This window comes from Vibrio bivalvicida, assembly GCF_001399455.2.
GTDB lineage: Bacteria > Pseudomonadota > Gammaproteobacteria > Enterobacterales > Vibrionaceae > Vibrio > Vibrio bivalvicida.
Genome location: NZ_LLEI02000053.1, coordinates 168241 through 283583 on the forward strand (window position 1 = coordinate 168241; position 115343 = coordinate 283583).

The 115343-nt window shown below is 44.3% G+C and carries 87 protein-coding genes (1 of these 87 running past the window's edge); 70 read left to right on the forward strand and 17 right to left on the reverse strand.

The genetic code is table 11. The features are described 5' to 3' along the window. From APB76_RS23310 to APB76_RS17445, 8 genes are all read left to right on the forward strand, one after another. Positions 1–3100, forward strand: a 3100-nt coding sequence (locus APB76_RS23310; protein WP_330220432.1) for a FimV/HubP family polar landmark protein, incomplete at its 5' end; no start/stop codon positions are given. A 98-nt stretch (positions 3101–3198) separates the two neighbouring features. Further along, positions 3199–3993 (forward strand): tRNA pseudouridine(38-40) synthase TruA, encoded by a 795-nt coding sequence (gene truA / locus APB76_RS17415; protein ID WP_054961322.1) that lies wholly within the window; start codon positions 3199–3201, stop codon positions 3991–3993. Between the two features lie 175 nt (positions 3994–4168). Then, positions 4169–5095, forward strand: a complete 927-nt coding sequence (gene accD, locus APB76_RS17420) for an acetyl-CoA carboxylase, carboxyltransferase subunit beta (RefSeq protein ID WP_054961323.1) — start codon at positions 4169–4171, stop codon at positions 5093–5095. Between the two features lie 44 nt (positions 5096–5139). Further along, the gene (gene folC, locus APB76_RS17425) at positions 5140–6405 is read left to right on the forward strand and encodes a bifunctional tetrahydrofolate synthase/dihydrofolate synthase (RefSeq protein WP_054961324.1); all 1266 of its coding nucleotides are present in this window, start codon (positions 5140–5142) and stop codon (positions 6403–6405) included. Beyond that, positions 6406–6945 carry an SPOR domain-containing protein gene (locus APB76_RS17430; protein ID WP_054961325.1) on the forward strand — a complete coding sequence of 180 codons (540 nt, stop codon included), beginning with the start codon at positions 6406–6408 and terminating at the stop codon, positions 6943–6945. It abuts the gene before it with no gap. Positions 6946–7008: 63 nt separating this feature from the next. After that, positions 7009–7500, forward strand: coding sequence for a CvpA family protein (locus APB76_RS17435; protein WP_049846691.1), 492 nt, complete (start codon positions 7009–7011; stop codon positions 7498–7500). Positions 7501–7534: 34 nt separating this feature from the next. Then, a complete protein-coding gene (gene purF / locus APB76_RS17440; protein ID WP_054961326.1) occupies positions 7535–9049 on the forward strand; it encodes an amidophosphoribosyltransferase in 1515 nt (504 codons plus the stop codon). Between the two features lie 222 nt (positions 9050–9271). Continuing rightward, on the forward strand, positions 9272–9862 hold the full coding sequence (locus tag APB76_RS17445; protein ID WP_054961327.1) for a helix-turn-helix domain-containing protein: 591 nt from the start codon (positions 9272–9274) through the stop codon (positions 9860–9862). Positions 9863–10007: 145 nt separating this feature from the next. On the opposite strand, the gene znuB is transcribed toward APB76_RS17445, so the two are convergent. Both znuB and znuC read right to left on the reverse strand, forming a co-directional pair. After that, entirely contained in the window at positions 10008–10793 is a 786-nt protein-coding gene (gene znuB / locus APB76_RS17450) for a zinc ABC transporter permease subunit ZnuB (RefSeq protein ID WP_049846694.1), read from the reverse strand. Beyond that, positions 10786–11571: a zinc ABC transporter ATP-binding protein ZnuC gene (gene znuC / locus APB76_RS17455; RefSeq protein ID WP_049846695.1), complete on the reverse strand. Its 786-nt coding sequence runs from the start codon at positions 11569–11571 to the stop codon at positions 10786–10788. Before znuC ends, znuB begins: the two co-directional genes overlap by 8 nt. A gap of 80 nt (positions 11572–11651) precedes the next feature. Here znuC and znuA point away from each other — a divergent pair, with 80 nt between their 5' ends. The 5 genes from znuA to APB76_RS17480 all read left to right on the forward strand — a co-directional run bounded on the left by znuA (position 11652) and on the right by APB76_RS17480 (position 19591). Next, a complete protein-coding gene (gene znuA / locus APB76_RS17460) occupies positions 11652–12530 on the forward strand; it encodes a zinc ABC transporter substrate-binding protein ZnuA (RefSeq protein WP_054961328.1) in 879 nt (292 codons plus the stop codon). 221 nt (positions 12531–12751) lie between these two features. Further along, positions 12752–16045 carry an AraC family transcriptional regulator gene (locus APB76_RS17465; RefSeq protein ID WP_054961329.1) on the forward strand — a complete coding sequence of 1098 codons (3294 nt, stop codon included), beginning with the start codon at positions 12752–12754 and terminating at the stop codon, positions 16043–16045. Positions 16046–16860: 815 nt separating this feature from the next. Beyond that, entirely contained in the window at positions 16861–17088 is a 228-nt protein-coding gene (locus APB76_RS17470) for a FeoA family protein (protein ID WP_049846698.1), read from the forward strand. Further along, positions 17088–19364 carry a Fe(2+) transporter permease subunit FeoB gene (gene feoB / locus APB76_RS17475; protein WP_054961330.1) on the forward strand — a complete coding sequence of 759 codons (2277 nt, stop codon included), beginning with the start codon at positions 17088–17090 and terminating at the stop codon, positions 19362–19364. Before APB76_RS17470 ends, feoB begins: the two co-directional genes overlap by 1 nt. Then, positions 19361–19591 (forward strand): FeoC-like transcriptional regulator, encoded by a 231-nt coding sequence (locus APB76_RS17480; RefSeq protein WP_049846700.1) that lies wholly within the window; start codon positions 19361–19363, stop codon positions 19589–19591. Before feoB ends, APB76_RS17480 begins: the two co-directional genes overlap by 4 nt. A gap of 81 nt (positions 19592–19672) precedes the next feature. Here the strand turns inward: APB76_RS17480 and APB76_RS17485 are convergent, their stop codons facing one another. Then, on the reverse strand, positions 19673–20101 hold the full coding sequence (locus APB76_RS17485) for an HIT family protein (protein ID WP_054961331.1): 429 nt from the start codon (positions 20099–20101) through the stop codon (positions 19673–19675). Positions 20102–20246: 145 nt separating this feature from the next. Next, positions 20247–21980, reverse strand: coding sequence for an arginine--tRNA ligase (argS, locus tag APB76_RS17490; RefSeq protein ID WP_054961332.1), 1734 nt, complete (start codon positions 21978–21980; stop codon positions 20247–20249). A gap of 248 nt (positions 21981–22228) precedes the next feature. Between argS and APB76_RS17495 the strand changes: the two genes are divergently transcribed. Next, positions 22229–22828: a VOC family protein gene (locus tag APB76_RS17495; RefSeq protein ID WP_054961333.1), complete on the forward strand. Its 600-nt coding sequence runs from the start codon at positions 22229–22231 to the stop codon at positions 22826–22828. On the opposite strand, the gene APB76_RS17500 is transcribed toward APB76_RS17495, so the two are convergent. Further along, positions 22825–25599 carry an insulinase family protein gene (locus APB76_RS17500; protein WP_049846704.1) on the reverse strand — a complete coding sequence of 925 codons (2775 nt, stop codon included), beginning with the start codon at positions 25597–25599 and terminating at the stop codon, positions 22825–22827. The genes APB76_RS17495 and APB76_RS17500 overlap by 4 nt on opposite strands. Before the next feature lie 310 nt (positions 25600–25909). Here APB76_RS17500 and sixA point away from each other — a divergent pair, with 310 nt between their 5' ends. The 23 genes from sixA to APB76_RS17615 all read left to right on the forward strand — a co-directional run bounded on the left by sixA (position 25910) and on the right by APB76_RS17615 (position 47223). Beyond that, on the forward strand, positions 25910–26374 hold the full coding sequence (sixA, locus tag APB76_RS17505) for a phosphohistidine phosphatase SixA (RefSeq protein WP_054961334.1): 465 nt from the start codon (positions 25910–25912) through the stop codon (positions 26372–26374). Between the two features lie 160 nt (positions 26375–26534). Continuing rightward, entirely contained in the window at positions 26535–28628 is a 2094-nt protein-coding gene (gene flhA, locus APB76_RS17510; protein WP_049846706.1) for a flagellar biosynthesis protein FlhA, read from the forward strand. Between the two features lie 29 nt (positions 28629–28657). Further along, positions 28658–30139 carry a flagellar biosynthesis protein FlhF gene (gene flhF / locus APB76_RS17515; RefSeq protein WP_054961335.1) on the forward strand — a complete coding sequence of 494 codons (1482 nt, stop codon included), beginning with the start codon at positions 28658–28660 and terminating at the stop codon, positions 30137–30139. A gap of 13 nt (positions 30140–30152) precedes the next feature. Beyond that, positions 30153–31040, forward strand: coding sequence for a MinD/ParA family protein (locus APB76_RS17520; RefSeq protein WP_049846708.1), 888 nt, complete (start codon positions 30153–30155; stop codon positions 31038–31040). Further along, positions 31033–31767, forward strand: a complete 735-nt coding sequence (locus APB76_RS17525; protein WP_049846709.1) for an RNA polymerase sigma factor FliA — start codon at positions 31033–31035, stop codon at positions 31765–31767. Before APB76_RS17520 ends, APB76_RS17525 begins: the two co-directional genes overlap by 8 nt. A gap of 45 nt (positions 31768–31812) precedes the next feature. Next, a complete protein-coding gene (gene cheY / locus APB76_RS17530; protein ID WP_019277848.1) occupies positions 31813–32181 on the forward strand; it encodes a chemotaxis response regulator CheY in 369 nt (122 codons plus the stop codon). Positions 32182–32220: 39 nt separating this feature from the next. After that, positions 32221–32940: a protein phosphatase CheZ gene (locus APB76_RS17535; RefSeq protein ID WP_049846710.1), complete on the forward strand. Its 720-nt coding sequence runs from the start codon at positions 32221–32223 to the stop codon at positions 32938–32940. Positions 32941–32949: 9 nt separating this feature from the next. After that, complete coding sequence (locus APB76_RS17540; protein ID WP_049846711.1) at positions 32950–35187, forward strand: chemotaxis protein CheA; 2238 nt, start codon at positions 32950–32952, stop codon at positions 35185–35187. Between the two features lie 24 nt (positions 35188–35211). Further along, positions 35212–36333, forward strand: a complete 1122-nt coding sequence (locus APB76_RS17545) for a protein-glutamate methylesterase/protein-glutamine glutaminase (RefSeq protein ID WP_049846712.1) — start codon at positions 35212–35214, stop codon at positions 36331–36333. A 9-nt stretch (positions 36334–36342) separates the two neighbouring features. After that, positions 36343–37119: a ParA family protein gene (locus APB76_RS17550; protein WP_049846713.1), complete on the forward strand. Its 777-nt coding sequence runs from the start codon at positions 36343–36345 to the stop codon at positions 37117–37119. Then, complete coding sequence (locus APB76_RS17555) at positions 37112–38143, forward strand: chemotaxis protein CheW (protein ID WP_054961336.1); 1032 nt, start codon at positions 37112–37114, stop codon at positions 38141–38143. Before APB76_RS17550 ends, APB76_RS17555 begins: the two co-directional genes overlap by 8 nt. Before the next feature lie 37 nt (positions 38144–38180). Next, complete coding sequence (locus tag APB76_RS17560) at positions 38181–38675, forward strand: chemotaxis protein CheW (protein WP_049846715.1); 495 nt, start codon at positions 38181–38183, stop codon at positions 38673–38675. Further along, positions 38675–39166, forward strand: coding sequence for a DUF2802 domain-containing protein (locus tag APB76_RS17565; protein WP_049846716.1), 492 nt, complete (start codon positions 38675–38677; stop codon positions 39164–39166). The genes APB76_RS17560 and APB76_RS17565 overlap by 1 nt, the downstream gene beginning before the upstream one ends. A gap of 192 nt (positions 39167–39358) precedes the next feature. After that, positions 39359–39979, forward strand: coding sequence for a cytochrome c biogenesis heme-transporting ATPase CcmA (gene ccmA / locus APB76_RS17570; RefSeq protein WP_049846717.1), 621 nt, complete (start codon positions 39359–39361; stop codon positions 39977–39979). Between the two features lie 2 nt (positions 39980–39981). Further along, the gene (ccmB, locus tag APB76_RS17575) at positions 39982–40650 is read left to right on the forward strand and encodes a heme exporter protein CcmB (protein WP_049846718.1); all 669 of its coding nucleotides are present in this window, start codon (positions 39982–39984) and stop codon (positions 40648–40650) included. A 103-nt stretch (positions 40651–40753) separates the two neighbouring features. After that, positions 40754–41506, forward strand: coding sequence for a heme ABC transporter permease (locus APB76_RS17580; RefSeq protein ID WP_049846719.1), 753 nt, complete (start codon positions 40754–40756; stop codon positions 41504–41506). A gap of 2 nt (positions 41507–41508) precedes the next feature. Next, positions 41509–41715: a heme exporter protein CcmD gene (gene ccmD, locus APB76_RS17585; RefSeq protein WP_049846720.1), complete on the forward strand. Its 207-nt coding sequence runs from the start codon at positions 41509–41511 to the stop codon at positions 41713–41715. Continuing rightward, on the forward strand, positions 41712–42197 hold the full coding sequence (gene ccmE / locus APB76_RS17590; RefSeq protein WP_049846721.1) for a cytochrome c maturation protein CcmE: 486 nt from the start codon (positions 41712–41714) through the stop codon (positions 42195–42197). Before ccmD ends, ccmE begins: the two co-directional genes overlap by 4 nt. Further along, entirely contained in the window at positions 42194–44152 is a 1959-nt protein-coding gene (locus APB76_RS17595; RefSeq protein WP_049846722.1) for a heme lyase CcmF/NrfE family subunit, read from the forward strand. Before ccmE ends, APB76_RS17595 begins: the two co-directional genes overlap by 4 nt. Further along, positions 44152–44706 carry a DsbE family thiol:disulfide interchange protein gene (locus APB76_RS17600; protein WP_049846723.1) on the forward strand — a complete coding sequence of 185 codons (555 nt, stop codon included), beginning with the start codon at positions 44152–44154 and terminating at the stop codon, positions 44704–44706. The genes APB76_RS17595 and APB76_RS17600 overlap by 1 nt, the downstream gene beginning before the upstream one ends. Continuing rightward, a complete protein-coding gene (locus APB76_RS17605) occupies positions 44703–45185 on the forward strand; it encodes a cytochrome c-type biogenesis protein (protein ID WP_049846724.1) in 483 nt (160 codons plus the stop codon). Before APB76_RS17600 ends, APB76_RS17605 begins: the two co-directional genes overlap by 4 nt. Then, entirely contained in the window at positions 45185–46402 is a 1218-nt protein-coding gene (gene ccmI / locus APB76_RS17610; RefSeq protein WP_054961337.1) for a c-type cytochrome biogenesis protein CcmI, read from the forward strand. The genes APB76_RS17605 and ccmI overlap by 1 nt, the downstream gene beginning before the upstream one ends. Before the next feature lie 65 nt (positions 46403–46467). Next, positions 46468–47223, forward strand: coding sequence for an MlaA family lipoprotein (locus APB76_RS17615; RefSeq protein WP_054961338.1), 756 nt, complete (start codon positions 46468–46470; stop codon positions 47221–47223). A 67-nt stretch (positions 47224–47290) separates the two neighbouring features. Here APB76_RS17615 and APB76_RS17620 read toward each other — a convergent pair whose 3' ends face one another. The 4 genes from APB76_RS17620 to APB76_RS17635 all read right to left on the reverse strand — a co-directional run bounded on the left by APB76_RS17620 (position 47291) and on the right by APB76_RS17635 (position 51740). Then, a complete protein-coding gene (locus APB76_RS17620) occupies positions 47291–48562 on the reverse strand; it encodes an outer membrane protein transport protein (RefSeq protein ID WP_054961339.1) in 1272 nt (423 codons plus the stop codon). A 329-nt stretch (positions 48563–48891) separates the two neighbouring features. Continuing rightward, complete coding sequence (locus tag APB76_RS17625) at positions 48892–50190, reverse strand: outer membrane protein transport protein (protein WP_054961340.1); 1299 nt, start codon at positions 50188–50190, stop codon at positions 48892–48894. Between the two features lie 265 nt (positions 50191–50455). Then, positions 50456–51184 carry a DUF3379 domain-containing protein gene (locus APB76_RS17630; protein WP_054961341.1) on the reverse strand — a complete coding sequence of 243 codons (729 nt, stop codon included), beginning with the start codon at positions 51182–51184 and terminating at the stop codon, positions 50456–50458. Beyond that, positions 51177–51740, reverse strand: coding sequence for a sigma-70 family RNA polymerase sigma factor (locus APB76_RS17635; RefSeq protein WP_049846730.1), 564 nt, complete (start codon positions 51738–51740; stop codon positions 51177–51179). The genes APB76_RS17630 and APB76_RS17635 overlap by 8 nt, the downstream gene beginning before the upstream one ends. Before the next feature lie 599 nt (positions 51741–52339). Here APB76_RS17635 and fadI point away from each other — a divergent pair. The 3 genes from fadI (at position 52340) to APB76_RS17650 (ending at position 56415) form a co-directional block, all read left to right on the forward strand. Next, positions 52340–53647, forward strand: coding sequence for an acetyl-CoA C-acyltransferase FadI (fadI, locus tag APB76_RS17640; protein WP_049846731.1), 1308 nt, complete (start codon positions 52340–52342; stop codon positions 53645–53647). Beyond that, positions 53647–55770: a fatty acid oxidation complex subunit alpha FadJ gene (gene fadJ / locus APB76_RS17645; RefSeq protein WP_054961342.1), complete on the forward strand. Its 2124-nt coding sequence runs from the start codon at positions 53647–53649 to the stop codon at positions 55768–55770. The genes fadI and fadJ overlap by 1 nt, the downstream gene beginning before the upstream one ends. Positions 55771–55866: 96 nt before the next feature. Then, positions 55867–56415 (forward strand): NAD(P)H nitroreductase, encoded by a 549-nt coding sequence (locus APB76_RS17650; protein WP_054961343.1) that lies wholly within the window; start codon positions 55867–55869, stop codon positions 56413–56415. Positions 56416–56465: 50 nt separating this feature from the next. On the opposite strand, the gene APB76_RS17655 is transcribed toward APB76_RS17650, so the two are convergent. Further along, a complete protein-coding gene (locus APB76_RS17655) occupies positions 56466–57341 on the reverse strand; it encodes a LysR family transcriptional regulator (RefSeq protein WP_054961344.1) in 876 nt (291 codons plus the stop codon). 238 nt (positions 57342–57579) lie between these two features. Between APB76_RS17655 and APB76_RS17660 the strand changes: the two genes are divergently transcribed. The 7 genes from APB76_RS17660 (at position 57580) to recR (ending at position 63270) form a co-directional block, all read left to right on the forward strand. Next, on the forward strand, positions 57580–58680 hold the full coding sequence (locus APB76_RS17660) for a response regulator (protein ID WP_054961345.1): 1101 nt from the start codon (positions 57580–57582) through the stop codon (positions 58678–58680). Between the two features lie 159 nt (positions 58681–58839). Continuing rightward, complete coding sequence (locus tag APB76_RS23435; protein ID WP_004748332.1) at positions 58840–58971, forward strand: hypothetical protein; 132 nt, start codon at positions 58840–58842, stop codon at positions 58969–58971. Between the two features lie 55 nt (positions 58972–59026). Further along, on the forward strand, positions 59027–59383 hold the full coding sequence (locus APB76_RS22710; RefSeq protein ID WP_237767926.1) for a YbaN family protein: 357 nt from the start codon (positions 59027–59029) through the stop codon (positions 59381–59383). 169 nt (positions 59384–59552) lie between these two features. Beyond that, the gene (gene apt, locus APB76_RS17670) at positions 59553–60098 is read left to right on the forward strand and encodes an adenine phosphoribosyltransferase (protein WP_049846737.1); all 546 of its coding nucleotides are present in this window, start codon (positions 59553–59555) and stop codon (positions 60096–60098) included. A 29-nt stretch (positions 60099–60127) separates the two neighbouring features. Beyond that, positions 60128–62254 carry a DNA polymerase III subunit gamma/tau gene (dnaX, locus tag APB76_RS17675; protein WP_054961347.1) on the forward strand — a complete coding sequence of 709 codons (2127 nt, stop codon included), beginning with the start codon at positions 60128–60130 and terminating at the stop codon, positions 62252–62254. Between the two features lie 72 nt (positions 62255–62326). Then, positions 62327–62656 carry a YbaB/EbfC family nucleoid-associated protein gene (locus tag APB76_RS17680; protein WP_004413339.1) on the forward strand — a complete coding sequence of 110 codons (330 nt, stop codon included), beginning with the start codon at positions 62327–62329 and terminating at the stop codon, positions 62654–62656. A gap of 14 nt (positions 62657–62670) precedes the next feature. Continuing rightward, on the forward strand, positions 62671–63270 hold the full coding sequence (gene recR, locus APB76_RS17685) for a recombination mediator RecR (RefSeq protein ID WP_049846739.1): 600 nt from the start codon (positions 62671–62673) through the stop codon (positions 63268–63270). Between the two features lie 97 nt (positions 63271–63367). Here the strand turns inward: recR and APB76_RS17690 are convergent, their stop codons facing one another. Further along, positions 63368–63616, reverse strand: a complete 249-nt coding sequence (locus APB76_RS17690) for a YkgJ family cysteine cluster protein (RefSeq protein WP_049846740.1) — start codon at positions 63614–63616, stop codon at positions 63368–63370. 91 nt (positions 63617–63707) lie between these two features. Beyond that, positions 63708–64679, reverse strand: a complete 972-nt coding sequence (locus APB76_RS17695) for a peptidoglycan DD-metalloendopeptidase family protein (RefSeq protein ID WP_049846741.1) — start codon at positions 64677–64679, stop codon at positions 63708–63710. Between the two features lie 252 nt (positions 64680–64931). Between APB76_RS17695 and APB76_RS17700 the strand changes: the two genes are divergently transcribed. The 4 genes from APB76_RS17700 (at position 64932) to APB76_RS17715 (ending at position 82646) form a co-directional block, all read left to right on the forward strand. Continuing rightward, on the forward strand, positions 64932–74321 hold the full coding sequence (locus APB76_RS17700; protein WP_064429717.1) for a tandem large repeat: 9390 nt from the start codon (positions 64932–64934) through the stop codon (positions 74319–74321). Between the two features lie 751 nt (positions 74322–75072). Then, complete coding sequence (locus APB76_RS17705) at positions 75073–76767, forward strand: hypothetical protein (protein WP_054961349.1); 1695 nt, start codon at positions 75073–75075, stop codon at positions 76765–76767. Positions 76768–76770: 3 nt separating this feature from the next. Beyond that, positions 76771–77871 (forward strand): TolB-like translocation protein, encoded by a 1101-nt coding sequence (locus APB76_RS17710; RefSeq protein WP_054961350.1) that lies wholly within the window; start codon positions 76771–76773, stop codon positions 77869–77871. After that, positions 77871–82646 carry an OmpA family protein gene (locus APB76_RS17715; protein ID WP_054961351.1) on the forward strand — a complete coding sequence of 1592 codons (4776 nt, stop codon included), beginning with the start codon at positions 77871–77873 and terminating at the stop codon, positions 82644–82646. The genes APB76_RS17710 and APB76_RS17715 overlap by 1 nt, the downstream gene beginning before the upstream one ends. Positions 82647–82753: 107 nt before the next feature. Here the strand turns inward: APB76_RS17715 and APB76_RS17720 are convergent, their stop codons facing one another. After that, entirely contained in the window at positions 82754–84382 is a 1629-nt protein-coding gene (locus APB76_RS17720; RefSeq protein ID WP_054961352.1) for a sigma-54-dependent Fis family transcriptional regulator, read from the reverse strand. Next, positions 84369–87047 carry a type VI secretion system ATPase TssH gene (tssH, locus tag APB76_RS17725; protein WP_054961448.1) on the reverse strand — a complete coding sequence of 893 codons (2679 nt, stop codon included), beginning with the start codon at positions 87045–87047 and terminating at the stop codon, positions 84369–84371. The genes APB76_RS17720 and tssH overlap by 14 nt, the downstream gene beginning before the upstream one ends. Before the next feature lie 455 nt (positions 87048–87502). On the opposite strand from tssH, the gene APB76_RS17730 reads away from it, so the two are divergent. The 13 genes from APB76_RS17730 (at position 87503) to tssG (ending at position 102970) form a co-directional block, all read left to right on the forward strand. After that, complete coding sequence (locus APB76_RS17730) at positions 87503–88021, forward strand: Hcp family type VI secretion system effector (RefSeq protein ID WP_049846746.1); 519 nt, start codon at positions 87503–87505, stop codon at positions 88019–88021. A 72-nt stretch (positions 88022–88093) separates the two neighbouring features. Continuing rightward, positions 88094–90172, forward strand: coding sequence for a type VI secretion system Vgr family protein (gene tssI / locus APB76_RS17735; protein WP_054961353.1), 2079 nt, complete (start codon positions 88094–88096; stop codon positions 90170–90172). Continuing rightward, positions 90172–90657 carry a hypothetical protein gene (locus APB76_RS17740; protein ID WP_049846748.1) on the forward strand — a complete coding sequence of 162 codons (486 nt, stop codon included), beginning with the start codon at positions 90172–90174 and terminating at the stop codon, positions 90655–90657. The genes tssI and APB76_RS17740 overlap by 1 nt, the downstream gene beginning before the upstream one ends. A 38-nt stretch (positions 90658–90695) precedes the next feature. Continuing rightward, positions 90696–92015, forward strand: a complete 1320-nt coding sequence (locus APB76_RS17745) for a hypothetical protein (protein WP_054961354.1) — start codon at positions 90696–90698, stop codon at positions 92013–92015. Beyond that, positions 91996–92976: a DUF2169 family type VI secretion system accessory protein gene (locus APB76_RS17750; RefSeq protein WP_054961355.1), complete on the forward strand. Its 981-nt coding sequence runs from the start codon at positions 91996–91998 to the stop codon at positions 92974–92976. The genes APB76_RS17745 and APB76_RS17750 overlap by 20 nt, the downstream gene beginning before the upstream one ends. 4 nt (positions 92977–92980) lie before the next feature. Then, complete coding sequence (locus APB76_RS17755) at positions 92981–93925, forward strand: hypothetical protein (protein WP_054961356.1); 945 nt, start codon at positions 92981–92983, stop codon at positions 93923–93925. Positions 93926–94158: 233 nt separating this feature from the next. Beyond that, positions 94159–96150, forward strand: a complete 1992-nt coding sequence (locus tag APB76_RS17760; RefSeq protein WP_054961357.1) for a serine/threonine protein kinase — start codon at positions 94159–94161, stop codon at positions 96148–96150. 2 nt (positions 96151–96152) lie between these two features. Beyond that, the gene (tssA, locus tag APB76_RS17765; RefSeq protein WP_054961358.1) at positions 96153–97727 is read left to right on the forward strand and encodes a type VI secretion system protein TssA; all 1575 of its coding nucleotides are present in this window, start codon (positions 96153–96155) and stop codon (positions 97725–97727) included. Between the two features lie 26 nt (positions 97728–97753). Further along, on the forward strand, positions 97754–98260 hold the full coding sequence (tssB, locus tag APB76_RS17770) for a type VI secretion system contractile sheath small subunit (RefSeq protein WP_049846753.1): 507 nt from the start codon (positions 97754–97756) through the stop codon (positions 98258–98260). 8 nt (positions 98261–98268) lie between these two features. Further along, positions 98269–99744 carry a type VI secretion system contractile sheath large subunit gene (gene tssC / locus APB76_RS17775; RefSeq protein ID WP_049846754.1) on the forward strand — a complete coding sequence of 492 codons (1476 nt, stop codon included), beginning with the start codon at positions 98269–98271 and terminating at the stop codon, positions 99742–99744. Between the two features lie 61 nt (positions 99745–99805). After that, entirely contained in the window at positions 99806–100216 is a 411-nt protein-coding gene (gene tssE, locus APB76_RS17780) for a type VI secretion system baseplate subunit TssE (RefSeq protein WP_049846755.1), read from the forward strand. A 10-nt stretch (positions 100217–100226) separates the two neighbouring features. Beyond that, positions 100227–101975 (forward strand): type VI secretion system baseplate subunit TssF, encoded by a 1749-nt coding sequence (gene tssF / locus APB76_RS17785; RefSeq protein WP_054961359.1) that lies wholly within the window; start codon positions 100227–100229, stop codon positions 101973–101975. Beyond that, entirely contained in the window at positions 101972–102970 is a 999-nt protein-coding gene (gene tssG, locus APB76_RS17790) for a type VI secretion system baseplate subunit TssG (protein WP_049846757.1), read from the forward strand. Before tssF ends, tssG begins: the two co-directional genes overlap by 4 nt. Positions 102971–103016: 46 nt before the next feature. Here the strand turns inward: tssG and APB76_RS17795 are convergent, their stop codons facing one another. From APB76_RS17795 to APB76_RS17805, 3 genes are read right to left on the reverse strand one after another with little or no spacing between them, the layout of a single operon-like run. Then, complete coding sequence (locus tag APB76_RS17795) at positions 103017–103469, reverse strand: Lrp/AsnC family transcriptional regulator (protein WP_049846758.1); 453 nt, start codon at positions 103467–103469, stop codon at positions 103017–103019. Positions 103470–103500: 31 nt separating this feature from the next. Further along, a complete protein-coding gene (tssM, locus tag APB76_RS17800; RefSeq protein WP_054961360.1) occupies positions 103501–106887 on the reverse strand; it encodes a type VI secretion system membrane subunit TssM in 3387 nt (1128 codons plus the stop codon). Positions 106888–106911: 24 nt separating this feature from the next. Further along, positions 106912–108204: a type VI secretion system ImpA family N-terminal domain-containing protein gene (locus tag APB76_RS17805; protein WP_054961361.1), complete on the reverse strand. Its 1293-nt coding sequence runs from the start codon at positions 108202–108204 to the stop codon at positions 106912–106914. Between the two features lie 664 nt (positions 108205–108868). Between APB76_RS17805 and APB76_RS17810 the strand changes: the two genes are divergently transcribed. From APB76_RS17810 to APB76_RS17835, 6 genes are all read left to right on the forward strand, one after another. Next, entirely contained in the window at positions 108869–109471 is a 603-nt protein-coding gene (locus APB76_RS17810; protein WP_054961362.1) for a porin family protein, read from the forward strand. Positions 109472–109480: 9 nt separating this feature from the next. Continuing rightward, complete coding sequence (locus APB76_RS17815) at positions 109481–110971, forward strand: type VI secretion system-associated FHA domain protein (protein WP_054961363.1); 1491 nt, start codon at positions 109481–109483, stop codon at positions 110969–110971. Next, complete coding sequence (gene tssJ, locus APB76_RS17820; protein ID WP_074181729.1) at positions 110964–111467, forward strand: type VI secretion system lipoprotein TssJ; 504 nt, start codon at positions 110964–110966, stop codon at positions 111465–111467. The genes APB76_RS17815 and tssJ overlap by 8 nt, the downstream gene beginning before the upstream one ends. Before the next feature lie 11 nt (positions 111468–111478). Next, positions 111479–112804 (forward strand): type VI secretion system baseplate subunit TssK, encoded by a 1326-nt coding sequence (tssK, locus tag APB76_RS17825; protein ID WP_049846763.1) that lies wholly within the window; start codon positions 111479–111481, stop codon positions 112802–112804. Then, positions 112801–113601, forward strand: coding sequence for a type IVB secretion system protein IcmH/DotU (gene icmH, locus APB76_RS17830; protein ID WP_049846764.1), 801 nt, complete (start codon positions 112801–112803; stop codon positions 113599–113601). The genes tssK and icmH overlap by 4 nt, the downstream gene beginning before the upstream one ends. 141 nt (positions 113602–113742) lie before the next feature. Continuing rightward, positions 113743–115343, forward strand: the 5' portion of a protein-coding gene (locus tag APB76_RS17835) for a PAAR-like domain-containing protein (RefSeq protein ID WP_054961364.1). The gene runs 592 nt beyond the window's last position; only the first 1601 of its 2193 coding nucleotides appear in the window; the start codon lies at positions 113743–113745; its stop codon lies beyond the right edge, outside the window.

The following is a 115343-nucleotide window of genomic DNA, read 5'->3' on the forward strand; positions in this document are numbered from 1 at the left end:
GCCAGAGCCAGAGCCAGAGCCAGAGCCAGAGCCAGAGCCAGAGCCAGAGCCAGAGTCAGAACCAGAAGAAGATGAAGACGATTGGCTAACAACGGCTATTGAAGACTTTGAGAATCCTCAAGACGAACTTGAAGAGCCTACCGATATCGATGAAGTAGACAGTCAAGACGTGCTGTCCAATGAAGGTGTTGCTGAGCAAGCTCCAAGTGAAGATGAACCAGAAGAAGATTGGCTGACTTCAGCAATTGATGAGGTTGAAAGTCCACACACGGCGTCTGAACCCGCTCAAGTTGTAGAGACATCTTCAGCCTCTTTGAATGAGTTGTCAGCGACCTCAGGTGCTGAACAGCAAGCAATTGTTGAAGATGATTTGCTTGCGCAGCAAGAGCAAAATGACACACTGAAAGAAGAGACTCCAGAGACTCCAGAGACTCCAGAGACTCCAGAGACTCCAGAGACTCCAGAGACTCCAGAGACTCCAGAGACTCCAGAGACTCCAGAGACTCCAGAGACTCCAGAGACTCCAGAAGAATCCAAGTCTTCACCATCTATTCCAGAAGCTATCCCAAATGAGTTTGGTGTTCCTCAAGACGATGATTGGATAATTGATGAGCCTCAGACTGAAGAAGCTCAAGCAGAAGATACTTTGGCCTCTCAAGCACCAGCCGAACAGGAAGTACAAGAGCCTGTAGAGCTAGATTTGCCTGATATAGCTCAAGAGAGTGTCACCGAAGATCCACAGCCAGAAACAGAGGTATCAACAGTAGAGTTGGAAGACGAATCTTTCGAACTCGATGAGCTAGAGCTAACAGAATTTGGTGAAGAAGAAGCGCTCGCTGAGGTTGCCGACAAGCTGCAGCCAGAAGTTGAAGCTCCTACTACTGAGCTTGAAGAGGAATCTTTCGAACTCGATGAGCTAGAGCTACCGGAGTTTGGTGAAGAAGAAGCGCTCGCTGAGGTTGCCGACGAGCTGCAGCCAGAAGCGGAAGCTCCTGCCGTAGAGCTTGAAGAGGAACCTTTCGAACTCGACGAGCTAGAGCTACCAGAATTTGGTGAAGAAGAAGCGCTCGGCGAGGTTGCCGATGAGTTGCAGCCAGAAGTAGAAGCTCCTGCCGTAGAGCTTGAAGAGGAATCTTTCGAACTCGATGAGCTAGAGCTAACAGAATTTGGTGAAGAAGAAGCGCTCGCTGAGGTTGCCGACAAGCTGCAGCCAGAAGTTGAAGCTCCTACTACTGAGCTTGAAGAGGAATCTTTCGAACTCGATGAGCTAGAGCTACCGGAGTTTGGTGAAGAAGAAGCGCTCGCTGAGGTTGCCGACGAGCTGCAGCCAGAAGCGGAAGCTCCTGCCGTAGAGCTTGAAGAGGAACCTTTCGAACTCGACGAGCTAGAGCTACCAGAATTTGGTGAAGAAGAAGCGCTCGGCGAGGTTGCCGATGAGTTGCAGCCAGAAGTAGAAGCTCCTGCCGTAGAGCTTGAAGAGGAATCTTTCGAACTCGATGAGCTAGAGCTAACAGAATTTGGTGAAGAAGAAGCGCTCGCTGAGGTTGCCGACGAGCTGCAGCCAGAAGTTGAAGCTCCTGCTACTGAGCTTGAAGAGGAATCTTTCGAACTCGATGAGCTAGAGCTACCAGAATTTGGTGAAGAAGAAGCGCTCGCTGAGGTTGCCGACGAGCTGCAGCCACAAGCGGAAGATCCTGCCGTAGAACTTGAAGACGAATCTCTCGAACTTGATGAGCTAGAGCTACCAGAATTTGGTGAAGGAGAAGCGCTCGCTGAGGCTGCCGATGAGTTGCAGCCAGAAGTAGAAGCTCCTGCTGTAGAACTTGAAGACGAATCTCTCGAACTCGATGAGCTAGAGCTACCCGAGTTTGGTGAAGAAGAAGCGCTCGCTGAGGTTGCCGACGAGCTGCAGCCACAAGCGGAAGATCCTGCCGTAGAACTTGAAGACGAATCTCTCGAACTTGATGAGCTAGAGCTACCAGAATTTGGTGAAGGAGAAGCGCTCGCTGAGGCTGCCGATGAGTTGCAGCCAGAAGTAGAAGCTCCTGCTGTAGAACTTGAAGACGAATCTCTCGAACTCGATGAGCTAGAGCTACCCGAGTTTGGTGAAGAAGAAGCGCTCGCTGAGGTTGCCGACGAGCTGCAGCCACAAGCGGAAGCGCCTACTGCTGAGTTTGAAGAGGAATCATTCGATCCTGATGAGCTAGAGCTACCAGAATTCGGTGAAGAAGAAGCGCTCGCTGAAGTTGCCGACGAGCCGCAACTAGAAGCGTCTACCGCTGAATCTGAAGAAGAGTCCATTGAAATTGCAGAGTCAGATCTTCCTCAATATAACGAAGAAGATGCTCTCGAAGATTTGGAGCCAACCAGTGATGAGTTAACGCAGGATGACTTTGAGCTAGAGCCCGTAGAGCTACCTGAACTAAGCGAAATACCTTCCGAAAATGTTGCACCTTCAGTAGATGAGATCGAATTAGCACACCAAGATTATGATGAGAGAGCGTTTGATGAATTGCTGTCTGAAGAACAGCCTGAAACAGCAAACTTCTCATTCGAGACGCCAATAGATACAACGACGTCTGATAGTGCAGGGATGGATATTGATGCGATGCTTGAAATGGGCGAAGACTGGAATGGCTTTAGTCTTTCGCCTGAGCAACAGGCAAGTATTCCAGATGATATTCCTGAAGACCAGGCGGATGTGTGGTCGCAAGACAATACACCAGAACAGGCTAAAATTCTGGAAGAAAACTGGGAAGAGCAATCGGATCTTGAAGAGTTTAACCCCAATGAAAACAACTACCGCACTATTGACGAGTTAATGGCTGAAGTGGAGTCTGAAGAAGAACAATCTGTTGATGACGAGCTGAAACTAGATGTTGGCTTGAATGACTTTCCTGATGTGATTGGCGATATTGGTGATGCAACTGATGTCGATGCCAACTCTGAAGCAGCAGGTAAGCTAGACCTTGCAAAAATCTATATCGAGATGAATGACTCACAAGGAGCCATCAAGCTTTTAGAAGAAGCCATTGTTGATGGTAGTGATGAAATCCGCCAAGAAGCAAAAAACCTTATCGATATCATCAATAAGGGGTAGGTAACCTCGTTCTACAAGGGGGCAGTTTAGCCCCCTTGTTTTTTGGTATATACTTCTGCCCCCATTATTCGGCCCAAAATTTCAACGAGAACACCCTGATGAGAATTGCTTTAGGTATTGAATACAACGGTACTCAGTATTTTGGTTGGCAGCGCCAACGAGAAGTTAAAAGCGTACAAGAGAAGCTAGAACACGCGTTGAGCATCGTTGCAAACCATCCTATCGAAGTCCAATGTGCTGGACGTACAGACGCAGGCGTACATGGTACGGGCCAGGTTGTTCATTTCGACACCACAGCAACACGCAAAATGGTCGCTTGGACGATGGGAGCCAATGCTAACTTGCCTGATGATATCGCCGTACGCTGGGCTAAAGAAGTGCCAGAAGCCTTTCACGCCCGTTTTTCTGCCACAGCGCGTCGTTACCGCTACATCATTTTTAATAGTGCATTACGACCAGGAATTCTTTCTTCGGGTGTCAGCCACTACCACGGCGACCTTGACGAAAAGAAGATGCACCAAGCAGCGCAATACCTGCTGGGAGAAAATGACTTCACTTCTTTTAGAGCTACTCACTGTCAATCACGTAGTCCGTGGCGCAATATGATGCACATCAACGTGACTCGTCATAATCAGTATGTGGTGATCGATATTAAAGCCAATGCATTTGTTCATCATATGGTTCGTAATATCACGGGTAGTCTGATTTGTGTTGGCCGTGGTGATCAAAACCCAGAGTGGATAAAAGAGCTATTAGAGATCAAAGATCGCAAGCAGGCTGGGGCAACGGCAAAGGCAGCAGGTTTGTACCTAGTTGATGTTGATTATCCTGAAGAATTCCAATTGCCAAGAGTGCCGATTGGGCCACTATTTTTGCCAGACAATTTGAACTAATACGTGGTAAATTGTCGAACTAATCAGGTTTTTAGTGTGTGTGGAATTGATTCAAGAAATAGGTACAACCAGTTTTTTGTCTACACTTGGCATTTAATATGCTTTAATCCTCACGCGTAAATTCAGAATTTGTATCCTTCGCTTTAAGCGCGGGAGTAGAGAGAAAAGGTCTTCCATGAGTTGGCTTGAAAAGATTTTAGAAAAAAGCAATATCGTTAGTTCACGTAAAGCGTCAATCCCTGAAGGGGTTTGGACAAAATGTACTTCATGTGAACAGGTGCTTTACCACGCTGAACTAGAGCGTAACCTAGAAGTATGTCCGAAATGTGACCATCATATGCGTATGAGAGCACGTCGTCGCCTTGAAACATTCCTAGACGAAGATAATCGTGTTGAGATTGCCGACGAGCTTGAGCCGCAAGATAAGCTGAAGTTTAGAGATTCAAAGAAATACAAAGATCGTATTTCTGCGGCTCAGAAAAATAGTGGCGAGAAAGACGCGCTAGTTGTAATGAAAGGTGAGCTACTTGGTCAGCCTATCGTTGCCTGTGCATTCGACTTCTCTTTCATGGGCGGTTCAATGGGCTCTGTTGTTGGTGCTCGCTTCGTTCGTGCAGCTGAAGCAGCGATGGAAGCCAACTGTGGTCTAGTGTGCTTCTCTGCAAGTGGTGGTGCACGTATGCAAGAGGCGTTGATGTCTCTTATGCAAATGGCAAAAACCAGTGCTGCGCTAGAGCGTATGTCTGCCAAAGGCTTACCGTTTATTTCAGTAATGACAGACCCAACTATGGGTGGTGTTTCTGCTAGTTTAGCCATGCTTGGTGACGTCAACATTGGTGAGCCTAAAGCACTGATTGGTTTTGCAGGTCGCCGAGTTATTGAACAAACAGTACGTGAAGATCTACCGGAAGGCTTCCAACGTAGTGAGTTCCTTCTTGAGCACGGTGCGATTGACATGATCGTTGATCGTCGTGAGATGCGTCAACGTATCGGTAGCCTGATGGCGAAGATGAACAACAATCCATCACCTTTGGTGGTTTCTGTTAACGATTCGCCAAATGAAGCTGCTTATTCTGTACCAGAAGCAGACGAAAAAGGGTAAAGTAGCTCACTAACAAGCAACCGCAATCAATTGGTTATAGTTAGATGAGTCAAACCCAAATTCCTCAAGCCACATCTCCACTATCGATGTGGCTTGATTATTTAACAAACATCCACACCTCTGCGATAGATCTAGGTCTAGACCGCGTCCAAGCTGTCGCTCAAACAGCCAATCTTACTAAACCTGCTGCTACTGTTATTACTGTCGCTGGTACTAACGGCAAAGGCTCTACATGTGCGCTGATGGAAGCAATTTTGCTCGATGCTGGCTACTCTGTTGGTGTCTATAGCTCACCACACCTTATTCGTTACAACGAGCGTGTCCGTATTAACGGTGAAGAGCTAAGTGATGACAAGCATGCACAAGCGTTTGATTTTGTTGAAAAACAACGCGGAGAAATAAGCTTAAGCCTATTCGAATACGGAACGCTAGCTGCACTGCGCCTTTTCCAAACAGAGAAAGTGGATATTGTTCTGCTGGAGGTCGGCTTAGGTGGTCGTCTTGATGCGACCAACGTGGTGGATCATGATGTCTCTGTGATTACCAGCTTAGCGATTGATCATGTTGACTGGCTTGGTGACGATATTAACGTCATCGGTTTCGAAAAAGCGGGAATTTACCGTAGTGGCAAACCGGCGATTTGTGGTCAACCCAAAGCGCCATCAACCGTTGCAGCTCATGCTGATGACATTGGTGCTGAGTTCTATGCAGTTGATATACAGTACAGCTACGAACTACAAAGTGAATCAGTTTGGCAGTGGACACATGGAAGCTACACCTTAGAAGATTTACCTGTCCCAAACTTACCACTGCAAAACGCCGCAACGGCGCTTATGGCACTTGCGACAGCGAACTTAGACTTAAGCGACGTAAATATCGTTAATGGCCTCAAAAACGCTCAGTTACCGGGACGTATGCAAGTTATCAGCACTAAGCCAACCATCTTGCTTGACGTTGCTCACAACCCGCACTCAGCTGAATATTTGGTTGAAAGAGTTGAACAGCAGTACCAAGGTAACAACATTCATATTGTGGTGGCTATGTTGCATGACAAAGACGTTGAAGCGACGCTAAATGCGCTAAGCCCAATCGCTGCCAATTGGTATCCTGCTTCTCTTTCTGGTCAACGTGCGGCAAGTTCTGAGGAGCTATGTCAGTATCTTCCGTCAGGTACAACCCAGTATCCAACTCCAGTAGAAGCATTTGAAGCAGCAATGACAAACGCCAAGCCTCAAGATGTCATTCTAGTTGTTGGTTCTTTCCACACTGTGGGTGAAGTACTAGAGTATTGGCAAAACAAAGGTGAATAAATGGCAAGTAAATTTCAAAACCGCCTCGTTGGTACCATCATCCTTGTCGCGATAGGGATTATTGTTTTACCAGACGTGCTAGACGGCAAGAAAACCCATTATAAAGAAGAGATCGCTAGCATTCCTCTTAAACCTGAGCTTGATAGTGAGTTAGAGAGTTTTGAAGTGTTAGATCCGGTTGATGATAGCCAAAGCTTACCTGACACACCAGTTGAGGTAACCATCTCGAGTAACGAACCAGTTGCAGAAGATAAACCATTACCAGTGGTGGTAAAAGAAGTTCCAGAGCGCAACGAGTACCAAGATAGTGCATGGATCGTTCAATTAATGGCATTAAAAAATGCCGACAACGCTAAAAATCTGGTGAAAGATCTACAAAAGCGCGGTTATCAAGCTCACACAAAACCCGAAAATGGTTTTACACGAGTCATTATTGGTCCTGATGTATCAAAGAGTAAGCTTGAGCGTCAGATCATTGAACTAGAAAAAATTACTGGTTCCAAAGGTCAGTTGCTCAAATTTAAACCACTAAATCCATAAGAAAACGTTTGCGTCAGCGTTTTTTCTGTTAAAATGCGCGCCAACTTAAGATGTAAGTACAGAATGAATCCGTTAGATATTGTCATTTTAGGTGTGATCGGCCTGTCGGCTTTGATCAGTTTAGTTCGTGGCTTCGCTAAAGAAGCGTTGTCATTGGTGATTTGGTTTGGGGCGTTTTTTATCGCGAGTCAGTACTACGCGAAGCTAGCGGTCTACTTTACCAATATCCAAGATGAGATGGTTCGTAATGGAGCCGCGATCGCAGCCTTGTTTATTGCAACCTTAGTTGTGGGTGCTCTCGTTAACTACGTGATCTCTCAGCTAGTGCAGAAAACAGGCTTGTCGGGAACAGACAGAGTATTAGGCATCGTCTTTGGCGGTTTGCGTGGTGTTCTAATTGTTTCTGCCGGACTATTTTTTATGGATGCGTTTACTTCGTTTCCAGATTCACAGTGGTGGAAAGGTTCTCAATTGGTGCCGGAATTTAGCCGCGTCATTGCCCCTTTCTTCGAACACTTACAAGCAACATCTAGTTTCTTATCTGGCGCGCTATAACGCGCCAGTCATTGTCAAAATCGAGGGTTAGGACATGTGTGGTATTGTTGGAATCGTGGGCACTTCGCCTGTAAACCAGTCTATCTATGATGCATTGACGGTATTGCAGCACCGTGGCCAAGATGCCGCGGGTATTTGTACCATAGAAAGCAATCGTTTTCGTCTGAGAAAAGCGAACGGTTTGGTGAAGGATGTGTTTGAAGCAAAACACATGCAAAGGCTCCAAGGCAGTGTGGGTATCGGCCATGTTCGCTACCCTACCGCGGGCAGTGCAAGCTCTTCTGAGGCTCAACCATTCTACGTAAACTCTCCATTTGGTATTACGCTTGCACACAACGGTAACCTTACCAATGCAGCTGAAGTTCGTGAGAAATTGTTCGAGAAAGATCGTCGTCACGTAAACACTACTTCAGATTCAGAAGTTCTGCTCAACGTGCTTGCCCATGAAATTGACACCGTAAAGGGGAATGTCACGGCTGAAGACGTGTTCCGCGCAGTGACCAATGTCCATCGCACTATTCGCGGTGCTTACGCAGTTACAGCAATGATTATCGGTCATGGCATGGTGGCGTTTCGTGATCCTAACGGCATTCGCCCTCTATGCCTAGGTAAACGCGAAGTAGCAGGTAATGTCGAATACATGGTTGCTTCAGAGTCTGTTGCTCTCGATGCTGTAGGTTTTGATTTCCTACGTGATGTTGCGCCAGGTGAAGCGATTTACGCTACATTTGATGGGCAACTTCATACTAAGCAATGTGCCGATAACCCAGCACTAAACCCATGTATTTTTGAATTTGTCTACTTTGCTCGCCCTGATTCATTTATCGACAAAATCTCGGTATACAGTGCCCGGGTTGAAATGGGCAAAAAACTAGGTGATCGTATTCGCGACGAGTACGAGCACCTAGATATCGATGTGGTTATTCCAATTCCAGAAACTTCATGTGATATCGCGCTTCAAATTGCCCAAGCGATTGATAAACCGTACCGTCAAGGCTTTGTGAAAAACCGCTACGTAGGTCGAACCTTCATCATGCCGGGTCAGCAGCAACGTAAGAAATCGGTTCGTCGTAAGCTAAACGCGATTCGTTCTGAATTTAAAGATAAGAACGTTCTACTAGTAGATGACTCTATTGTCCGCGGAACTACCTCAGAGCAGATCATTGAGATGGCGCGTGATTCAGGTGCGAAAAAGGTATTTATGGTATCAGCAGCGCCAGAAATTCGTTTTCCGAACGTGTACGGTATTGATATGCCAAGCGCGACTGAGTTAATTGCTCATGGCCGTGACAACAATTCAATCTGTAAGCAAATTGGTGCTGATGAGCTTATCTTCCAAACACTTGAAGACCTTGTTGATGCAGTCGGCATGGGTAACCGCGATGTCGAGAAGTTTGAGACATCGGTATTCAGTGGCGAATACGTTACAGGCGACATCGACCAAAGCTACCTAGACTTTTTAGAATCCCTACGCAGCGACGATGCAAAAGTACAGCGTGAGCTCCAGCAAGACCTAGCTAACCTAGAGTTGCATAACGAAGGTGCTTAAGAGCGGGAACGCTGCGCTCGGGAACGGGCTTCGCCCTATGGAGCGCTTCGCTGCTGGAAAGCAACCTAGTTGATGATAACTAAATTAAGCCCTAACGCCCCACTTAAGTGGGGCGTTAGCAGTTTGTCACCCCTTTGACGCATTATTGGCGTTAAACTGTCGTATAAGAAATTTGGAATTATTATATGCTTTGGACATCAAACATTAGATGTTGGACGTGTGATGAAGGTTAATACAAAAACAATACTCAATGAACGTAAGTCAAGGGCATGGAGTCAACAACATTTAGCTGATGTAAGTGCTTTAAGTTTAAGAACAATTCAAAGAGTTGAGAAAGAAGGTGCAGGTTCACCTGAAACAGTGAAGGCACTAGCGGCTTGTTTTGAATTAGATGCTAGTGAACTGCTTCTACGAGAAGAGACCAGAAGAAATTCATTCGAGATAAATATCAGAACGAAACTGGCTGCAATGTGTTCTTCAATTATCGTCATTTTTGTCAGCACGATTATGTTTTTTGTGCAGCCTACAATGGCTTCAGATATAGAAATTAGTGCGGATCAGATAGAAAGTACTGATGAAAATAACTATCAACTATTTAGTGGTAATGTAGAAATATTTGTGCCGGAAGAGATTACTTTTGAAGTCGAATCTGATGAACTTTGGGGGACCGAAGCAGCTTCAGTTGTCACGGGGAGTGTGAAGGTAGTACTAGATGAAGCTACGTTGGTAGTAGGTGATGGTGTGATCATCAAAGTCGACAAAGGTATAAAAATAACTACAGATTACGCCGAACTGCGCCCTTTACCGCTATGATAGAAAACTGCTAACGAAAGCTTAAAGTTTCAAGATCCTCTTTCTAATCTGGCCAAAATTGTTAGAGCTATAATCTAAAATATTCCTGTCCAAAAATAAAAAGAGCTGGCGTAGAACGCCAACCCTCCAAAACTGTTCCAGCTCTCTAGCTCTTAACCCGATACATCTGACTCAGCATAAACATCGCTGTCGCGCTAATTACTACTGATGGGCCGGCAGGTGTGTCGTAGTGCCAAGACATGCTCAAACCAAGTAGAACAGCAATTGCACCAATGACAGAGGCGAGTATCGCCATTTGTTCCGGCGCTTTGGCGAAGCGGCGTGCGGTTGCTGCTGGGATGATCAGTAGTGACGTCATAATCAGAGCACCAACGAACTTCATACCAATGGCGATGACAAGGCCGACCATAAGCATTAGGATTAGGCGCATCAGATCAACGTTATGGCCTTCTACGGCTGCTAGATCTTCATTTACTGTGGTAGACAAAAGTGAGCGCCAGAATAAGGTCAGCACTGCTGAAACAACTGCCACACCAATATAGATATATACGAGATCTTCTGGCGTTACTGCTAACAAGTCGCCAAATAGATAACTCATTAGGTCAATACGCACGTTATCAAGAAAGCTTACTGCCACTAAACCTAGCGATAGGGCGCTGTGTGCAAGAATACCTAATAAAGTATCGGTCGCGACTAACTGTTGTTTTTGTAACGTCACTAAGATAACCGCTAACGCTAAGCAACAAACAGTCAATGCGAGATACAGGTTAATATCGAATAAGAAACCGAGCGCGAGCCCCATTAGAGAAGCGTGAGCTAGCGTATCACCAAAGTAGGCCATACGGCGCCAGACAACAAATGAACCCAAAGGGCCGGCGATTAATGCGATACCTAAGCCCGCTAATATTGAAGGTAGCAAAAACTCAATCATGATGATGGCCGTGAGAATGGTTTGAACAGATTTCTGCATCACCGTCGACGGGCTCTCCGGCTAAGTCATGATGGTGATGGTTGTGTTTATGGTGATAGAAGGCAAATGGCTGCTGATGCGTATGACCGAATAGTGCTATATAGCTTGGGTGCTGTGCGATTTCTGCAGGTGCACCAGAACAGCATACATGGTGATTGATACACACTACGTCATCGGTTTTTGCCATCACGAGGTGTAGGTCGTGTGAAACCATAAATACAGCACAGTTGAAGCGATGACGAATCGTGTCGATTAGCTCGTAGAGATCAATTTGCCCTTGAACATCGACACCTTGCGCAGGCTCATCTAGCACCAATAAATCAGGACGTTGTAGAAGTGCACGCGCAAGAAGTACTCTTTGGTTCTCGCCACCCGAAAGAGAGTGCATGTTACTCTTGAATAGGTGTTCTGCTCCAACGAGTTTAAGCGCATCATTCAGTTCTTGTTTACTGTATTTGCCCGCCAAACGCAGAAATCTTTCTACATTCAGGGGCAGCGAGTCATTGAGCCTAAGTTTTTGTGGCACATAACCAATCTTGACACCTTTGGTCTTGGTCACTTTACCGTTATAGTCTTTCAATAACCCAAGAAGCACCTTGACTAAAGTAGATTTACCCGCCCCGTTTGGGCCAATCAAAGTGGTAATTTCACCTCTATTGAGGCGTAGAGATATATTGTCGAGTACTTTGCGTTCACCAAATTGAACGTTAATACTATTGAGTTCGACTAGAGCCGACATGAATGGAACTCATTTGCAATTGACTAATGTTATAATGTAACATTTATTCACTCTTTTAACCAGTCGGTAATCACCAATCTATGAAACGTTTTCTAATGGCTTGTGCAATTGTTGTTGCAAGCCCGTCTTTTGCTCAAGCATCAGAGGTTTTAACTAGCATCAAGCCAATTCAGCTCATCACGGTTGAGTTGACAAAAAATATCTCACAACCTGATGTACTCCTTGGTTCAAACACCTCACCTCATGACTACGCATTACGCCCTTCAGACGTAAAACGCCTGCGAAATGCGGATCTCGTTGTTTGGTATGGTAATGATTTAGAACCGTTTTTAACTAAAGTTCTTAAAGACCAAGACAATGTACTGACATTGAGTGATATCAATGGCTTAGAGTTGCGTGAGTTTGCTGGTGGTCATCACGATCACCATGATCATGACCATGGTTCTCACGATCCGCACTTTTGGTTAGGTTATAAACCGACTATGCAAGTTGCTGAAGCGATCACGCAAAAACTTGTTGGGTTAGATGTGACCAACAAAGCTGAGTACGTAAAAAATCTAGAAGCGTTTAAGCAGAAGTTAACCGAACAGAAAGCGGCAATAACTAAACAGTTAGCGCCAGTTGCCGATGCTGGCTACTATGTCTTCCATGATGCTTACGGTTACTTTGAGCAAGATTTCCCACTTAATCATCTCGGTTATTTTACGGTGAGCCCTGAACGCAAACCAGGGGCCAAAACACTGATCGCTATTCGTAAAACGTTAGCGGCAGAAAAAGCGCGATGTGTTTTTTCAGAGCCACAATTTACTCCTGCGGTTGTAGAGTCTGTCATTCGAGGTAGCAAAGTCAAAACAGGTGTACTGGACCCGCTGGGGATAGAAGTAGAAGCCGTTGTTGGCGGATACTTTGAATTCAAACAGAATCTTGCTGATAGCTTTAGTCGTTGCTTGGTGCATTAACGTGATATTCAGCCAAAGACTCTCGAGTCTTTGGCTGAATACCTATCTGTGAACTGATCGAAAAAGTCGTCAACTAATTCTCTTCCTTACTTGTTAATCCCGCTATTTACTAGATAATTATTACCACAAAATAACAATAGAGCCTGCCAAGGTTCAGAATCGCGCACGATTGGTAACTTTCATTTGCTGCTAGGGATCGGATTATCTTGAATAAGTTTATAATGTTGCTTCTTTTGCTCCTACATACCGGAGTATCTTTAGCTGCAAATACTTCGCCTAAGTTGTTTTACCCTTTGCCAACCTTAGCGCAAGGAAAAATTTTCGCGGCGAAGCAGTTATTCTTGGCTGATGATGGCGGCATTTGGTTTCAAGATGTGCGAGACCAAGTCCTTTTTTTTGATGGTCAACATATTCTTCCTGAGAAAGGCTCTGCACTTGATCACGAAGCCTCACATATCGCTTTTCTAGACAATGCATTCTGGTCATTCTTCCAAAACGAAATCTACCGCACTGTTCCTAATCAAGAAAAAGAGTTGGTGTTTAGTCTAACGCCCGGAACCGAGATTTTAAGAATTGGTTCATCGAAGCGTTATATTTGGGTGTCAGATGAAAGGAATTTTTATACTTATCATATCGATACCGGAGAATTTCAAACCTTCTCTTTAATGGTGCTGTATCAATATAATCAATCGTCGCAAATTACGATTAATGATGCCAAATTCATTCTATCTAAATGGGTAGTAGCGACGAATGCGGGGGTGTACTTATCTGATGGTGAGCAGTTTGAACACGTTCCAAGCTCCGGGAAAAATTATGTTGAGAAACTCTATTTTTCTGAAAAACGTCGAGAGTTGATTGTTGGCTCTTTGAACGGGGCACTGATTTTTAATATCCAAAAGCCTCAGAAACCGATAAGAACCATTTCGGGTAGTCATGTTTTAAGTATCACAGAAACAAGCCAAGAGTACTGGATTGGAACAGAAAAAGGCTTATACGTTTATACCTTTTTGACAGGAGAAACTCAGAAATTTGAACATGGGATTGGTGCTGGAAACAGTCTTGCTGGGGAAAAGATCTATTCGTTACTTAATGACAATACAGGTGGTATTTGGGTTGCAACAGATCGAGGGGTGAGGTACTTCTCACTCTATTCGCATAAATTCACCCGCTACTCCAATGAAGCTATGTCGCTCCTTAGTCGCGGGGAGAAAACACTCGAGATCTATCGAAGTAAAGGGCAAGACGGATACTGGTTGCTGACCAACAAAGGAGTCTTTCGCCTTAACTTACTCAATTTGGCGTCACGTCAGCAACTATATAGAGGGAATGTTTATGACCTGGAAGAACGCGACGGTGTACTGTGGTTAGCGACTGATGATGGAGTCGTGTGTGTGAATGCAGATACTGGGGAAGTGATCGATGATGACCTACCAAACTTTCTGAAAACGACCAAGGTTAGATTTATTGAGTTCGATCACCATCAAATGTTGTGGGGGGCGAGTGAGACTGAGCTTTGGAGTTACCAACCCGGTAGTCGCAAACTGACTCAGTACGGTTCTGATTGGATGATCGACAAGTATTTACCCGCTCAGTTAACGCATATGCATGTGACTTCTCAAGACTATGTGATGTTGGGGACAGAACATGGTATGTACATGGTGCAGGACGGGCAAATTAGCTTTGTTGGAGAGAGTATTCCCTATGGTGAAGTCATCGATACTGCGCAAGTTTCAGAACAAGAGCTTTGGGTGGCAAGTCGTTATGGATTGTATCGTCTAGACCTTGATAAAAATAGAGTTGAGCCGATCGATATGGTCGATGGGCACGTGACGCCAAAATGCTTAATCAAAAACCAAGATGGTATCTGGTTGACTTCGTCCACAGGGCTATCACGTTACTCATCAAACGGTGCACTTAGTCAGCACTATGGAGAGCCTTTCGGGGTGATTAGTAACGAGTTTCTTTCTGGTGTATGCAGCTTTGGGAGTGACAGTGAACGAACAATTCTGTTGGGAGCAAAAAGTAGCTTGGTTAAAGTCAACACTCAGCAGCTTGTTGTGAGTCGCTTACCTGATACACGGGTAATATTTAGCCAGATAAAACATAACCAAAAGCTATTTTCATTAGCCAATACACTAAAGCAGACTCCAGAGATTGGTTATGGCGAGTCGATTTTCTTCCAGTTTGGTTTTCTTCCCAGTTCAAGCAACATTAATCTTGAGTATCGACTAAACCAAAGCAGCGAGTGGCAAGTATTAGAGGGGAGCACATTGACCATAGAACACCTTATGCCAGGAGAGTATCAGCTTGAGGTGCGTCCAATAAGACACAATCGAGTAAAAGGTGACAGCAATAGCTACCATTTTGTGGTGACAGAACCTTGGTTTTTAAGCCATGTCGCTTTTGCCATTTATATATTGGCGATTCTGATCATTATCGCGATCATTGTTTATTGGCGCTCTCGGTTGATGGCAAAGTCAAACCGTGTGCTTAAGGCTCAAGTGGCACTAAAAACCAACCAGTTACGTCATCAAAGTAGAGTGTTGCTAGGTAATAACAACCAGTTACGTAAACAGCTTCAAGTACGTTGGTTGATCTACAGCCAGTCTATCAGTGGTCTAAAAGAACGGCTCAAAGTCGTGGGCTCTAAAGAACTCGCCCCGGAACAGCTAGTTGACTATGTACAACGAGAGTTAGAGATGTTGGTCAATGTAAGGTCTACCAATGGACAAGCGTTACCCGTTTTTAATCTAACCATGATATTGCATTCGGTTATCAGTAGCTGGAAAGATGAGTTGGCTAAAGTGGGAGTCAATGTCACTTTTGAATCGGACACAGAGCTACATATATGCCTGACTGATTTTAATCTTGATGAGATCTTCAACCTGGTGTTTGACGGCATTCTACGTCGTTGTTACCGCAATCAAACCGTTGTAATTCAACTTACCCAAGCAGAAGGTAAAGTTACGTTTTCTATGCTCGATCAAGGCGATGCCTTTGACGCAAGTACAGCTAGCGCTAGCTCCTCGGAAAACTTGCATGAGCTCGTTGCACAAAGTGGTGGCGAGATGAGTGTGTTCAGTTCAGATGAGAGAAATTTACTGGAGATTAGTTGGCAAGAAAGTGTGTCATTTGAACGTAGCCCTGTTGTAATGTTAGATGAGGAAGATGGGGCTGACTTAGTGCAAGATGATCCTTGGCTTTCAAGAGTGGTGAAAGTGGTTGAATTGAACTACACAGATCCTGACTTTGGTACTTCATCTGCAGCCAAGATGCTTTACGTTTCTGAGCGTAGTCTACAGCGACGATTTAAATCGTCGGTAGAGAAAACTTTTACTGAGTATTTGACTGAAGTGCGCTTAGATAATGCTTGCCGACGCTTGCTGGCCGGAGAGAAGGTGTCGGACGTTGCCTTTGAATGTGGCTTCAATGATCCATCTTACTTTAGCCAAAGGTTTAGACATCGCTTTGGTATGTCACCGACGCAGTTTGTTGAACAACAAGGCGATTATTAGCGATCGTATGAACTGCAATCCATCCTTTGTTTCCTAAGTTATATCAATCTCTGTTCTCTGATAGGCCTTGAATGCTTAATTCAGCACTATCTCTGAGAGCCACGTCATTGCAACTTTAAGAATGCGCGGATAGCCATACTTCACTACAAACTGTGTGTCGACTATTGATATAAATCACTGGGTTAGTACTACGTTGTACGTGGATGTGGTGTTAAGGATAAGAAAAAAATGTCGTGGTATAGTCGGGGAGACTATACCACGGGTGTCAATGACACCTTCGCTTGCTGCCGGAGTGACGCTGATGCGTCACCTCTGGAATTTTAATGTCGTCTTAAGGGCGTTCCCTCTTGACGTGATTAACTATAGCGAGGTGGACTTTTTTTACTTATAAAATTAACGCCAAGGTGACATAAGAAAAGCGACACTTAATTAAGTATATGTTTTATTTGAACTAATTTGTTTGCTTGATATTCAGTTGAGTGATTGTTGGGTCGAGCTGATAACTGGATAAGTCTTTTTTGACGAAATTGACGAGTATTGTTTTGACGTTTTTAGAGCAGGGCCTGTGGAGCGATATCTCTACCAATTGTGCTAGTAATCGCAAGAGCTGTTGCTTCAATATCTGCCTATATCACATCACCCCATCTTTACGCTCATACTCCACTTATATATCGCTTCTTTTAGTAACCAGTTACTGACCCCGATTTTCTCGAAACATGAAAACATTGATTTCAGGCAAGATCTGTTAAAACAATTGAAGATAGAATTGTAAGCACAAATGAAAATATTTCTCATTACAAATAACTGGTATGATAATGAAACTCTCACAACTACAACAGGGACAAGGTGCGACCATCACTGGGCTTTCTGAGCTCTCTACGGATGTGCGTAAAAAATTGATGGTTATGGGGCTTCTGCCGCAAACACCTGTCACATTAATTCGAAAAGCACCGATGGGAGACCCACTCCAAGTAGAAGTTCGCGGGGTTTCGCTAGCAGTACGTGTCAATATTGCTGATGCAATTACAGTGGAGGCAAACTGATGGAATACAAGATTCTTACGGTAGGTAATCCAAATAGCGGTAAAACAACGCTTTTTAACGGACTCACTGGTGCCAAGCAACAGGTAGGTAACTGGGCGGGCGTTACCGTCGAGAAAAAAACAGGTAAGTACTCACATTCTAGCGACGACTTTTTACTTACCGATCTGCCAGGTATTTACGCTTTAGACAGCGGCAATGATGGAAACAGTATCGATGAGTCTATCGCTTCTAGGGCTGTGCTGACTCATCCTGCTGATTTGATCATCAACGTAGTCGATGCGACTTGTCTTGAGCGTAGTCTCTATATGACGTTGCAGTTGCGTGAACTTGGTCGTCCTATGGTTGTTGTACTCAACAAGATGGATGCCCTAAAACGTGAACGCCAAACCATCGATATTAAAGCTTTGGAAAAAGTGCTTGGTTGCCCAGTTATGGCTATCTCGGCCAACAACAATTCTCAAGTTCAGGCATTTAAAGAGCGTTTACATAAAACGCTTGTACAAGGTGTTGCACTGGATGAACTGCGCCTTAATTATGGTCAAGAATTTGAATCAGCAATTGAACAAGTACAGCCACTATTTGCAGATCATTCAGAGGTTGCTAAGCGTGCTTTGGCGATTCGCGCACTTGAAAATGATGTGTTGGTACTGAACTCTCTATCTCAACAGCCACGTACAATGGCGCTAGCTGCACAACGCAATGTAGAGCTAGACGTTGATTTGCTTGTCGCTGATGTCAAATATACGTTTTTGCACGAACAGTGTAAGAAGGTACGCCGCTCAGAAGGTAAACTCAGTCACAGCTTCACAGAGAAGGTTGACGCTATCATCCTAAACAAATGGGTGGGTGTACCGTTTTTCTTTGTTGTAATGTATTTGATGTTTATGTTCTCGATCAACATTGGCAGTGCCTTTATCGACTTTTTCGATATTGGTGTTGGTGCTCTGCTGGTTGATGGCGGTCACTACTTGTTAGACGATCACCTTCCTGTTTGGCTGGTGACACTGTTAGCTGATGGTGTCGGTGGCGGTATCCAAACTGTTGCGACATTTATTCCCGTCATTGCATGTCTATACCTATTCTTAGCATTACTAGAAAGCTCGGGCTATATGTCTCGCGCTGCGTTTGTATTGGACAAGGTCATGCAAAAAATTGGCTTACCAGGAAAAGCGTTCGTTCCGCTAGTGTTAGGCTTTGGTTGTAACGTACCTTCTATTATGGCCACCCGCACACTCGATCAGGAGCGTGAACGCAAATTAGCGGCCTCGATGGCGCCATTTATGTCATGTGGTGCTCGTTTACCCGTTTATGCTTTGTTCGCTGCTGCATTCTTCCCTCAAAGTGGTCAGAACATTGTATTCTCACTTTACCTGCTAGGTATTGTTGCCGCAGTGTTCACTGGTTTGGTACTTAAGAAGACACTTTACCCAGGTTCAAGTGATAGCTTGGTGATGGAAATGCCGGACTATGAACTACCGACGATTCGTAATATCGTGATTAAAACATGGCAGAAATTAAAGCGCTTTGTTTTAGGGGCGGGTAAAACGATCGTGGTTGTTGTTACTATTCTTAGCTTCCTAAACTCTGTAGGTACAGATGGTTCATTTGGCAACCAAGACAGCGAAAACTCAGTGTTATCAAAAGCATCACAAATCGTGACGCCTGTCTTTGCTCCTATTGGTATCCAAGAAGACAACTGGCCTGCAACAGTAGGTATTATCACTGGTATTTTTGCGAAAGAAGCCGTAGTGGGTACATTGAATAGTTTGTACGCACCAAGTGAAGAGGAAGGCGGCGAGTACGATCTGATGGGAAGTCTAGAAGAGGCGGTGATGTCTATTCCAGACAATCTAGCAGGGCTTAGTTATTCCGATCCACTTGGTATTGAAGTGGGCGATCTTTCTGACAGCCAAGCGGTAGCAGAAGAGCAAGAAGTTGATGCTTCAATCTTTGGTAACCTAAAAGGATATTTTGCTTCCAGCAATGCGGCATTTGCCTACCTAATCTTTATATTGCTGTACACGCCTTGTGTGGCCGCTATGGGGGCCTATGTGCGTGAATTTGGTCAGAAATACGCACGCTTTATCGCGGTATGGACTATGGGGCTGGCATACGGAAGCGCAGCCTTATACTACCAAGTGACGCACTTTACTGATCACCCTGCGTCAAGTTCGGCGTGGATTGCTGGTATTTTGTTGGTGAGCTTTGCGACATACAGAGTGCTTAAATCTGTCGGTACCAAACAAAATCAAACGCTAGAGGTACAAGTTGCATGATTCTTTCTGATCTAAAGCTGTGTATCGAGCAAAGTGCTGGTATTTCTCGTCGTGAGTTAGCGAAGAAGTTTGCGATGAGCGAGGATGGGGTAGACGCAATGCTGTCTGTGTGGATTAAAAAGGGCAAGATCTCAAGGTTTGTTGATACTAACTCTTCAAAAAATGTCACTCGGATTAGATACGCAAAAGTCAATGATGACGCTTTAGCTCTGAATGTCACCATGTAATCGGAGACTAATGTTAAAAAGCCGTTCTTGATAGAAGAACGGCTTTTTTTATGTCCGACGTTTTATTAGTAGGCTTAGAATCTATGCGGCAGTAAATATCGAGCTTAAAGAAAGGACATTCTTAATTCGGTTTAGAAGTCTACCTTGCTCATCATCGCTGCGGAACTTACCTTCGGTATTACCCCAGACAGGGCCAGGCCAGGCCACGTCATCTTTAAAACGAGCGATATGATGAATATGAAGCTGAGGAACCATATTGCCGAGTGCGCCAAGATTTAGCTTATCAGGTTGGAATGTCGCTTCTAACGCTTGGCTTACCGCTTGTGATTCAAGCAAGAATTGCTGTTGCTCTTTCATTGGTAAGTGATGCAACTCTTTTAAGTTGTTTCGTTTAGGCACTAAAATAACCCAAGGCACAGCGGTGTCTTTATGCAGTAGGGCAACGCATAAAGGGAATTGACCAATCACAGTGGTATCTTTAGCGAGTTGAGGATGCAGTTCAAAACTCATAGTCGTAATCCATTTTTATCCGATTGTGCCTAGTATACGCCAAATAAAACAAAAGGTTGACGCTCTCGCACCAACCTTCATTCTAGCTCTCTAGCTCTCTAGCTCTCTAGCTCTCTAGCTCTCTAGCTCTCTAGCTCTCTAGTTCTTACATACGCTCTAGCGTATCGATACCAAGCAAAGAGAGACCTTGCTTGATTGTTTTTGCAGTAAGTGCTGCTAGCTTCAAGCGGCTTTGCTTCACAGACTCATCTTCACTGCTTAGGATTGGGCATGCTTCGTAGAAGCTTGAGAATTGACCTGCAAGTTCGAATAGGTAGCTACACATGATATGCGGTTGACCTTCACGAGCAACAGATTGAACCGCTTCTTCAAATTGAAGAAGTTTAGCAATCAGTGCTTTCTCTTTGTCTTCAGTTACTTTGATCTCACCAGATAGCTCGTCCATAGAGATACCCGCTTTAGCGAAGATAGAAGAAACACGAGTAAAGGCGTATTGCATGTAAGGTGCAGTGTTACCTTCAAATGCTAGCATGTTGTCCCAATCAAACACGTAGTCAGTGGTACGGTGCTTAGATAGGTCTGCGTACTTAACCGCTGCCATAGCAACAGTTTTCGCGATGTTGGCTTTCTCTTCAGAATCAAGGTCAGCGTTCTTAGACTCAATCAGTTTAATTGCGCGCTCTTCAGCTTCATCTAAAAGATCGGCAAGACGAACCGTGCCACCTGCGCGAGTCTTAAATGGACGACCATCTTTGCCTAGCATCATACCGAAAGCGTGGTGCTCTAAAGAAACTTCTTCTGGCACATAGCCTGCTTTACGAACGATAGTCCAAGCTTGCATTAGGTGTTGATGCTGACGAGAGTCAATAAAGTAAAGTACGCGATCTGCACCGAGTGTTTCGTAACGGTACTTAGCACAAGCGATATCAGTGGTGGTGTATAGGAAGCCGCCATCACGCTTCTGGATGATAACACCCATCGCTTCGCCGTCTTTGTTCTTGTACTCGTCTAGGAACACAACTTGAGCGCCGTCATCTTCTTGCGCTAGGCCTTGCTGCTTAAGGTCAGCAACAATGCCAGGTAGCATGTCGTTGTACATGCTTTCACCCATTACGTCAGCACGAGTTAGAGATACGTTTAGGCGGTCGTAGTTACGCTGGTTTTGAACCATAGTAACATCAACAAGCTTTTTCCACATTTCAGCGCAGTATTCGTCACCGCTCTGAAGTTTTACAACGTAGTTACGTGCTCTTGCAGCGAACTCTTCGTCTTCGTCGTATAGCTTTTTAGATTCGCGGTAGAAGGCTTCAAGGTCTGAAAGTTCCATTGAAACTTCACCAGACTCCTTCTGTACGCGCTCAAGGTTGGCGATAAGCATACCGAACTGAGTACCCCAGTCGCCGATGTGGTTAGCACGAACAACTTTATGACCAAGGAACTCTAGTGTACGAACAACAGCATCACCGATGATAGTTGAACGTAGGTGACCGACGTGCATTTCTTTAGCAACGTTTGGTGCAGAGTAGTCAGCAACAATCGTTTTCTGCTCTTCTGCTGCAACGCCTAAACGAGTGTCTGCTAGGGCTACATCAGCCTGTTTCGCTAGGAACTCTTCGCTTAGGAAAATGTTGATAAAACCAGGGCCTGCGATTTCTGTTTTACTCGCGATACCTTCTAGGTCTAGAACATCCAATACTTTTTGCGCGAATTCGCGTGGGTTAGTCCCTAGTTTTTTTGCAACGCCCATAACGCCATTTGCTTGGTAATCACCAAACTGAGGTTTTGCAGATTGACGAACGGCTGCAGGGCTGCCTGCAGGTGCGCCAGCGGCTTCTAAAGCCTGAGAAACTTTGTCATTAATAAGTGCTTGGATATTCACACGCGCTTCCTTCAATTCTTGGGAATTGGTTAGCTATGCATTCGTTATCACTCGGCTGGTTCATCGACAGGAGCCGTGAATAATATCCAACAAGTGGAATGAATGCATATCTCGATCTAGTTCATAAATTTGGCGCACATAATAGCAACTTTATTGCTTCGCTTATAGGGAGTTAACTGGGAAATTTTCTACTTTTCCTGGCGATCTTGTTAGTATTGGGGAAAAATCAACGCATTGGGTACGAAAAAATGTCACAACCGCTGTTCAACGCTGAATTAATGCCTTCTCAGATGAAAACAAACCTTGATGAATTTATGCATAAAATTCAAGGTTTAAGCGATACTTTGCATATTAATCTCAAGCCATTTCAGGCTGATCATATCGCTTTGCGTATCAATGATGCTGAACTGGCGAAATTAGCGCATCAAGAGTGGCAAAAAGAAGGGAAGGTCATTTCGAATGCTCAGATTAATGGCCGCCCAATCATCGTAATTCTGTTTGAGCAAGCTTTGAATAGCCATGGCTGGGATATTGAGTGCTTGGAACTGCCTTACCCAGCGCATGGGAAAATCTACCCAGAGCAGGATTGGGAGCATGTCGAGTTTGTTGTTCCTTCAACTGCGCAAACCGCAGATGATTACCTCGCAGATCTAAAGAAGCAATTTCCTGATTTCGCGGCTCAGTGGGAGCGACTGTCAGATCTTGGGATCAAAACCAAGCTATCAAGCCCGAAAGGGGAAGGTGAGCGTTTGAACAACCCAACGGTTGCATTTAAATGGCAAAGGGTGTGCATTAAGCTTCACCCCCATTCATTGAAGAACATTGTTGAATCTGAGCAGGCAGGCTAGCCTAACTCAATATCTTGTGGTCTTAATTGGAACTCTTCAATTGAGCCTATTTCCATACCTAGGTTAAGCGTCTCTGATTCATGATGCGCGTTACCCTGAGTGTGCATTATGAGTCGATTCGCTGTGCGTGGTTTGAGTTCATTGACCACGAAGCGAATCATATCTGTGCGGGTTAAGGTTTTGAGCTCCTCCAAAACCACCTCTTTCTGATTGAAATCCGTATCTTTATTGCCAATAGCAACCCACAGTCGCTGAGCGCGGCCGCGTAAGGTGGTATCAGGGGTTGAGATCTGATTCCATAATCCCCGTTTACTGCTATGCCATTGGTACTCGTTTAGCTCTAATAGCACCATATAGAATGCGTTGAGGAATTCATCTATTGAGCTGATCAAGTCAATCGGAGCAGCGTTGGGAGATTGCACATACAACGCAATACCTGGGTGTCGATTTAGTGGTAAGTTGCCTGTACCTACCATATAGCCAAGCTGCTGCTTAGTACGAATCTCATGGAAAAAGGTGGCTGACATTAGGTGGTTGGCTAATGAATATAGGGCGATACTTTTTGGACTAGTGTCGTCACATTGATAGTAGAGTACCGTCGCTGAGTCTTCTTGATCGCAGAACACTTCGCGTTGGAACGAGCCATTTTTACCTAACATAACCAGTGGGCGTAGTGCTTCTTCATACTGTTGGTTTTGCACTCTAAGTGCATCTTTTAAGGTGTGACCGAGAGCAAGGGCGTCGGCTCGAGTCCAATCTCCGTAGACAAACATTTCAACATGCAACTCAGCTAGTATGGCTTCGACAAAACTTGCCAACTCATCGACTTCGATTGATTCCAGTGCTTCCACCAATACTGAGTAAGGTGGGTTGTTTGGTTGTAAAATCCCAGTAAGTGCATTGAAAAGCTGTGAAATTGGACGATCTTGAGCTGAATTACGCCAATTTCTTAGTAATTGCTGTTTGATGGTATTAAATCTCTGGCTACTGAACTCACGTTGGGCGAAGCGAGTTAAGATCTGCTTCATCAGTTCTGGCTGTTTTTGACTAAAGCCTGAGATGGTTAACGTTACTCCCCCTTGATGAGCATACATGTTGTAACCCATCCCTGCGATTTCTGCTTGATAAGTATCAGCAGCGAGGCTGTCTAGAAACATCTCGACGCAGAGGCGAGTCTTAACAATATTGCGTGGGTTGGCTACGGCATGAGGGCTATCAATGGCGATATAAACCACGCCTTTTGGGACGCGAAATTCATCGTCTTGCAAGTGCCAAAGTTTAAAGCCTGGTAACTCTTCTAATACTTGTGGTACAGAGTGAGAAATCTCTAATTCCTTTGGGTCTAAGTCATAGCAGATAAAAGGATTCTTTTCGGGCAGTTCAAAGACCAATGGGCTAGGACGTAAGTAATGTTCTATTTGCTCATGGGCTAATGCACTTACAGAATAAGGTGTGAAATACCATTTAGCCGCTTTGGTGTATTCATACCCATGTGCGATAAGTGTTGTACGGAGATTGGCCGGAGTGAAATATTGCAACAAAGATTTTAGGACGGACTCGTCATAGTGATTCATCATGAAATCACCATAAACAACATCCTCTTCTTGATAATGCTGCATATTAATAACTAAATGGCTGACTAAATCGAGTGAACGAGTGGGCTCTTGAAAACGAAATGCTGACTCCAAGACCGCTTGCTTTTCTGCGTATCGCCACTCATCTAGCCCCTTCTCGCTAATCAAAGAGATATAGCTAAAGACAGCCTGGGTAATATCATCAATGTGATCGAGGCCAAGCGGAGTTAACGCGCAGCTAACGGTAAATTCACGATAGTTGCTGCCACTGGTGCCACCGCCAGCAGATAGAGAGGTGATCCAGTCTTTGTCTTTGAGTGTTAGCATTAAACTGCCGCTACCTTCATAACCTAACAAGTGGGCAAAGTAAGACAGAGGTTTGCTTTGGTAGTACTGATCCATGCTTGGCATAGGAAAGGTAAGAATCAGTTTTCGGATCTCCTTTACGGGTTCTACTTTGACCAAAATCGAGGTTGAATACTGATCAGTAAATGGCGTTGTAATGCACTTTCCGGCTAATTGATGATTTGGGATCGCTGAGAACTTTTCATGACACATTGTTTCAAGTTCATCTAGATCCTGAGGGCCAGTCACAGCCAACGTCATTAAATCGGCAGAATACTGCTCGTAGTGGAAGGCAATAATTTCCTCTCTGATCGACTCACCGTTACGATCCTCTAATGTTTCTAAGTTGCCAACAGAAAACTTACTAAAGGGATGAGCGGGATTGACAATTTCTTTATGGACTTGATAGAGCCTTCTTGAATCATCATTGAGTTTAAGTTTGTATTCAGACTCAACAGCTAGGCGTTCTTTGTCTAATGCTTCGGGGTTGAAAAGTGGGGCGGTAAAAAACTGACTGAAGCGATCTAGGCTTGACTCGAATGCATTGGGTGTTACATCGAAGAAGAAGCAGGTGTGTTCGGTACCTGTCCACGCATTATTACTGCCGCCATGCTGATTAATATAGCTTTGAAATTCTCCGACTTTGGGGTATTTTTCTGTGCCCAAAAACAACATATGTTCTAAATAATGGGCGAGACCTTCTCTATCGGATGGGTCGTCGAAGTGACCCACATTGACCGCGAGGGCTGCTGCTGATTTTTGCGCACCTTGATCGTGAATCAATAAAACCCTGACTCCGTTAGCTAAGGTAAGATAACGATATTGGTTCGTATCATTGGGGCTAATGTGCACAGTACACTCTCCGAAACTGTTTAAGTGGTCTTATAGACAATAGAGTAATTATGACTCGGATGTAGTCGACTGCAAACTATCTGTTTGAGAAATATGAGCAAAATGGGTCAAAGAACTGAACTGATTAGCTTTAAATAGTGTTAAGAAAGTCGGGGTCTTTAGTTAGAGAGTTGATATAATTGTTTATAGGTCCACGCTGATGTTGGGGCCGAAATAGCTCAACACTTGATAACAATGAAGCTGTGTTTAAACCAGCACGACAAAAATAAAACCGCGCCAGAAATAAAGCGGATAGTATTAGGAAAATGCCATGAAAATTTTCATCATGCGCCATGGGGAAGCCGAGCACTTTGCTCAATCCGATGCCCAGAGAGAGCTAACAAACAACGGTAGAAGTGCTTCTGTTGCTGTCGCCCGTGCCTGTGTTAAAAGAGGTTTCTCACAGTTTGATAAAGTGCTTGTAAGTCCATACATTAGAGCCCAACAGACTTGGCAAGAGATCTCGGAGTGTTTCAGTTCCGACCAAGTGGAAATTTGTGATGAGATCACGCCATATGGCGACTCGGAGCAAGTGGCAGACTATGTATCGGCCCTTATTGATGTACATCGCTATGAGCGTATTTTACTGGTGTCGCATTTACCTCTTGTCGGATATCTAACAGCTGAGTTTGTGCCTGATCTTGCCCCGCCAATGTTCCCGACCTCTGGGCTCACATGCATAGAGTATTCTTTAGAGAAGTTAACGGGCGAAGTTGCTTTTAATATTCAACCGTAGCGACTGAGTTTGGCCAACTTGTGTTGGTCATATGTTTGCTGAACACAAACTCCCCTTGCGCTGAGTTATTGCGCAGCCATTAATTTGACAGAGTTGCTGGACTAGATATTGCATAGCTAGTCCAAGTTCTTCTTTTTCAGACTATTGTAGCTACTCAACTATGAAGTTTTCTCTGCCGTTTACGGACAAATTGCCTCCAATCCCTCAACGTGCGATGCCCGCTGTTGGCGCGCCAGTTATGGTATTGTCGACATTGGCAATGGTTATTCTGCCAATTCCAGCATTTTTGCTCGATTTGTTCTTCACCTTCAATATCGCGTTAGCGATGGTTGTCTTACTGGTGACGGTATATACGCGTCGACCACTTGATTTTGCTGCTTTCCCCACGGTGTTACTTATCTCGACGCTTCTGCGTTTGGCGTTAAACGTCGCATCAACACGTGTTGTTCTTCTCTATGGTCATGAAGGGTCAAGTGCGGCAGGTAAGGTGATTGAAGCCTTTGGTAGTGTGGTTATCGGTGGCAACTATGCTGTTGGTCTGGTTGTTTTCCTTATCTTGATGATCATTAACTTTATGGTTGTAACCAAAGGTGCAGGACGTATTTCGGAAGTGAGTGCACGTTTCACCTTGGATGCGTTACCGGGTAAGCAGATGGCTATCGATGCCGATTTAAATGCTGGACTCATTGATCAAGACCAAGCAAGAACAAGGCGTCAAGAAGTTACTAAAGAAGCAGATTTCTACGGTTCTATGGATGGTGCTTCGAAATTTGTAAAAGGAGATGCCATTGCCGGTATCTTGATTTTGTTTATCAACATTATCGGCGGTCTTTCTATCGGTATGATCCAGTATGACCTTGGCTTCAAGGAAGCACTGCAAATCTATACTCTGTTGACCATTGGTGATGGTTTGGTCGCACAAATCCCATCGCTACTCCTTTCCATTGGCGCGGCGATCATGGTTACACGCCAAAACACTGATGAAGATATGGGTCAACAGGTTGCCTTTCAAATGTTTGACAACCCGAAAGCACTCATGATTACCGCGGGCATACTCGGTGTGATGGGGCTAGTACCTGGCATGCCGCACTTTGCTTTTTTACTACTTGCGCTTATTGCGGGTGGTGGTGCTTACTGGATCTTCCGCAAGCAGAAGAAAGCGGCGGAAGAGCCAAGCACTCAAGCGACGACAGAGCAAGAGACAACAACGCCGAAAGAACTATCTTGGGATGACGTTCAGCCTGTTGATATTATTGGACTAGAGGTGGGATATCGATTAATTCCATTGGTGGATAAAGACCAAGGTGGTGAGTTATTAGAACGCGTTAAAGGGGTGCGTAAGAAGCTTTCCCAAGACTTCGGCTTTTTAATCCCTGCTGTACACATTCGAGACAATCTAGAGCTTACGCCCAACAGTTATCGTATTACCTTGATGGGTGTCGCAGTTGGTGAGGCAGAAATTCGACCAGATATGGAGTTGGCGATTAACCCAGGTCAGGTTTATGGAATGATTGAAGGCGAGCCGACCATCGATCCTGCTTTTGGCCTCGAAGCCGCTTGGATTCGAGAAGAGCAACGTGAGCATGCTCAAGCACTTGGCTATACAGTGGTTGACTCTTCAACGGTGTTGGCGACTCACCTTAGCCAACTACTGACTAACAATGCTTCTCAGCTTATTGGCCATGAAGAAGTTCAGAACCTACTCGAAATGTTGGGTCGAAGCACGCCTAAGCTAGTAGAAAGTTTTGTACCGGATCAGCTTCAATTGGGCGTGGTAGTGAAAGTGTTGCAAAACCTGCTTAATGAAGCGGTACCAATCCGAGATATTAGATCTATTGTTCAAACCTTGTCCGAATACTCAAGTAAGAGTCAAGAAGCTGACATTCTTACGGCTGCAGTGCGCATCTCGTTAAAACGATTAATTGTCCAGGAAATCAATGGGATAGAGCCTGAGCTGCCAGTCATTACTCTTATTCCTGAGCTGGAACAAATATTGCATCAAACAATGCAGGCTTCAGGCGGGGAATCGGCGGGAATTGAGCCAGGCTTAGCAGAACGACTACAATCATCATTAAGCCAAGCGACACAAGAGCAAGAGCTTAAAGGTGAACCAGCGGTACTTCTAACCTCTGGTGTACTACGTTCTACGCTAGCTAAGTTTGTCAAAAATACGATTCCTTCATTAAGAGTTCTCTCTTATCAAGAGGTCCCTGACGAGAAACAAATTCGCATTGTTCAAGCGGTTGGAAACTAGAATGGATGCGTTGAGATACGGTACTTAATTTGAAGATTAAACGATTTTTTGCCAAAGACATGCGCAGCGCCTTACTCCAAGTTAAAGGGGAGTTAGGTGATGACGCGGTGATCATGTCAAATAAAAAAGTCGCGGGTGGTGTAGAGATCGTTGCGGCTGTCGATGGTGCTGAAGGAGTTAAGCGCCAAAGTAACGGCTATAACTCAAGTCCTCGCCATAACAATACTCGCCAGGCCCCTGCAAGTATTCCTACTCCAAACCAACGTACATTGGACGATGATCGAGTCAGTTTGCAAACTCAAGCCGATTCTGGTCGCTCTATGACTAAGCGTTTTGCCACTATGCTTAAGCAATACAGCACAAATGGTGCCGATGCTGTCGAGCAAGAGGGCAGCGATAACCAAGACTCACTTTCAGCGTTGCTAAAAAGGCAGTCAGCGTCACGTGATCCGTCTCGAGATAATGTACAGCTCAAAGAAGATTCGCCACTTGCGCGTTTAATTGCTGAAGATCGCCGGGTAGATAAGCCAGCCGCCAAATTAGATCCAACGCGTTATGAAAGACAGCGTCGTGAAGAGCCTCCGGTCTCAAGTGAAGACTTGGAAGAGATGAAAGAAGAGATGACGTCAATACGTCAGCTTCTAGAACATCAAGTTTCGGGCCTGATGTGGCAAGAGGTAGAGCGTCGAGAGCCTCTGCGAGCCATGTTAATCAAACGTCTTGAGCGCATGGGTGTTTCATCTGACCTTGCTGATCAGCTTGCTTGCTATATACCGGAAGACACACCTCCGACTAAGGCATGGAAAGCATTACTCGGATTGGTGTCAGATCAGATCCCTATTTCTCGACAAGATATCTTAAAACGAGGTGGTGTGGTTGCTTTGCTCGGGCCTACTGGTGTGGGTAAAACCACCACTGTTGCAAAACTGGCGGCACGCGCCGCAATGGAGTACGGCTCAGATAATGTGGCACTGGTTTCAACAGATACTTATCGTATTGGTGCGCATGAGCAATTAGCGATTTATGGAAGAATTATGGGTTGTCCTGTAAAAGTCGCTAAAGATTCCAATGAGTTAGCCGATGTAATATATCAATTACGAAATCGTCGCCTAATTCTAGTTGATACCGCAGGTATGGGGCAGCGTGATGTAAGGCTGTCTGAGCAATTAGATACGCTTATGCATGAAAGCGGAGAAATGATCCACAGCTACTTAGTTTTGCCTGCAACGGCGCAACGAAAGGTACTGCAAGAGACCATTGACCATTTCAAACGTATTCCGTTGTCTGGTTGTATTATGACTAAACTAGATGAATCACTGAGTTTAGGTGAGTTTGTCAGCGTAGTTGTACAGAACTCTTTACCCGTTGCCTACATAGCGAATGGACAACGAGTTCCGGAAGATATTGTGATAGCGCAACCTAAATATATGGTCGCAAAAGCAAACGAATTATTAGAGAAGTCGACAGAAGATGAACCTCACTACTGGAATAGTGAAGCGGAGAGGTTCTAGGCGGCGGACGATTATGACTAAAAATATGATACAAGACCAAGCAAGCGGATTACGCCGCTTAACACAGCCATCATTGACCAAGGTTATTTCGGTAACGGGTGGTAAAGGCGGTGTTGGTAAATCAAACGTAACGTTGGGCATGGCAATCTCAATGGCGCGCCAAGGCAAAAAAGTCATGGTATTAGATGCTGACCTTGGGTTGGCCAATGTCGATGTAATGCTCGGTATTCGGCCAAAGCGCAACCTAGGCCATGTGCTTGCGGGTGAATGTGAACTTAAAGATGCGATTGTAGAAGGTCCGCACGGTATTAAGATCATTCCAGCGACATCTGGTACTCAATCAATGACTGAGCTATCTCACGCTCAACATATTGGTCTAATTCGAGCCTTTGGTAGCTTAGAAGACGAAATGGACGTATTGCTGATTGATACGGCAGCGGGTATTTCCGATATGGTTGTGAGTTTCTCTCGAGCTGCGCAAGATGTTGTTATTGTGGTTTGTGATGAACCTACGTCAATCACTGATGCATATGCTTTAATTAAGTTGCTGAGCAAAGAACATCAGGTGCAACGTTTTAAAATCGTTGCAAATATGGTCAGAAGCTATCGAGAAGGCAGAGAATTGTTCGCAAAGTTGACCTTGGTCACAGAGCGATTCTTGAATGTGAGCCTAGAGCTCGTAGCATGTATTCCGTTGGATGATAAAGTTAGACAATCTGTTAAGAAACAAAAGATTGTTGTTGACGCGTTCCCAAGATCTCCGGCGGCACTAGCAATTGGTTCATTGGCAAATAAAGCGCTGACATGGCCAATTCCTAAAACACCGAGTGGACATCTTGAGTTTTTTGTAGAACGCTTACTAAATAGACCTGAGATGCTAGAGGAACCATTTGGTGAATAAGGCTTTGACTTATGAACAGTATGCGAATCAAAACAGCCAACGAGCATTTCTAGAGAAATACTCGGTGCTGGTGAAGCGCATTGCTCATCATTTACTAGGGCGCCTACCGCCTAGTGTACAAGTGGAAGATCTTATTCAGGCGGGCATGATCGGTTTGCTCGAAGCGCAAAAAAACTACGATGGCAGTAAAGGCGCTAGTTTTGAAACATATGCTGGCATTCGTATCCGAGGTGCTATGCTTGACGATATACGTCGTGGGGATTGGGTTCCTCGGTCAGTGCATAAGCATAATCGTGAGGTTAGTCAGGCGATCTCCACTCTAGAAGGTTTACTGAATAGAGATCCTACTGATGCAGAAGTTGCACAGCAGCTAGGAATAAGCCTTGACCAATACCATACTATTTTAACGGATATAAACTGTTCGCGTTTGATTGGAATCGAAGATCTCGGAGTGTCAGAAGATTCAATTTCTCCCGAAGATGCCGATGAAGATAATCTTCCATTTCAGGGTGTGGCAGACGAGTTTTTCCGAAAAGCGCTAGTAGATTCAATTAAATCGCTTCCAGAACGTGAAGCCCTAGTACTTTCGCTTTATTATGATGAAGAGTTAAACTTAAAAGAAATCGGTGAGGTGATTGGTGTTAGCGAGTCACGCGTTAGCCAAATACTAAGCCAATCAATGCAGCGTCTACGCACAAAGTTAAGTGCATGGACAAATAATGAGTAAACATCACTGATCTCGAACTCAGTGGAGGCAATTTTGAATAAAAACATGAAAATCCTTATTGTTGATGATTTTTCAACGATGCGTCGTATTGTTAAGAACCTACTGCGCGATCTTGGGTTTAACAATACTCAAGAAGCGGATGATGGCTTAACGGCGTTACCTATGCTGAAGAAAGGGGAGTTCGACTTCGTCGTGACAGACTGGAATATGCCAGGTATGCAAGGTATTGACCTTCTAAAGCATATTCGAGCGGACGAAGAGTTGAAGCACTTGCCGGTGTTGATGATTACTGCAGAAGCTAAACGTGAGCAGATCATCGAAGCTGCGCAAGCCGGTGTTAATGGGTACATCGTTAAACCATTCACCGCTGCAACACTAAAAGAAAAACTAGATAAAATATTTGAACGTTTATAAGTCAAGGTATTGACTTAAGGCGCTAAAGGCCAATTCAGAATGATTTCATTAGAACAGGCAAAGCAACTCGTAGAGATGTTGGAAGCAGGTCAGCAGCAAGAAGCGGATCTTCTTGTCAAAGATATCTACCAAAACAACTCAAATCCAATGTTTCAAGAAATTGGGGAGTTGACTCGTGATTTACATGAGTCAATCAAACATTTCAGCGTGGATGACCGTATGAGTGAGATTGCCAATGACGAAATCCCAGATGCAAGGGATCGCCTCCAATACGTCATTGACAAAACAGAGGTAGCTGCAAATAAAACAATGGATGCAGTTGACCGCTGTATGCCAATAGCGGACAACCTCCATGAAGGACTGCTACAAGTTCGCCCTCAATGGAATGAACTTATGCATGGTCGAATTGAGCTAGCTGAGTTTAAGGCGCTCTGTCATCGTATTGACGATTTGCTCGGTGAAGTGGAAGGAGACAGTTCTGAACTTCGAGGGCAATTAACCGAGATTCTAATGGCTCAAGACTTTCAAGATCTGACAGGTCAGATTATTCGCCGTGTGATTACCTTAGTCGATGAGGTCGAAGGTAGGTTAGTCGAAATACTTACGGCGTTTGGTTCGAGTCAGCTGGAAGAAAGCACGAATAACAAGAACAAAGCATCTACGGATCCTGAAGGTCCGATCCTTAACCCTCAAGAAAGGGATGATGCCGTTTCATCACAAGACGAAGTCGACGACTTACTCTCAAGTCTTGGGTTTTAGAGGTAACATATGAGCTACGATTTAGACGAAGACATCCTACAGGACTTTTTAGTCGAAGCAGGGGAGATACTAGAACTTCTCTCTGAGCAGTTGGTCGAGCTGGAAAACAATCCTGAAGACAAAGATCTCCTCAATGCCATTTTCCGTGGGTTTCATACGGTAAAAGGTGGGGCGGGGTTCCTAGCGTTAACAGAACTCGTTGATACCTGTCACGGTGCAGAAAACGTGTTCGATATTTTGCGAAATGGACAGCGCTCCGTTACCGCAGGCCTGATGGATACCATGCTTCAAGCCTTAGATACGGTTAATGAACAATTTCAAGCCGTTCAAGATCGTGAACCTCTGCCTCCAGCAGAGCAGTCTCTGCTCGACGAGCTACATCGATTATGTAAGCCTGAGTCTGAAGATGAAGTTGTAGCAGATGCTCCTGCTGTTGTTGAAGAGGCAGTAGTTGCAGAGCCTGTTATCGAAGAGCCTGTTCAAGTTGAAGCTCCTCAAACTGAGGTTTCATCTGGTTCTATTGATGAAATCACACAAGATGAATTTGAGAAGTTGCTTGATGAGTTGCATGGTTCAGGCAGCGCGCCTGGTTCTGCGGCAGGTGAAGCAACGCCTCCACCATCCACGCCACCTCCTGCTGCACCGAGCGCAGACTTGAGTGGTGATATTACCGATGACGAATTTGAGAAGCTGCTCGATGAGTTGCATGGTTCGGGACAGGGTCCTGGTAAAGGCGAGGCGGCACCAGTCGCTCCGGAGACGCCAGCAGCAGCGCCACCCCCACCTCCACCTTCTCCTGCAGCGGGGGCTGGAGACAGCGACTTGATGACCGATGCCGAGTTCGAGAAACTACTCGATGATCTTCACGGTTCGGGCAAAGGTCCTTCGATTGAAGAGCTTGATGCTGCGACTAAACCTGTAGCGGCAAATCCAGCTCCTCAGCCAGCACCAACACCTAAGCCTGAATCTAAGCCGGCTCCTGTAGCTCAAGCAGCACCAAAAGAAGCACCTAAACCGCCAGCGAAGAAAGAAGCCGCTGTACCGGCAGCGCAGGCTAAGAAACCTCAGGCTGAAGCTACAGTACGTGTTGATACATCTACTCTCGACACCATCATGAACATGGTGGGCGAGTTGGTATTGGTGCGCAATAGACTACTTAGCTTAGGATTAAATAGCGACGACGAAGAAATGGAGAAGGCGGTTGCGAACTTAGATGTGGTCACTGCCGATCTGCAGGGCGCGGTAATGAAAACGCGTATGCAGCCAATCAAAAAAGTATTTGGTCGTTTCCCTCGCGTGGTACGAGACCTTGCGCGTAGCCTGAAGAAAGATATTAACCTAGAGATGCGTGGTGAAGACACAGATCTAGATAAAAACCTAGTTGAAGCACTAGCTGACCCATTGATTCACTTGGTGCGTAACTCGGTTGACCACGGTGTTGAAATGCCTGCAGATCGTGTTGCCGCCGGTAAGTCTAAAACAGGTAAAGTGATTCTGTCTGCATCTCAAGAAGGTGACCATATTGAACTCGCTATCGTCGATGATGGTGGCGGCATGGACCCAGACAAATTACGTGGTATCGCAGTTAAACGCGGTATCATGGATGAAGATGCCGCGTCACGATTGACTGATAAAGAATGTTTCAATCTTATCTTTATGCCAGGCTTTTCAAGTAAAGAACAAATCTCTGACATTTCAGGTCGTGGTGTTGGTATGGACGTTGTAAAAACAGCGATCAATACCCTAAACGGTTCAATTGATATTGATTCTGAAATGGGCAAAGGCACCAAGATTACCATCAAGGTACCATTAACACTTGCTATCTTACCGACGCTGATGGTTGGTGTTGCCAATCACCCATTTGCGCTTCCGTTGGCAAGCGTAAACGAGATTTTCCATTTAGATCTGAGTCGCACTAACGTGGTTGATGGTCAGTTAACCATTATTGTGCGTGAAAAATCGATTCCACTTTTCTATCTACAGAACTGGTTGGCACCTCAAGCAGGTCAAGTTGAGTTGCGTAAAGGTCACGGTCATGTAGTGATTGTGCAAATTGGTAGCCAGCGTGTTGGTTTTGTAGTGGATACACTTATCGGTCAGGAAGAGGTGGTGATTAAGCCGCTAGATAACTTACTACAAGGTACACCGGGTATGGCTGGTGCGACCATTACAAGTGATGGTCACATTGCACTTATCTTAGATGTGCCAGATTTGCTTAAGCAGTATGCTGCTGCTTCTCGAATCTAAATCGCGAAATATAGAAGGACAAATATGGCGATCAAAGTATTAGTTGTAGATGATTCGAGTTTTTTCCGTCGTCGCGTAAGTGAAATCATTAACTCTGATGCACGTTTAGAGGTGATTGATGTCGCGACTAACGGTAAAGAAGCAGTAGATAAAGCGTTGCGAATCAAGCCTGATGTCATAACCATGGATATCGAAATGCCTGTCATGGACGGTATTACCGCGGTTCGCGAAATCATGGCAAAAAGCCCAGTGCCAATTTTGATGTTTTCGTCATTGACCCATGATGGAGCGAAAGCAACGCTCGATGCGCTTGATGCCGGAGCGTTAGACTTTTTGCCCAAGAAATTTGAAGATATCGCTCGTAATCGCGATGAAGCCGTCACTTTGCTGCAGCAGCGCGTGATTCAAATCGCGTCAAAACGTGCAATGATGCGCCGCAGCATGCCAAAGCCCACGACGACAGCCAAGCCAGCTTCTCAGACTGCTACTGCGCGTTCATCGCTCCGCCCTTCCCCAACATCACCTGCCTCGAAACCGCCTGTAGCGACGCGTTTTAAAGCGAGTGGTAAAAAGTATCAGCTAACCGCAATTGGTACGTCAACTGGCGGGCCAGTTGCATTACAAAAAATCCTGACCAAGTTGCCAGTCAATTATCCACACCCAATTGTGCTGATTCAACATATGCCAGCAACCTTTACCGCAGCATTCGCTAGCCGTTTGAATTCTCTGTGTAAGATCCAAGTAAAAGAAGCGGCTGACGGTGATGCGCTGAAGCCAGGGGTCGCTTATTTGGCACCTGGTGGAAAGCAGATGATGATCGAAGGTCGACCAGGTTCTGCCAAGCTGCGCATCATTGATGGTGGAGAGCGCATGAACTACAAGCCATGTGTTGATGTTACTTTTGGAAGCGCAGCAAAAATCTATTCCGACTCAGTCTTATCTATGGTGTTGACGGGAATGGGAGCAGATGGTCGTGAAGGTGCGCGTATGTTGAAAGGTGCAGGCTCAACCATATGGGCTCAAGATGAAGAGAGCTGCGTTGTTTATGGCATGCCGCAAGCGGTTGCAAAAGCGGGTATATCCACAGAAGATTTGCCGCTAGAGAGAATTGCTGAACGTATGTTAGTCGAAGTCGGTCTAGCATAGAGGTTATAGATGATTGTTTGGAGCATAGCAAACCAAAAAGGCGGGGTCGGTAAAACCACAACAACCATTACGCTAGCTGGCTTACTTAGCAAGCAAGGTAAGCGCGTTTTACTGGTTGACACGGATCCACATGCTTCGCTAACTACTTACCTAGGCTATGACTCGGACAGTGTGCCTGTTAGCTTATTCGATTTGTTTCAGTTAAAAGAGTATACCGAACAAACGGTTATGCCACTTGTGATGCAGTCTGATATTGAAGGTATAGATTTGATTCCGGCTCATATGTCTCTGGCGACGTTGGATCGTGTTATGGGTAATCGTAGCGGTATGGGTCTTATCCTCAAGCGCGCGCTCCTCGCTATCAAGGAGCGCTATGATTACGTGCTGATCGATTGTCCGCCAATTCTTGGTGTGATGATGGTTAACGCCTTGGCAGCAAGTGACAGAATCCTTATCCCCGTACAGACAGAGTTCTTGGCAATGAAAGGCCTAGAACGAATGATTCGCACTTTGGCAATTATGCAAAAGTCGCGCAATAAATCATTCAATGTCACGATTGTGCCAACCATGTACGATAAACGAACACGAGCGTCATTGCAGACTTTGCAACAGCTTAAGAAAGATTATCCAAGTCAGGTATGGTCGTCAGCCGTACCAATTGATACTAAATTTAGGGATGCTAGCTTAAAGCATTTACCTGTGTCCCATTTTGCATCGGGCAGTAGGGGGGTGTTTGCTTATAAGCAACTGTTGATTTATTTAGAGAGGTTAGCGATTGATGACTAACCACTCTTCGCTTTCAAGTGAACAAGCATTAGATGACTACTTTTCTGCTTTATTAGAAGAGTCTCTCGACGTAGAGGTAAGTGAAAGCACGCAGGAACAAACGCCAGAGTTGTCTGTAGTCCCTGCCGCTGGTACTGAACTTGATGAAGAGTCTAACCTAGACCCGATGGTTCAATCAGTAGAAGAAAAAAGCTATTACCAACTTCCAACTGAAGAGGTTGAGGTCCCTAACCTAGAAGATGTTGAACGTCTGTTAGAGCAGTTAGAAAACACCAACCCAGTTGCTGAGCTAGAACTTGAAGAGGTGATGGAGAAAAACACAGCTGATATTGCTCAAGTTCAGACAGAAATTGCCGTTGAAGAAGAAGAGATTCAAGAGTGGGTTGTTGAAGAACCCGAAATTTTGGTTGAAGAGCCAGAACCTAAGGTTGATGTGCCCGACCTTGATGAAGTTGTCGCTGAACCAGTGATATCTGAGCCAGACGTAGCAGTCGATGCCAGTATTGAAACTGAGCAGGACCTTGAAACACAGGCTGGTGGCAGTGAGATTGGTGTTTGGCACTCAACGCAACGAGATGTTGACTTTCAAGTGCTCTATTTTGATGTCAATAGCGTGACTTTTGCAGTCCCGCTTGATGAGCTAGGCGGTATTCATAGAATAGCCGAGCTAAACCATTTAATTGGCCGTCCAGATTGGTACTTAGGGTTACAGACCAGCCGTGAAGCGCAATTAGATGTTGTAGACACTGCAAAATGGGTGATGGCTGAGAAGCTACAAGACGACAGTTACAAAGAGCAGTACCAATATATAGTGATGCTAGGTGCAAGCATGTGGGGCCTAGCATCAACACAGCTAATGGGTACTGAAGCTTTAAATCCAGAAATGGTCCGCTGGCGAGAAACGGCAGGAAAACGCCCTTGGCTTGCTGGTATGGTAAAAGAAAAAATGTGTGCTTTGATCCACGTTGAAGCATTGATAGCTATGCTTAATGCAGGACTTGATGTTAAAGCATTAGATAATTAGAACATTTGTGCCGATTTAGGCTTAGAGAGGATAAGGTATGTCTCAAACAAATGAAGTAGAAGTAAGAAAAGAGCAGTCTAACGACGAAGTGCTTCAGTGGGTGACGTTCCAGCTAGAAGAAGAAACCTATGGCATCAATGTAATGCAGGTACGAGAAGTACTTCGTTATACTGAAATTGCGCCAGTGCCAGGAGCACCAGACTATGTTCTCGGTATTATAAACCTGCGTGGTAACGTGGTTACTGTTATTGATACACGCTCTCGTTTTGGTTTGATGGAAGGTGAAATCACAGACAATACGCGCATTATTGTGATTGAATCTGAGCACCAAGTTATCGGTATCCTAGTGGATAGCGTTGCTGAAGTTGTTTACCTACGCTCATCAGAGATCGATACAACACCAAGTGTTGGTACAGATGAAAGTGCTAAGTTTATCCAAGGTGTTAGCAACCGTGATGGCAAGCTACTTATCTTGGTTGATCTTAACAAGCTGCTGACTGATGACGAGTGGGATGAGATGGCTCACCTATAATGGACATGAGTTGGATGACCAGTGCTCCAGTTGTTGCTGGGGCAATAGCGTTAATTTTTCTGTTTATCTGCTTAGCGTTATTTCGACTTAAACGTGGCCAAGTTCGTTCTGCCGAGCACTTACGCCAACAAAATCGTCATCTAGACAAAGAGCTGCAAAAAGCGAGCAAACAGCTTCTAGAAGTTCGCTCGGTTGTTGTTGGACTCGGACAAAAGGTCAGCGAGCAGCAAGATATTATCCAGCATTTAAATGAGCGTATCACAGAACTAGAACAAGCAGACAGTGATGGTCGTTTATACTCGCGAGCAAGTAAAATGGTTCAGCTAGGAGCTGACGTTAATGAGCTCATAGAGGAGTGTGAGTTACCAAAAGCGGAAGCTGAGCTGATGATGTCGTTGCAGAACAAAATATCGGGTAAAGAGAAAGTCCCGCCCCTTGAAACTCGCCCCCAGCGGCAAAAGTTTGCGACCAAAAAACGAAGCGCGAAATGACCGGCTGAATAAAAAGTGTCTTAGGGCACTTTTTTTATATTTGAATGTAACTATTTAGTGGTAGTTAATACGATTTATGTTTGAATATTAACAGATTCTTACTTAGTTTCGTGATTCGTATAGGTCTAATTCTATTTTGCGATGAAAAGGCTGTGGTAAGATGTTAGCTCAAAGTTTACCTAGTGACCGCAAATGTTAGAAGTATCTCAACTGACAGCAATAAGAGATGAAAGAATTCTCTTTGAATCCCTATCTTTTTCCATAGAGTCTGGAGAATTAGTTCAAGTAGAAGGGCGAAACGGTACAGGAAAAACCACCTTACTGCGTATCATTACTGGATTAGGCGACCGCGACAATGGCGACATCTATTGGAGTGGTGAGAACATTGAGTCTAACCGAGATGCTTTTCATCAAGATCTTCTCTTTCTAGGCCACCAAACAGGTGTTAAGCGCGAACTAACGGCCTACGAAAATTTGCGTTTTTATCTAAGTATTCATTCACGCAAGCCAGTCGACAAGCAAACCATTTTCAATGCTCTCACCAAGGTCGGGTTGGCGGGGCGAGAAGATGTCCCAGTGGCTCAATTGTCAGCGGGCCAACAGCGTCGAGTGGCATTAGCCCGATTGTGGTTGAGTGATCACAAATTGTGGATACTAGATGAGCCTTTGACTGCGATTGATAAACAGGGTGTGAAAGTGCTTGAATCTCTGTTTCTTCAACATGCGGAAAATGGTGGTATCGTTATGCTGACTACGCACCAAGATATGTTCGCAGATAACCCAAAACTAAGAAAAATTAAGTTAGGTAATTGAACATGCTAGGCACTATGAACAGTATTATAAGACGCGAGCTGCTCATCGCTTTTCGCCGCCAAGCAGATATCTTTAATCCTCTGTGGTTTTTTATTATTGTTATTACACTGTTTCCGCTAAGTATTGGTCCAGAGCCAAACCTACTGGCTCGTATTGCGGCTGGTATCGTTTGGGTTGCGGCTCTACTCTCTGCTTTATTGTCTCTTGAACGTTTGCTTCGTGACGACTTTCAAGATGGCGCGTTAGAACAGATGATGTTGATGCCTGTTCCATTGCCCATAGTGGTGATTTCAAAAGTCATCGCACATTGGTTGTTAACTGGTTTGCCACTAATTCTGATTAGTCCATTGCTGTCCATATTGTTGTCGTTAGACTTCAACACTTGGTTAGCGGTGGTATTGACACTACTGATAGGCACACCGACGCTGAGTTTTATTGGTGCTATCGGTGTTGCACTGACCGTTGGGCTGCAGAAAGGGGGCGTGCTGCTCAGTCTGCTTGTTTTACCGCTTTACATTCCAATATTGATATTTGCGACGTCTGCCATTGATGCTGCGTCGCTTGGAATGGCGTATAACGGACAATTGGCTATATTAGGCGCGATGTTTATGGGGGCAATGACCCTGACACCGTTTGCTATTAGTGCGGCACTCAGAGTAAGTGTCAATTAGTTGTTTTTGATCAAGCACGAAATTTCCCCTTTATATAAATTACAAAACTAATAATTGTTTAACAAAATAAGTTAAACGAACTGAAGTAAGAGTGAGAACGACGATGTGGAAATGGCTCCATCCCTATGCCAAGCCCGAATCAGCCTACCAGTTATGTGGTAAGCTTTTGCCCTGGTTCTCCGTACTGGCGCTGGTGTGTTTAACCGTCGGCACAGTGTGGGGATTAGCTTTCGCACCTTCTGATTACCAGCAGGGTGATAGCTTTAGAATTATCTACATACATGTCCCTTCTGCGATTTGGTCAATGGGCGTTTATATGTCTATGGCTATTGCAGCCTTCATTGGTATCGTATGGCAGATCCGTTTGTCAGATATGGCGGCATCGGCGATGGCTCCCATTGGTGCAGTTTACACCTTTATTGCTCTTTTAACTGGGGCGATCTGGGGCAAGCCGATGTGGGGTACATGGTGGGTATGGGATGCCCGTTTAACCTCCGAACTTATTCTTCTTTTCCTCTACTTAGGTGTGATTGCTCTTTATCATGCATTCGACGATCAGAAAACGGCAGCAAAAGCAGCAGGTATCTTGGCAATTGTCGGAGTGGTAAACCTACCGATTATTCATTTCTCAGTTGAGTGGTGGAACACCCTTCATCAAGGCGCAACGATCACTAAGTTTGAAAAGCCTTCAATTTCTAGCAATATGTTGTGGCCGTTGCTATTGAACATATTTGGATTTGCTTTCTTCTTTGGCTCAGTCACTATGATTCGTCTGCGCAACGAAATCATTAGTAAAGAGAGTCATCGCCCGTGGGTGGTTGAGTTAGCTGCGAATAAATCTCAGAGAGGGAGTTAAACATGCATTTTGAGTCTTTGAGTGATTTCTTTGCCATGGGCGGCTATGCCGGTTATGTCTGGACTGCATTTGGTGTCACATTTGGTGTCATGCTCTTTCTATTGGTATTAAGTGTGAGAAGAGGTCAATCTCTACTCTCTGAAGTACAAGCAAAAGTAGACAGACAAGCACGAATTGACGCGGCGAAAAATTTGGAGAACACATTATGAACCCAAGACGTAAAAAGAGGCTCGGCATTGTTCTTGCGATCTTTATTGGTATCAGTGCCACATTAGGTTTGATGCTTTATGCACTTAATCAGAATATGGATCTTTTCTATACACCGACTGAGCTTGTTAATGGTAAGCCTGATGGGACAAAGCCAGAGGTAGGTCAGCGCCTACGCATTGGTGGTATGGTCGTTGTTGGATCGGTAAAGCGAGATCCAGAGTCATTGCGCGTATCGTTCGATTTACATGATGTCGGTCCAAAAGTCACCATCGTTTATGACGGTATTCTTCCTGATCTATTTCGTGAAGGGCAGGGTATTGTTGCTCAGGGTGTATTGAAAGATGCGACAACGATACAGGCGTTTGAAGTCTTGGCTAAGCACGATGAAGAGTATATGCCACCAGAAATTGCTGAAGCGATGAAGAAGACCCATGAACCGTTGCAATACTCAGAACAACAGAAACAAGGAAGCGGTCAATGATTGCTGAAATCGGTCACTTTGCACTGATCATCTCTTTGGCATTGGCAGTATTGCTAAGTATCTTGCCACTGGTTGGTGCATCTCGAAACAATACATTGCTAATGAACAGCGCAAGACCTTTGTCTTGGGGCATGTTCTTACTTTTATCGATCTCCTTCGCCATTTTGCTGTGGGCGTTTTACACCAATGATTTTACCCTCAATTACGTGGCCAGTAACTCTAATAGCCAGTTGCCTTGGTATTATCGTTTAACAGCAGTTTGGGGGGCGCATGAGGGCTCGCTGCTGCTTTGGGTATTGATCCAAGCCGCGTGGACCGTCGCAGTAGCCACATTCAGTCGCGGTATGCCACAAGAGTCGGTAGCGCGCGTGTTGGCAGTGATGGGTTTGATTACAGTCGGCTTCTTGCTGTTTATCATTCTGACATCGAATCCATTCCTGCGTACTTTACCGTTCTTTCCTGTAGATGGTCGAGATTTGAACCCGCTTCTGCAAGACCCGGGCTTAATTATTCATCCCCCTATGCTCTACATGGGGTACGTGGGTTTCTCGGTAGCCTTCTCTTTCGCGATTGCTTCACTAATGACGGGTCGCTTAGATACGGCATGGGCCCGTTGGTCTCGTCCTTGGACAACCGCTGCTTGGTTATTTTTAACACTTGGTATCGCACTAGGCTCTTGGTGGGCATATTACGAACTCGGCTGGGGCGGTTGGTGGTTCTGGGATCCAGTAGAAAACGCATCGTTTATGCCGTGGTTAGCGGGTACTGCATTAATGCACTCACTAGCAGTCACAGAAAAACGCGGTACGTTTAAAGCGTGGACAGTACTGCTTGCTATTTCTGCATTCTCACTCAGTTTGTTGGGGACGTTCCTTGTTCGTTCAGGGATTTTGGTTTCAGTACATGCGTTTGCCTCTGATCCATCACGAGGTATGTTTATCTTAGGTTTCCTTGTGTTTGTTATCGGTGGTTCACTGCTGTTGTTCGCACTTAAAGGCGCGTCAGTAAGAGTTCGCGGTAACTTCGATTTGGTATCGCGTGAAAACGCATTACTCGCTAACAACGTTCTGCTGATTGCAGCGCTTGTTGTTGTACTTGTCGGCACATTATTGCCATTAGTACACAAACAGATTGGTTTAGGCTCAGTGTCCATTGGTGCGCCATTCTTTGACATGCTGTTTGCTTGGTTAATGATCCCGTTTGCCTTTTTGCTTGGTATTGGTCCTCTGATCCGATGGAAGCGTGACAATCTATCTGCGCTGAGGAAACCTATGCTGATTTCAGGCGTAGTGTCGCTAGTCCTCGCGGGTGTATTCGTTACTCTGCTCTCAGAACACTTCCTGTTTATGGCTTATCTTGGCTGGGTAATGGCACTATGGATCATTTGTTTGCATGGTTTTGAACTATATGAACGTGCCACTCATCGTCATCCATTTTTTGAAGGTGTGAAAAAACTTCAGCGTAGCCACTGGGCGATGATGTTCGGTCACCTTGGTTTAGCTGTAAGTGTGATCGGCATTGCAATGGTGCAGAACTACAGTATCGAGCGAGATGTACGCTTGGCTCCGGGGGAGCATATCCAGATTCAAGGCTACGATTTCCATTTTGAAGGGCTGCGTGACAAAGACGGTCCAAACTATGATGGATATATTGCAGACTTTAAGATCACTCGCGACGGGAAATACATCAATACTCTGCATGCGGAGAAACGCTTCTATACTACAGCGCGTTCTATGATGACTGAAGCCGCGATTGATCGTGGTATTACTCGCGATTTGTACATTGCGATGGGTGAACGTCTAGGCGATAACAAATCTTGGGCTGTGCGTATTTACCACAAACCGTTTGTACGTTGGATATGGGCTGGTTCACTGTTTATGGCACTAGGTGGTGCGATTGCTATTAGTGATAAACGCTACCGTTTTAGAAATAGTGCGAAGAAACAGGAGGCATAATGAATAAGAAGTTTCTGTTTATTCCCTTAGTGGCATTTTTGGGCTTGGTCGCTGTTTTTGCCACCCAGTTGATCAAAAACCAACATGGCGACGATCCAACTAAGCTTGAATCTGTGCTCGTGGGCAAGCACGTTCCTGAGTTTCGCTTAGAAGACCTCGCCGAGCCTGGCAAGTTATACGACCAAGCGATATTTAAAGGGGAGCCGTTGCTTCTCAATGTTTGGGCAACTTGGTGTCCAACTTGTTATGCGGAGCACCAGTATCTCAATGAGCTAGCTGCGAGTGGGGTAAAAATCATCGGTCTTAATTACAAAGATCAGCGTGACAAAGCAGTTGGTTGGTTAAATGACCTAGGTAATCCTTACCTGATTAGCTTATTTGATGGCAACGGTATGCTTGGGCTCGATTTAGGTGTTTATGGCGCGCCTGAGACATTCCTCATTGATGCTAATGGCATTATCCGTTACCGCCATGTTGGTGACGTTAACGACCGCAACTGGAATGAGACGTTAAAGCCAATGTACGAGGCAATGTTAGCGGAGGCGAAATCATGAAAAAATGGATGATGGCGTTACTCGCTAGTTTGAGCTTTGCTGTGGTCTCTCATGCGGCGATTGAAATCCATGAATTTGATACGTTAGAGCAAGAACTGCAGTTCAAAGAGCTAGGTGATACACTACGTTGCCCTAAATGTCAGAACAACACTATAGCTGATTCCAACGCTGAACTTGCCGTCGATTTGCGTGAGAAAGTGTATGAAATGACGAAAGCGGGCAAATCGAAGCAAGAAATAATCGACTATATGATCGCTCGCTACGGCAACTTTGTCACTTATAATCCGCCATTTACAATGGCCACTTCTATCTTGTGGCTTGGCCCTATTGCAGTAGTTTTGTTTGGTTTTGGATTCATCTTAGTCCGAAGCCGAAAACGTAAGGCTACCGTTGCTGAAGGTGCAAAGCAGTGGGATGAAGAAAAAGAAGCACGCTTAAAAGCGCTGCTTGATGAAAAGAATGATGGAGATAAGCAGTAATGACACTATTTTGGATAGCTTCTGTCATTCTAGTAGCCGTTAGCGTATTGCTAATAGCGCTGCCTTTTATCAAGAAGAAATCAAATATCGATGAAGAGCTTCGTGATGAACTCAACAAAGCGTTCTATAAAGACCGTTTGGAAGAGCTAGAAGAAGAGACAGATGAAGGTTTAGTCGAAAACCAACAAGAGTTAATTGAGGATCTAAAACAGTCGCTCCTTGATGATATACCGCACGAAGAGCAGCAGAAACAAGAGAGTCGTATCTCTGCTCTAGCGGTCATTGTTCCTTCTACTCTGTTGGTTATCGGATTGTCATATGGGCTGTACTTCAAATTTGGAGCATCTGAAGATGTGCAGAAATGGCATGAAGTTAGTGCTAACTTACCAGCGCTGTCTAAGAAGCTAATGTCACCAGAAGGTGCCGCTCTGAGCGAAGATGAAATGCAAGATCTCACTTTGGCTTTGCGTACTCGTTTGCACTATCAACCTGATGATTCCACAGGCTGGCTGCTGCTTGGTCGGATTGCACTCGCTAACCGAGATGTGGGCACTGCTGTTGGGGCGATGAAAAAGGCCTATAATCTAGAGTCAGATAATCCAGATGTGATGTTAGGTTATGCTCAAGCGCTAATGTTGTCTCAAGATGATACTGATCAAGATAAAGCACGTCGCTTACTAGGACAGCTAGTTCAACAAGATTATGTTGATTTACGAGTATTCTCACTTTTGGCATTTGATGCTTATGAAAGGAAAGATTATCCTGCTGCTGTTCGTTATTGGAGCATCATGCAGCAGATGATAGGCCCGAAAGACAGCCGCTATGAAATGCTTTCTAGAAGTATCGAAAATGCTCAGAAGCAGATGGGGCAGAAGGTGGGAACAGGTAAGTCAGTATCGGTCAGTATCTCTTTAGCGGACGATATCAATGCCGATCCAAATTCTTCGCTGATTGTTTCTGTGCATACTGCTGATGGTTCGCCAATGCCAGTAGCGGCAGCAAGATACCCGCTTGGAACTTTCCCACGAACCGTTGTCTTAGATGATGGCAACAGTATGTTGGAAGATAGAAAACTATCGTCACTTGAATCTTTGATGGTGCGCGTTCGTATAGACAGTGATGGTAACGTTGCAACCAAACAAGGGGACTGGTTTGGAGAGAGCGAAGCCGTTAGAATGGGTGAACCAGTTGAAGTTATAATTGATAGTCAATATTGATAATTGTTGATTATGAATATACGAAGGCCGGTAACATTACCGGCCTTTTTTATGGATTTATAATAATGAAAAAAAGCACGTTGCAAATAGGGATCTTGTGTTTAGCCTTTGCGCTAACCGGGTGTGCGTCAGCACCTGAAGACGATTCTGCTTTCAGCGAACCGCAAGTCTATGACCCGATGGAAAGCTTTAACCGCTCAATGTGGGCGTTAAACTACGACTATCTAGATCCTTATTTCGTTAGACCCGTTTCTTTAGCATACGTAAACTATATACCCTCGCCAATTCGTACAGGTATTAGCAATTTTTTAGGCAACCTAGACGAGCCTGCAAGTATGGTCAATAACATCATTATGGGTAATGGTGAGAAAGCGGTCGATCACTTTAACCGTTTTTGGATCAACTCAACCTTTGGTATTGCTGGCCTAATCGATATTGCTTCTGAAGCAGGTATTACAGACCACAATGAGAAAACCTTTAGTGATGCGGTAGGTCACTATGGTGTAGGCAATGGGCCTTATGTGATGGTGCCTGGTTATGGTCCTTGGACGGTTAGAGAAGCGTCGGACTTTGTTGACAAAACCTATGTCCCGCTGTCATTTCTGAATTTTTGGGCTGGCTTAAGTAAATGGGCGTTAGAAGGGATGGAAACACGGGCTGCTTTAGTAAACCAAGAAGCACTGCTTGAAAACTCTCCCGATCCTTATGCTGTTGCACGAGATGCGTATCTTCAGCGTCAAGCTTATAATGCTGAGATCGAAAAAGATGACTATAACCACGAAGAAGAAGAGCTATTAGACGAGTACTTAGAAGAGTTTTAGTCAAAAGTTACTGGAGACAATAAAGGCTTGGAAAATTCCAAGCCTTTTTCTAAACGTGCTTAGATGGTTAGAAAGTGTAGTTAGCTTGTAGACCGATTAGCCATACATCGCCTGAAATTTCACCTTCAAAGTTACCACCGATCAATGCAGCTGTTTGATCAGAAGAGTCACGAGGTTCACTGATTGGCGCGTCCTTAGCTAGAATGTAAGTAAATCCGCCATCAAGCGAGAATTGGTCAGTGAACTGGTAGCTTGCACCCATACTTAACCAAGTACGATCTGTTTCAGGAATTGTTGTGGTGCGGTTTTTATCGTCAACTGCGGATGTGTCATACGCAATACCTGTACGCAAAGCCAGTTTAGCGTTGTACTGATACGTTGAACCTAACGCAAAACGGTAACTATCTTTCCAGTTCTCTGTTTTGATTGTGTCTGGGCCAGTTGCGAACTGTGCTTGTAGTTCTTTGAACTTGCTCCAATCTGTCCAGTTGATGCTTGCATGGATTGCAACAGTATCTGTTAGCTGATGGAAGCTAGCGATTTCTAAAGTCGCAGGTAACGGGATAGACAGAGTACCTGGTCTTGAAGGTGTGTAAGATAAACCTGATGCTGTGCCTTCAAAGTCCATTGTTACTTCAGATTTGTAAGCTATGCCAAGACGGTTGCTTTCGTTGATGTCCCAAGCTGCACCAAGTTGGTAGCCCCATGATGTGTCATCACCTTCCATGTACTTGAGAGTGGTCACTGAGCCATCAGCTACACTTTTGAGGCTAGCACCAAAGTGCCCTTCCCCTGTTACGTAGCGAATACCAGCACCTAGACTGATGCTTTCGACCACTTGATAGCCTAGGCTTGCTACTGCTTCAACAGTTTGTACGCTCGCTTTGTCGCCAAAGTGCTGGGCCGTGAAGCTAGATTCCAGTTCAGTTTCCATGCCATAGTTTGTGCCAAGTGCAAAACCCACAGCTAGCTTGTCATTGTACTTGTGCGAGAGGTAAAAGTTAGGAATGACGGCACTATTAGCGATATCTTTAGAGGACGTTGCACCGCGACGATCACCCGTTGCCGAGTTCGTTGTTACTTGACCATCAATATCGATATTTGGGTCAACATAAATAGCACCAACGGAAATTTGTGTGCCTTCTAAATGAGTCAGCATTGCAGGGTTACGCCATTGTGCGCTTGCATTGTCTGCCATTGCAGCTTCACCTGCGTATGCGCGGCCTAAGCCCGTTGCTGAGTATTCAGCTAATTGAAAGCCTGCTGCGTTAACAGTCGATGAGGTTGCCACTAGACCACAAGCGACGGCAAGTGATAAAAGAGTCTTATTTGTTTTCATTGTAATGTTCGCTGAATTGGTTTTATTTGCGTTGGGCGATGATAAGGTTAGAGTTATTACTTTAAAAATTAAAAACACTGTATTTCGAGTTTTTGAAGCTATTAATTAGCCCATGGTTATTTTTTAGTGTTTTATTCTGTATGTTAACGGCGTGTGTGTTAATTTCAGCGAACGTTTGTAGTGCCAAAGGCAGGGGCTTGAGTACATCTGTGCGCTAAAATCCGTAAACATTGGATCACGAACTGACAGAAATTTTAATATCAGAGTAGGTTAGAGGCATAGAAAAGGCCAGCGAATGCTGACCTTTGTGTAGATAATGTAAGCTTAGTTTAGAATTTATGTGTGTACTGAACACCAAACAGCATCGCTGTCGCCTTGGTCGTCGTATCTAGCTTAACTGTACCGATCGTATCATTAACTTGCTTATCTTTACCCACTAGGTAAGTAAAGCCTACATCAAGAGCCTGATCTTTATTGATATGGTAAGTCGCACCTGCTGAGAACCACTGACGGTCAGAGTCTGGTACAGATACTGAAGTTAGCTCGTCTTGCACCCCTTCATCGAACATGTAACCGATACGAGCTTCCCAGTTCTCATTTACGTAGTAAGTACCACCGATTGAGTAGTGGAAAGTATCTTTCCATTTGTACTCTTTAATCTCTGTACCATTGGTCGTTGCTAGGCGGTCAAATGCACTCCAACCGATCCACTGTACGCTGTAGTGAACGGCAAACTTAGTGTCTTCAATGCGGTGATAACCAGAGAACTCAAACATATCTGGTAGTGGGATTTTTAGATCGCCAATGTTCGAATTACCGCTGTAAGAAACTGTGCCGCTTACTTCTTTCTCTGGGCTGTAATGGTAGCTTAAACCGAAACGGTTGTTCTCATCCATTTCAAATACGGTACCTAGGTTAAAACCAACAGCCCAACCTGAAGCATCGATATCCATCAATTGTTGTGTGGTTGTCGTTCCAGCAGGAGCTCCGAAAACATTCATTTCTGATTGACGCTTTAGTTCACCTTCACCGTAGATGATATCTAGACCACCACCTACACTCCATTGCTCGTTGATACGATACGAGCCTAGTAGGGCAATATTTGTAGTGGTTACGTTAGTAACACCACCAAATCCATCAGCACCAGGAACCACAGTAGTACCCACAACTGTACCTGTTTTAGTTCCCCAACTACTATCAAATTCGTTGGTAGTGCCAAAGTTAGAGTAAATACCTAGGCCAACGGCAAACTGATCATTCACTGGGTGAACGACATAAAGGTTAGGGACAACAGATGTTGCATCATTTGTCGTGTTATCTAACGAAGTTGGTGTACTACCTGGTAGAGGGGAAGTATACGTAGCGTCTTTGATCTCTACTTTCGAGTCAATAACGTTAAAACCAACAGAAATTTCAGTACGGTCAAATAGAGACATTGCCGCTGCATTACGAGACATTACCGAAGCGTTGTCTGCGATGACAGCATCGCCTGCAAATGCTCGGCCTAGGCCAGTTGCAGATTGAGAGTTAAGTTGGAAACCGGCAGCGAGAGCTTGCTGCGAAGCTAAAGTAGCGGTTGTGATAGTCACGGCTAATAGTGATTTTTTAAACAGACGCGTCTTGTTCATTTGTGCTTTTTCCTTTTTGTTCGTCTCTAGTGGACGATATTATTTGAGCAAAAGCTCAGTGGTGGCTGATACTAGACTCAAGTATATGATATAGAAATCCGACCATTGCCGATCAGGACGATAAAATTATGGAAATGATGTATATCTGGCAGGAAAGTGCTGCAAAAAGCGCCTTTTTAGAGTCTTGACTCTAATTTTGTGCTAAAAAAATGGCTTGGGCGCGATGTCCAAGCCATGATGTTGGTCACAAAATGTTGCGATTTTGTTAAGTCATGGGTTTGATGATTTTGGATACGCTTTCTGCGATCTTAGCGACATTTTCACCTTGTTCGCCAACGATGATCAAACTGGTATCACCCATAGGCTCAACAATGCCTGTCATACCATCTTCGTTAAAGTCGACGGCTTGATTCGATGGAATGCCGGTCAAAAATAGAGTGACTTTGCCTTTTTCTCCTTGGAATACCATGTGTAGAGCGTTGGTTTTGCCAAAGCCACAGTGATTTAAGTAGTACACGTGGTAAGGGAAAGAGTCTGACAACTGATGGTCAAATGGCATCATCTTCGCATTGATCTGTGAAGACTCTACTTGCTCATCCAGTCGGTCGACGAAAGGCTTCTCATTTACAACATGTTTCATTGCTGTTGAAGCTAGGTTCGCTTGTGCAGGTGATACAACTAAGTTCCCCCAATTGAGCTGGCCAACTAGTAAACCTGCAACAAAAGCTACTGATGCAGCCATTGCCATCGCTTTACGAGCAAAGTTCGGGCGCACCACATTATCTCTACTAACAGAGGTTTGATTAAATAAAATTCGGTCTGCGAGATCTTCTGGCACGTCGACAGTCATCGCTTTCGCAATTTGTTTGTCGAGTTCGAGGACTTCATCTGCGAATTGCGCATTTTGTTCATTCTCTTTTAGCGCTGTATTTACCTCGCCATCTCTCTGTTTAGGATCGGACATAATGCGTCGGCGAAATTCTAATTCATCCATTTTGCTGCCCCCTATGAGTTTTGTCTGAATCTAACATCTCTTTAAGCTGGTTTCTCGCTCTGAATAGTCGAGTCATCACTGTATTTTTGTTTAGGCCTAAGATCTCACCAATCTCTTCGCCGCTAAATCCTCCGACTACTTGAAGGAACAAAGGCTCACGGTAGTCTTCCTCAAGCTTCATTATCTGCGCCTGAACCCATTGTGTCTGATGGTGAGGATCGTCGGAGACCTTAGCATCATTGCCGTGGTCATCGATATCAACCAGATCAAATTGTTTGCGCTCGAATCGACGTGCGTTCTCGCGCCTTAATATGGTGATGAGCCAAGATTTGGCCGCTTTTTCATCTTGTAGGCTATCAAGAGATTTCCACGCTCGCAGGCAGGTTTCTTGCACCAGATCTTCTGCAACGGTTGGGTCTTTACACAACCAATAGGCGTATCGGTATAAGTCCCTATGGTAGGCCCTGACGAGCGCTTCGTATTTTCTTTGTCTGTCCATATCCGAGTTGACCGGATCTTTGGACTTTTTCTTTCCAAAAATATTTATGATTGACACAGGAGCCTCCCTCGTTGCTCTGTGATTTTTATTGTTGTCTTTTGCTCTATAGTTTTAGAGCAATATCCACGGTTGAATGTAGCAAGCTCTAAGTTTTCGATGACCATTGGTCAAATGCACCACTAATTGATGATGTGAATAGGTAAAGTGAAATATAACAGCATCTATAGGGCAGTATTCCACTTAAAATTGATCTATTTCAAAATCTAGCCAACTCTAACGGTTATAGTAACACCTGTCATCTAGTCGGTGTTTCACTGACAAGTTGAGCAAGATGACACTTCCTTTTGAAGGCTGACTTTACTTTCTCCTAATCAGGAAACTGATTATTTCAATTGGCGTAAGTTAATTGCTTTATATATTCCAACCACACAGTTCTGTGTGGTTTTTTTTTGCCTTTCGTATGGGCTTCTCCGTGTAGTTCATTAGATCTCACACCTACCTAACTTAACGATTTTTCTTCACGATACTATTTACCGTAATTCTAGTTATAGTAGCGGAATCTGTTGTAAGTCACGTTTATTCAAACGACCGTTTGATTGAATTAACATTCTCGTTACAATGATTCTGGTCAGACCTCTATTTATTAAGGAGTAACAATGGGCAAGCAGGAAGTTAAAACTCGCTCAGGAGAACGTGTGGCGATTGTCGCTGGGTTGCGAACGCCGTTTGCACGTCAAAGTACGGAGTTTAGTCAAGTTCCCGCAGTGGACTTGGGTAAAATGGTAGTGAGCGACATGCTTGCTCGTACAGAAATCGATCCAAAGCTGATTGAGCAGGTCGTATTTGGTCAGGTTGTGCAAATGCCTGAAGCGCCAAACATTGCTCGTGAGATTGTTCTGGGCACTGGAATGCACATTCATACTGATGCTTATAGCGTGACTCGTGCTTGTGCGACAAGTTTTCAATCAGCGGTGAACGTTGCAGAAAGCATTATGGCAGGAACAATCGATGTTGGCATTGCGGGTGGAGCGGATTCTTCTTCGGTGTTGCCTATTGGTGTGTCTAAAAAACTGGCGGCTAATTTGTTGGCGTTAAGTAAAACAAAAACACTGAGCCAAAAGCTAAAAATTCTAAAGACACTTTCTTTGAAAGACCTTATGCCTGTCCCACCAGCGGTTGCCGAATACTCGACTGGGCTATCTATGGGCCAGACAGCGGAACAAATGGCGAAGTCACACGGCATTACTCGCCAAGCACAAGACGAACTCGCCCACCGTTCTCATTCTCTTGCTGCTCAAGCTTGGAATGAAGGTAAGATCGAAGGGGAAGTGATGACCGCATTCCCAGAGCCGTACAAGAAATGGATCGCGAAAGATAATAACATTCGCGAAGACTCGACTATCGAAGGTTACGCAAAACTTCGCCCGGCATTTGATCGTCAATACGGCAGCGTGACTGCGGCAAATAGTACACCATTAACTGATGGCGCAGCGGCGATTATGTTGATGCGTGAAGGTAAAGCAAAAGAGCTTGGCCTAGATATCATGGGATACATTCGCTCTTATGCTTTCTCAGCTATCGGGGTAGAGAGTGACATGTTAATGGGGCCTTCTTACGCCACTCCTATGGCGCTTGACCGCGCGGGTATTGAGCTTTCTGATCTTACCTTGATAGATATGCACGAAGCATTCGCAGCTCAAGCGCTTTCAAACGTAAAGATGTTCGGTAGTGCACAGTTTGCTAAAGAAAAACTCGGCCGTTCAAAAGCGATTGGCGAAATTGATATGGATAAATTTAACGTGCTAGGTGGCTCAATCGCTTATGGTCACCCATTTGCTGCGACAGGTGCTCGTATGATTACGCAAACGTTGCGTGAACTACAGCGCAGAGGTGGTGGTTTAGCACTGAATACTGCATGTGCGGCAGGTGGTTTAGGCGCAGCTATGGTACTGGAGGTCGAGTAATGAGCGAGAAAACAGCATTTAACTTATCAATTGATGATCAAGATATCGCTTGGCTTTCTATAGATGTTCCTGGCGAAAAGATGAATACCCTTCAAGCGGCATTTGCAGAGGAAATGGAAGCGATCTTCGGCCAACTTGCTGAAAAAGGGGCGGCAATTAAAGGTCTGGTTGTACACTCTTTAAAGCCAGACAACTTCATTGCGGGTGCCGATGTTCGTATGCTTGACGCTTGTACCAGTGCCAAGGAAGCCCAAGCACTGGCGGAAAAAGGCCAACAGATGTTCCAGCAACTATCCGATCTGCCTTATCCAGTAGTTGCCGCTATTCATGGCCCTTGCTTAGGTGGCGGGCTGGAGCTTGCTTTAGCGTGTGATTACCGCGTGTGTACGGATTCGGATAAAACTCGTCTTGGTTTACCTGAAGTTCAGTTAGGTTTGCTACCTGGCTCGGGCGGGACGCAACGCTTGCCCCGGCTCATTGGTTTGCTACCGTCGCTAGACTTGATTTTGACGGGTAAACAGCTACGTGCCAAGAAGGCGAAGAAACTTGGTGTGGCAGATGCAGTTGTCCCACACACAATTTTGCTCGATGTTGCTAAAAGCTTTGTAGAAATAAATGCAGGCAAGAAGAAGGGCAAACGTAAAGTCTCGACCAAAGAGAAGCTAATTTCTAATACTGGGCTAGGGCGTAAAGTTATTTTCGAGCAGGCGGCAAAGAAAACCAATGAGAAAACTCGCGGTAATTACCCTGCGGCTGATGCGATTTTAGAAGTAATTCGATTTGGTCTAGAAAAGGGCTTTGAAAAAGGCCAGAAGAAGGAAGCAGAGCGCTTTGGTGAGCTAGTGATGACTTCTGAATCGAAAGCGCTACGTTCAATTTTCTTTGCAACCACAGAAATGAAGAAAGAAAATGGCAGCGATGCTCAACCAAAACCCATTGAACGCACTGCGGTACTTGGGGGCGGTCTTATGGGGGCGGGCATTAGTCATGTAAGTATCGCTAAAGCCAAAGTGCCTGTGCGTGTCAAAGATGTCTCAAATGATGGTGTGCTTAACGCGCTTAAATACAACTACAAGTTGTTCGACAAGCAAAGAAAGCGCCGTATCATTTCTAAAGCTCAGCAACAAAGCAAAATGCTTCAGCTTTCTGGTGGGACGGATTTTACAACTTTCAATCACACCGATATCGTGGTTGAAGCCGTATTTGAAGACTTGAATCTAAAACAACAAATGGTTGCAGATATTGAGAGTAACGCGAAAGATAGCACTATCTTTGCGACCAACACCTCTTCTCTACCTATACATCAAATTGCTGAAAAAGCTGCACGTCCAGAGAATGTCGTTGGGCTACATTACTTCAGCCCAGTAGAAAAAATGCCTTTGGTTGAGGTGATCCCACACCATGGAACATCGGATGAAACGATTTCGACTGTGGTTGAGTTTGCGCGTAAGCAGGGTAAAACTCCGATTGTAGTCAAAGATTGTGCAGGCTTTTACGTTAACCGTATACTCGCGCCCTATATGAATGAAGCGGCGCAAGTTCTGTTGACTGGAGAGCCAATCGAGCAGCTTGATACTGCACTGCTTAACTTTGGTTTCCCTGTTGGGCCAATCACCCTACTGGATGAAGTAGGCGTTGATATAGGTGCCAAAATTATGCCTATCTTAGTCGCTGAGCTTGGTGATCGTTTTCAGGGGCCAGACGTGTTCGATAAGCTGCTCAACGATAATCGTAAAGGGCGTAAGAGTGGCAAAGGCTTCTATACCTACAAAGGTAAAAAGAAAGAAGTCGATAAGTCAGTTTATAAGCTACTGAGTTTAAATCCTGAATCTAAGATGGCAGAAAAAGATATCGCTATGCGTTGTGTGCTGCCGATGCTCAATGAAGCCGTTCGTTGTTTGGATGAAGGTATCATTCGCAGCCCAAGAGATGGCGACATTGGTGCGATCTTTGGTATTGGTTTCCCTCCTTTCCTTGGTGGACCATTCCGCTATATGGATCAGATTGGAATTAAGAAGCTAGTTGAAATCATGAATGAGCATGCTCAGAAGTACGGAGACCGCTTTGCGCCATGTGATGGCTTACTAACACGGGCAGGGCTTGATAAACCGTTTTATGATTAATGACATACCATGAATTGAGGCGAGCCATTAGGTTCGCCTTTTTTGTGTGTGAGAGTTATTATCAAGAAGAAAACAATAAAGCTTTAAGGAAGTGAAATGGATGCGTTAGATTTACTGCTCAATCGCCGCTCAATTGCGAAACTATCAGAGCCAGCACCTGAAGGAAAAGCGTTAGAAAACATAATCCGAGCGGGCCTACGAGCCCCAGATCATGCAGGTCTAACACCGTGGCGGTTCGTTATTGCGCAAGGAGAAGGGCTCAGTAAGCTGTCCGATATCTTAGTTAAAGCGGCACAATCAGAGAACAGTGAACAAGCCGTGATTGATAAGCTAAAAAATGCCCCATTTCGAGCTCCGATGGTGATCACCGTGATTGCTAAAGTAACAGAGCATGACAAAGTGCCTGCTCTTGAGCAGTATCTGTCGGCGGGATGTGCGGTACAGGCGATGCAAATGGCTGCTGTTGCTCAAGGCTTTCAAGGGTTCTGGCGCTCTGGAAAGTGGATGTTTCATCCAGAAGTACATCAATCATTTGATTTGGAAGAAGGCGATGAAATCGTTGGCTTCCTTTATCTTGGTACTCCTAGTTGCACGCCAATGAAAGTCCCTGAAAGGGATCTAAGCAAGTTCGTCGAATACCTATAAGAATCAAAAAAGCTTGGTGAGTACCAAGCTTTTTTATTTTCAGCGTTTGCTTAATGTAAGTTATACGCAATCACAAAATCGATAAACAGTCGGACCTTTTCAGGAAGGTGATCTTTGTGGTTGTACAGCATATAGATGTCTCTAGGGTTGGCACTCCAATCTTCGAGTACACGAACTAAGCTCCCATCTTCAATATATTCTCGTAACATCACGTCTGGCATTAGTGTAATGCCTAAACCAGAAGAACATGCGCTTCTGACTACGTCGAGAGTGTTGGCTTGGAATCGGCCCTTGTCGTTGTTGATGATGGTTTCACCACTATGATTAGACAATTGCCATTTCAGCAGTGGAGAGCCTTTAAGCAGTGAATGGTGGTGTAGATCTTCTGCGTGCTTAGGTGAAGGGCACAGCTTCAAGTACTCAGGACTTGCAACAAGAATGTCGGCCACTGCACTGATTTTACGAGCGATTAGACTAGAATCACGCTGGGGGCCCACACGGAAAATAACATCCCACTCGGTTGGGTCTAGCTGGTCAGAATGATTGCTCGTGGTGAGTTCAATGTTTATATCAGGGTACTCAGCCATAAACGCATTGAACATCGGCATCATCATGCGTTTGGTTAAGTTAGAAGGAGCTGTGATGCGTATTTTACCCGCAGCACCTCGACATTCATCTGTTAGCTCTTCTGCCGCTGAAGCTAAACGGCTCAATAGCGGAGAGCATTCATTGTAAAAACGTTCGCCTGCTTCTGTAAGGGATAGTTTACGCGCATGACGATTAAGAAGGCGTAAGTTTAAAGAGTCTTCTAGGGCCTGAATTCGACGCGTAATTGTAGCTACTGGAATCATCGTTTTACGGGAAGTTGCGGTATAACTCCCATTTTCGACCACGAGCCTAAATAGGTTTAGATCATCTAATTTCATTGTTCAGACACACATTTTTACGATTTCGGTTAATTTATATGTATATCAAATGTCAAAGCTTGCGTCACATCAACAAGTTTATCGATACTTGATATTCCATACATATAGTATGCAACAACGCTTCAAAGTGGAAGATTTGTATAAATCACGGTTCAGGACTACTTTTTAAAGAGTGTGTGAAGCAAAAGACAAGAATAATAATAAGAGTAGTAACCGTAGTTGTGTGAGGCAAAGGTTTATGCATAAAACAATAGAAGTTGGAACCAGTGCGGCTATGCCTGTCGTACCTGGGCAGAAAGTAATTATGCTGGTGGACGATGACCCAATTTTCCGCCGCATCACACTCGGCTTTTTAGAAACCCAAGGTTATAAAGTTATTGAGGCAGAAAATGGCCTTGATGGACTACAAAAACTACGTTCGAATGAACCTGATCTCATTCTTTGTGATCTCTCTATGCCTATTTTGGATGGGATAGAGTTTGTCGAAGAAGTTAGTCTCGAGTACCCATCACTACCACTGATCGTGGTTTCTGCAACAGATGAGATTTCGGATGTCGCCAAAGCACTTCGATTTGGTATTAAGGACTTTTTAGCAAAACCGATAAGTAATCACGAGCATCTTGCTTGCGCGATTGAAAACACACTTGATGATTCTGACAATCACCTGTGTGATCAGCGCGACTTTTCGAGTCAATGGTTTAGGGTTGATAGCGGTGATATGCCGGAAGAGCAAGAGCTGCATTGGCATCTTGAGTACTTAGAAGAAAACCCAAGTGCCGCCAAAGATCTGTTGCACGCTCTGCTACCAGACAAAGATACCTCGCAAGGGGATTGGAAGTGCAGCTATCGGTTACTGCAATCGACAGATGTCATGCCACTTGTATTTGACTACGCATGGCTGATCAATGGTCAGTTTGCCTTCTATCTTGTTGATTCTGCAAGTGAGGGGCAACATGGGGCAGCAACGACGTTGTTAGTTCGTGCCTTGTTCCATGACTATTTACGTAATCTCAAATGCTTTAATGCTGATCTTAAGGATATAGCGGCGCTGCTTGAGAAAGGGATCAAGTGCTCGGATTGCAGCACGCCAGTTAAAGCCTTATTTGGTGTGGCTGATTTGTCTGAGGGATCACTCTCTATCTTGCCTGCGGGTTTAGACGCACAGTGGGCCAACGGGTATTTTTCCCAACACATCCCAGCAGGCCTACTGCTTGGAGAAAATTGCGGAAAGAACTTTATCACCACTGATTTGCCAATTCAGTCCGCCTGTCAGTTAAGCTTAAGCTGTTTAGGTTCGAGCAGCTTTAGCTTAGATATATACCGCGGGAGTAATGCCTAAATTCAGTTCCCTCTATTCATAATAACCCTTTTATTCGTCGGTGTTTGTCGGCGGATGATTAGGGTATAGTCCGCCATAAAACAAAAACAACCCAAGTTTTTAACATTTAGTTAATCAATTGGGAGTAAAGTCGTTACCCTGATTTAGAGAAGTGAGCTCATGGCAGACAAAGATTTTAAAGAACCATATAATATCTACTACTTTCTAGGATTTATTGCAGTCCTACTTATCCCGACGCTACCAGCAACATTGACTTGGATACGCGTGCTTAACGGATATGCGGGCTTCTAAATAGCACTTGGAGCATACCATCATAATTCGTAGACTTTTTCTTCATTTTGTTGGTATGCTCAGCCTTATACTGGGCATCATAGGGATATTTCTCCCTCTTCTCCCTACTACACCATTTATTCTTCTTGCTAGTGCATGTTTTATGCGCAGCAGCCCCAGATTTCATCGCTGGCTCCATCAACATAAAACGTTTGGACCCATTCTAACCAACTGGCATCAAAACCGCGCAGTAACCACCAAGGTCAAAAAACGTGGAGTGATATGGATACTACTAAGTTTTGCGTTTTCCATATGGGTAGTACCACATTTTTGGTTAAAGATTGGTCTCGTCGTAATGTTGGTGATTTTGTTGAGTTGGTTTATTCGCCTGCCTGTGATTGAGTACCTTGCCGATAGCGAAGAAAATCACTAAGATTGTGAAGAAGTGTGCCCGCTTTTATAGTGGGCGTTTGTTTTTTATGCACAACAAACCATGGCAACTATTTTAGTTATTTTCATTGGTTAGATTGTGCTGAGAATTACGCTAACTATTTGGGTCAGTGTTGTAATAAACACGCCAACTCGCCAATCTAAGAAGAACTATGACTACTGAAACAATCTCACAGATCAAATCTAGCATCAAAAGCATTCCTGACTACCCAAAACCAGGTATTCTATTTCGTGATGTAACCAGCCTAATGGAAGATGCGAAAGCGTATCAAGCAACGATCCAGTTGCTGGTCGATAAATACAAAGATATGGGCTTTACCAAAATTGTTGGTACTGAAGCGCGCGGTTTTCTATTCGGTGCGCCATTAGCTCTTGAGCTAGGTTTAGGCTTTGTTCCAGTTCGTAAGCCAGGCAAACTCCCACGTGCTACCGTTGCTCAGTCTTATGAGCTAGAGTACGGCATGGATACATTAGAGATTCACACTGATGCGATAAGTGAAGGCGACAAAGTGTTGGTTGTCGACGACTTGCTTGCAACTGGTGGTACGATTGAAGCCACAACAAAACTGATTCGTCAGTTGGGTGGTGAAGTTGAGCACGCTGCATTTGTTATTAACCTTCCTGAAATCGGTGGTGATAAGCGCCTTGAAGGCCTAGGTCTTAACGTATACAGCATCTGTGAGTTCGAAGGTCACTAATCGGGTAGGTTATTTATGGGTATAGTTGCATGAGTTATCTTGCCTTAGCGCGAAAGTGGCGACCGACTAAGTTCAATGAAGTGGTTGGTCAGGCCCATGTATTAACAGCACTTGAGAATGCTTTAGCTCAAAATCGTCTTCATCATGCCTACTTGTTTAGTGGGACACGAGGCGTAGGCAAAACCACAATTGGTCGCCTGTTTGCTAAGGGGTTGAATTGTGAAACAGGGATAACAGCAACGCCGTGTGGTGTATGTGATACCTGTAAAGAGATCGATGAAGGTCGCTTTGTTGATCTACTAGAGATTGATGCGGCATCACGGACCAAGGTTGAAGATACTCGTGAACTTCTCGATAACGTGCAGTACAAACCTGCACGTGGTCGGTTTAAAGTATACCTAATTGACGAAGTTCATATGCTCTCTCGCCATAGCTTCAATGCATTGTTAAAAACATTGGAAGAGCCTCCGGAGTATGTGAAATTCTTACTGGCGACCACTGATCCGCAAAAACTGCCTGTGACTATCTTGTCTCGCTGTCTTCAGTTTCACTTAAAACCGATCAGTGTCGATAGTATTCACGAGCAGCTCGATCACATTCTTCAGCATGAAAACGTCACGGCAGAGTCGCGGGCGCTCGGTATGATTGCCCACGCGGCAGATGGCAGTATGCGCGATGCATTAAGCCTAAGTGATCAGGCCATTGCTTTAGGTAACGGTCAAGTACTGACCGAAAGCGTCGCTCACATGTTGGGGACATTAGATACCGATCAAGCACTGCATCTACTTGAGGCGATTAGCTCTAAGCAGCCACAAGTGGCGATGGAGTCTATTAGCGCGCTGGCCCAAAATGGCGTTGAATGGGATGGTTTGCTACAACAGCTTGCTAGTCAACTTCACCGCTTAGCCATGTATCAAGCGCTGCCTGCTACTCTCGACCAAAGTCAACCAGATGCTGAAAAAGTGGAGCTGCTTTCGCGTGAGCTAAGTCCGCAAGATGTTCAGCTTTACTATCAGATCGCTTTAAAAGGTCGGCAAGATTTACCTTTAGCACCCTCGCAAAGAGTAGGACTAGAGATGGTTGTATTACGCATGATGGCGTTTAGACCAGCCTCGCAGCCGCAAGCGAACGTGATCAGCACGCGAGTTGAGGCTCAGCCGCAATCGGCTGCTACGCCTGTTAATACGGTGCCTGTTGTTAATCCGGCGATGCGTAGCCAAAATCGCCAGCCTCAAGCGCCGCAAGCAAGCCAACCAACTGCTATGTCTAGCTCGGAGCCACCTGCACCAGATTATGGTTACGAGCCACCACCTTACGCAGATTCGGCTGATGCCTATATGCCGCCTAATGAGCAGTTTACGCCACCACCTTCTGAGATGATGCCACCGCAAGTACAGCCACGCCCAAGTTCAGCGCAATCAGAGTCAACGCCACGTGCCTCATCACCAGTCAGTGGGCTGCGTCACCAACTGCGGTCGCAGCGAAAAGGGCTAGGGTCTGACCAAGGCAATACGCCAAAAAAGATTAATGCGGCATCTGCAAAACCAGATTCTGTTCTAGATCGTGTTGCTAAAAAACACGCTAGCTCAGTGCAGGTGTCGCCATTGTCACAGTCGAACTTCAATGCAGCACCTGAGCCAGCTAAGGATGAGCCCTACCAATGGAAGCCAACCTTACCTCAGATACAAAAAGAATCGATAGAGCTAACGCCAACTTTACTGAAGAAAGCATTAGAGCATGAAAAGACGCCAGAAATGGTGCAAAAGTTGGTTGATGAGAGCTTAGAACAAAGCGAGTGGGCGACATTAGTTAGCCAGTTAACGACAGCCAAGTTAACAGAGCAGCTTGCGCTAAACTCATACTATGAGAAAAATGGCGCTTCAATATCGTTAACTCTAAGAGCGAGCCAAGCGCATCTGAATACAGATAGAGCACAAAGTGAATTACTTGGTGAACTCAATCGTGTTCTTGGTGAAGAGTGCCATCTAAGTGTTGAAGTCGGCGATAGTGGTGAGACGCCGCTAGAGTTGAGAGACAAGCTTTATCAAGGGCGCTTACAGCAAGCATTCACAAGCTTAGAACAAGATGCGAATGTTCAGTTTATTGAGAAGCGCTTTGCCGCAGAGCTCGATAAAGAGAGCGTAAGACCAATATAATTGTTGGGGTTGAATTTTAGCAATTGAGCCCCATCTAATAACGAAATAAGCTAACTAACCAGAGAGATTAACATGTTTGGTAAAGGCGGTATGGGCAACCTAATGAAGCAAGCCCAGCAAATGCAAGATCGCATGCAAAAGCTTCAAGAAGAAATTGCTAATATGGAAGTAACCGGTGAATCTGGTGCTGGCCTAGTGAAAGTAACGATTACTGGTAGCCATAGTGTTCGTCGTGTTGAAATTGACGAAAGCCTGATGGAAGACGACAAAGAAATGCTTGAAGATCTTATTGCAGCAGCATTCAATGATGCGGCGCGCCGCGTTGAAGAAACTCAAAAAGAGAAAATGGCTGGTGTGACTGGCGGTATGCAATTACCACCAGGCATGAAGATGCCTTTCTAACAGAGTAAGAATTAATGCGCACCAGTCATATGCTGGAGCAATTGATGGAGGCCTTACGTTGTCTACCTGGGGTTGGCCCCAAGTCGGCGCAGCGTATGGCCTTTCATTTGTTACAGCGGGATAGAAAAGGCGGTTTGCAACTTGCCGATGCTTTAAGTCATGCGATGACCGAAATAGGTCACTGTAGTGAGTGTCGCACTTTCACCGAAGAAGAAACTTGCCATATCTGTACAAATCCTAAACGTCAGGAAAACGGCCAAATCTGTGTGGTGGAAAGCCCAGCAGATATCGCAGCGGTAGAAGCGACAGGCCAGTTTTCGGGGCGCTACTTTGTGCTAATGGGGCACTTGTCGCCACTCGATGGTATTGGCCCTAGTGATATCGGCCTAGACGTTCTGGATTTTCGTCTGCGCCGTGGTGATATTAGCGAAGTGATCCTTGCGACGAATCCTACTGTTGAGGGTGAAGCAACGGCACACTATATTGCTGAACTCTGTCGAGAGCACCAAGTTCAGGCGAGCAGGATCGCGCATGGTGTCCCTGTCGGAGGCGAGCTAGAGCTTGTCGATGGCACAACCTTGTCGCATTCATTGCTCGGTAGGCAAAGACTCTAACCTTATCTTAAAATTGCCGCAAACTCGTGCGGCTTTTTATTGCTTGCTAGCCCCAGAATCATAGGATTTTTATCTCCAACTATTTGGGGAATAGCCGCTAAGTCAAAGACTCTAACTCGGTAATGTTCTTGAGCGCGGCAGCATTGGTATTGCCACATATAACAGGACAAGGCTTAAACGCATGGCACACCTTGGGTCTTTCTGACTTACCAAACAGTTTACAAAGATTGTCTTCATTTAGCTGAATACATCGAGTACCAGCAGGCTTACCATTTGGCATACCTGGAATTGGTGAAGAAATACTTGGTGCGATACAACACGCCCCGCAACCCAATCGACATTCCATCTACATACACCTTTTACTGAAATTGGCGGCATTGTAACAAAAGATGTGATCTGTATCAGTAGGATTATAACTGTCGTATTACTAATGATTTTTAGGGCTCGAGTGCAGTATGTGCGAGAGCCTGGACAAGTTCATTGCGATCGAGCTGAGCTGAAATTAATTTTTTCGGGTCACCCATAGAGCGAGGCGTTGAGCTAGTATAGTGCTCAAAGTCAACATGTCTGCCGTTAAGTACAAGCTCAATGTGTAGGTGGGGACCCGTTGTCCTGCCACTGTTTCCAGAGCGTCCAATTTGTTGCCCTTGTGTAATTTTGTCTCCTGCTCTTACATTTCGTTGAGATAGATGAAGGTATCTGGATATCGCTCCATCTGCGTGCTGAATATTTATATAGTGACCAGCGAAACGATTATAGCGAGATTTAATGACGCGCCCATCAGCAACACTATAAATGGGTGTTCCAATAGGAACGGCGTAATCTGTTCCCAGGTGAGGTGTAATCCGTTTAGTTATTGGGTGTTTACGCTTAAGATTAAATTCAGAGCTTACTTTGTGGAAGCTATTTAGAGGATATCTATAGACAAGAGGAGTATTAAATTTAGCACCAAACTCATTCAGCGCACCGTTATCATTATCTGTACTTACGAAAAAGTCATTTCCACTGCCGGAGTAGTAAAAAGAACGGATGTTCCTTTCATTATATCTATTGCTTTCAAGTTTAATTGAAAATCGATCCCCTTTTCTAACAGAGCCTACAATATCAAAATTGTTCCCTATTAACTTCAACAATGAATTTATCTCTCTTTTAGACAGTCCTACATTAATCATTGAAGTGATGAATGAGTAGTCAATGGTCCCAGTTACGACGACATTTTTTTTAGCCAGCTTATGAGATGTTGTTTTAGTGGGGGGGCGAAAGTCAATGCTATTACTAGGAGTCGGGAATTGAGTATCTGGAGTAAGAACACTGTGCGTAACGGATACTCCGAACACCACCGCAACAGCTATGACAAAGAGTGTTAGAGCAATATTATTAGTGTTTTGTCTAAATATTAAACTAGTCATTAAGTTAAAGGTGGTTCATAGAAGAGCAGTTGATGGGAAGTATAATATTTTGAAAAAAAACTTACACTCTGATCGACCTAATTAGTGTGTTTTGACTAATTAAATAATTATACATACTGTATTGAGGTAATTATAGGCGTTAAATTTAACTATTGAGCTAGTTTTTGTGTCTGTTTTCATGGTTGTTTTGCCATGTTGAGATATTTTTTGACGATAATATAATCGCGTGAAAATATACTTTGCCAAACTACTATGTTCACTAAAAATATGCTGAAACTGCACCTTAGTCTTATAACTGCATCACTATTGTTAACCGCGTGTGGCGGTGGTGGTGGTGAAGGAGGAGATAACACTCCTGATGCCCGTAAAACAGGAACTATCTTTGGAAATGTTTTTGACGCTCCGGTTTACGGTGCGACAGTAAACGTTTGGGAATATGACGACGGGAAGCTTGGCAGGAAACTGGCGAGTACAAAAACTGACTCAGTAGGAAACTACAAGTTAGAGTTTGAAGCGGCATCTCGACCATTATTGATACGTGCTGAAGGCGGTGGGTACACAGATCCACTAACCAAAGAAACGGTTTCAGTTAGTAATGGCAACATGCTCAAGCTGGATGGTGTGATTAATTACAGCGAAGGCGGCACTCATAGCTTAATGTTAACGCCATTGACGAACATAGCAGCTGGATTGACAAAGTATAAAATCTCCCAAGGTTTAGCAGGCTCTACTGCGATTTCTTCGTCTATAGAAAGTGTGAACTCGATGTACGGTTTCAATGTTAACGAAACCTTACCGATTGATATCACAAAAGGTGGTCAGAGTGGGTACGCGACTCCTGGCCACCAGTACGGAGCTTTACTGACTGCCTATTCGTCATTGTCTTACGACATGATCAAAAAGCATGGTAACTCAGACAATATTTATACCTCGATGCATCTTGCCGACATTCAATATCGAGATGTGGCCGCTGATGGCTTACTCAATGGTGAAGAGATCAGCTCAGTAACTGGCGGTCTTAGCAAATCAACGTTCGGTCAAAAAAAGATCACCAGTGATGTATATACCAACGAGTTTTCTCAGCATGTCCTAATTGTTGTAAATGATCCTGATCTCAATGTATCTGGTACATCTGGCGATGATTATGTTGAATTTAGTAAACAGCTAAATGGTCAGGGAGCGAACGGAAACAGTGGGGGGCTTGTTCCTCCTAGAGATGAAACTCAGATCGATACCACTGCGCCAAATGTCACCCGAGTTGGAAGTGAGGTGCTTGCGGGCAAAGATAAAGTCGATATTGCTTTAACTGATGAAGTCGGCGTGAAGGATGTATCCGTTTATATCCAGTATCAACTGAATGGCTCATGGTCGAGTGAATATCAGTGTGACGATTTACAGTCCTCAGGCAGCCAATTCTGTTCAATTGTATTTGATGACTTTAAAGCAGGTTTACGTGAAACCAAGATCAAAGTGAGTATTGATACCGCAGCCATTGATGCAATTGATGTTAACGATGATACAAAACTATCAAATGTTACAGCGGCTCGTTTGGTGGCGTATACATCTGACGTATTGGGTAACGCGCTTGTAGCAGGAACTGGTTCAGGGCATCTAGTTCCGTTCGAATGGGACAATAATGCCCCTGTTATTGAAATTACCTCAAATGATACGATCAAAAAGCAGGATCAAGGTGCAGACTATGTACTTAAAGGCATTGTGAAAGAGCCGCCTGAAGAGCTAGCTTCAGTAACAGTATCGTTTAAAGGAGGTTTACCTACTGAGTTGGAATGTATTTCAGCTAACTCAGGTAAAGCCTGTGAATTTTTTAGTCAACCCTATCCTATAGCCGATTTTCTCTCATCTACATCGTTTGAGGTGCGCGCGACAGACAAAAGAGGCAATGTTGGCATTGAGCCTTTTGAGGTACGTCAGGATGACCAAGAGCCTACTCAAGATCTTTCTTTCCCTGAAGGTGCACCCATGAACTTTCTTCAGGTTGATATAACTGGAGAAAGAAGCACCAAAGAAGTTTCTTATAATCAAGATACTTATACAAAAGAAAATGTTCAGACGATCCGAGACTATTTAAAGATCGATTATATCTATGCGAGCGAAGGCATACAGAAAGCGATACCTAATATTGACTTTAAGAACTTTAACCCAAGTGTGCTGAAAGAAAATAAAATCCCTTATCTACGTGTAAGAGTGTTCGACATTAATAGCAGCACAGTACTGGGTTCGAGCGCGGACGACCTAACACTAGAGGTTAAATACTATGTAAGCCCTAACAACGATGGCAACTATACGTATAAAGACGTAATCAAGAATAAAGCGTCGGAGGGTACGGCCAACATTCCACATGAGACGATTGTAAAAGAGAATGATCGTGTAGAAGAAATGGTCTACTACGTGCCATATGTTAAAGAAATACTTGGCTCAGGTTTTAAGAGTACGTCAGAAAACAGCAGCCATATGCTTACCATTCAAACGATAGATGGTGCAACCAATAAGAGCCAGCTTCAAAGCGTTTACTTCCGCAGTAGTTTTGATTTGCCAACGATGAAAGTGGTGACACCGTTCATTGGAGCTCGTGTCCAATTAGAAGGTTTAACACCTGCAGGAGAGTTCACATCATTGGCAAGTTGTACAGCTCAAACCAGTCAGGCGAAACCAGAACTTGACGTTGCCTCTTGTGAAGTAACAACTGACCTTGTCAATTACGACTTTATGCGTTTAAGACTAATTGGCGTTGAGGGCTCTTCCCCACATTACTACCAGTGGAAAAACGATCCAAGTGCAGAGCAGGAAGTCAAACTTAATGACGCCAATATTGGGGCCTATTTTAAGCTCAACGGTTCGCAGTCATTTTATTTGACTGAACTGTCGACTTATCAAACTGGTCTGTTTGACTACCAGTGGAATAAGCTTACTGCAGGTGAAAAAACCTCAGCGCGTGCCATTGAAATTTTAGATGATGTAAAAGAAGCATTAGCCGGACGTTATAACAACTCGTTTTTCGGCTTTGATCCGACTGTTACACCTTATGCAACCAATGCAATGTTGGCTAATGCGATTCCGAAGAACCCTTCCAATGATTATTTACACCGTTTCCTAGTTGAAGGATTTGAAAAGCTGGCGCAACAAACTCCTTCGTACAATTCTGTAGATTTCTCATCAGCAGTCTATGATGACTTTAGCTTTGACGGAAAAGCAAATGGTTTGGGGAAAGGCAATCATCAAATCGTGCTAGATTTGTATGAGTTTGGCCCTGATACGTACCGGAAACATTTAGCTCAAAGCTACTACGATATTATGACGAGCAATGGTATAGAGCCTAATGTTGCGCAAGCATATGCTGATGTCATTTCCAAAGCTAACCCAAATTTGGATGGTAATCCCATTTTTGACAAAGCAGGTGAAAGTATTGATAAGTCGGCTCCTGAGCCTACTATCGTGATCGAAAGCGGCAGAGAAACCAAAGTTGGTAACAAGCGATATGTTGCAGGGCAAGTTGAATCAAAAATTATACTGGAGGACCCATCTGGTATTGATACAAAAGACGGGAGTCAGCCTAAGTTTGTGACAAGATGGTACAAACAAAGTGATCCAAATACCCCGATTGATTTAGCCCTTGATATTACTGAGAGTGGAGCGAGTTCGAGCTATCGCAAAGAATACGGGTTCACTCTCAACACTCAGTCAACGAATTTACCAGGCATTGTTGAATTTGCATTGGAAACCAGTGCGAAAGACTTACAAGGCAATGCCCACGGTTATGATGGTAAAGCACCTCATACAAAGTCACTTTACATCGACAATGACTATCCTAAAGCGAGTTATGTCTTACCGAATGGCATTGAGTCTGACGAAGTCTATCTGAATGCAAGCTACGTACAGGAGTTGATGTTTACGATAGAAGATACCGTTGGTGACAAGTTGGAGCAACGGGGGATAACTTTTTCAAAACTAAGCGGGGAGAAAGTCTCTTTTACACACGATTTGTTTGATAGCAACAACAATGAGTTCTTTAAAGTCAAACTCTGTACTGGTGATCGTTGTGCAGAGCAAGGCAAAGTCATCGACCTAGGTGAAGGTGAATGGATAGTATCGGTATCTGCCGAAGATAACCTAGGCAACAAAGTCACAGATGGCACTTCTTCTGCTCCAAAGTTTAAGGTATTAATTGATTCAAAGGCTCCTGCTGTAAATGGAACAGTCCTCACTAACAGAATCGGTGGTAATGCGGCTTGGACGCCTGATATTAGTTGGGGATTAAGTCCGGGTAAGCAAGTTGACGTTTTACTGAAAACGGGGGCTGGCAAGCTCGTGAACCTGAAGCATTATGAGGTTGAACCACAAACCAGTGATGAGCCTTATTTGTTCGGAACACAGCCTGACGTTAAAGTTCGGTTGATCCCTACGGCTTTTGATTATAAGGAAAAAAACACTTTTAAGGTGGTCGCAACAAACAGTGCTTTCCCAGCGAGTTCAGGTGAAGGAGAGTTTGAGTTTCTAGTCGACAACAAGGGCCCAGATATTGTTCTGGACAGCCCATGGATTGTCGATGCTGCGTCTGGTAGCTATGTTTTGGGCCGTAAGTTTAACGTGAAATTTAAATCTGTAACGGATGACTCAGCAGTCAAAGCAGTGTCACTTTGGCAGAAAGGACAAGAACAATCACAAGATAAAGAAATATACACCATTACTGAGCCTAAAAACCCGACTCAACCTTTTGATATGTCGATAGGTACCGCTGAAAGTGACAAGATTGTACTCAGCCAAGACGATAATCTGGTCAGTTTGTTTGTAAAAGCAACGGATGAGTACGGCTTTGTATCTGAGTCTCAGCCAAGCCAAATATTGCTCGACAGAGAAGGTCCTACGTTATCTTTGCATGGCTTTAAGCCAGAGCGTGAGGACGTTTACTATCCTGGCAAGTATGTATTTGACGTCATAGTAGAAGATCTTGATAAAGACGGCGCTACATCACTTTCGGGTGTCGACATTGGAAGCCTCGAATATTGGACATATACAGATCTTCCTCCTCAATCTGAAACTGGAACAAAAGTCGGCGAGACGCTGAAGTTACCTTTGGGTGATTTGAAAGATGGTGATAACTGGGTACGTCTTAAAGGTAACGATGTTCGAGGAAATACTTCTACGTCTGACTTTAAAGTGAAAGTTCACAACAACATGCCTAGTGTTAAGTCTTATACGTTAGCGTATAAAGATGACCAAAGTAGTATTGACGGTGCGATTACTCGCAATGCCCCAGTCGTGATAACGATGGAAGTAGAGGACGTAAGTGGTATTGATAAAATTGAGGCGACTTATAAACACTCGGCTCAACCACAATCTTCCAATCTTGCATTCATAGAGATTTCGAAAGGGAAGTATCAGGCGGAATTATCACCAGCAGACCTCCCTGAAGATGGAAGGTATGACCTTAGGATTAAGGTTTTCAATAATGTTAAATATAACGCGGAGTCTGATCGTAAAGTTAATGATTTTACAAAAACGATGAGTGTTCAGCGACAAGGTGTTCCCCTGAAGATAGCTGCGCCAAAACCGTTCCAAAGTCATATCTCTGGTCCTGAACTAACGGTAACGTTCGAGCCTGTTGGAGAAGTGAAAGCTAAGACTTTAGAGTGCTGGGTGAGAGAGAACTACACTTCAGACGACGCTCCAACAGATAGCGGTGCTTACTCCGGCATCATTGATAATCCGAATGAGCCTTACTCTTGTACTGTTAAAAGTAGCACTAGCATGTCGGATAAAGTAGTGCTGATAACTAGAACTATTGGTACCAATGATAAATCTACAGTAAATAAATATAGCTTTGAAATGGTAGATACTGATGCACCAGTAGTGAAGCATGGTGATACGTATCAATTTATGGGTACTGAAGTTTCTGATGGCTCTCAGGATGGTACAAACAAAACACTCCAATTCTCGCTAGAATTTGAAGATAAGTTGTCTGGAGTAAACATCTCTGATCAGAATGCTTACCCTAAACTAGTCAGAAACCGCGGCAATATGGCTTTTACTCCGCAAAGCTGCAATACAGATACAAAAGGCTTGACTTCGTGTACTTACAAAGAAAAGTACAGTGACGTTATTGATGGTTTAAGTTCTAGTCACGATTACAAAATTAAGAACTTGAGCGACGTTGCGGGTAATTTAGCCGCTGACCATAGTTTGTCGTTGTTACTCCCGACAGTTAATCCGACTGTTGAAATTCTTAGCCCTCAGGCAGACTCGGTAATTGATGGGCAGCAACAGCTGAGTGTGTCATTTAAAATTAAACGCAACGACAATTCTCGGTTAGATAATATAACCGCTAACGTAGGCGGTACGTCGTATAACAAGAGAGATAACGATGGCTTGTTTACCGACCTTAAAGTATGTGGGACAGGAGATTTGGCTGGTTATGATTGCTCGACTTTTTCTATCCCACTTTCTAAAGATACTGATGGTAAAACTCTAAATGTTAGCATTTCTGCCATTGATGTATGGTCGAATAAAAGTAGTGATAGTATCAATGTCAAAGTTGATCAATCACCACCTACTATTGGTGATGAGGTATTTATCACTCAGTCAGGCGCTGACAAAATTCGTTTCAGATTCAATATTGATGACGAGGTAAGTGGTCTAGCCAAAGTTAAGTACAAAGTTCTCAACCCATCATTCGTAGAAGAGAAAGTAACGGATATGGACTACTTTGAGCTAGATAAATCGCAGCTTGAAGGCCTTGATAGCATTAAAGTTGACATAATAGCGACCGATAAAGTAAACCTGACCACTACCGCATCGAAAACTATCGATATAAAGACTCCGGAAGTTACGGTGAGTTTGGACGGTATTAGCTCATTAGAAGGTGGCAAGCTGCTACTTAAAAACAACAGCCAGCCCTATACGATTACAACCGTAGATAAACAAGGTATAAGTGCTTCCCAGTATAGCTTAGAGTTAGTACCAAGCGCTGGGGACAGCTTGAAATACACTGGTAACATTAACTCATCAAGTGCAAACGGCGTGATGAACTTTACGGTTAATGATCAAGCTGCGTATACCTTTAAGGTAACGGTAACGGATTCTATTGGTAGACAAGTGAAGAGCTTCAAACTCTTTAACGGTAGTTACGACGATAAAGGTATCCCTGCCGTAGTAGACCATGAGCTACCAACGGTTTCTATAGCAAGTGCCAATCAGTTATCCCAGGTTCCTGATAACGGCAGGTATCAGCTAGATGTTACAGCATACGTCACTGACAAGAATTTGAATGTTGTTAGTTCAGCTGCGGATAATGGTACCGGACTTTTTGGCCCTGATCGTGTTACTAAACCGACCAACGAGTCGGATCCTTATGTATTCCACTATCTTCTTGCACCGGGGAGCTATACGTTCAAAGTAAGTGCAACCGATCTCGCCAATCAGAGCGCTGAGCGTACGATTGACGCGAAAGTTGAGGCTGCGACGATTCCGACAGTTGCAATCTCGACGACAGCCACTCCCCCTCTGGCCGGAGGGGAAGAGGCGACTCTAACGTTTACATTCTCTGAAGAAGTCAAAAATTTTGACTTCTCAGATGTAAAGCTCAGTGCGAGCGATAGTGGGAGTGTTGGCCAACTAAAACAAGAAACTTGGGCGACCGCTGACAATATTACCTGGACGGTTAAGTACTTAGGTCCAGTCGGCGAAAACAAAAATATAACGATACGGGTTGATGATAATAGTTACCAGAGCTTAAACACTATCCCCGGAAAAGGGGATAGTTTGCTTCTGGGGGTTGAAGGCGTTTTACCAACCCTAACAAATGCGACTTTTACCCCGGGTTACCAAGCCATCGGTCAAACTGTCGGTGTCAGACTGGAGTTTGATAAAGAGCTGCAATCAGCGACAGCGACCTTAGGCGGAACAAGCATCAGTTCGCTAGCCGTGACGGCAGACAAAAAAGTCTGGACGGGTAATGTGGTTGTGCCGAACAGCAGTGAGCGCAGTATCAGTCTTGAAGTCAGCAATTACACCGATTTAACGGGCAACGTGGGTGATACCAACACAGCGCATGCCTTACCGATTACACCGACTATCACAATTGGCAGCATCAACGGCGGTAATACGATTAACGCCTCGGATGCAACGTCAGTGGCCATCACGGGTAGCAGTACACGTTTTGCAACGGGTGAGTCATTAACGGTTCAGGCAAGTGATACGAACGGTGGTAAAACCGCAGAAACGAGCGTCAATGTGTCGGGCGATGGTAGCTGGAGTTTGAACCTGGATATGAGTGCGCTGCAAGATGGGCAAATCACCGTGACGGTGAAAGGCGAAAACAACCTTAACGCAGTGGCAACGCCAGTGACAGATACGGCGCAGATGACTCGAGCGAAGCCAAGCCTATCGTCAGTGACATTCACGCCAAGTTATGAAGCTATCGGTCAAACTGTCGGCGTAAGACTGGAGTTTGATAAAGAGCTGCAATCAGCGACAGCGACCTTAGGCGGAACGAGCATCAGTTCGCTAGCGGCGACGGCAGACAAAAAAGTCTGGACGGGTAATGTGGTTGTGCCGAACAGCAGTGAGCGCAGTATCAGTCTTGAAGTCAGCAATTACACCGATTTAACGGGCAACGTGGGTGATACCAACACAGCGCATGCGTTACCGATTACGCCGACTATCACGATTGGCAGCATCAACGGCGGCAATACGATTAACGCCTCGGATGCAACGTCAGTGGTCATCACGGGTAGCAGTACACGTTTTGCGGCGGGTGAGTCATTAACGGTTCAGGCAAGTGATACGAACGGTGGCAAAACCGCAGAAACGAGCGTCAATGTGTCGGGCGACGGTAGCTGGAGTCTGAACCTGAACGTTGATACGCTGCAAGACGGTCAAATCACCGTGACAGTGAAAGGCGAAAACAACCTTAACGCAGTGGCGACGCCGGCGACAGATACGGCGCAGATGACTCGAGCGAAGCCAAGTTTATCGTCAGTGACATTCACGCCAAGTCATGAAGCGATAGGTCAAACTGTCGGTGTCAGACTGGAGTTTGATAAAGAGCTGCAATCAGCGACAGCGACCTTAGGTGGAACGAGCATCAGTTCGCTTGCCGCGACGGCAGACAAAAAAGTCTGGACGGGTAATGTAGTTGTGCCTAACAGCAGTGAGCGCAGTATCAGTCTTGAAGTCAGCAATTACACCGATTTAACGGGCAACGTGGGCGATACCAACACAGCGCATGCCTTACCGATAACACCGACTATCACAATTGGCAGCATCAACGGCGGCAATACGATTAATGCCTCGGTTGCGGCGGCAGTGGCCATCACGGGTAGCAGCACACGCTTTGCAACGGGTGAGTCATTAATGGTTCAAGCGAGTGATACGAACGGTGGCAAAACCACAGAAACGAGCGTCAATGTGTCGGGCGACGGTAGCTGGAGTTTGAACCTAGATATGAGTGCGCTGCAAGACGGTCAAATCACCGTGACGGTGAAAGGCGAAAACGATCTCGGTGCAATAGCAGAACAAGCCCAAGATACGATTACTTTAGATAAGACACTGTCGGCATTTATTCAGGACTTCAGTCCGCACTTGCTAAAAGAAGATCCCTCATCCAATTTGCCTTTGGCAGCATAATTAAAGCGAGCGTTAAGCTCGCTTTTTTGTGATCTGTGTCTACTGAAGTGATTTATTATATAAATGAGAAATTTAGCATTATGGCTTTTATAGAAGGCGAAATATCTAGAACAACTATCACTAATGTGGTTTTGGGTGCCGATAGAGTCATTATGAGCGTTATATATTGCTTATTGTGGTCAATGTGTCACGTTGAAAATCTTTATTATTATTATATAGTTACGCCCGTTTCTATACCCAAGTATAGAGTTCTGCTTTAGGTGGCTATTACCACCTTACATTTTGTAACCGAATATAGGGCATATAAACCTAGCTTGCTTCTGGAAGGTTACCTTTGTGAGTGTTTCACACACTCACCTTTTTATTCTTACCTCTTTAGCAGCGTTGATAGACTTCAAAGCTCTGCTGTGGAGGCTATATGGCTTAAACATCAATCCCAATGTGTCTAGCCATTTTACGATAAGTGTTAATTGTTACCTTCTGCTCATAAATAGAAACTTAGTACTTCAATGAAATATGCCGTGTAGCGTTAAAGTGAGGGCGTTTTCATTGAGTCTTTTAGTTACCATGAAGGTTTGTGTGGTTATTTTGACTTTTAATCTAGTTATTATGCAGGTTTTGCATTTCTTCGCATCTAATTGAAATTAATCAGATAACTTAGTATCATTTCGCGACCAAATCGTACTTGTAAGCCTTATCAGCTTAAATGTCACCGCAACCATATTTACGATGTTGGTTGTGGAGAATTCACATGCAATTAGTTTGCAAATTTATACTTAGCTCGAAGTTATCCTCCAACGAGCTACCTTATGTTCTTACACCGGATGAGTGTATAGGGCAGCTTTCGCGTTTAAGAAAGTCTGATGATATCTTAAGAGCCCTTCCTAAAGGCTTAGTCGAAAAAATTTCCATATCGGCAAAACACTCTACGAACAGCCTGCTCGTTGCAGTGAAATCTGAATTAGCCAACGCTCACTGGGTCGCCCTATCGATTTTGCCGCGCAGAGCCGCTCTAACAGACGCCCAGTTACAATCTGCACCCCGCTTAAAGTCGCGGATAAACACATTAGCAGGAACAGGCGAGAATAAAGTACACAAAGCCAATTACCAGCAAGTGACCGACGATGTACCTTTGGTCCGCAATTACACCTTTGTTCCCTCTGAGCCAAGCCCAGATCATAAAATCGTTGTCGAATTTGCGGGGCAGTGGTCTAGCAATGCGGCATGCCTGATGCTAGGTAAGACAGAAGAGCAAAAAGAAAAAGTGACTGTAGGCAAGGCCGATACCGAAAATAAACACCGCAGCCTCGCGACGTTTAAAGATCTAGAAACAGAAGGCAAAACACTTTACATCAAAATCCCTTGTGTCGACCAACCACAGCCGATCTTGCTTAAACTGGCAGAAGACCTGCAGCCTGTTGAAAAAGAAACTCAGATGGATGAGTGGGATAATGTGTTGGTGCCGGTGGTTCCTTTGTATAAGTCGGGTTCTTCGTGGGATGGTTACACGTCGGGGCGTGTTTACATTATTTGGAATGGGGAAGTTTGGCGCGAACTGCAGGTAACAAATGATGGATATTTTGCTGATGTAGACATGAGCAATAGCCGAAAAAAAACTACGGAGACAAGACACGTAAATATTGATGGCTCTTCGCTGTTCCCCGGAGAGAATGTTGCTTTTGAACGGTTCACCATTTTGCAAGATGGGGTAGAAGTATTTAGAGGTGAGCTAGACATTAATGAGCAGGCAAGAGTGTTTAGTTTGGTCGCAGAGGAGGTCGAGGTCAAGTTCGTTGGTTTTGAACATGAGCAATTGATGGTTTCGACACATTCTAGCCCTATGAAAGCCTCTTCTACACCGAGTGATGAGGTTCTAGGCTATCCGCTACCTCATATCTGGATACCATACAAAATCAAAGGTGAGTGCCAAGGCGTTTATCTGTATTACGCATCTCAAGCATTAAGTGATGATGCTATTTCTGAATTAGAAAGCAATTATGAATCGATGGCTGCTTCATTAGCTGAAGCGTCAGACTACAGCAGTACTCAAGGATTTACTCAACAAACCGTTTTTGCTTTGCCTGAGCTCTCTGAACGTCAAAAAGTGAAGGCGGTTGTCAATGAACAGAACGATTGCAATGTCGCTGCAGTCACTATACCGCCTCCTGGAAGCGAGATCATATTACGCTATCGTGTTCTGGGCTCTACCGATCAACCTGATGACTATTTTATGCTACAAAACGAAGAGCATAGTTGGTCGCAAAAAGCATATTTTCGTTGTGCCAAGGTCGATGAAGATGGCTATCTCAATTTACGATTTAGTGGCTGGCCTGAAAAGGTTAAAGAAGTCGATATTTTAAGGGGGGCTCATGCATCACGAGGGAATGAAACTCCCGAAACGTTTAAGTTGCGCGAAAAAGTAAAAGTTACGGATTTATTAGGCTAAAAAATGAAAAAAACACTACTAATCACGTTATTAGGTTTAGCAATCATTGGTTGTAATGACCAATCTCAACTGAGTGCTTCCCCTGTTTCGAGTTCTGCGCAAACAGAGCAAGATAAACATCCAGATCGCGTTTATGTCGGTGAGAATAACTACTACGTAATGGAATCGGCAGTGACCAATGAGAATTGGGTAGCCGATGACAAAATAAAACCTATGTCGGGTCAGTTTCCTAAATACTATGTCTTTAATTCAGATGAGTGGCCCAAAGAAGATATCAACGACGCTAGCTCTTATGATCTGCCGCGTTTTCAATTTGCATGGGCGAATGATGGTGATCGTTACAACTTACGAATCTGGAGCATGAAAACGGATGGCACAGATTTACGCCTAGTGGTGCCAGATATCAAGGTTGATGGCATTGTGCTTATTCGACGTTCTCCTAACTTGCGCTATGTTGCCTGGATAGATAAAGGCACAGGCAAGTATGTTTATGACCTAAAAACGGGTGTAAAAACGCGAGTGATGGGATTAGGCTATCCTGGCATGGCTTGGTCAGAGGATAGCCGTTATTTGTATTTTCATACCATGGGCGATTTTGATAACGCTCGTTGGGATTCTGAAACAGGAGAAATTGAAGCGGTTGATTTTGGGGTTGGAAACGCGACTATCCTGAGAAACGATATGTCAATTAACCTAAGTTATTCAGGGGTATTTAAGAAGCAATTTAATAGCGATAGTTTCAAGCATATAAGTATTAAGCCAACAGGAAAAGTTAATCAGAGCGAGTGGTTGAAGTTTCGTAGTATTAGCCCAACAGGTCGATATGCTTGGGGACAAAATAATCGGAATAGATTCTTTTTTGACATAGATAAGGAAACGGTCAAAAAGTACGATAAAACTGAATATGTAGGTTCGGGCATATTAGGAAAAGACGCTCGATTCAGTGCACATGACCGAGTGTCACGCATGACAGTCGTCGATCGCGAAACACAGAGAGGGTGGCAATGGTATGCGTTGGGTACTGGCGAAATAGGCGTTGACTCCAATATGAGCTTATACAATGGCTTAGCAAATGATGGTTTTTGGTTTAAGGGGGGTGAGTGATGGTCGACGTATGTACTTACGATAAACCAATGTATTTGCTTGGGGCGTATTTTCAAGGTGAAGATACAGGTTTGGGACGAGAGTTCAGTAATTGGAATACGGTGTCAGACTTAACCAGCGTAGATGAAGTAAAGAATGTTCGACCTCTCCCATTTACGCCAATACTAATAGATGCTCTCGCCCAAGATTCTGTAACTTTGCCTAGGTTCTGGGGAAGTGACCAATATGGTAGACTATGTAATTTATCGTACTTAAGTGAAGCCATAGAGGGCGAATCACAAGTGCTACTTCGCCACAATAGCCCCATCACAACGATTGATATTAATCAAAGCTATGAGATGTTGTTTCCGCCCACCAATTTGATTGGCCAATTAGCGCAAAATTCATCATCTATTACTGAAATTAAGGAAAGCGTAAAGTCTCTCTATACTAAAATGAATCCTGCGTTAAATAAGCCGAGGCTTTTTAAACCGTCGAAAATTTCAGTAAAACAACTTGCGAAGCCTTACACCCATGAGCATGGGCAGTCACTTACGCAAGAGGAGGAAAACTATAACCAATGGTATGCAGATATTCTCTCATCTGACGTTGAGTTTATTGAAGGGTTTGTCGTACCCAGTGTAAATACTATTAGCATAGTGTTTAGCAGTGATATTTACATAGGCGCGGAAGTGTCATTAGTAAAATATCGCAGTACCCTTGGTAGTCAACAAGAAACGTCAGAGATCGTATTGGAAAGAGGTATCGTGAGACAGCCTACTTTTGACGATGAAAATCGAGGGTCACAAGCTTATAAAAACACTTTGCCATCTGTAACAATCAATTTACCATCGGTCATAAAGCCTGCGAAGTCTGAGTCAAGCACAGAAGATAATCACATAGTACTGGGTGATGGATTCTACGGGCTTAGGGTTCAATTTTATGTACAGGATTATCTTACCGCGAACGAACGTCTTAAAAATGAAGTTCCTGAAGTTATCAAGTCTGGGCGGCTTAGATTTGAACGGAATAAATCGTCAGAGGTCACTGGTGTAGCAGATCAGGATTGTTATACCTACGAATTGAATGAAAAGGTAACGTTTAAATCAATCAGCGGTTACGGAAAACTTGCTATTGTGTGCGGTGATATGATCTCTCTTGAAGAGTGTTTGTTTTACCAGTACCCCCAAGCATTACCCTCTAATTATAGCGAGTTGATGACAAAAACTGGTAAATCGGTTCCTCTCTCGGGAACAGGTGTTAATACACTCGGTTTAGCATCAGCAATCAAAAAGAACGCGGAAAGTCTGGCTGAAGGTTTTTTGATGGGAGGAAATCCATTTTCTGAAAACCTGAAAGCGACAATGTTCAGTGTCTCTAAAGGCATCTGGTCGGACATTGAGCAAAAAAAGCTGCCTGATTTAATGACCAGCAGTGTTGCACTTGCTTTTGGATTGTCAGCGTTTAAAGAAAGCCGTAAAGAATTGACTAAAGCGATAAGATTTGCCAATAAGGGGCTCGACTTTAATCAGGCGGCAGCCTTGGCGTTTCGCAAGAGCGGTATGAACATCTCTTTTATTAAGCGCGAACTCGATGTGATAAAGGCTAACTTGATCACGGGTACATTCAGCGAGAACTCAACACGACTTGCGAGGTCATGGTTTAATGGCTCCGTTATGGAGAAGATGAACCGAGCATTTCCAATTCTTGAATCTGGTTCTAGCCTAGTTGACTTGTACGATTTGGTGCAAAAAGAAAACGAGCTTGAGAAGAAATCTCTCGAAGCCAAAGAAGATTTCGATGCGATATCTCATAGCTACCTTCAATCTATTTCAGTTATTAAAGCGTATCAAGAATGGGCACAAGCGTTAGACGATGCTAAAAACGTCATCAATGGTAGCGATGGTGAGGAGATAGCCCACATAGTTGAGGACAGCCAAGGGTTAGCGATTCATATCAACTTTAAGTTCAACGAATGGCAACATGGCAATGAGCACGGCAAGCTGAGAACAGACATTAAACAAGTGTGTAAGAATTTGTCGCAATTGATGCTAGATAACCCAAGCTACAAGGTATCGATAGAAGGGCATGCTGGTAGGATTGGTTCTTCTGATGCGAACGATCTTGTTGCTGCTAATCGTGCAGAAACTGTTACCAACGCAATTACCTCCATTGACTCTAGCTTAGAAGAAAGGGTTTACACGGCGTCTTATGGAAATACTCAACCGCTTACGGCTGATAGTACCAAGAGCGATATGTCGCAGACCGGAGACAGTGCCCCTGCCGCCCTAGATCGACGAGTTGAAGTTCGCTTGATTATTCCTAACTATCAAGTTGTTTTACCACCGAGCCGCAGCGGCATGGTGGAGTTAGAGAAAGCACGCCAGTTGAAGCAAGCATTGGATGTTGGCTTAGATGATACGCAGAAGGCGCAAGTCGCGGCGGTGTTAACCACTCTTAGCGGGTTTGCGATGTTTACTCCGCTAGCTCCGCTTGCTGCGGGTATTTTGTATCTAAAGTCCGGAGCAGAACTAGCAGACTGTGCGTTATCTGTGTTGGACGAGCTCATCACTGAAAAAGCCTATTCTGACTTTAAAGGGCGTTTTCAGAATATCGACCAACTAAACCAGTTAGGTAAAATCCATATCCGAGTTCTTCAACAGTACAGAGATCTAAAAGTAACGATTGAGCGTAGTGAGATAAAGACACGTGATGAAGTTGAATCTCACCTGAAGAATAAAGAAACGGTGCAAGAACTGCAGAAACGATTTTTACTCCGTGCTCTTGCGCTTAACGGGCTCGTGGAATTGCTTGCTCGAATTTCGCTTTGGAACCCTAATGTTTCTAAGTTGCAAGGGTTGCTTGAGGAATATCGAGTTAAGGATTACATCGATGTTTATGTTATCAACGATAACTGGGAGGCGCCGCTAAGCAATTACAACACCATGGCTCAGAACTGGATTCAGCGAGTTAGGGATGATAAGTCAGGTGCAAGTGCTGCCCGCGCTTTTGCACAATCTTGGAAAAACGAACATTCGCCACAATTGTCACCTTTGTTGAAGAGAGCTCGTATCCAAGGGGAATTCAATAAAGGCTTCCCAGTTCAAGCTCGTTTATATCAGGGTGATGTAGACAATGGCTTTTCCGATTTCGCAAAAATGTTCGATAACAATGTGGAGTCGGTTAAATCGAGCGATATCGGCTTCAGCCGTTTATTAGTTGACAGTAGAGGGGATGGGGTTTCTTGGAAGCCATTTGACGAATGGATTTCCCCAAACAAAACCAATCGAATTACGCCTTTTACACGTGTTAAGGTTCAGATTGTATTATCAAGTAATGCCTCTAAATCCAAGAAAAAGATATTTAAGACAACGCTGCAATACTGCTGTGAACGGTCGCTTTGGGACTTTAAAGGACCAAGCTTTGAAGTTCTGATGGCGCCGAGAAAAGCGGATGACTTAACCTTGTGCGGAAGCAACGATAAGCTAAAAGGTTATTTTAACCAACACGCAATTGAAGAACATCTAACATGTGTTGAGTTTGAGCCAACATATTGGTTCGGCGAGTATGAAATCCCTGGCCTTAAACCGTTGTACTCAAATTACGAGTTGCAAGACTTTGATAAGTGGAAACAAAGTGGAGAAGCTCGTTCAATGCAATACTATTTCACTGCTGATGGGAGTACGCTATCGCTAGCAGGAACTGACGAGCGGTTAACCATGTTTAACTATGGTGTCGATGATAATAATACCTATGGTAAGCAATGCCACCTGAATAGTGACGGTGAAGTCGAGGTTGATGGTCTACCTCTCGTTTTATACGATGGTTTGGCGAATAGGCAAGTAGTGATTAACGAATATGATTTACTCATCGAAGAGTTTGTTAAAAGTGCTTCTGCTAAAAAATCTGAAGGTATTGCACCGTATCTAAAAGGTGATGTTTCGAGCTTTAGTGCGGTTTCGAAAGGGAGTGGGTTTGAGTGGTTTGATGAGAAAGCACCAAAATCCTCTGTACTTGATTGGTCTAATGATAAACCAGTTACTATTTATGTCGCTTTACTTTCCGAAGGCGGCGAAAAAGAGACATATAGGCGTATGATGGGAGAGAGCTATCAGGTGCCAATGCGCTTATCTTTGTCGATTGAAGAGCAAGAGTCGATGTTTTCAAAAGACACGACTGAAGGGCCGAGTTTCTTCGGTACACTGCTAGAAGTTGGTGAATATACTTATAAAAAAGAAGTCCCTTCTCCTTATGCAAAAGTAGAAATCAAAGAGGTCAATTTCACTGATACTAACACCGAACTTGCATCTGGGTTGGGATCTTTTGTGAAAGAGTTTCAGGCGAAAGTTAATGCAGAACCCAATAGATACCTAGATCCATTTAGTGACCGTAGGACTCTGCATATCGTTAAGTTTGAGCTCAGATATACCTCTCCAACAGGACGAAGAGTTCCGACATTGAGACCGTTTGGTCCAATTTTGGACAAGAAAAAAGCCGTGTTTTTACCAGTGCATATTGCTGTCTCATCGTTATCACAAATGGGGCTTGCGCCAGATGTAGGTATCTATCCACTAAAACAGGCCCAAAAGCTGTCTGTTCAGGGTGGACAAGAATATAGTACAAAAGGTATGCCTTGGATGGAGATTGAGCGCGATGTTTCTCGAATGAATGATTCTGCGTTTCTCTATTGGCAGAAAGAGTTAGCGAATGACTCAACGAAAAGAAAAGAGTGGATAGAGGACTGGATCACCAAAGAGCCGATGAATGTAGCTGCTCCCCTGCCGAAAACAGTATAAAAGAAAACCGCCCTCGGGCGGTTTTTCTTTTCTTATCAATGCAAACTGAAGTAAGATTTTCTCGCTTCTCGCTTCTCGCTTCTCGCTTCTCGCTTCTCGCTTCTCGCTTAACCCGCAGCAGAAATATCGTATTTCTTCATCTTGTGGTTAAGTGTACTCAAAGGTAAAGACAGTTGCTCAGCAGCGCGCTTAGTGTGCCAGTTACAAGCATTTAAGCAGTCTAAAATGACCGTGCGCTCGTATTGGCTGACCACTTCCTTAAGGCCCTTTGCCCCATCTTCTGAGTCAGCGTGTACGGGTTCATAAGAAGATTGCACTAAAGGTGGTGCTTCAACTTCAACAGCTACGCTTACCTGTTCTTCTGGGATTTGCTCACCAAATTCAATATGAGTAATGGTTTCGAAATCAGACAGCAGAACAGAACGCTCGATAATGTTCTTCAGCTCACGCACGTTACCGGGGTATGTGTAAGCCAGAAGCTGCTTACGAACGTTGGCACTTAGCCCAGGCGCTTGTGGTAAACCTAGTGTGTTGGTGGTGTGCTGAACGAAGTGCTCCGCAAGAGGAATGATATCCGACTTACGTGCCCTCAGTGGTGGCAAGGTAATCGGGAACACATTTAAGCGATAAAACAAGTCGGCACGGAACCCGCCATCTTTGATTTGCTGCATTAGATTACAGTGTGTCGCTGCGATAACACGAACATCCACTTCAATCTCTTTGCTAGCACCCACAGGGCGAACTTTACGTTCTTGCAGAACACGGAGCAGCTTGGCTTGCAATAGCATTGGCATGTCGCCAATCTCATCCAAGAAAAGTGTGCCGCCGTTTGCTGCTTCAAACAGGCCAACCTTGTCTTTGTCCGCACCTGTGAAAGAGCCTTTTTTATGGCCGAACAGCTCTGATTCCAATAATTGTTCTGGAATCGCAGCACAGTTTTGCACAATCAAGGGCTGCTCTGCGCGGTTGGAGTTATCGTGAATGTATTTGGCGATCACCTCTTTACCTGCACCTGTTTCTCCGCGTAAGAGCACATCGACAGGTAGCGATAACACTTTATCAAGTCGAGCCAGCACGTTAAGCATTTCATCGCTCTCTGCAATCGGCCCTTGATAGGTTTTCTGAGTACGCTTTTTAAGTTGAGTGTTCTCACGCACCAAAGCCTGGTTATCGGCACTTAGGTTCTTAATGACTTGGCCGTACTGCTCTAACCACACCGCTTGGCGAATATTGCTCGCTGCCATGCGACAAAACTCCGTCAGCGCGGCTTCATTATCAATAACGCTTAAATCCATTAATACCAACAGGCCAATAGTTTTACTTTCACTGTCGATAAGTGGCCAGGCGAGTAGGTTTTCGCTCTTTAACCCTAGCGTTTGCTCTGCCTGGTAAATACTGTCACAGTCGTAGCCGTTGTACTTGTACAGTTCATTGATTAACACCACTTCACCATTGCGAATTGCAAAGTTAAACGGGTCGTTTTCACTGGCAGAATCAAGCTGAAGTGCATCCCAAGGGTGGGAGACAATCGTTTTATCACTGTGATGAGCAGTACTCGGAATCAACGCCTGTCCAGTTTGGTCCAAAACATAAATGATACCGTGCTTGGCGAAGGTCATTTGCCTCGCGGCAGTTAAGACGGCATCTAATGTTTGAGTTAACTGGCTGCGATCAGCCAAAGACTGGCTGATCGCAAGTAGTGCGTTGCTTAGTTCGCTATGGTTAGCTGAACGCATAGGTGAGAGTTCCTTGCTCATCGACAGAGACTGCGATTTGCGTGTGTGAATCATCCTTGTCGTGCACCAGCAACTGAGTAGATAGCTGAGGCAGCAACTGGCGGTTAATTACTGCATCAATGTTACGTGCACCGGTTTCAGCAAGGCGACAGTTACCTAATACGAACTCAACTAAACTCTCTTCGTAGCTCAAAGACAACTTATGGTGGCTTTGTAGACGCTCAGAGACTTTATTCAGTTTGTGATGAATGATTTCTGTCATCGCTTCATCAGACAGTGGTACGAATGGCAATACAGACATACGGGCCAACAGCGCTGGTTTGAAATGCTGGTTCAACGTAGGACGAATCGCTTCAGCAATGATGTTGGCATCGATGTCTTTCGACTGATGAACCAAAGACTCAATTTCATGCGTAGCGAGGTTACTGGTCATGATGATCAGTGTGTTCTTAAAGTCGATAGTACGACCTTCACCGTCGTTCAACGTACCCTTGTCGAACACTTGATAGAACAAGTTAAGAACTTCAGGATCTGCTTTTTCGACTTCATCTAGCAGAACCACAGAGTAAGGGCGTTGACGAACGGCTTCTGTCAGCATGCCACCTTCACCGTAACCTACGTAGCCCGGAGGTGAGCCAATCAGGCGAGATACCGTGTGCTTCTCTTGGAATTCCGACATGTTAATGGTGGTCATAAAGCGCTCACCACCAAACATTTGATCGGCAATCGCACGCGCAGTTTCAGTTTTACCTACGCCGCTTGGACCTACAAGCAGGAACACACCAGTTGGTGCATCTGGGTTACCTAGGCCAGCTTTAGCCGTTTGAATACCTTCTGAAAGGGCATCAATGGCAAACTCTTGGCCTTTAATGGCTTGAGTTAGGCTGTCTTTTAGCTTGAGTGTGGTTTCTGCTTCGTCTTGAAGCATCTTACCCATAGGGATACCCGTCCAATCTGAAATAACATGGCTTACTTCATCTGGGCCCACTTCAAAGTGAACAAGCGGGTTACCGCCACGAATGGCTTCCAGCTGTTCTTGGCAGGCTGAAATAGCAATGCGAACCGCTTCTTCATCCATTTCTGCGTATGGAGAAACTTCTAGCTCAGCCTCTGACTCTTCATCAGCTGCTATTTCCTCTTGTTCAGATTCACCACTAACCAGTGCATGAAGGCGAGAACGCAGGGCAATCATCTGTTGGATTTGCTCTTTCTCTTTGTGCCATTGTGTTTCTTGCTCTGCTAATTCTTCTTTTGTTGCGTCCATCGCCAGTTTTAGATCTGGAATGTTAGCAAGACTGTGCTTGTCGCCAGTTTGTTGCAGTGCGTCACGTTCAAGCGCTTCAAGTTCGCGCTGCTGAGCTGCTAGCTCTTGCTGAAGTGTTTCTACAGAAGCGGGAATGGCATTCAGGCTGATGTTGACTCGTGCACATGCCGTATCTAACACGTCAATGGCTTTGTCTGGTAGTTGACGGCCAGAGATATAACGAGCAGAAAGCGCTGCCGCTGCGGTGATCGCATCGTCACGAACGTAAACGTTATGCGATTTCTCATACGCAGGGCGCAGACCACGAATGATCAAAGCCGCTTGTTCTGGAGAAGGCTCATCAAGCTTAACAAGTTGGAAACGACGCGCCAACGCTGGATCTTTTTCAAAGTACTTCTTGTACTCAGACCATGTTGTTGCAGCAATCGTCTTTACTTCGCCACGCGCTAGTGCAGGTTTTAGTAAGTTTGCCGCATCGCTTCCACCTGCCTGATTACCACCACCAACAAGTGTGTGTGCTTCATCAATAAACAAGATGATTGGTGTTGGCGAGTTTTTTACTTCATCTAACACTGCATTTAAGCGCTTTTCAAATTCGCCTTTTACGCTTGCGCCCGCTTGAAGAAGCCCCATATCAAGGCCGTAAAGTTCAACGCCTTTTAGGTTGTCTGGCACATCGCCTTGGACGATTTTAAGTGCTAAACCTTCTACTACAGCGGTTTTACCTACACCCGGTTCACCTACCGCGATTGGGTTGTTTTTACGGCGACGTGCAAGAATATCAACGATTTGACGAATTTCTTGGTCACGACAGAAAACAGGATCGATTTCGCCTTTACGCGCTTTACCTGTGAAATCAGTGGTGAACTTGCTCAATGCAGAGCCATCTTCACGAGCTTGAGTATTCTCAGATGTGGCCACCTGAGCTTCAAGAGAATGAGTGGTCAGTTCTGCAAAGTTACGCTTTAGGCTGTCTGGGTTTACGGCTTCTAAAATAGAAGCGTATCCGTGTTGTCCGTATCGTAAAGGGTTACTGACCAGTGTTAAAAGCAAAGCACCAGAGCGGATCTGTGTTTCAGAAAGATCTAAAGAAGAAACCAGCCAGCTTTCTTGAAGCCACTCAATCAGCAAAGCAGAAAAAACGGGCTTACTGCCATTTCCGTTGGAATTGCTGTCGAGAGATGAACGAACTGATTGTCTTAATAAATTCTCAGAACAATCAAAATGACTTAATAAGACGTCAAAATCACTATTTGGCCTTTCTAATAGACTCAGTAGGTAATGTTCAATTTGAACTTCGTTTGCTTTTTCAGAGACCGCTAGCGCAGCTGCATCTTCTAATGCGACTTTTGCTATTGGGTGTAGACGTTGAATTAATGAAGAAAGATTTATATTAATCATGGTCATATTGTTAGTTAGAGGAATGAAATAGCCTCCATTATACTAAAATTGATATTTATCTTTTTTTATTGTGATATTTTACCTAGCGTTTTTTGGTCACTTTAATACGGTCAACAGGGTGTTTGATTAAAATATTTTCTCTGTGATTGTTATTATGAATATATTTCTGGTTGTTTTGACTAAAGTGGTAGTTTAATTAACTTAATTTGATTAAAAGTTAATGGTTATTTTCACTTTCGAGAATGAAGTCAATTTATTACTATTGGATTCCAATTTTTTGTTTATTTAACCAATAAGTTGTAATTAATAAACTAGATATTAATGGTGGTTTTTATCTAAGTGCTTGTATTTAAAGGGTTTGTGAAGTTGGCATGGAGTTTGAATAGTAGTAATCAGTCGCGGTGATAAGCGATTTGGTGATTTAACAAATTTAGATTTTAAAAAAGGAAATAGCGATGCCAACTCCAGCATATATGTCTATCAACGGTGAAACTCAAGGTCACATTACTAAAGATACTTACTCTGCAGATTCTGTAGGTAACACTTGGCAAGAAGCTCACGTTGATGAGTTCCTAGTGCAAGAGCTTGACCACGTGCTAACTGTTCCACGTGACCCACAAAGTGGCCAGCCTACAGGTCAACGTGTACACCGCCCAGTAGTTGTAACTAAAGTACAAGACCGTTCTTCTCCGCTTCTATTCAACGCGCTAGTGTCTGGCGAGAAGCTACCTGAGTGTGTAATCCGTTTCTACCGTACATCAGTTCAAGGTAAGCAAGAGCATTACTACTCAATCAAACTGATTGATGCACTACTAGTTGATGTTCAAACTCGTATGAACCACTGTCAAGACGCAGCAACTGCTGACCGTGTGACTGAAGAAGTGCTTAAGTTCACTTACCGCGCAATTGAAGTTACTCACGAAAACTGTGGTACAGCGGGTAACGACGACTGGCGTGCTCCACGCGAAGCTTAATCGCTTTTCGTGTAAAGATTCAGGGCCAACGTATGTTGGCCCTAATTCCATTATTTGTATCAGGTAAAAGATATGGTGAATGACGTAGAATTTAAATTTGAAGTGCCTGGATGTGGGCATGAATTTCGGGTCGAAAGTTTTCAGGTAACTGAAGAACTATCCAAACCTTTTCACATCAGTCTCTCATTACTTTCACTTGATCCAGATATCTCATTCGATACGCTAATTCGCAAAGCAGGTTCGTTAACCCTTTATGGTCAAGGGGTTGGGGCTGCTCGTGTTTTTAATGGTGTCGTCAATGAAGTGCGCTACCTAGGTTCTGGCCGTCGGTTCTCGCGCTACCAGTTAGTGTTAGTACCACAAGCTTGGTTCTTATCGCAGCGTCAAGATTGCCGCATTTTCCAGCAGAAATCGGCGTCAGATATTATTGCTGAAGTTCTAGATGATGGCTCAGTTACAGATTATCGCCTTGAACTATCGGGTATTTATCCTGCGAAAGAATACGTTTTGCAGTATCGTGAGTCTGACCTTCATTTCGTACAACGAATTATGGCAGAACACGGTATGTGGTACTATTTTGAGCATACTGATACCAATCACACTATGGTTATTGTCGATAGCAACGATGCTATCGCTCCGCTGTTAAGCACCCCGCTGAACTCATCTTACTTAGGCCCAGTTGTTTATCATGCCGATGGTGGTGGTGTCGCAGATAGAGAACATATTACCGATCTTGAGCTAGTGAATAGGGTACGTACGGGTCAGGTAACATATACCGACTACAACTACGAACACCCTAAAATTCCTCAAGAAATGACCAATGCCGGTGATTTGGACCAAGATCTTAAGCAATTTGACTATCCGGGACGTTACTTCGACCCAGCCATGGGCCAGGTGAGAACAACAGAGTGGATGTCTGAACATATTGTAGACAACCAGCAGGTGGAAGCGAGCAGTGATGTGATGCGTTTAGCGTCAGGTTATAGCTTTAACATTGGTGAGCATCCTCGCTCGGAAATAAACCGTGATTACATCATGCTGTCTGTTGTTCATACCGGGCAAGATCCACAAGTCCATGAAGATGAGACAAGTGGTATGCCGACAACATATTACAACCATTTTGCATGTATTCCACGTGACGTGGTGTTCAAAGCACCAAAACTCTCTGCCCCAATAGTTGATGGCCCACAAACAGCGGTAGTTGTTGGCCCTGCTGGTGAAGAGATCTACACCGATAAGCTCGGTCGCATAAAAGTACAATTCCACTGGGATCGATACGGTGACAATGACGAGCATTCAAGTTGCTGGATTCGGGTTAGTCAGTCTATGGCTGCGCCAACCTGGGGCGCGGTATATCTGCCGCGTATTGGACACGAAGTTGTTGTAACCTTCTTAGAGGGCGATCCAGACCGACCACTAGTCACGGGTGCTGTGTACAATGGTCTTCATTTTCCTCCGTATTCTTTGCCTGAGAACAAAACACGTACCACATTCCGTACTCAGACGCATAAAGGGGCTGGGTATAACGAGCTGAGTTTTGAAGACGAAGCGAATCAGGAAGAAGTCTATATCCATGCTCAAAAGGATATGTCGACAAAGGTACTTAACAACCGTTATCGAGATATAGGCCAAGACGAGTTTCTAAAAGTTGCGCGACACCAGACCAATGATGTGCACGGTGATCATAAAGAAACGATTGATGGTCATAAAACGACTCAGGTTAACAGCACCTTTACTGAAACCGTTGAGCAAGATGTCAAGGTGACATACAACGCCAACGAAACTCAATATGTGAAGAATAACTCTGACTTAGAAATCGGAGACAACCGTACTACCAAAATTGGTAAGAACGACGACCTAGATGTCGGAGAGAACAGCAATTTAAACGTTGGTGCTTCTAAAAACTCTGACGTTGGTGCCGATGACAACCAAACGGTGGGTGGTAACTTAACCGTTTCAGTGAAAGGCAATACTTCGTATAAAGCCGATGGTGCAACGCAGATAATTAGCGGTGAGAAGATAGTACTAAAAACGGGTGGCTCTTCTTTAGTCATGAATAGTGATGGTTCAATTAAACTAACGGGATCTGCAATCACTATTGAAGGTAGTGACAAAGTTGTGGTGAAAGGTGGCAACGTAGCGATCAATTAATGATGGAAAAACACAGTATTCAAGTACAAACCATCACGGAACAGCAAGCCGAATCAACGGCTTGCTTTTCTCGTTTTGGTACCATAGTGGCAATCAACCAATCAACGAATAGTGTTCGAGTGGAGTTTGAGGGAAATCCGTTCAATCAACCACTGACTGCGCGATTAGGTCGGGCTTTTCGTAGCAGTGAATTGCAAATGGCGATTGATAATCAACTGAGCTGTCGCATTGAATTTTTGAATGATGATCTAAGTTTGCCCTTGGTGACAGACATTTTTTTCTCGATTCTTGATGAATCAGAAGAGTTTACCTTGCGGGCTAAAAAGATGGTGATAGAGACAGAGCAAGAGTTAATCGTCAAAAGTGGTGACACGCAAACACGCTACAGTGGACGTGATGGCCGAATTACAACCAAAGCCAAATATGTGACTTCTCAAGCGGAAAAAGCCCAGAAAATTCAGGGTGGGACGATAGCGATTAACTGATAGCCATGGTGTTATTGGCGCTAAATACGGAAAGGTAGATGCGACAAAGAATCGGTGCTGAGCACCTTAACGCTCCCATTACGAGCCAACAAATTGATACTGCGCTAGAAAATTCAGAGCGAACCATCGATGCGCTTTCAGCCTTGTCTGATGGGTGGCTAAGCTTTTGCAATGAAAAGCTGTTGTTGGCCTCAGAGAGCCTAGGATTTCTTCTTAGGCAGCGAGTACAGATACATAAACAGGGCTACCCAAGCCGAGACAATACCTACTTGAACCTAATTGAGCGACAAATTGACGAGCTCAAGCAAGTTTACTTGTCTTTTTATCGATTGGCTCCTGGCTTAATACATCAACAAAAGGATGTCGAGCCTGGCATCTATGCATGGTTGATGTTTCAACACGAGTTTGGTGATGAGCTAGATAACCTGCTTAGTGGCGTACGCTATCTTGATGAGCTTGATACAACGACAGCGACACTAATCGTTACTCACTCGTCACTTTCTTCACTAGATAACGTATTGGCGGAGCTCATAGAAGGACAGGCAAAATCAGCCTCTCTCTATTTTGAGTGCTTGCGTTTACGTCAGGCTTTGAGCGTTGGATTGATTAAGCATTGGTACAAAGCAGGGAGAATCAACGCAGAACTAGCTTGCCCTACACTCGCACTAAATGATGTCGAAGAAGGGGTTAGTTGGCTTAGCGAAAATGCGCAAGGTGACCAGTATCTATTTGAACGGTTAATTACCAAAGGTGATAGAAGCACCTGGTTTCGTAGGTACTTTGGCACTGAAGCTAAGCATATATCCTCATCAAAAACCAAAACGTTCGCGAAACTTCTCGAGATCAAAGAGTTTATGGAGTTTGATATTGAGTCATCACTGGCACCTATCGACTTTGCATTAAGTGGAGACTGCAAATTAGTGCCAATAGTGATGGAGAACCTACAACACCTTGATGACTATCAGTATGAAATTTGGCTTCAGGCTCTATATGTCGTTTATGGCTCTCAACTTCCGGTTAAGCCGCAAAACTTTGGCATTGATTATGATCGACAGCAAGCGCAAGATTTGTTGAGTGATTGGGTTGCTCAAGACAAGCATATACAAAACTTACCAAGTAGGCTCGGTTACGCGTTGAATTTCGACACGACACTGACGGCAATGCAAGACCCTAATATTGGCTTCACATTCCGCCAGTGGATGTGGCGACAGCTATGCATTCAATCAAGAGCTTACATTCCTTGGAACATGGTGATGCCTGTTCATCAACAAGATTGGAATTTCCGTAATTTTAAAGTAACGCCTTCGGTGAGTGAGCGATTCAACTTAAGGAGCACCAATGCAGTTATGGGACATTGAACCGCATTCCGAAGTCACTTTGAAAGGTCGATTTCAACGTGATGAGCAAGGGAATGAAGTTTGGGTTGTGGTAGGCAAACGAACCTGGCAATTGGATGGAAGTGGTTGGTGCGAATTGGAACAAAGCGAAGTCTTTGATGATCCGCAGTATTTGGGCGACCCCGGGTTTTCCGCCATGAAGGTTGACCACGAGTTTGCCTACACCAAAAAGAACACAGATGTATTGGTTTTTGGCAAGGCGAGAAGCTACGCTAAAAAACCAGTGATTTATCAGGAATGTCGAGTGCTGATTGATGGCCATATCGATAAAACCTTATCTATTCACGGAGATCGTATTTGGGTTGAACATGGTGGTAGCGTTACCTTAAGTAAACCTATCCCTTTTGTTGAAAAAGACATCGATTATTCTTGTGCAATTGGTGGCGACATTCGCAACCGGTTGGGTGGAGGCATTGCGGGATCAACTGAAGAGTTACTTAAACAGAAAGTACCCTCGGTGTTCTACCCTAAGGAAGAATGGAGTGCGACTAGCTCGAAGATCCGTGTAGCTGGTTTTGGTCCGTTACCGCCTTTTTTTGAGGCTCGCCAAAAGCTGGCAGGCACGTTCGATGAGAACTGGGTCGAAAATCGTAAGCCGTTGTTACCTATAGACTTCAGCCAACAGTTTTATCAGAGTGCTCCGCAAGATCAGCAGTGCAAAGGTCACCTTGCTGGTGGTGAACGCTTAATGATGAGCGGATTTTGTCATGATGACACGATCTCATTTCGCATTCCTAAAGACAGGTACGTTGCAGTCGCGAAGTTTCAAGACGAGACCTATCAAGCGCCAATGTCGATTTATAGCCTATTTATAAATACGGAAGATAAAACAATATCAATGAGTTACAACGCGTCTTTTTTATGTCAGGACAAAGAACACTTGCTGGTATCCACCTCAATAGTTAAACAACAGGAAGGCTAGGGATATGAATGGGTCCACTGCTCGTTATGTACTTGGGATGGAAGTGATTACCCCGACAGGTATGAATCTGGAAATAGCTCAAACTGTTGCAAAAGCGGATCTCGCTAGGTTTGAGCAACTGGAGGGAGACGATGGTATTGAACGCTTTACGTATGCGAAAATTGATTATACCGAAGCACAAACACTACTCGACAAAACTTGTCAGCTGTCTGGCTATATACTTAGCTCGTTACTGGAACAATTACCACAATCGCTAAAGCCTATACCGTTAATTATCGCAGTCCCTAGCGAGGTTTCCCTAGTAAAGGTGCAGGAATGGATAGGTGAAAGTACCTATTCTGACTTCATTTCTAAAATTGATGTTGTGCATTCAAGTGGAGCAAGCTTTGTACTTAAAGCGATGAAGTCCCTAGATGATAATGATGCAATGATGTGTATTTCGGTTGATTCTTTAGTCGAGTCACTGGGTGATCTAATCAAAGATGGCAAGGTGATGAGTACTAGTAACCCATGGGGCATTATCCCTAGTGAAGGTGGGGCTGGCTTGATTGTTTGTCGAAGAAACATTATTGAGACACTCAAGCTAAAACCTAAAGCAAAACTAGGTTACTTAGATATTGAATTAGGCGCTACTGATCGTAGAGGCATGTACCGCCTTGTCCAGCGCGCGAGTCAGCAAATTGATTCATTTGGCGAAGTGTACTCGGATATGTCTAACCTGCGAGCGCATACTGAAGATTATGGGTTTGCTTTGGGGGCGAAAGCAGAGCGCTTTATTCAACCTCAGCAACCTCACTTGATCAATGAATTGTGGGGAACGATGGGTAGTTGCTCCTCGCCAGCATTAATTGCTTACGCAGTAAAGAACCACCATTTTAATCAACCTACCACGCTTATGATGTTTGGCCCAGATGGCGACAAAGCAATACTTCAATTGCTAGCCTGTTGAGTAAATTTGCGCCAAATATACAATTGAAATAATGCCAATTTATCGGGTTGGTATTATTGCTATTAAAACTACGTAATCTACATAGTTAAAGCGTAAGTTAAAGACGCAGATTAGCTAGTAATAATAACTAAATTAATAGGCGTACTGTTCGTTTTTAATACCAGCCTTGAAACTGAGATGTGTCAGCAAATATTATCTGCGCTCAATAATATTTTTCGATTAAAGAGTGCAGAGTGTCTGATAAGCAGGGAGCAGCCAAAGGATATATTGATCAGTTGGTTGTAAAAGCGATTGAGAGAAAAAAACAGAACGAACAAAGATTGGCGAATAAGAATAAGCCAAAGCTTGAATACGTTCTTTTTTCACAATTTGATGTGCTAGACACACTGCCATCGAAAAATGGTAGGACAACGGTTTACCATCTTGCCAAAAAAGGTCAGCCTGAGAAACAGATCTGTTGCAAGGTCGTCAATGAAGATGCCTCAGACATAGCAACTAAGATGCTGATTAATGAAGCCAGTAGACTAGAGATATCTCAACATCCTAGTGTGGCTGAATTTATCAAAGTCGGAAATGAATTTGAGCGGCCTTATTTGATGTATGAGTGGATTCAGGGCGAATCCTTAGCTGAAAAGATGGAGCGCTATTCTACCAAGGGTTTCCGCCACGACCACATTGCTTGGTTGGTTTACCAACTGGCAGGTGCACTCGAGTTCATGCATACCAGAGGAATTTGTCATCTCGATATCAAGCCTTCGAATGTTCTGGTAAGTGAAGGCGACTATGTAAAGTTGATTGATTTTGGAGCTGCCCGCTACATTGGTGAGTCAGAATCTTACTCTGAAGCAAGTTTGAGCTATGCATCTCCGCTTTACCTAGAATCAGGGACGACAGAACCACAAGATGATGTTTATTCGTTAGCTTTACTAACAGGCCACCTATTTTTGGGGGCTATTTTTGGTGATGCTTGGCACAAGCAACTGAAAGAGCGCAAGCGCGTCCCACTTATCCCAAATCATATCTGGAAACTGCTCAAAGAAGTCATCAACAACCCACGGGGGCATGGCTACACGGCTATCTCTTTTGCACAGCAAGTTGCCCGTATCGACACTCAAGCGATTGACTCAAAGTCGAATGCACCGATTTTTAGTAGCCTGAGAAATGCTGACCTGTTGCTGACTCACCGCAAACCTTATGAACGTTTAGGGTACGGGCGTTTCAAAATATTGGAAGCGAGTTTGGTGTTGAGTGTTGCCGTAATTACCGGCAGCTATTTGTACAACCAGAGTCAACCTGAGTGGAAATCTATCATCAATCCCGCTCAGTCCTCCAATGAAGTCGTTAGTGTAATTAAACCAGCTCAAACTGCTTCGTTTCTGGCTCAATCACCTTGGGATATCGAGTTTTCACTCAATGATATGGAGAAGAATGTTGTTACGACGGCGCCTTATCGAGAAGCGTATCAAGTTCAGCAGATGAAACTCTCCAAGCTGTATAAGAGTAACCAATCTGAATTGCACTCTTATCAACTTCTGGCCGACGATTTACCCAAAGTACTGGTTGATTTGCGCAAAGACCTAGTCAATCTCAAGCAGAAATTGGTTAATGATGGCGCTTTGTTCCCTTATGCCGACAAGACGCTGACTGCGGTAATGGCAGGGCTTAATACGGCTTCAATTAACGCTTTGAAATTATCCGCTTTATCAGGCAGTAAAGAGCAGCAACTGACTAATCTGATTCTGAATGGAGAAGCAAAGCTTGCGGATGAAGAGCTTAAAGCGGCTTGGTTGCTCAACCAATCAGAAGCGTATTTCTATAGTCAGGTATTACCTGCAAATGTACTTGCGAAGCTCAATAGCTCAATTGAGCAGTATGCAAAAGAGCACTACTACACGAAAGCTATTACTCAGGCTGAAGCGGCGATAGCGTTTTTTGGTCGAACGCCTGAGCTAAACCAAAAAGTTAAAGACCTGATTGTGGCTAGAAGTGAATTTATTTTGTTTAGTACGGTCACGGAACAATCTATTTTTGACCAGCAACGACTGCATGACTCGTTAGTAGACTTAGAAACGAACGCACCAAAGACATTCAGTGAAATCATTGAAGTCTTGAACAATATGGCGAAGGAATCAATTGATAAAGGACATCAGATTTCCCAACCTGCCAGAGGAGCGTTAGCAGTCGATAACGCGTTGAAAGACTATTTCTCTGAGGTTAGAAGTTAATTATGTCGACGATTGATTCAGAAAAGTTGCTCGCTCCGATTTCAGACTCTTCTCCAGCAGGAGAAGATGCCCGTTACGAGTTTTGCTATGAAATGATGGAAGCTGAAGTCAAAAAGTTCGGCTCTCTATTTGGCGAAACAGTCGACTGGAAGATAGTCAAAACTCATGCAACCGAGGTCCTTGAAAGACATAGCAAAGACCTTAAGGCACTATGCTATCTTGTTCGAGCATTAAGTGAAGAGAGCGGATTGCAAGGACTCAAGCAAGGCTTAATGCTGCTTAATGAGTCGTTAAATAGATTTGGTTCAGATCTGTACCCAACTCGGAAACGAGGAAGAGATGGTGCGGTTGAGTGGCTTAACCATCAGTTTAAGTTGCAATGCAGCAAATTAGCTGAGGAGCCTCAACCGTGGGATCTGGTTTCGGCTTGTGTTACGGCAATTGAAGAAGTGCAAAGGCAGTTCGATGACGTGTTTCATGATTCAGAAGCGGATTTTTTCGAAATCCGTACTCAGCTGAATGTGTTATCTCAGCAAGCCGTAGATGACTCTCAAGGTTCATCCGCTCAGCTTGAACAAGCTCCACAGGCGGCGCCGGTCAATCCCACGGCGCATGAATCTGTACCCTCGGTAGAAAATGCGAAATCGGCACCCGCGCCGACCAGTAAGCAGTCAGACTCGGCTACAGTCGCCACAAACAAACCTGCGATTAAACAAGTCGACGTTGATACCGATTTTACATCACCATCGGCTTCTAAGCGTACTTTGAAAAAAGTGGCGGAAGTAATGATTGGCTCAGATGCCAGTGATCCACTCGCTTATCGCATCTACCGTCATTTGACCTGGGATGATATTGATGGCTTGCCGGATCATCAAAACTTCGAGACTCCTTTAAGTCTTGCAGTTTCAACAGATCAACAAGCGGAATATCGTGATAAAGCTCTTCAAGAGAGTGATATTGATACGATCAAGCGTCTAGAGAGAACCCTCACAGATGCGCCATTCTGGTTGACTGGCCATTACATGGTCTACTCGATGTTGACTAATCTTGGTTTCGATGAGGCCTCTGCTGCGGTAAAGCAAGAGGTGAAACGTTTCGTTGAGTCACTCGAAGGCATCGAACATCTAAAATTCAAAAATTCTATACCATTTGCAGATGAAGCGACAATAAGTTGGTTGTCTACTCAAGTTGCTGATTCATCGTGCTCTCAACCGATAGTTCAGACGGTTGTTATCACCGAAGAAGACTCATCGCTGATGGAGGATATCACCCTAGATAATCTAGGGGAACGTGCTGCAGAACTGGCCCGCAAACTTGAGTTAGATAGCTCAGGAAGAGGCCAGTTTATGCTGTATTTACAACTGATAGCAGCTTACCAGTCTGTCGGGTTATACCCCTTGTGTTTACCATACCTTGAGAAAGGGTGGGAGGTGCAAAAGGAATTTGATCTTGCTAGCTGGGAACCCCACTTATCGTCGCAATTGGAAGACCTATTTCGCAAAACACTTAAACAGTTATACCGAACCAAAGACCTTCTACCTGCGAAATACGAAGAGTGGCAAGCAATTTATGACTAATTACAAAGTTAGATAAGGAACTAAATATGTCACGTGATGGCTCGGTGGCTCCTAAAGAGCGAATTAATATCCGTTATGTTCCAGCAACAGGTGATGCGCAAGAAGACGTAGAACTGCCGCTGAGCATGATGGTTGTAGGGGATTTTACTGCGCGTGCAGATGAAACACCAATCGAAGAGCGTACTCCGATTAATATCGACAAGGACAACTTTAATGAAGTGCTTGAAGGGTATGCTCCAAATGTTAAAGCAAACGTTCCAAACCAGCTTTCAGATGAAGAAGGCGCTCAGATTGGCGTAGATTTAACATTCACAAACATGAAAGATTTCTCGCCAGAAGCGATTGCTAAAAGCGTTCCTGAACTTAACAGCTTGCTTGAACTACGTGAAGCCTTGGTTGCATTAAAAGGCCCTCTAGGTAACGTTCCTGCGTTCCGTAAGAAAATTGCGGCAGTGCTTCAAGACGAAGAAGCGAGAAAGAAACTATTGGATGAATTGAGCATTGGCCAAGACCAAGGCGCTAAAGAAGAATAAGGGATACCATGTCTGCAGAAGCACAAGCTCCAGAGCAAGAAGCTACCTTAGCGGCTTCAGATTCACTTCTGGATAGCATTCTTAATGAAACACGTTTGAAGCCTAGTGATGAAGGATTTGATGTTGCAAAACGCGGCGTTGAAGCGTTTATCGGTGAGTTGTTAAGTAGCTCAAACACTGAAAAAGTAGATCAATCTCTGGTTGATCTTATGATCTCAGAAATCGATCAGAAACTGTCTAAGCAAGTGGATGCGATTCTTCACAATGAAGAGATTCAAGCGGTAGAGTCGACTTGGCGTGGTCTGAAGTACCTTGTTGATCACACTGACTTTAGAGAAAACATCCAAATTGAGCTGATTTCTGCGAAGAAAGACGAAGTTCTGGATGACTTTGAAGATGCCCCAGAGGTCGTTAAGTCTGGCCTTTACAAGCAAATCTATACTCGTGAGTATGGTCAGTTCGGTGGTAAACCTGTAGGTGCAGTAATCTGTGATTACCAACTTTCAGCATCATCACCTGATGTTAAGCTAATGGAGTACATGGCGAATGTAGGTGCGATGTCTCATGCACCATTTATTACTTCGGCATCATCTAAGTTCTTTGGCCTAGATAGCTACGAAGAACTGCCTAACTTGAAAGACCTAAAGTCTGTATTTGAAGGTCCTCAATACACTAAATGGCGCGGATTCCGTGAGCATGAAGATGCTCGATATGTTGGCCTATGTACATCTCGCTTCATGCTACGTACGCCATACTCAGTAGAAGACAACCCAATTAAAGCATTCGATTACGATGAGCAAGTAACGGACAGCCACCACAACTATTTGTGGGGCAACTCGGCGTATGCGATGGCTTCTAAAATCAGTGAGTCATTTGCTAAGTACCGTTGGTGTCCAAACATCATCGGCCCGCAAAGTGGCGGTGCAGTATTTGACTTACCGGTATATAACTTTGAGTCAATGGGTCAAATCGAAACTAAGATCCCAACTGAGATTCTGGTTTCTGACCGTCGCGAGTACGAGTTAGCTGAAGAAGGCTTTATGGCCCTTACCATGCGTAAAGGTTCTGATAATGCAGCATTCTTCTCTGCAAACTCCGTTCAAAAGCCTAAGGTATTTGCCAATACACCAGAGGGCAAACAAGCCGAAATGAACTATAAACTTGGTACTCAGCTACCGTATATGTTCATTATCAACCGTCTTGCTCACTACATTAAAGTGCTTCAGCGTGAGCAGATCGGTTCATGGAAAGAACGTTCTGACTTGGAAATTGAACTGAATAAATGGATTCGCCAGTACGTTTCAGACCAAGAAAACCCGCCAGCAGAAGTACGTGGTCGTCGACCTCTACGTGCAGCGAAAGTTGAAGTGTCTGACGTAGAGGGTGATCCAGGCTGGTACAAGGTATCTATGTCTGTACGTCCTCACTTTAAGTACATGGGCGCAAGCTTTGATTTATCATTGGTTGGTAAATTAGACCAATAAACCTTGATGAGCAAAATCAAGCAGCCAGTGAATACTGGCTGCTTTTTTCGTAGGACTGAGTATGGAAAAAGGTTACCGACTTTTAGAGCGTATTGAACTTGGCGAGCCAAAGAACTGCTATGAAAAAGTTGTTTCACACAAGCACTTGATCGAGTCGATACATTTACATTTGGCAGATTTACTGAACACACATTCAGGGAATGCGATGATCGATGACGAGTACGGTCTGCCAGATTTTAATGATGTTCTTTCCAATAACACCAACCTAGTCCGTCACATTCAAAAGAATATCACGTCAACAATAGAGCGTTTCGAACCGAGATTGCGTAGCGTCGAAGTTCATTATCGCGAGGATCACCATAACCCTTTACAACTGGGTTTTGGCATTCGTGGTGAAGTCTCTCACAACGGCGGTAGAGTTCCGATGTCGATAGATGTCTACATGGGTACTGACGGCCAATTCAACGTTTAGTAGGTATCATTTGAGCAACAGTAAGTACTTTCAAGATGAGCTCACGTATCTGCGTGAAGCTGGTAGCGAGTTTGCTAAATATCACCCGAAGTTAACGCACTTTCTTTCGGAAGGAACCTTTGACCCTGATGTAGAGCGACTGCTTGAAGGTTTTGCATTCCTTACAGGTAGAATTCGCGAAAAAATTGATGATGAATTGCCAGAGCTTACCCAGTCATTAATGACCTTGTTGTGGCCTCACTACATGCGTTCGGTACCGTCTTTGTGTATCAGTGAGCTAAAGCCCCATACCGGAAGTGTAACGGAAAAAACCGTTGTAAAAAGAGGGGCAGAGATGGCGAGCGAGCAAGTAGAAGGAACGCAATGTTTGTTTCGCACTTGCTACGACGTTGACTTATATCCCATCACGATCACTGGCATAGAGCAAACCAATAGTCGCACCAGTTCAACGATTGATGTCACGCTTTCAACGGAGCATGGTCTTGAACTGTCTCGTATCGGCTTAGATACGCTTAGGCTACATCTCCATGGCGAAATTCACATATCACGCACGGTATTCTTATGGTTGTTCAGGTACCTAGATTATGTAGAGCTAGATGTAGGCGGTGGCTATAAGCATAAGCTTGGTCCAGAGTTTGTTAAGCCAGTCGGGTTCGAAGAGGAAGAAGCGTTACTTCCTTACAGCAAAAACTCTTTTGCAGGCTATCGATTGCTGCAAGAGCTATTCTCATTACCTGACAAGTTTATGTTCTTTGATATTCACGGCTTAGAGTGGCTCAAAGGCGTTCCTCAACGCAGCAATGTAAACATTAAGTTTCATTTTAAACGTGCGTTGCCGTCAGAAGTGGTATTAAAGGACAAGCATTTACGCTTGCACTGTACACCAGCGGTCAATTTATTCGAAAAAGACGGTGACCCGATAAGGTTAGAGCATCGACGTAACGAATATAAAGTACGTCCTCAAAGTACTAGCCAAGAGCATTATGAAGTTTACTCCATTGAGCATGTTGAAAGTTGGAGTAAAGATGAACGGCGCCGCAAACCATTGATTGAGTTTGAGACTTTCGAACACCAAATCAATCAACGAGATAAACGTGAGTTTTATAAATCGAAGGTGGGTGAACGTGTAAGTGGCCGCGGATTAGAGCGATATATTTCCTTTCACACCCATAATGGTGACATCGCCGATCTAGGTTCTGAAACGGTATTGATGAAATTGCAATGTAGCAATGCAGATTTAGCCGAGCGATTATCCGTCGGAGATATCACTTATGCCACTCACAAGTCACCGACATTTGCGACGTTCGAGAATATTACTAAGCCAACGCAATCTGTCAGCCCTCAAGTCAATGGTGAGCTACAGTGGCAGCTAATTGCAAACATGTCGTTGAACTATTTGTCTTTAGCAAATATCGATGTTCTTAAGGTTTTACTATCGACATACGATTTTCATTCTCGCGTTGACAGGCAGGCACATCGAGCTTCAATACATCGACTGGATGGCATTATTTCTTCTGAGATGAAGCCTATCGATCGTGTGTTTAGAGGTGTCTCGGTGCGTGGCAATCAGTTCAAGTTAGTCACCAACTCAAAATACTTTGTTAATGAAGGCGATATGTTTTTGATGGTGAATGTACTGAACGAGTTCATCAGGCTTTATTCAAGTGTTAACTCATTTACAGAACTTGAGGTCTTTGATGAAGCGAGTGGCGAAGTATACAGGTGGGCAAGCTTAATCGGACAACAGACAATATTATGATCAATGTACTATCTGAAGAGTCGTACGAGTTCAGCTTCTACCAGGCAGTGTTGTTGCTCGAAAAGCACTATCAGCGCCTACCTGATTCCAATTTTACTGCGGTGGGTGAAAACAAGTACTTTCACCAAGAACGTATCGAGTTTAGTGTATCGCCGAAGTTAAGCTTCCCTAAAAGTGACATGGACTTCATTGTCCATATGGAACGTAATGGCCAGCAATACTCTCGAATTGAAACCAATTTTCTAGGTTTACACGGAGCCAGTTCACCGTTACCCGCATCATACACGGAAAAGCTAGCAGGCAGAGATCCAGAAGATAATCCGGTTAAGGGGTTCTTTGACTTCTTCCATAATCGTTATACGAGCTTACTTTATCGTGTATGGAAAAAGTATCGCTATCACGTTCAGTATCAAAGTGGTGCTAGCGATGCATTCTCAGGCCGGATACTGCATTTAGCGGGTCTGTCTGGCGTGATGCAAGATTGTGATGTCGCTGAGCTTGATAGGGCAAAAATACTATCTTACGTTAACCAATTATCCACACGGACGCGCTCCCCTAAGTTGATTGCGGGGATTGTTTCTCACTACTTCTCTCTGCCGAGCGTGAGAATTGAAGAGTGGGTTTACCGAAGAGTAAATATTGCTGAGTGTCAGAGAAACAAGTTAAACCGATCCAATTGTGTCTTAGGTCAGACTCTACACTTAGGTCAAAGTATTGCTGACTTAAATGGCAAGTTTAACCTATGTATAGATGATATCGACTTTGCCACTTTTAGACGCTTCTCATATGGTGGTGAGTTGCACAATACATTGGTTGGGTTGATGCGATTTATACTGCGTGACCCTATGTCTTGGGATCTAAAGCTAACGGTGAACCTTGATACAGTGCCTGCGAATAAACTGGGTCATGGGGAAGGGAATAGCTTAGGGCAGACGGTATGGTTAGGTAACCCCAGTGAGAAAGACGTTAAGATTAAAGTTATTGGAAGTATTTAAAAAGCCGCTCGAAAGAGCGGCTTTTTTCAATGGAATAGATCGACTACTAACGACTAATCGGTTGGTGGAGTACTACAGTCGTATCCAGCTTTTGAATCCCACTAAAAGACTCAATCTCATTGGATAGATGGTGAATAGATTGTAGGTCCGGTGCTTCGATCAGGGCAATAATATCGAAGTTGCCGCCAACAACACTCGTTAAGCGTACTTCCGGGATCTCTTTAAGCGCGTTTGTGACATCGTTTTTTTTGCCTTTCTCACAAGAAATAAGCAAGTAGCTCGCTGCCGTACGCCCTTCGTTTTCGACACGTATTTGAGCAGTATATCCTTTGATAATACCAGTCTGCTCTAATCGGTTGATTCGCTCGGCCACTGCTGTACGAGACAAACCGATGTTACGAGATAGGTTTGCGATTGACTGACGTCCGTTTGATAACAGGCTCGAAAGTATTTTTCGATCCAACTTATCTAAGCCTTGTAAAGTCATGTTAGAAATCATGTGTTCTGCCTAGTTTATTTTTATATATTTATTAAATTGACTCTGGAAGAGTAAAGTTATACAGCTCCGCTAGAGTAAACGGGTTTTTCTGTGTCAATGGGGTGATACGAAGGCTCAAATCCCGTCCTGACACTTTTATGTTACTGACGAAGCTACCGTTATGAGTGTTTGTCAGGGACGAATCACCTAGCAATCTATATATCGCCCATTGACCACTCTTATTTAATACGTGCTGTTTACCTTCGTCGGTTACATCTTGGATCGTGATGCTGATGTTGAAGTCACCGTTTTGTGGTGGCCACTCCATTTCACGAATTCTGCTTGGACCGTGATAGTAGCTGATATCAGTGTCAGCAATTTTTATACTGGCTCTGATGGCACTTGAATCAAGGTCTAGTACTTTGGTGCTAAAAGGTATGTTAACGCGGTTAGTACTTTTATTAATTAGCGTATCTCTTATGACATTGTAGTTGCGTAGCTGCACCAGCATCGCAGGAGAGAGTGGCATAGTCTCGCCATCAACCTGTTTTGGTGTCCATAAGTTGGTGTCATAAAACGGTGCAAAGTTCTTTTGTATAAATGTGTCTAGTAGTCCACCCGACGCGAAGAGTAGCTCAAAGTCTTCAATCGAGATTTCTTCTGTTGCCGATAGATCGAAAGGGTACTTGCCGAGGCCGAGTTCTTTAAACTTGGTATAAACCTCGCTATACCATTGAGTTTGAATGCCTTTTGACGATTCAGTAATCATCACCGACCAACTCTGTTGTACGACGCCAAGAAGCCAACTTCTGACTGGCTCAGGCGATTTTTGCGCTATTTGTTTGAGTTTAATTAGCGGATCAGCATCCGTACTGTTCATTCGATGCTGAGCAGCGGCCAACGCTGCCATTTGTGGATCTGGCGCATCAGCAATGTCTTTCATGTAGGTACGAACGCGGCTAAGAGCTGCAATTGTTTCGTCCCACGGTGTCGGAGAGTTTGGAGTTTCACTTACTTGCAGTTGGTTTAGCAAATGGAAAGCCTGCTCGACACGTTTCATCAGTAGGTAATCAGGTTTGATCACTTCTTCTGCTGCTTCTGAAGCAGAGTTGACGACATCTAGTAGCTTTGGATTGACCTTTGAAACTAGCGCATTTTGTTCTCCTACAGGAGAGAACTGAGTATTGGCGTAGACCTGCTTCAATACAGTAGTCAAAGGAGATGACGGCCCCGAGATCAAATCTACGGCATTGGTTAGATCGCCAACATTATCATAGTGCTGTACTTTGAGTTCACTCAGCGCGTTACGCCAATAGCTAATGTAGTCATCAGTATATTTCTTGCGGACCTGGTCTTTAAAGGCCTCTTGTTCTTGCGCAGTAGGGATAACATGATTCGACAATCCAAGTACCCAGTTGTCACTAATGACTTGTTGAGACAATAAATCTACACGAGGACGATAAAAAGTGCTGAAGCCTGTGGAAGTGTAGGCTTTGTCAATCGCCAATCGTTCTGCATCAGTAGGTGTAGAAAAGATGTTGCTAAACTCAAACCCAACAGCACGTTGAAGATCTAAAGTGCCCAAACCAATGGCTTTTGCTTGGCCTAATATGCCAGCGTAGACAAGGTCAACATTGGAGTTCGATAGCAACGAACGTCGAGTGGCACGAACGATGTCCATACTTATGTTTACAGGGGCAAATTCAGTACGGAAATAAGCATCTAGATAGCTCATCGTCTGCTGCACCAGTTCAGGCTCACTTAGTTCGCCAAGCACTTCTAAAGTTTGGTTGCGAAGAAAAGTGATATCTCGCTTAGAAGGGTCATGGAGCATTAAGTACCCTTTAAGCAATGGCATCGAATGATTGACGTCATGAAGATTTTGCGTCAATTGAATACGATAACCACTTTCTAAAATCGGCATTATTTGCTGAGACACCTGTTGGATGAGTGCCCCATACGCGATTTTAGTACTTTCGTCTAAACGGCTAATATTCAGTGGCAATAGTTCGTCATCTAGAGCTTTTGAGCCACTTAACCATGCATTGTACGAAGGCTGGACTGCTTTGTTCGCATCAGAGAGTAAAGTGTTAAAGTCTGAGTTTTGATCTCTTTGACTTTTGTCGTCAATTCCAAGCAGCTGGTTGATGACACGTAAATTACTATCTAGCGTAGTAGCGAAGAAGTAACCACCGCCGACAAGTAAAACAACGGACGCCAGCATGGCTAGACGACTTTGCCTTTGAATTATACGAAGGTAAGTTTTGTTCTCTCCGGCGAAGTCACTTTCAGGCAATACCTGAGAATCCATTAAAAATCGTGAAAAGTAAGGGGTTTCTGTTAAGTGAGTATGCTCTGATGCAATGATCGGTAAGTTAAAATAGTTGCTACAACTTTTGGCTAATAAGTTGTACTTTCGACCACCTTGTAAGCTAGAGCAGAAGAAAATTTCACGGATGTCTAACGCGTATAAGCCACTATTTGCTTCGCAAAGACGATCAAGAATGTAGCCGATCTCTGGTTGACAGAGCTCGAACTGCTTTGGAAATGAAAGAATGGCTTGTTTCTCTGCAACATCGTTCGATGCTGATGAAGAGTCTAGCGCATTAGTCTCAAGTACTTTTACTAGGTTCTGATAGCTGTCACGGTAGTACTCAGTCAAGACCCCTTTTGCTTCTTTTAGTGGAATAGAAAGGAACTCCACACGAGATTTGAGTGAGCTGAAACCTACATATTCTTTGAAGCCATCAAGCTTATCTAACTTGGACATCATTAAGTACACAGGCAGAGCTGACGATGTTTTTTCGCTGATAGACTTCATGCGCTCTAGCAATGCGGTCATCGTATAGTCTTTTTGCTCTGGCTCTGAAATGATGAGGAATTCAAAGTCAACAAACAGTAGGCAGCCAGAAAAGGGCTTGCGTGGTCGATAACGGATCACTTCGTCAACAAACGTGGTCCAAAGAGATGCGTCGCTGCTTGAGACCTCTTGGAATACCAACCTTTGATCTGGTTTTACATAAACAGCATTGTCAGATTCGTACCATTGGAAAAAATCGTTTTTCGCGGTGCGAGTCTTGTCCATAGGTTTAATGGCACTAGAGTTAAACAAAAACTGACATCGCCCAGACGCTTTATTACCAATCATCAAGTAAATTGGCTTTTTACCTGCGTTGGCAAGTAATGGTCGTATGACCATAGATAGAGCTTCTTCTTCTGTCTCGAGGTGCTGCGCTTTTAAGTTATTTTTCTTCTTATACCAAAGCGTGATCTGAAAAATTAGATAAAAAGCAAATATCGCAGCCAGCCCTATCCACAGATACAGCTTTTTTGCATCTTCAAGCCAGAATAAATATACGGCGGTCAGTGTCGCTGCGAGGAGCAAAGCAACGACGGTGGAAACCACGATTGGGTTTCTAAGTATTTTTTGTTTGAACATAAGCCTACGTTTTTTTTGACGTTGTTATTTATTGTCGGTTTTGACTATTTTTATTTGCTTTAACTTGTATAGATAGGTGTTAAGCAACAGGAGAGAACGCTCTACTTCCGATTGTTGCTGTTGTTTTTCCGCGTATTCAATTCTACCTAGTAAAGGAAATAGTGAGTTGCTGTATTTATATGCTGCGATTGCATCTTGATCTGAGTTCTGATTTGCGACATTGGCGAAGACAGTTCTAGCATGTGCAAACCGCTTGTGAATGTTAGCGAATTCGTGCTCGAAATTGCCGCGTTGTGCTTCGAAACCCTCGCGAAGTTGCGAAATAGAAGATGAGTCAGGATAAAGCGCAGTTAATTTTAAAGTCAGCTCATCGATTACTTCGATATTACTGACTTTGACAGGGTCAAAATACCAATTGGTCATAAGGGAGCTAAGGCGGTCTACCGCAGGTTTTCTTAGCGTTGCTGTATGGCGTTTGTTTTCATGACTAAGAGAGTCAACGATGGAAGACAGCTCTGTTAAAGATGCATCGTTAATCTGTTGCTTAAGCGAAGAGTACTCATGTTGCTTATGAATGAAATGTGCAGAAAAGGCAACGAAAATTAATCCGATCAGTGCATAAATGGCGACGTTACTGGATTTTGCCTCTTTTACTTCAGGCGTGTTTTTTGCTCCGACAGGCTTTGTTGGAGGCGCTATCTCAACTTTGATTCCAGGTACCGGCGGTTCTGTGCTTCTAGGCTTTGGTTTATTTGCTGTTTCTAGCGCTATGCGTGCTTCTTTGAACTCTTCAATCCATTGATTCAATATGCGACGAATACGACCAAATGAAGGCGCTTTAATGCCATAGTGCAGGCGCAGTTCTTCTTCAATACGTAGGCATAGTTGGTGGGCTGCTTCTATGAGTGGTAGCTCTTCAGGGCGAGGAGTGTACTTTTTAATACGTTTTTCAACATATTCGACCATCCACTCAATGGCACTCATTCGAGCATTTGGCTTAGAGTGCTCAGGAAAAGCAGAGTACCAGTAGACAATACACAGATCGAGTAGCGAGTTAAGGCCTTCGACGAGTCCTTTTAATCCTTCATTATGGGTTGACGCAACAGTGTAGTAGCAACTACAGCGAAAGTCCTTGCCATGAGAGGTGAGGATTTTTTTTGATAATGTCTGAACAATTTTCCATGACACTCGACCTGTCACTTTATTCAAGTTATTTATTTGACGCTTGATCTCATCAAAATCATCTAAGCCGTTAGGGTTTAAACCGCTTGGATTATTTTCATCGATCGGCCTTCTGGCGAAGTCGCTGAAAAACATAATTCTAGTACCAACTGTTCAATAAATGTCCACACTATGTTGTGTGGTACGAAATATTATTATTAAGACTGATTAATCTTTTTTTTTGGGGATTTTATAGTCAAAAGAAAGAAATTGAACAATAACTAGTAATAAAAAACATATAAATTAACTTAATGTGAGCTAGATTCACATTTTTTGTGTCTATCTTGAGACTATTAACATTAAGTTAAGTGCTACTGATCGCAGATATTGGAATTTTTTGTGCATATATTAGCCGTAAAATCATCAATCTCATTTATAAGACAGCCTGGTTATGGAATCAAAGTAACAGCTTCCATGTCTATGTTTATTAATTAGAGATAATTTTTCTTAATTATAGAGAATTTTTATAAATTGGAGAGCGCTTGAGTCATCGATGACAATCAAGCTTATGTCGTGTTCAAGTTTTGACATAGTTTTCGAAGCTCGGTTGATAGCGGTTCGGTTAACAATTAGGCGATTTAGGCTAATTAAGCCTGTTTAAGTAGATCCGACTTTGTGCAATTTATAATAGTTAAATTGCTTTTATTTATAGTAGAAATGCCTTATTTGATGGGGGTATTTTTTACCTTATTGAAAAAGAGAAGATTATTGATATCTTTCGCCTCTAATTCTAATCGTCGGTTTTTCCTAGAGGGACGAAATGCTAAAACCAAGTCAAGTCGGGCTGATTTCAGCTTTATGCCTATTCTCAACCTTTGCTGTAGCTAAAGGTGAGCGATACGGTGCATCGGTAAACATGCTAACTATCGATAGCATTACATATGATCAAGGTTCTAGTGGAGAGCAAGATACATTTCGCTATGGCATCGTACATACCCGTCCGATTGATGAGAACAACAATCGCTGGCGATGGTGGCTTGGCCTAAACTACTTGTCTGAAGATGTTAAGGCTCCAGCAAACGGCGTTTATCAAGAAACAACTAATTTCGAGTTGCGCGTTGTGCCTCAGTATGCACTCGAGACGTGGTCTGTTTTTACCCCATACATCGGTGCTGGCCTGTCGCTTGGTTACTCACAGTACTCAAACCGTTGGAAAGTAGACAACGAAGGCTTCAGATATGGTTCGCAACTTGAAGATATCGATCAATTTGAAGTGGGTGCCGTCGCGACAATTGGTACGGTAATCAAGTTAGGTAGTAATCCTGACGCACATATTCAAATCATTCCCCAAGCTTCCTATATCCTTCCTGTGGTTAATGATGGAATCGGCGGCGTTGAACTTTCTGTCTCACTGCTATTTTAAAGGTTAGCAATGCGCTTAAATCAGCTTGTTCTATTCATTTCTAAATGCCCAGAGGAGTACACTGGCGCCAAGCACATTGAAATGCCAGAAGGTGGCGGCTCAATAGGTAGGGCTGCCGGTTGTACTCTATCTCTTGCAGACCACAATAGATTCATATCCGGTACTCATTGCTTGGTAAGTGTTTATGGTGATACTCATTATATTAGTGATGTAAGTACCAATGGCATTATGGTCAACGGCAACAAGATTTTGAAAAATCAGCCAGTATCTATATGCAATGGTGATGTCATTTCGCTCGGACAGTATGAGATCGGAGTTTCCCTCGAACTTGTAACTACTAATCAAGATATAGCGGCTGACATTGCACCGGAAAGGGTGTCGAATGATCCACTGATCAATTTAGGCGAAGCAATGGTCGAAGAAGAAGACCAGAGCGGCGTACTAGAAGATCTGTTTATGGAAACAAAACAGGAAGAAGTGGATAGCCATGATCCTGTCGCGCACCTTAATTTTTCTATGCAGCGAGATGACGATTATCTGATTAAGGATGTAGAGCGCCCAGAGCAAACCAAGCCTATTTCAATCGAAAGTACTCGTCAGATTGCTGATGACAGCTTGAGTATTCATTCGGAATTTGATTTGCCAAACCTAATACCTGAAGACTGGTTCGGCGGCGGTAAGGCAAGTCAATCGAGTGCTAGTGAATCGATGCAAGTGTCCGATCTTGCAACTGAAAAATCACAAGTCACCAAAAGTATACCGACAAGTTCGCCTGTTACGCAGCCTGAAATAGCCGCGCAGCCGAAAGTCGAACAACCACTCACCACCTCGCAGGCTCCTGCGGAAGCAGTAGGGCAAAAGTGGGAAGAGGTTACACAGCCATTTACACCTTCATCTCATCAAGCTGACCAACCAGAACATTCGCAAATTGATCCTAAAGTGGGTTTATTTACTAGTGAACCTGAAGAGAGTAAGAGCCTCGCTCAATTTGACGATATCAGCCAAGCATTTTACGAAGGTCTTGGTATTAATAATTCAGAACTAATCAGAAACGATGCATCGCTTTTCAGGCAGATGGGAACGTGTCTGCGTTTATGCATGGATAACTTGCAGAAAGACTTACGTGAAGTTGAAGCTTTAAAAGACGAGCCGAGCGCAAATGAACCTGCTGCTAACTTAGCTGAGTTGATGCTCACCTTGAACAGTCAGAATTTGCTTTCCCCCAATGAGCTGGTTGAACAAATGCTTGATGAGCTTAACGATCATCAAGTCATGTTTAACCGCGCCCTCAATGATCTTCTGGTTGAGCAATCAAAAACAAATGACCCCGAGGCTTTTGCTAGTGAGCGTGCAAAAGGATCTTTGTTTACAACTAAATCCAAGCTTTGGGCAGAGTATCTCGACTTTTACGCCAGCAATCGCCGCCAGTTCAATGAAGGCTCATTGAGTGGACTGATTAAGAAAAATTACAACAAAGCTTTAAAGGGAAACCATGCGTAGAATCATCGTATTAATTGGCTTTGCTCTACTACTGTCTGGGTGTGCGATGTGGGAGCAGTTTAAAGAGTCTTCCGGCATTACCCCCGAAACATCGTCAATTGAGCTGGTTATTGAGGCTTCATCAGTATTGAATGTTCGCGAAGGGGGGCAGTCTTCACCTGTCATCCTGCGCATTCATGAACTCACATCTCCGGTGCTTTTCCGCAGCTTAGATTTCTTTGCATTGTTTGAAAATGACAAAGCTTCACTCGGTGATGAATACATCAAGCGTTACGAATATCAAATACAGCCGGGCGATAAGATTCACGAGTTGCTGATCTTAGCACCCGAAACAAGAGCAGTAGGCTTTTCGGTAGCGTTTCGCGATATAGACGGATCTTCATGGCGCAAAGTCGAGATCATTGAAGAGAAGAGTGAATACTTTTTAAACCTCAACATTGAAGGCAGTGAGTTAACGTCAAATAATACTCGCGGCATTGAACAAGTTTACTTTTAAGGGATAGAACCATGTCTTTATACAATCCAGTTGTTTGGCAAGATGGAATGTTCATGAAGCCGCAGCATTTTCAGCAGCTTGATCGTTCGCAAAGTAAACTGTCTAGCATGCTAAGCTCTGTTGCATCGCCGCTTCATTGGGGTATCAAACGGTTAGAGATCAACTCGCAGTTATTGGCGTTAGGCAAGATTGGCATTACGCGCGCCGAGGGAATCCTTCAAGACAGAACGCCATTTGATCTGCCATTATTGGCTGAACTACCAGAAGTAAAAGATGTTGATCCCTCTATTGCAGATAAAGTGGTTTATCTATGTTGTCCACTGCCATCTGAGCGTTCGGAACTTTTTGGTACAGATAAAGACGATGCGCGCTACACCATTGAATCGCAAGAAGCGGTAGATGCGTGCTACGACTCTGAAGATATGGCCAATATAGCGGTGGGCAAGCTTAACTTCCGATTAATGTACGATCACGAAGACAAAAGTGCCTATACATCGATTCCAATCCTAAAAATTTCAGAAGTTAAGCCTGATGGCAGCGTTATTTTAGACGACAGCTTTATTCCAACCTGTATTGATATTCATGCTTCTGCAGTGCTAAGTAAATTTGCCACTGAGTTTGCTTCTATGCTCAAACACAGAGCAGAGTCGATAGTCGAAAGGCTGGGTGTGGTTGATCAGCAGGGGGTATCTTCAGTGTCTGACTTTATGCTGTTGCAGGCACTTAACCGATACGAACCGCTTTTCTGGCACTATGAAAGTAGTGAAGGCATTCACCCGGAGTCTTTATACCGTACACTGCTGCAAGCGGAAGGCGAGCTTTCTACCTTATGTTCTGCGTCGCGCAGGCCGATTGAGTTTACCAAATACAACCATGGTGATTTGAGCAGCTGCCTTTCGCGTACGTTAGATAGTGCGAAAACAACCTTAAGTGTGATGTCTGAGCAGCGTGCAATTCCACTTACATTGAAAGATCAAAACTATGGCATTAGAACGGCTGCACTTCCTGATAGCAAGCTGATTGATACCACGACCTTCATTCTTGCGGTTAAAGCCGATGTTACGCTCGATGTGCTACATACTCAGTTTGTTAGCCAGACTAAGATCGGCTCAATCGACAATATCCGTGATCTGATTAACCTGCAATTGCCGGGAATCGAGATCAAGCCTATGCCTGTTGTGCCACGCGCTCTACCATACCATGCAGGTTACACCTATTTTGAGCTTGATAAGAGTGGCGAAGAATGGGCAGCACTGAAAAACACTGCAGCGATCGCCGTTCATATCGCAGGTGATTTTGCTAACCTATCATTGCAACTATGGGCCGTACGTCTATGAGTTATGCAGAAACTGATTTAACGGTAGTACTGTTCCAGCCGGAACCAGGGAAACCGCTGGAGGTAATGCCACCTCCGGATCTCTCACGCAATATCGCGGTACAAGACCTTAACATCGAATCGATGGGAATTAATCCCTTGGTCGATCAGTTCTCTTGGCTAATTGCGACTTTGTCTTGTATGTCATCTATCCCGTGGTTAGACGACCCAATGCCATTTCGTGAAGAGGTGGCACGAGAGATCCGCAAGGGCGAGCGCAAACTTAACGAGATGGAACTAGACCGCGCTTCAATACTGGTTATCCGCTACTGTTTGTGCGCTGCGATTGATGAATCGGTATGCCGACAAGAGTGGGGGGCAAATAGCCATTGGAGTCAGAACAGTTTGTTGTCTGAATTTCACAATGAAACCTCTGGTGGCGACAAGTTCTTCATCATTCTAGAGCGACTAAAAGCAGACCCGCGAAAGTACCGTCATGTGATTGAGTTCCTTTACCTGCTACTGCAACTTGGTTTTCAAGGTAAGTATGGCCGTGAAGAGCGCGGAAACGAAAAGCTTTCAGAGATTGGTAACACCATATATCGCCTTGTGCGCGATGACCGCCTAGCGGAGCAAGAAAAAGTCTCTTTAGTTAACCTAAAAGCTAAGTACATAAAGAAACCGCTCAAAAGAGTGGTTTCGCCTAAGTTGATACTGGGCATTAGTGCACTTACTTTTGCTGTTATGTATGCAGCGACTTACATCGTGATCGACATGAAGTTTCAGAAATTGCTAGAAGTCTATCAACAAAGTATGTAATTCAAAGTGAGATCTTCTACCAGATTTTTAAGTTAGCGTGATTTTTCAGGTCACTTCCGTGGAAATCACTAAGCATTTAGAGAGATTGCAATATGCGATCTCTTTTATTATTCACTCATTACATATTCATATGGATTGGTTATGGGCGTAACAGTTTGTGCAAATGGACTCAGCGTAGTTCATAAAGGGTCGGGCGGTGAAGCAAATGCCACGCTTCCCGACGTGTGTCTGACGACGGTAGGCAACTCGGTAGTGCCTATTCCGTATGGCAATAACGCAAAATCTGCTGATTTGGCCGATGGCACCACGACAGTGTCGATGGATGGTGGTAACAGCATTGCAATCAAAGGCAGTAAGTTCAGTGCCAGTACGGGTGATGCCGGTGGCGACAAAAAAGGCGTATCTTCAGGAACGATAGAAGCCGAAGCCGAATTTATTTCCGCTTCACCGACCGTTAAATTTGAAGGCAAGGGCGTGTGTCGCCTTTCCGATCAAATGACCATGAACAAAGCCAACACCATGTGTTTAGGTGGCGCCCAGAACCCATCTGTGACTGTGACGGAAGAAGCGAATGGTACTTTTACAGTCGATTTAGAATATCGTTATCCCGACGGAGACCCAGTATACAAAGCCGACTATAAAATACTGGATGGAAATGGTGGTGAGCATGTAGGTAGCTTAGATGAGAAGGGTAAGGCTTCGATTAGTGGGCTTCCACCAGGCTCCATTGATCTGTTTTTAGGTGAAGATAAAAGAGAAATCGAATCTACGAAACAACCGCAAGCAAATAGGGATTACCTTGAAGTACCAGGTCCTTTGGATCTCATAGATTTTGCACGGAAAGGACTAGTTACTTTTTGGGACGCAATTGAAATGCCGAGTGACTACGGTGAATGGACTTGGGGTGCAATCATGGGGGATTTCAATCAAGACCGAACGGCCGGACAGATTGCTTTTGATACAGCTATTACTGCGATACCATTAGTAGATCAGGTGGGTGATGGTCGTGATATTAGCGCTAACCTCTATGCTTTTTACAATCAAGATGACATCCGAGACGATGGAGAAAAGTATACAGACTTGGTGATAACTTTAGTCGGGTTTATTCCAACCGCAGGGAGCTTGCTCAAAGGCCTTTACAAAGAATTGAGGATATTGGGTAAAGCCGCTGATTTAGATATGGTCGCTGCTTTTCTTCGGGCGGGAGCCAAAGGCGATGTTGTAAAATGGCTGCAAAGCCTTGATGTTTCGGTTATTAAGAAGGATATCTACGGGCAACTGGATGATATCACTCAGTATGTAAAGAAATTGATGGATGCACTTGAACAAGAAAGTCGTATGCGGGGATATAACGTCGTAGCGGATGCTTATAAAGCGTGTAAAGACCAGCTAGATGAGTTTTTCAAAAAAGCAGACGGACCTATTTCGCGTGTTTTGAGTGACTTTGACGACAGGCTGCAGATGATCCTGCCAGAAGCGCCGTTGGTTACCTCAGGAAGCTCTTTCAGTATAGCAAGTGGTACAGCTCAGGGTGGCAGTCGTTCAGAGGTGATTAAAACCCGTAAGAAGACAAACAAGAAAACAGACAGCTGTCCACTATGCAAAAAAAAGATTGGCAAGGGAAAGAAAGAATGTGAGGGAGCCAAAGTAGGTTCCATTCGCAAAGCTGAGTTTGAACGAGCAGGGGATTCGCAATGGGAGCAGCTTAAAGCTCGCAATGGCTGGGCAACAAGAGCTTTTCA

Excerpts from the sequence above, each read along its gene's own strand:
- folC (WP_054961324.1), top strand. The coding sequence starts at position 5,140 with ATGAGTCAAACCCAAATTCCTCAAGCCACATCTCCACTATCGATGTGG.
- znuC (WP_049846695.1), bottom strand. The coding sequence starts at position 11,571 with ATGTCGGCTCTAGTCGAACTCAATAGTATTAACGTTCAATTTGGTGAA.
- APB76_RS17465 (WP_054961329.1), top strand. The coding sequence starts at position 12,752 with ATGTTGCTTCTTTTGCTCCTACATACCGGAGTATCTTTAGCTGCAAAT.
- APB76_RS17580 (WP_049846719.1), top strand. The coding sequence starts at position 40,754 with ATGTGGAAATGGCTCCATCCCTATGCCAAGCCCGAATCAGCCTACCAG.
- tssK (WP_049846763.1), top strand. The coding sequence starts at position 111,479 with ATGTCTTTATACAATCCAGTTGTTTGGCAAGATGGAATGTTCATGAAG.
- APB76_RS17480 (WP_049846700.1), top strand. The coding sequence starts at position 19,361 with ATGATTCTTTCTGATCTAAAGCTGTGTATCGAGCAAAGTGCTGGTATT.
- fadI (WP_049846731.1), top strand. The coding sequence starts at position 52,340 with ATGGGCAAGCAGGAAGTTAAAACTCGCTCAGGAGAACGTGTGGCGATT.
- APB76_RS17520 (WP_049846708.1), top strand. The coding sequence starts at position 30,153 with ATGACTAAAAATATGATACAAGACCAAGCAAGCGGATTACGCCGCTTA.
- APB76_RS17805 (WP_054961361.1), bottom strand. The coding sequence starts at position 108,204 with ATGTTTTTCAGCGACTTCGCCAGAAGGCCGATCGATGAAAATAATCCA.
- ccmE (WP_049846721.1), top strand. The coding sequence starts at position 41,712 with ATGAACCCAAGACGTAAAAAGAGGCTCGGCATTGTTCTTGCGATCTTT.
- APB76_RS17730 (WP_049846746.1), top strand. The coding sequence starts at position 87,503 with ATGCCAACTCCAGCATATATGTCTATCAACGGTGAAACTCAAGGTCAC.
- APB76_RS17680 (WP_004413339.1), top strand. The coding sequence starts at position 62,327 with ATGTTTGGTAAAGGCGGTATGGGCAACCTAATGAAGCAAGCCCAGCAA.
- tssB (WP_049846753.1), top strand. The coding sequence starts at position 97,754 with ATGTCACGTGATGGCTCGGTGGCTCCTAAAGAGCGAATTAATATCCGT.
- APB76_RS17595 (WP_049846722.1), top strand. The coding sequence starts at position 42,194 with ATGATTGCTGAAATCGGTCACTTTGCACTGATCATCTCTTTGGCATTG.
- APB76_RS17560 (WP_049846715.1), top strand. The coding sequence starts at position 38,181 with ATGTCTCAAACAAATGAAGTAGAAGTAAGAAAAGAGCAGTCTAACGAC.
- APB76_RS17755 (WP_054961356.1), top strand. The coding sequence starts at position 92,981 with ATGAATGGGTCCACTGCTCGTTATGTACTTGGGATGGAAGTGATTACC.
- tssC (WP_049846754.1), top strand. The coding sequence starts at position 98,269 with ATGTCTGCAGAAGCACAAGCTCCAGAGCAAGAAGCTACCTTAGCGGCT.
- recR (WP_049846739.1), top strand. The coding sequence starts at position 62,671 with ATGCGCACCAGTCATATGCTGGAGCAATTGATGGAGGCCTTACGTTGT.
- APB76_RS17660 (WP_054961345.1), top strand. The coding sequence starts at position 57,580 with ATGCATAAAACAATAGAAGTTGGAACCAGTGCGGCTATGCCTGTCGTA.
- tssI (WP_054961353.1), top strand. The coding sequence starts at position 88,094 with ATGGTGAATGACGTAGAATTTAAATTTGAAGTGCCTGGATGTGGGCAT.
- purF (WP_054961326.1), top strand. The coding sequence starts at position 7,535 with ATGTGTGGTATTGTTGGAATCGTGGGCACTTCGCCTGTAAACCAGTCT.
- icmH (WP_049846764.1), top strand. The coding sequence starts at position 112,801 with ATGAGTTATGCAGAAACTGATTTAACGGTAGTACTGTTCCAGCCGGAA.
- APB76_RS17540 (WP_049846711.1), top strand. The coding sequence starts at position 32,950 with ATGAGCTACGATTTAGACGAAGACATCCTACAGGACTTTTTAGTCGAA.
- APB76_RS17435 (WP_049846691.1), top strand. The coding sequence starts at position 7,009 with ATGAATCCGTTAGATATTGTCATTTTAGGTGTGATCGGCCTGTCGGCT.
- dnaX (WP_054961347.1), top strand. The coding sequence starts at position 60,128 with ATGAGTTATCTTGCCTTAGCGCGAAAGTGGCGACCGACTAAGTTCAAT.
- APB76_RS17550 (WP_049846713.1), top strand. The coding sequence starts at position 36,343 with ATGATTGTTTGGAGCATAGCAAACCAAAAAGGCGGGGTCGGTAAAACC.
- tssJ (WP_074181729.1), top strand. The coding sequence starts at position 110,964 with ATGCGTAGAATCATCGTATTAATTGGCTTTGCTCTACTACTGTCTGGG.
- APB76_RS17720 (WP_054961352.1), bottom strand. The coding sequence starts at position 84,382 with ATGCGTTCAGCTAACCATAGCGAACTAAGCAACGCACTACTTGCGATC.
- APB76_RS17555 (WP_054961336.1), top strand. The coding sequence starts at position 37,112 with ATGACTAACCACTCTTCGCTTTCAAGTGAACAAGCATTAGATGACTAC.
- ccmA (WP_049846717.1), top strand. The coding sequence starts at position 39,359 with ATGTTAGAAGTATCTCAACTGACAGCAATAAGAGATGAAAGAATTCTC.
- APB76_RS17630 (WP_054961341.1), bottom strand. The coding sequence starts at position 51,184 with ATGGATGAATTAGAATTTCGCCGACGCATTATGTCCGATCCTAAACAG.
- APB76_RS17625 (WP_054961340.1), bottom strand. The coding sequence starts at position 50,190 with ATGAACAAGACGCGTCTGTTTAAAAAATCACTATTAGCCGTGACTATC.
- APB76_RS22710 (WP_237767926.1), top strand. The coding sequence starts at position 59,027 with ATGCTCAGCCTTATACTGGGCATCATAGGGATATTTCTCCCTCTTCTC.
- tssG (WP_049846757.1), top strand. The coding sequence starts at position 101,972 with ATGATCAATGTACTATCTGAAGAGTCGTACGAGTTCAGCTTCTACCAG.
- tssA (WP_054961358.1), top strand. The coding sequence starts at position 96,153 with ATGTCGACGATTGATTCAGAAAAGTTGCTCGCTCCGATTTCAGACTCT.
- APB76_RS17470 (WP_049846698.1), top strand. The coding sequence starts at position 16,861 with ATGAAACTCTCACAACTACAACAGGGACAAGGTGCGACCATCACTGGG.
- tssH (WP_054961448.1), bottom strand. The coding sequence starts at position 87,047 with ATGATTAATATAAATCTTTCTTCATTAATTCAACGTCTACACCCAATA.
- APB76_RS17740 (WP_049846748.1), top strand. The coding sequence starts at position 90,172 with ATGATGGAAAAACACAGTATTCAAGTACAAACCATCACGGAACAGCAA.
- accD (WP_054961323.1), top strand. The coding sequence starts at position 4,169 with ATGAGTTGGCTTGAAAAGATTTTAGAAAAAAGCAATATCGTTAGTTCA.
- APB76_RS17655 (WP_054961344.1), bottom strand. The coding sequence starts at position 57,341 with ATGAAATTAGATGATCTAAACCTATTTAGGCTCGTGGTCGAAAATGGG.
- ccmD (WP_049846720.1), top strand. The coding sequence starts at position 41,509 with ATGCATTTTGAGTCTTTGAGTGATTTCTTTGCCATGGGCGGCTATGCC.
- APB76_RS17430 (WP_054961325.1), top strand. The coding sequence starts at position 6,406 with ATGGCAAGTAAATTTCAAAACCGCCTCGTTGGTACCATCATCCTTGTC.
- apt (WP_049846737.1), top strand. The coding sequence starts at position 59,553 with ATGACTACTGAAACAATCTCACAGATCAAATCTAGCATCAAAAGCATT.
- APB76_RS17620 (WP_054961339.1), bottom strand. The coding sequence starts at position 48,562 with ATGAAAACAAATAAGACTCTTTTATCACTTGCCGTCGCTTGTGGTCTA.
- APB76_RS17815 (WP_054961363.1), top strand. The coding sequence starts at position 109,481 with ATGCGCTTAAATCAGCTTGTTCTATTCATTTCTAAATGCCCAGAGGAG.
- znuB (WP_049846694.1), bottom strand. The coding sequence starts at position 10,793 with ATGATTGAGTTTTTGCTACCTTCAATATTAGCGGGCTTAGGTATCGCA.
- APB76_RS17535 (WP_049846710.1), top strand. The coding sequence starts at position 32,221 with ATGATTTCATTAGAACAGGCAAAGCAACTCGTAGAGATGTTGGAAGCA.
- APB76_RS17690 (WP_049846740.1), bottom strand. The coding sequence starts at position 63,616 with ATGGAATGTCGATTGGGTTGCGGGGCGTGTTGTATCGCACCAAGTATT.
- APB76_RS17715 (WP_054961351.1), top strand. The coding sequence starts at position 77,871 with ATGGTCGACGTATGTACTTACGATAAACCAATGTATTTGCTTGGGGCG.
- APB76_RS17705 (WP_054961349.1), top strand. The coding sequence starts at position 75,073 with ATGCAATTAGTTTGCAAATTTATACTTAGCTCGAAGTTATCCTCCAAC.
- feoB (WP_054961330.1), top strand. The coding sequence starts at position 17,088 with ATGGAATACAAGATTCTTACGGTAGGTAATCCAAATAGCGGTAAAACA.
- tssE (WP_049846755.1), top strand. The coding sequence starts at position 99,806 with ATGGAAAAAGGTTACCGACTTTTAGAGCGTATTGAACTTGGCGAGCCA.
- truA (WP_054961322.1), top strand. The coding sequence starts at position 3,199 with ATGAGAATTGCTTTAGGTATTGAATACAACGGTACTCAGTATTTTGGT.
- cheY (WP_019277848.1), top strand. The coding sequence starts at position 31,813 with ATGAAAATCCTTATTGTTGATGATTTTTCAACGATGCGTCGTATTGTT.
- sixA (WP_054961334.1), top strand. The coding sequence starts at position 25,910 with ATGAAAATTTTCATCATGCGCCATGGGGAAGCCGAGCACTTTGCTCAA.
- znuA (WP_054961328.1), top strand. The coding sequence starts at position 11,652 with ATGAAACGTTTTCTAATGGCTTGTGCAATTGTTGTTGCAAGCCCGTCT.
- APB76_RS17445 (WP_054961327.1), top strand. The coding sequence starts at position 9,272 with ATGAAGGTTAATACAAAAACAATACTCAATGAACGTAAGTCAAGGGCA.
- ccmI (WP_054961337.1), top strand. The coding sequence starts at position 45,185 with ATGACACTATTTTGGATAGCTTCTGTCATTCTAGTAGCCGTTAGCGTA.
- APB76_RS17615 (WP_054961338.1), top strand. The coding sequence starts at position 46,468 with ATGAAAAAAAGCACGTTGCAAATAGGGATCTTGTGTTTAGCCTTTGCG.
- ccmB (WP_049846718.1), top strand. The coding sequence starts at position 39,982 with ATGCTAGGCACTATGAACAGTATTATAAGACGCGAGCTGCTCATCGCT.
- APB76_RS17710 (WP_054961350.1), top strand. The coding sequence starts at position 76,771 with ATGAAAAAAACACTACTAATCACGTTATTAGGTTTAGCAATCATTGGT.
- APB76_RS17750 (WP_054961355.1), top strand. The coding sequence starts at position 91,996 with ATGCAGTTATGGGACATTGAACCGCATTCCGAAGTCACTTTGAAAGGT.
- fadJ (WP_054961342.1), top strand. The coding sequence starts at position 53,647 with ATGAGCGAGAAAACAGCATTTAACTTATCAATTGATGATCAAGATATC.
- flhA (WP_049846706.1), top strand. The coding sequence starts at position 26,535 with ATGAAGTTTTCTCTGCCGTTTACGGACAAATTGCCTCCAATCCCTCAA.
- APB76_RS17565 (WP_049846716.1), top strand. The coding sequence starts at position 38,675 with ATGGACATGAGTTGGATGACCAGTGCTCCAGTTGTTGCTGGGGCAATA.
- APB76_RS23435 (WP_004748332.1), top strand. The coding sequence starts at position 58,840 with ATGGCAGACAAAGATTTTAAAGAACCATATAATATCTACTACTTTCTA.
- APB76_RS17485 (WP_054961331.1), bottom strand. The coding sequence starts at position 20,101 with ATGAGTTTTGAACTGCATCCTCAACTCGCTAAAGATACCACTGTGATT.
- APB76_RS17700 (WP_064429717.1), top strand. The coding sequence starts at position 64,932 with ATGTTCACTAAAAATATGCTGAAACTGCACCTTAGTCTTATAACTGCA.
- tssM (WP_054961360.1), bottom strand. The coding sequence starts at position 106,887 with ATGTTCAAACAAAAAATACTTAGAAACCCAATCGTGGTTTCCACCGTC.
- APB76_RS17600 (WP_049846723.1), top strand. The coding sequence starts at position 44,152 with ATGAATAAGAAGTTTCTGTTTATTCCCTTAGTGGCATTTTTGGGCTTG.
- APB76_RS17495 (WP_054961333.1), top strand. The coding sequence starts at position 22,229 with ATGTCACAACCGCTGTTCAACGCTGAATTAATGCCTTCTCAGATGAAA.
- APB76_RS17695 (WP_049846741.1), bottom strand. The coding sequence starts at position 64,679 with ATGACTAGTTTAATATTTAGACAAAACACTAATAATATTGCTCTAACA.
- APB76_RS17605 (WP_049846724.1), top strand. The coding sequence starts at position 44,703 with ATGAAAAAATGGATGATGGCGTTACTCGCTAGTTTGAGCTTTGCTGTG.
- APB76_RS17545 (WP_049846712.1), top strand. The coding sequence starts at position 35,212 with ATGGCGATCAAAGTATTAGTTGTAGATGATTCGAGTTTTTTCCGTCGT.
- APB76_RS17745 (WP_054961354.1), top strand. The coding sequence starts at position 90,696 with ATGCGACAAAGAATCGGTGCTGAGCACCTTAACGCTCCCATTACGAGC.
- APB76_RS17650 (WP_054961343.1), top strand. The coding sequence starts at position 55,867 with ATGGATGCGTTAGATTTACTGCTCAATCGCCGCTCAATTGCGAAACTA.
- APB76_RS17795 (WP_049846758.1), bottom strand. The coding sequence starts at position 103,469 with ATGATTTCTAACATGACTTTACAAGGCTTAGATAAGTTGGATCGAAAA.
- APB76_RS17810 (WP_054961362.1), top strand. The coding sequence starts at position 108,869 with ATGCTAAAACCAAGTCAAGTCGGGCTGATTTCAGCTTTATGCCTATTC.